The 92,108-nt window shown below is 65.0% G+C and carries 81 protein-coding genes and 9 pseudogenes; 62 read left to right on the top strand and 28 right to left on the bottom strand.

Annotated elements, in window-relative coordinates; translation table 11 throughout:
• A partial coding sequence (locus tag AC3WRR_RS06115; protein WP_492296433.1) for an iron-containing alcohol dehydrogenase occupies nucleotides 1-416 on the bottom strand: 416 nt, incomplete at its 3' end.
• 178 nt (nucleotides 417-594) lie between these two features.
• Here AC3WRR_RS06115 and AC3WRR_RS06110 point away from each other — a divergent pair.
• Nucleotides 595-1,551 (top strand): LysR family transcriptional regulator, encoded by a 957-nt coding sequence (locus AC3WRR_RS06110; protein ID WP_010811848.1) that lies wholly within the window; start codon nucleotides 595-597, stop codon nucleotides 1,549-1,551.
• A gap of 57 nt (nucleotides 1,552-1,608) precedes the next feature.
• Nucleotides 1,609-1,902: pseudogene (locus AC3WRR_RS06105) on the top strand (integrase core domain-containing protein); the annotation flags it as partial.
• 187 nt (nucleotides 1,903-2,089) lie between these two features.
• On the opposite strand, the gene AC3WRR_RS06100 reads toward AC3WRR_RS06105, so the two are convergent.
• Both AC3WRR_RS06100 and AC3WRR_RS06095 read right to left on the bottom strand, forming a co-directional pair.
• The gene (locus AC3WRR_RS06100) at nucleotides 2,090-2,266 is read right to left on the bottom strand and encodes a hypothetical protein (protein ID WP_246840212.1); all 177 of its coding nucleotides are present in this window, start codon (nucleotides 2,264-2,266) and stop codon (nucleotides 2,090-2,092) included.
• Between the two features lie 297 nt (nucleotides 2,267-2,563).
• Nucleotides 2,564-2,798 (bottom strand): annotated as a pseudogene (locus tag AC3WRR_RS06095) (LysR family transcriptional regulator); the annotation flags it as partial.
• Nucleotides 2,799-2,930: 132 nt separating this feature from the next.
• On the opposite strand from AC3WRR_RS06095, the gene AC3WRR_RS06090 reads away from it, so the two are divergent.
• The 7 genes from AC3WRR_RS06090 (at nucleotide 2,931) to AC3WRR_RS06060 (ending at nucleotide 10,176) form a co-directional block, all read left to right on the top strand.
• On the top strand, nucleotides 2,931-4,094 hold the full coding sequence (locus tag AC3WRR_RS06090) for an iron-containing alcohol dehydrogenase (RefSeq protein WP_010811851.1): 1,164 nt from the start codon (nucleotides 2,931-2,933) through the stop codon (nucleotides 4,092-4,094).
• A gap of 34 nt (nucleotides 4,095-4,128) precedes the next feature.
• Entirely contained in the window at nucleotides 4,129-4,443 is a 315-nt protein-coding gene (locus AC3WRR_RS06085; protein WP_439668883.1) for an NIPSNAP family protein, read from the top strand.
• A gap of 103 nt (nucleotides 4,444-4,546) precedes the next feature.
• Nucleotides 4,547-5,092 carry a TRAP transporter small permease gene (locus AC3WRR_RS06080; RefSeq protein WP_037024415.1) on the top strand — a complete coding sequence of 182 codons (546 nt, stop codon included), beginning with the start codon at nucleotides 4,547-4,549 and terminating at the stop codon, nucleotides 5,090-5,092.
• Nucleotides 5,093-5,138: 46 nt separating this feature from the next.
• Nucleotides 5,139-6,419, top strand: coding sequence for a TRAP transporter large permease subunit (locus AC3WRR_RS06075; protein ID WP_058698412.1), 1,281 nt, complete (start codon nucleotides 5,139-5,141; stop codon nucleotides 6,417-6,419).
• A gap of 45 nt (nucleotides 6,420-6,464) precedes the next feature.
• Nucleotides 6,465-7,490 carry a TRAP transporter substrate-binding protein gene (locus tag AC3WRR_RS06070; RefSeq protein WP_439671726.1) on the top strand — a complete coding sequence of 342 codons (1,026 nt, stop codon included), beginning with the start codon at nucleotides 6,465-6,467 and terminating at the stop codon, nucleotides 7,488-7,490.
• A gap of 61 nt (nucleotides 7,491-7,551) precedes the next feature.
• Nucleotides 7,552-9,138: an aldehyde dehydrogenase (NADP(+)) gene (locus AC3WRR_RS06065; protein ID WP_010811856.1), complete on the top strand. Its 1,587-nt coding sequence runs from the start codon at nucleotides 7,552-7,554 to the stop codon at nucleotides 9,136-9,138.
• A 126-nt stretch (nucleotides 9,139-9,264) separates the two neighbouring features.
• Nucleotides 9,265-10,176 (top strand): transcriptional regulator GcvA, encoded by a 912-nt coding sequence (locus AC3WRR_RS06060; RefSeq protein WP_492296429.1) that lies wholly within the window; start codon nucleotides 9,265-9,267, stop codon nucleotides 10,174-10,176.
• Nucleotides 10,177-10,190: 14 nt separating this feature from the next.
• Here the strand turns inward: AC3WRR_RS06060 and AC3WRR_RS06055 are convergent, their stop codons facing one another.
• From AC3WRR_RS06055 to AC3WRR_RS06045, 3 genes are read right to left on the bottom strand one after another with little or no spacing between them, the layout of a single operon-like run.
• Nucleotides 10,191-11,126, bottom strand: coding sequence for an amidohydrolase family protein (locus AC3WRR_RS06055; RefSeq protein WP_492296428.1), 936 nt, complete (start codon nucleotides 11,124-11,126; stop codon nucleotides 10,191-10,193).
• A gap of 41 nt (nucleotides 11,127-11,167) precedes the next feature.
• Nucleotides 11,168-12,388: a CaiB/BaiF CoA transferase family protein gene (locus AC3WRR_RS06050; protein ID WP_037024417.1), complete on the bottom strand. Its 1,221-nt coding sequence runs from the start codon at nucleotides 12,386-12,388 to the stop codon at nucleotides 11,168-11,170.
• A 33-nt stretch (nucleotides 12,389-12,421) separates the two neighbouring features.
• Entirely contained in the window at nucleotides 12,422-13,204 is a 783-nt protein-coding gene (locus tag AC3WRR_RS06045) for an enoyl-CoA hydratase-related protein (RefSeq protein WP_010811860.1), read from the bottom strand.
• Between AC3WRR_RS06045 and AC3WRR_RS06040 the strand changes: the two genes are divergently transcribed.
• The 10 genes from AC3WRR_RS06040 to AC3WRR_RS05995 all read left to right on the top strand — a co-directional run bounded on the left by AC3WRR_RS06040 (nucleotide 13,191) and on the right by AC3WRR_RS05995 (nucleotide 23,126).
• On the top strand, nucleotides 13,191-13,355 hold the full coding sequence (locus AC3WRR_RS06040; protein ID WP_161940233.1) for a hypothetical protein: 165 nt from the start codon (nucleotides 13,191-13,193) through the stop codon (nucleotides 13,353-13,355). The genes AC3WRR_RS06045 and AC3WRR_RS06040 overlap by 14 nt on opposite strands.
• A 120-nt stretch (nucleotides 13,356-13,475) precedes the next feature.
• A complete protein-coding gene (locus AC3WRR_RS06035) occupies nucleotides 13,476-14,450 on the top strand; it encodes a Bug family tripartite tricarboxylate transporter substrate binding protein (protein WP_010811861.1) in 975 nt (324 codons plus the stop codon).
• Nucleotides 14,451-14,452: 2 nt separating this feature from the next.
• On the top strand, nucleotides 14,453-15,646 hold the full coding sequence (locus tag AC3WRR_RS06030; RefSeq protein WP_037024419.1) for a fumarylacetoacetate hydrolase family protein: 1,194 nt from the start codon (nucleotides 14,453-14,455) through the stop codon (nucleotides 15,644-15,646).
• Between the two features lies 1 nt (nucleotide 15,647).
• Nucleotides 15,648-16,577, top strand: a complete 930-nt coding sequence (locus AC3WRR_RS06025; RefSeq protein ID WP_037024421.1) for an NAD(P)-dependent oxidoreductase — start codon at nucleotides 15,648-15,650, stop codon at nucleotides 16,575-16,577.
• Complete coding sequence (locus tag AC3WRR_RS06020; RefSeq protein ID WP_010811864.1) at nucleotides 16,574-17,719, top strand: alpha-hydroxy acid oxidase; 1,146 nt, start codon at nucleotides 16,574-16,576, stop codon at nucleotides 17,717-17,719. Before AC3WRR_RS06025 ends, AC3WRR_RS06020 begins: the two co-directional genes overlap by 4 nt.
• Nucleotides 17,720-17,805: 86 nt before the next feature.
• Entirely contained in the window at nucleotides 17,806-18,798 is a 993-nt protein-coding gene (locus AC3WRR_RS06015; protein WP_081050340.1) for a tripartite tricarboxylate transporter substrate binding protein, read from the top strand.
• A gap of 211 nt (nucleotides 18,799-19,009) precedes the next feature.
• Nucleotides 19,010-19,699 (top strand): tripartite tricarboxylate transporter substrate-binding protein, encoded by a 690-nt coding sequence (locus AC3WRR_RS06010; RefSeq protein WP_081050341.1) that lies wholly within the window; start codon nucleotides 19,010-19,012, stop codon nucleotides 19,697-19,699.
• Between the two features lie 190 nt (nucleotides 19,700-19,889).
• Nucleotides 19,890-20,201, top strand: a complete 312-nt coding sequence (locus AC3WRR_RS06005; RefSeq protein ID WP_010811866.1) for a hypothetical protein — start codon at nucleotides 19,890-19,892, stop codon at nucleotides 20,199-20,201.
• 300 nt (nucleotides 20,202-20,501) lie between these two features.
• Nucleotides 20,502-20,741, top strand: coding sequence for a hypothetical protein (locus AC3WRR_RS06000; RefSeq protein ID WP_492296423.1), 240 nt, complete (start codon nucleotides 20,502-20,504; stop codon nucleotides 20,739-20,741).
• 330 nt (nucleotides 20,742-21,071) lie between these two features.
• Entirely contained in the window at nucleotides 21,072-23,126 is a 2,055-nt protein-coding gene (locus AC3WRR_RS05995; protein WP_037024422.1) for a S8 family serine peptidase, read from the top strand.
• On the opposite strand, the pseudogene AC3WRR_RS05990 reads toward AC3WRR_RS05995, so the two are convergent.
• Nucleotides 23,119-23,336, bottom strand: a pseudogene (locus AC3WRR_RS05990) (tyrosine-type recombinase/integrase); the annotation flags it as partial. The gene AC3WRR_RS05995 and the pseudogene AC3WRR_RS05990 sit on opposite strands and share 8 nt — an antisense overlap.
• Before the next feature lie 115 nt (nucleotides 23,337-23,451).
• On the opposite strand from AC3WRR_RS05990, the gene AC3WRR_RS05985 reads away from it, so the two are divergent.
• The 3 genes from AC3WRR_RS05985 to AC3WRR_RS05975 all read left to right on the top strand — a co-directional run bounded on the left by AC3WRR_RS05985 (nucleotide 23,452) and on the right by AC3WRR_RS05975 (nucleotide 25,080).
• A complete protein-coding gene (locus AC3WRR_RS05985; RefSeq protein ID WP_492296421.1) occupies nucleotides 23,452-24,222 on the top strand; it encodes an ISL3 family transposase in 771 nt (256 codons plus the stop codon).
• A gap of 123 nt (nucleotides 24,223-24,345) precedes the next feature.
• Nucleotides 24,346-24,573 carry a hypothetical protein gene (locus tag AC3WRR_RS05980; RefSeq protein ID WP_439671733.1) on the top strand — a complete coding sequence of 76 codons (228 nt, stop codon included), beginning with the start codon at nucleotides 24,346-24,348 and terminating at the stop codon, nucleotides 24,571-24,573.
• 186 nt (nucleotides 24,574-24,759) lie between these two features.
• Entirely contained in the window at nucleotides 24,760-25,080 is a 321-nt protein-coding gene (locus AC3WRR_RS05975; RefSeq protein ID WP_439671734.1) for a transposase, read from the top strand.
• A gap of 106 nt (nucleotides 25,081-25,186) precedes the next feature.
• On the opposite strand, the pseudogene AC3WRR_RS05970 reads toward AC3WRR_RS05975, so the two are convergent.
• Nucleotides 25,187-25,297, bottom strand: a pseudogene (locus AC3WRR_RS05970) (IS6 family transposase); the annotation flags it as partial.
• Between the two features lie 875 nt (nucleotides 25,298-26,172).
• On the opposite strand from AC3WRR_RS05970, the gene AC3WRR_RS05965 reads away from it, so the two are divergent.
• Entirely contained in the window at nucleotides 26,173-27,699 is a 1,527-nt protein-coding gene (locus AC3WRR_RS05965; protein WP_058698679.1) for an ISNCY family transposase, read from the top strand.
• A 416-nt stretch (nucleotides 27,700-28,115) separates the two neighbouring features.
• Nucleotides 28,116-28,412, top strand: coding sequence for a hypothetical protein (locus AC3WRR_RS05960; protein ID WP_058698745.1), 297 nt, complete (start codon nucleotides 28,116-28,118; stop codon nucleotides 28,410-28,412).
• A 121-nt stretch (nucleotides 28,413-28,533) separates the two neighbouring features.
• Here AC3WRR_RS05960 and AC3WRR_RS05955 read toward each other — a convergent pair.
• The 4 genes and pseudogenes from AC3WRR_RS05955 to AC3WRR_RS05940 all read right to left on the bottom strand — a co-directional run.
• Nucleotides 28,534-28,770 (bottom strand): annotated as a pseudogene (locus AC3WRR_RS05955) (NAD-dependent epimerase/dehydratase family protein); the annotation flags it as partial.
• Between the two features lie 103 nt (nucleotides 28,771-28,873).
• Nucleotides 28,874-29,734, bottom strand: a pseudogene (locus AC3WRR_RS05950) (phosphomannomutase/phosphoglucomutase); the annotation flags it as partial.
• An 83-nt stretch (nucleotides 29,735-29,817) separates the two neighbouring features.
• Nucleotides 29,818-30,621, bottom strand: coding sequence for a 2OG-Fe(II) oxygenase (locus AC3WRR_RS05945; protein WP_011615356.1), 804 nt, complete (start codon nucleotides 30,619-30,621; stop codon nucleotides 29,818-29,820).
• Nucleotides 30,622-30,641: 20 nt separating this feature from the next.
• The gene (locus AC3WRR_RS05940) at nucleotides 30,642-31,685 is read right to left on the bottom strand and encodes a GlxA family transcriptional regulator (RefSeq protein ID WP_492296419.1); all 1,044 of its coding nucleotides are present in this window, start codon (nucleotides 31,683-31,685) and stop codon (nucleotides 30,642-30,644) included.
• A gap of 544 nt (nucleotides 31,686-32,229) precedes the next feature.
• Between AC3WRR_RS05940 and AC3WRR_RS05935 the strand changes: the two genes are divergently transcribed.
• The 11 genes and pseudogenes from AC3WRR_RS05935 (at nucleotide 32,230) to rfbA (ending at nucleotide 46,039) form a co-directional block, all read left to right on the top strand.
• Nucleotides 32,230-33,759: a mannose-1-phosphate guanylyltransferase/mannose-6-phosphate isomerase gene (locus AC3WRR_RS05935; protein ID WP_492296418.1), complete on the top strand. Its 1,530-nt coding sequence runs from the start codon at nucleotides 32,230-32,232 to the stop codon at nucleotides 33,757-33,759.
• 258 nt (nucleotides 33,760-34,017) lie between these two features.
• Nucleotides 34,018-34,611 (top strand): annotated as a pseudogene (locus AC3WRR_RS05930) (sugar transferase); the annotation flags it as partial.
• Nucleotides 34,592-35,794, top strand: a complete 1,203-nt coding sequence (locus AC3WRR_RS05925) for a polysaccharide biosynthesis/export family protein (protein WP_010812057.1) — start codon at nucleotides 34,592-34,594, stop codon at nucleotides 35,792-35,794. The pseudogene AC3WRR_RS05930 and the gene AC3WRR_RS05925, both read left to right, overlap by 20 nt.
• Before the next feature lie 43 nt (nucleotides 35,795-35,837).
• Nucleotides 35,838-38,048, top strand: coding sequence for a GNVR domain-containing protein (locus tag AC3WRR_RS05920; RefSeq protein ID WP_058698750.1), 2,211 nt, complete (start codon nucleotides 35,838-35,840; stop codon nucleotides 38,046-38,048).
• 40 nt (nucleotides 38,049-38,088) lie between these two features.
• The gene (locus tag AC3WRR_RS05915) at nucleotides 38,089-39,099 is read left to right on the top strand and encodes a glycosyltransferase (protein ID WP_058698751.1); all 1,011 of its coding nucleotides are present in this window, start codon (nucleotides 38,089-38,091) and stop codon (nucleotides 39,097-39,099) included.
• 24 nt (nucleotides 39,100-39,123) lie between these two features.
• A complete protein-coding gene (locus AC3WRR_RS05910; RefSeq protein WP_492296415.1) occupies nucleotides 39,124-40,167 on the top strand; it encodes a glycosyltransferase family 2 protein in 1,044 nt (347 codons plus the stop codon).
• Nucleotides 40,168-40,179: 12 nt separating this feature from the next.
• Entirely contained in the window at nucleotides 40,180-41,292 is a 1,113-nt protein-coding gene (locus tag AC3WRR_RS05905) for a glycosyltransferase family 4 protein (RefSeq protein WP_492296414.1), read from the top strand.
• Entirely contained in the window at nucleotides 41,274-42,548 is a 1,275-nt protein-coding gene (locus tag AC3WRR_RS05900; protein WP_058698754.1) for a glycosyltransferase family 4 protein, read from the top strand. Before AC3WRR_RS05905 ends, AC3WRR_RS05900 begins: the two co-directional genes overlap by 19 nt.
• A gap of 13 nt (nucleotides 42,549-42,561) precedes the next feature.
• Nucleotides 42,562-43,845, top strand: coding sequence for an oligosaccharide repeat unit polymerase (locus tag AC3WRR_RS05895; protein WP_010812063.1), 1,284 nt, complete (start codon nucleotides 42,562-42,564; stop codon nucleotides 43,843-43,845).
• Nucleotides 43,846-43,868: 23 nt separating this feature from the next.
• Nucleotides 43,869-45,155, top strand: coding sequence for an oligosaccharide flippase family protein (locus AC3WRR_RS05890; RefSeq protein ID WP_010812064.1), 1,287 nt, complete (start codon nucleotides 43,869-43,871; stop codon nucleotides 45,153-45,155).
• Nucleotides 45,152-46,039 (top strand): glucose-1-phosphate thymidylyltransferase RfbA, encoded by an 888-nt coding sequence (rfbA, locus tag AC3WRR_RS05885; RefSeq protein WP_010812065.1) that lies wholly within the window; start codon nucleotides 45,152-45,154, stop codon nucleotides 46,037-46,039. The genes AC3WRR_RS05890 and rfbA overlap by 4 nt, the downstream gene beginning before the upstream one ends.
• A gap of 54 nt (nucleotides 46,040-46,093) precedes the next feature.
• On the opposite strand, the gene AC3WRR_RS05880 is transcribed toward rfbA, so the two are convergent.
• Complete coding sequence (locus tag AC3WRR_RS05880; RefSeq protein WP_058698755.1) at nucleotides 46,094-47,350, bottom strand: right-handed parallel beta-helix repeat-containing protein; 1,257 nt, start codon at nucleotides 47,348-47,350, stop codon at nucleotides 46,094-46,096.
• Nucleotides 47,351-47,798: 448 nt separating this feature from the next.
• Between AC3WRR_RS05880 and AC3WRR_RS05875 the strand changes: the two genes are divergently transcribed.
• A complete protein-coding gene (locus tag AC3WRR_RS05875; protein ID WP_010812067.1) occupies nucleotides 47,799-48,890 on the top strand; it encodes an acyltransferase family protein in 1,092 nt (363 codons plus the stop codon).
• A gap of 249 nt (nucleotides 48,891-49,139) precedes the next feature.
• On the opposite strand, the pseudogene AC3WRR_RS05870 reads toward AC3WRR_RS05875, so the two are convergent.
• Nucleotides 49,140-49,379, bottom strand: a pseudogene (locus AC3WRR_RS05870) (PDDEXK nuclease domain-containing protein); the annotation flags it as partial.
• Nucleotides 49,380-49,875: 496 nt separating this feature from the next.
• On the opposite strand from AC3WRR_RS05870, the gene AC3WRR_RS05865 reads away from it, so the two are divergent.
• The 5 genes from AC3WRR_RS05865 to AC3WRR_RS05845 are packed head-to-tail and all read left to right on the top strand — an operon-like array spanning nucleotide 49,876 to nucleotide 55,055.
• Nucleotides 49,876-50,829 carry a hypothetical protein gene (locus tag AC3WRR_RS05865; RefSeq protein WP_058698757.1) on the top strand — a complete coding sequence of 318 codons (954 nt, stop codon included), beginning with the start codon at nucleotides 49,876-49,878 and terminating at the stop codon, nucleotides 50,827-50,829.
• On the top strand, nucleotides 50,826-51,710 hold the full coding sequence (locus AC3WRR_RS05860; RefSeq protein ID WP_058698758.1) for a HesA/MoeB/ThiF family protein: 885 nt from the start codon (nucleotides 50,826-50,828) through the stop codon (nucleotides 51,708-51,710). Before AC3WRR_RS05865 ends, AC3WRR_RS05860 begins: the two co-directional genes overlap by 4 nt.
• A 3-nt stretch (nucleotides 51,711-51,713) precedes the next feature.
• On the top strand, nucleotides 51,714-52,937 hold the full coding sequence (locus AC3WRR_RS05855; protein WP_058698759.1) for a hypothetical protein: 1,224 nt from the start codon (nucleotides 51,714-51,716) through the stop codon (nucleotides 52,935-52,937).
• Entirely contained in the window at nucleotides 52,934-54,043 is a 1,110-nt protein-coding gene (locus AC3WRR_RS05850) for a GNAT family N-acetyltransferase (RefSeq protein WP_011615365.1), read from the top strand. The genes AC3WRR_RS05855 and AC3WRR_RS05850 overlap by 4 nt, the downstream gene beginning before the upstream one ends.
• The gene (locus tag AC3WRR_RS05845) at nucleotides 53,964-55,055 is read left to right on the top strand and encodes a nitroreductase family protein (RefSeq protein ID WP_492296412.1); all 1,092 of its coding nucleotides are present in this window, start codon (nucleotides 53,964-53,966) and stop codon (nucleotides 55,053-55,055) included. Before AC3WRR_RS05850 ends, AC3WRR_RS05845 begins: the two co-directional genes overlap by 80 nt.
• Nucleotides 55,056-55,061: 6 nt before the next feature.
• Here AC3WRR_RS05845 and AC3WRR_RS05840 read toward each other — a convergent pair whose 3' ends face one another.
• The 8 genes from AC3WRR_RS05840 to AC3WRR_RS05805 all read right to left on the bottom strand — a co-directional run bounded on the left by AC3WRR_RS05840 (nucleotide 55,062) and on the right by AC3WRR_RS05805 (nucleotide 63,843).
• Nucleotides 55,062-56,705: a c-type cytochrome gene (locus AC3WRR_RS05840; RefSeq protein ID WP_492296411.1), complete on the bottom strand. Its 1,644-nt coding sequence runs from the start codon at nucleotides 56,703-56,705 to the stop codon at nucleotides 55,062-55,064.
• Between the two features lie 391 nt (nucleotides 56,706-57,096).
• Nucleotides 57,097-57,924, bottom strand: coding sequence for a class I SAM-dependent methyltransferase (locus AC3WRR_RS05835; protein WP_439668998.1), 828 nt, complete (start codon nucleotides 57,922-57,924; stop codon nucleotides 57,097-57,099).
• 89 nt (nucleotides 57,925-58,013) lie between these two features.
• Nucleotides 58,014-58,358: a Na+/H+ antiporter subunit G gene (locus AC3WRR_RS05830; protein ID WP_010812077.1), complete on the bottom strand. Its 345-nt coding sequence runs from the start codon at nucleotides 58,356-58,358 to the stop codon at nucleotides 58,014-58,016.
• 10 nt (nucleotides 58,359-58,368) lie between these two features.
• A complete protein-coding gene (locus AC3WRR_RS05825; protein WP_010812078.1) occupies nucleotides 58,369-58,641 on the bottom strand; it encodes a K+/H+ antiporter subunit F in 273 nt (90 codons plus the stop codon).
• Nucleotides 58,626-59,129: a Na+/H+ antiporter subunit E gene (locus AC3WRR_RS05820; protein WP_010812079.1), complete on the bottom strand. Its 504-nt coding sequence runs from the start codon at nucleotides 59,127-59,129 to the stop codon at nucleotides 58,626-58,628. The genes AC3WRR_RS05825 and AC3WRR_RS05820 overlap by 16 nt, the downstream gene beginning before the upstream one ends.
• A 3-nt stretch (nucleotides 59,130-59,132) precedes the next feature.
• Nucleotides 59,133-60,674 (bottom strand): monovalent cation/H+ antiporter subunit D, encoded by a 1,542-nt coding sequence (locus AC3WRR_RS05815; RefSeq protein WP_439668999.1) that lies wholly within the window; start codon nucleotides 60,672-60,674, stop codon nucleotides 59,133-59,135.
• Complete coding sequence (locus AC3WRR_RS05810; RefSeq protein ID WP_058698765.1) at nucleotides 60,671-61,039, bottom strand: Na+/H+ antiporter subunit C; 369 nt, start codon at nucleotides 61,037-61,039, stop codon at nucleotides 60,671-60,673. The genes AC3WRR_RS05815 and AC3WRR_RS05810 overlap by 4 nt, the downstream gene beginning before the upstream one ends.
• Nucleotides 61,039-63,843: a monovalent cation/H+ antiporter subunit A gene (locus AC3WRR_RS05805; protein ID WP_492296410.1), complete on the bottom strand. Its 2,805-nt coding sequence runs from the start codon at nucleotides 63,841-63,843 to the stop codon at nucleotides 61,039-61,041. Before AC3WRR_RS05805 ends, AC3WRR_RS05810 begins: the two co-directional genes overlap by 1 nt.
• 297 nt (nucleotides 63,844-64,140) lie before the next feature.
• On the opposite strand from AC3WRR_RS05805, the gene AC3WRR_RS05800 reads away from it, so the two are divergent.
• The 3 genes from AC3WRR_RS05800 (at nucleotide 64,141) to AC3WRR_RS05790 (ending at nucleotide 66,937) form a co-directional block, all read left to right on the top strand.
• On the top strand, nucleotides 64,141-64,329 hold the full coding sequence (locus AC3WRR_RS05800) for an EAL domain-containing protein (RefSeq protein ID WP_010812083.1): 189 nt from the start codon (nucleotides 64,141-64,143) through the stop codon (nucleotides 64,327-64,329).
• 158 nt (nucleotides 64,330-64,487) lie between these two features.
• On the top strand, nucleotides 64,488-65,915 hold the full coding sequence (locus tag AC3WRR_RS05795; RefSeq protein ID WP_492296409.1) for an amidase: 1,428 nt from the start codon (nucleotides 64,488-64,490) through the stop codon (nucleotides 65,913-65,915).
• A gap of 68 nt (nucleotides 65,916-65,983) precedes the next feature.
• On the top strand, nucleotides 65,984-66,937 hold the full coding sequence (locus tag AC3WRR_RS05790; RefSeq protein WP_492296494.1) for a Bug family tripartite tricarboxylate transporter substrate binding protein: 954 nt from the start codon (nucleotides 65,984-65,986) through the stop codon (nucleotides 66,935-66,937).
• Between the two features lie 15 nt (nucleotides 66,938-66,952).
• Here the strand turns inward: AC3WRR_RS05790 and AC3WRR_RS05785 are convergent, their stop codons facing one another.
• On the bottom strand, nucleotides 66,953-69,112 hold the full coding sequence (locus tag AC3WRR_RS05785) for a PQQ-dependent dehydrogenase, methanol/ethanol family (RefSeq protein ID WP_439669002.1): 2,160 nt from the start codon (nucleotides 69,110-69,112) through the stop codon (nucleotides 66,953-66,955).
• Nucleotides 69,113-69,411: 299 nt separating this feature from the next.
• Here AC3WRR_RS05785 and AC3WRR_RS05780 point away from each other — a divergent pair, with 299 nt between their 5' ends.
• The gene (locus tag AC3WRR_RS05780; protein WP_058698769.1) at nucleotides 69,412-70,209 is read left to right on the top strand and encodes a crotonase/enoyl-CoA hydratase family protein; all 798 of its coding nucleotides are present in this window, start codon (nucleotides 69,412-69,414) and stop codon (nucleotides 70,207-70,209) included.
• 32 nt (nucleotides 70,210-70,241) lie between these two features.
• Here AC3WRR_RS05780 and AC3WRR_RS05775 read toward each other — a convergent pair whose 3' ends face one another.
• Complete coding sequence (locus AC3WRR_RS05775; protein WP_010812088.1) at nucleotides 70,242-71,057, bottom strand: IclR family transcriptional regulator; 816 nt, start codon at nucleotides 71,055-71,057, stop codon at nucleotides 70,242-70,244.
• Nucleotides 71,058-71,273: 216 nt separating this feature from the next.
• Between AC3WRR_RS05775 and AC3WRR_RS05770 the strand changes: the two genes are divergently transcribed.
• The 6 genes from AC3WRR_RS05770 (at nucleotide 71,274) to purT (ending at nucleotide 78,069) form a co-directional block, all read left to right on the top strand.
• Nucleotides 71,274-72,452: a thiolase family protein gene (locus AC3WRR_RS05770; protein WP_492296408.1), complete on the top strand. Its 1,179-nt coding sequence runs from the start codon at nucleotides 71,274-71,276 to the stop codon at nucleotides 72,450-72,452.
• 39 nt (nucleotides 72,453-72,491) lie between these two features.
• Nucleotides 72,492-73,256, top strand: coding sequence for an SDR family NAD(P)-dependent oxidoreductase (locus AC3WRR_RS05765; protein WP_010812090.1), 765 nt, complete (start codon nucleotides 72,492-72,494; stop codon nucleotides 73,254-73,256).
• Between the two features lie 43 nt (nucleotides 73,257-73,299).
• Nucleotides 73,300-74,064 carry a crotonase/enoyl-CoA hydratase family protein gene (locus tag AC3WRR_RS05760; RefSeq protein ID WP_058698771.1) on the top strand — a complete coding sequence of 255 codons (765 nt, stop codon included), beginning with the start codon at nucleotides 73,300-73,302 and terminating at the stop codon, nucleotides 74,062-74,064.
• A gap of 118 nt (nucleotides 74,065-74,182) precedes the next feature.
• A complete protein-coding gene (locus AC3WRR_RS05755) occupies nucleotides 74,183-75,175 on the top strand; it encodes a Bug family tripartite tricarboxylate transporter substrate binding protein (protein ID WP_492296407.1) in 993 nt (330 codons plus the stop codon).
• 181 nt (nucleotides 75,176-75,356) lie between these two features.
• Nucleotides 75,357-76,601, top strand: a complete 1,245-nt coding sequence (locus AC3WRR_RS05750) for an MFS transporter (protein ID WP_010812093.1) — start codon at nucleotides 75,357-75,359, stop codon at nucleotides 76,599-76,601.
• Between the two features lie 262 nt (nucleotides 76,602-76,863).
• The gene (purT, locus tag AC3WRR_RS05745; protein ID WP_010812094.1) at nucleotides 76,864-78,069 is read left to right on the top strand and encodes a formate-dependent phosphoribosylglycinamide formyltransferase; all 1,206 of its coding nucleotides are present in this window, start codon (nucleotides 76,864-76,866) and stop codon (nucleotides 78,067-78,069) included.
• A 14-nt stretch (nucleotides 78,070-78,083) separates the two neighbouring features.
• On the opposite strand, the gene AC3WRR_RS05740 is transcribed toward purT, so the two are convergent.
• Complete coding sequence (locus AC3WRR_RS05740; protein ID WP_010812095.1) at nucleotides 78,084-79,415, bottom strand: mechanosensitive ion channel family protein; 1,332 nt, start codon at nucleotides 79,413-79,415, stop codon at nucleotides 78,084-78,086.
• Between the two features lie 152 nt (nucleotides 79,416-79,567).
• On the opposite strand from AC3WRR_RS05740, the gene AC3WRR_RS05735 reads away from it, so the two are divergent.
• From AC3WRR_RS05735 to AC3WRR_RS05710, 6 genes and pseudogenes are all read left to right on the top strand, one after another.
• Nucleotides 79,568-79,804, top strand: coding sequence for a hypothetical protein (locus AC3WRR_RS05735; protein WP_439671755.1), 237 nt, complete (start codon nucleotides 79,568-79,570; stop codon nucleotides 79,802-79,804).
• A 173-nt stretch (nucleotides 79,805-79,977) separates the two neighbouring features.
• On the top strand, nucleotides 79,978-80,850 hold the full coding sequence (locus AC3WRR_RS05730) for a LysR family transcriptional regulator (RefSeq protein ID WP_058698774.1): 873 nt from the start codon (nucleotides 79,978-79,980) through the stop codon (nucleotides 80,848-80,850).
• A gap of 199 nt (nucleotides 80,851-81,049) precedes the next feature.
• Nucleotides 81,050-81,802 (top strand): aldolase, encoded by a 753-nt coding sequence (locus AC3WRR_RS05725; RefSeq protein WP_010812098.1) that lies wholly within the window; start codon nucleotides 81,050-81,052, stop codon nucleotides 81,800-81,802.
• A 356-nt stretch (nucleotides 81,803-82,158) separates the two neighbouring features.
• The gene (locus AC3WRR_RS05720; protein ID WP_492296406.1) at nucleotides 82,159-83,466 is read left to right on the top strand and encodes an MFS transporter; all 1,308 of its coding nucleotides are present in this window, start codon (nucleotides 82,159-82,161) and stop codon (nucleotides 83,464-83,466) included.
• Nucleotides 83,463-84,062: a 2-hydroxychromene-2-carboxylate isomerase gene (locus AC3WRR_RS05715; RefSeq protein WP_011615384.1), complete on the top strand. Its 600-nt coding sequence runs from the start codon at nucleotides 83,463-83,465 to the stop codon at nucleotides 84,060-84,062. Before AC3WRR_RS05720 ends, AC3WRR_RS05715 begins: the two co-directional genes overlap by 4 nt.
• 154 nt (nucleotides 84,063-84,216) lie before the next feature.
• Nucleotides 84,217-84,342: pseudogene (locus AC3WRR_RS05710) on the top strand (hypothetical protein); the annotation flags it as partial.
• A gap of 24 nt (nucleotides 84,343-84,366) precedes the next feature.
• Here AC3WRR_RS05710 and AC3WRR_RS05705 read toward each other — a convergent pair.
• The gene (locus tag AC3WRR_RS05705; RefSeq protein ID WP_010812101.1) at nucleotides 84,367-84,684 is read right to left on the bottom strand and encodes a DMT family transporter; all 318 of its coding nucleotides are present in this window, start codon (nucleotides 84,682-84,684) and stop codon (nucleotides 84,367-84,369) included.
• Nucleotides 84,685-84,801: 117 nt separating this feature from the next.
• Between AC3WRR_RS05705 and AC3WRR_RS05700 the strand changes: the two genes are divergently transcribed.
• Nucleotides 84,802-85,710: a LysR family transcriptional regulator gene (locus AC3WRR_RS05700; protein WP_010812102.1), complete on the top strand. Its 909-nt coding sequence runs from the start codon at nucleotides 84,802-84,804 to the stop codon at nucleotides 85,708-85,710.
• Between the two features lie 16 nt (nucleotides 85,711-85,726).
• Here the strand turns inward: AC3WRR_RS05700 and AC3WRR_RS05695 are convergent, their stop codons facing one another.
• Nucleotides 85,727-86,944, bottom strand: coding sequence for an HD-GYP domain-containing protein (locus AC3WRR_RS05695; protein ID WP_037024475.1), 1,218 nt, complete (start codon nucleotides 86,942-86,944; stop codon nucleotides 85,727-85,729).
• Between the two features lie 223 nt (nucleotides 86,945-87,167).
• Here AC3WRR_RS05695 and AC3WRR_RS05690 point away from each other — a divergent pair, with 223 nt between their 5' ends.
• Nucleotides 87,168-87,461: a putative quinol monooxygenase gene (locus AC3WRR_RS05690; protein WP_010812104.1), complete on the top strand. Its 294-nt coding sequence runs from the start codon at nucleotides 87,168-87,170 to the stop codon at nucleotides 87,459-87,461.
• Between the two features lie 115 nt (nucleotides 87,462-87,576).
• On the top strand, nucleotides 87,577-88,578 hold the full coding sequence (locus AC3WRR_RS05685; protein WP_010812105.1) for a cysteine synthase A: 1,002 nt from the start codon (nucleotides 87,577-87,579) through the stop codon (nucleotides 88,576-88,578).
• A gap of 13 nt (nucleotides 88,579-88,591) precedes the next feature.
• Here the strand turns inward: AC3WRR_RS05685 and prpR are convergent, their stop codons facing one another.
• Entirely contained in the window at nucleotides 88,592-90,568 is a 1,977-nt protein-coding gene (prpR, locus tag AC3WRR_RS05680) for a propionate catabolism operon regulatory protein PrpR (RefSeq protein WP_010812106.1), read from the bottom strand.
• Between the two features lie 281 nt (nucleotides 90,569-90,849).
• On the opposite strand from prpR, the gene prpB reads away from it, so the two are divergent.
• Together prpB and AC3WRR_RS05670 are read left to right on the top strand one after the other, a co-directional pair.
• The gene (prpB, locus tag AC3WRR_RS05675; RefSeq protein WP_010812107.1) at nucleotides 90,850-91,758 is read left to right on the top strand and encodes a methylisocitrate lyase; all 909 of its coding nucleotides are present in this window, start codon (nucleotides 90,850-90,852) and stop codon (nucleotides 91,756-91,758) included.
• Between the two features lie 87 nt (nucleotides 91,759-91,845).
• On the top strand, nucleotides 91,846-92,108 hold a 263-nt coding region (locus AC3WRR_RS05670; protein WP_492296405.1), incomplete at its 3' end, for a citrate/2-methylcitrate synthase.

Below are 92,108 nucleotides of genomic sequence, written 5' to 3'. Positions count from 1 at the left end.
GGCGCCACCGCGACGACGGGTGCCGTCCTTGACGTGATGCGAGCCGCGCCGCCTTCAATCACGGCAAAGCTCTGCAGCGGACCTTCGTGCGTCGCGCAGACAGCAACGCCTTTCGCGAGATCGATGGCCGAGCCGCCGCCCACGGCGACGATGCCGTCGCAATCGCTCTCCTTGTATGCCGCCACGGCCTCGCGCACGGCGGCCTCATTCGGATTCGGCGGTGTGCCGTCATAGATCGGAACGGGCTCGACGTTCGCAAGCGCCCCGAGAACGATGTCGATGATGCCCGCCGCCCTGACGCCCTTATCCGTCACGACCAGCGGACGACGCATACCGACTCGCTCACATTCTTCCTTGAGCAGGTGAATGGCGCCGAAATCGAACTGGATCTGGGTGATGTAGTTGATGAGAGACATGGCAATGAGCTTTAGTTATATAGTGCGTGCAAATACCGCAGTGCCGATGCATCGGCACACGAAGCCGCGCAACCCATGTGCGCCGGAAAATTCCCTTGTTTCGTGCGAGTATAGGGAGGCCTTCGTCCGCGCAGCAATTGAGAAGATCTGATACTGGTATAACTTATTCGCAACCCAAATGACGCCCTCGCTCAATTCGATCATCTCCCGGCTCCATCTGAAGCAGTTGCGGCTCCTGATTGCCCTCGGCGATCACGGCTCGCTCTTGAAAGCCGCCCAACAGGTCGCGCTGACGCAGCCAGGCGCAAGCAAGGCATTGCAGGAAATCGAAACGACGTTTGGCACGCCGCTGTTCAATCGCACCAATCGGGGACTGGAACCCAACGAAGTCGGCCATTGCGTGATTCGCTATGCGCGCCTGATTCACACGGATGTCGCCCATCTGCGCGAGGAGATCGTCGGGATCCTGCGCGGGCATGGCGGGCGGGTGACGGTGGGGGTCATCATGGGCGCGGTGCCGCTGCTCACCGACGCCATTTCCACGCTGGTCGAGCGGCATACGGAAATGTCCGTCGAGATCGTCGAGGACACGAGCGCAACCCTGCTGAGCCAGATCGATGCAGGCAGGCTCGACCTTGCGATCTGCCGTACGACGATCAGTCAGCTGCCGCAGCTCTACGACAGCGTAAAGCTCCAGGATGAGACGCTCGCCGTCATTGCGAACGTCCGTCATCCACTCAGGCACGCGAAGACGCTGACGCTCCAGGACCTGGCGGAGTATCGATGGGTGGTGTACCGCGCGAACATGCCGATGCGGCTTCTGCTCGAGCGCGAGTTCCGCGACTCCGAAATCCGGTTTCCGCCGCACCTGCTCGAAACCACGTCCGCCTTTGCTACGCTGACGCTATTGCAGGGCAATCCGTCGTTCGTTGCACTCGTGTCGATCGACGTGGCACAGTTCTTCGCCCATCACAAGATGACATGCATCCTTCCGCTCACCCTTGCGTCGCGCAGCGAACCTTATGAGCTGGTCACTCGCAAAGGGGCGCCGATCTCGCCCGGTTCGAAACTGCTGATCGATGAACTGATTGGCAAACGGGGGGCGCAGCCGATCCTTTGCCCACGGACGCTCTGATCAATCGCCGATTCTGAGCACAAGGTGTAGCGCTGTGGGCAGCGTAGGCGTCGATTGCAGGCCCTGTACTCCAGGCAGCCTGGGCGTGAGGATTCGGACCGCGGCTCGCAGTATGTCAGCATTCGCTACACTAAACATTTGGCTGAGGCGGCATCGAGCCCTCGGTGGGCAGCAAGGGCGACTCCTACGACAACGCCCTGGCCGAGACGATCAACGGGCTATACAAGGGGAGTTGATCCATCGCCGCGCACCTTGGAAGCCCAAGGAGTCTGTGGAGCTGGCAACGCTGTGTCCTGGTTCAACAATCATCGGTTGATGGCACCTCTGGGATACGTGCCCCCGGCCGAGTAGGAGGCCAACTACTATTGCCAACTTGAGCAGCAGGCCATGTCGGCCTGACTCAAGCCAAGGGGCCTCCACGAAAGCCGGGGCGGTTCAGCCAATCCTGCGATCGAGACTTTTACTGAACGCCCGGCTCGAATTGCCGGTCCGGGCAGCGCCGTGATTGAGTTCTGGGTCCGCGTGCGCGAAGTGCCGGTCAGTGGCTATCGCGTAGCCCCAGCACGTTTGCGCCGATCTTCGGGTCGATGCCGCATTCCAGTTGCTGCGGGTAGGCCGTCACCGTCACTTCCAGCAATCCGGTGCCGACCTCCATCGACAGGCGCTGTCGCCGGCCACGCCCTGCGCATGGATCGACGGCTTGCCTTCTTTCCACGCGAGGCTGCCGACGATGCTGGCCATCTCCACGTTGCGGAAGGTGCGCGGGTTGAACTGCTTCTTCGCGGCATCTCAGGAGCCGCAGGCTTCAATCTCCGTTGGTTGCTCCGGGCCATTGCCCGCCTGGGCGTCCACGGGTTTTTTTCGTCTTGACTCTGCTCACGGGCATGGCTCGATCCGCCAGGGATGCAGTCAATCAGTCAATCGACCTGGTCCGCACGCAGCAGTCAATTGATGGGGTTCATCCACCCTTCAGCCACGCTGAGCTCTCAGACTGAATTTTTCAGGTCCGACTATTGATGTCGGCCTGGATCAGGCGCGCAAAGCGCAGCGCACTGGCCCGCCCCGGTAGGTAATAACCCTCGATTTGTCCGCTCGAGCAGCTCCACGTGCAAGGTCTGCTCCAGCTCGCGCAAGGCCTTGCTCGCACCGGGCTGGGTGAGCCCAACCTTGTCCGCAGCGCCAAGCAGGGAGCCGCTTTCCTCGATGGCGATGAGCAGCCGCAGCTGCTTGGCATGTAGGCGCGACATCATGGAATTCAGGCTGGGTACTGCGGTTGCCATGAGGGAAAGTTATATCGCTATGGAAAGCTGTCAGTGTACCGAAACCGGCTGCCTCCTTAGACTTCGCCATCTCGAATGCACAGCAACAGGGAATGGCAAATGAGCACCTTTAATTTCTATATTCCGACGCGCATCCAATGCGGAAGCGGCCTGGCCAAGGAAACCGGCAAGTTGCTGAAGCCGTATGGGATCCAGAAGCTGCTGATCGTCACCGATCCCGGCCTGAAAGCCACCCCCGTGGTCGACGTGGTGGTGCAATCGCTGAAGGCTGCGGAAATCGGCTACGAGATATTCAGCGATGTGGAGCCCAACCCCACGACGGACGTCTTGGATGCCGCCGTCGACTTCATCAAGCAGACCGGATGCGATGCGGTCCTGGGGCTGGGCGGGGGAAGCTCCATCGACACCGCCAAGGGCGTGGCGGCCATGGCCACCAATCCGGGCGGCATCCTGGATTACGAAGGCTACGAAAAGATCGGGGCGACGCCGCTGCCGCTGTTCGCCATTCCGACGACGGCGGGCACGGGCAGCGAATGCACCGCCTCGACCGTATTCACCAATACGCAGACCCGCTTCAAGACGGTGATCGTCAGCTCGCTGCTGCTGCCCAAGCTGGCCATCCTGGATGCTGATCTCACCGTGAAGCTGCCCCCGGAAATCACGGCGGCCACCGGCATGGATGCGCTGACGCACGCCATTGAGTCCTATGTCTCCAAGCAGGCCAATCCTATCAGCCAGAGCATGGCGCTGCATGCCATCAAGCTGATCGCGCAAAGCCTCTACAAGGCCTATATCGTGGGCTCCGATATCGAGGCTCGCGAGAACATGCTGGTGGGCTCCCTGCTGGCCGGAATGGCTTTTGCCCAATCCAAGCTGGGCAATGTGCATGCGATCTCGCACACCTTCGGCGGGGTTTTCAATATCCCCCACGGCATTGCGAATGCGGCGCTGCTGCCGTACGTCATTCACTTCAATATCGATGCCTGCCCCGAGAAATTCCGCGATATCGCGATCGCCATGGGCCAGGACGTCTCGGGCCTGACGGCCACTGAAGCCGCCCGCACGCTGGTCAAGGCCGTCATCGATCTCAATGCCAGCCTCGGTATTCCCAGCAATACCAAGGATCTCGGCGTGAATCTGGATGCACTGCCGAAAATGATCGATGACTCCATGCGCAGCGGCAATGTGTTGGTGAATCCCCGCATCACCCGGGCGCACGATGTGAAGCAGATCATCGAAAACGCCTACCACGGCACCTTCTGAATTTAGTTTATGTCGCCTCGACAAGGAGAATCCCATGTACTACGAAATGCGCACCTATACCTTGAAAGTCGGCACGGTCAAAGAATATCTGAAGCATTTTGAGGAGGTCGGCCTGCCAGTTATCTCCAAATACGCCAAGCTGGTGGGCTGGTGGTATTCGGAGATCGGCGAGCTGAACCAGATCATCCACATCTGGGCCTATGAAAGCCTGGATGACCGCACCGAGCGTCGCGCCGCCCTGTACCGCGACAAGGCCTGGCTGGAGGAGTTCATCCCCGTTGCATTCCCGATGCTGCTCAGGCAGGAATCGGTTCTGATGCGCCCGGCGGATTTCTCTCCGATCAAGTAATGGAAATGGACGCCATCCGGCCAATGCAATGCCCTGGCATTGGCCTGGTGAAGCGTGAAAAAACCTGGGAAATACCAGGCCATCATAAAAAAGGAGACAGGTCATGCGAGTTCTGACGGATGGATTGAATCGCTTGCTGGGAATCGTCATCGGTGTTTGCCTGGCCGTCATGGTGGTGCTGGTTTTCGGAAATGTCGTGTTGCGATATGCCTTCAATTCCGGCATCACCATCAGCGAGGAAATATCGCGCTGGCTATTTTTGTGGATGACCTTCCTGGGCGCCATCATTGCGCTGCGCGAAAACGCACACCTCGGAACCGATGTGCTGACCTCGCGGCTGCCTTTGGTGGGGCAGCGTATCTGCGCCGTGCTGGCCCGGCTGCTCATGCTGTATATCAGCTGGCTGCTTCTGTCCGGCAGCTGGGCGCAGATGCAGATCAACCTGGATGTCCAGGCGCCGGTCTCGGGCGCATCGATGGCGATTTTCTATGGATCCGGCTTTGTATTCGGCTTGGCCAGCATGGGGATACTGGCGGTGCAGCTGTGGCAGTCGCTGAAGGGTGACCGGAGTGCCTTCTCCCTGAGCCAGGAAAGCGAAGAGCTGACCCAGTACGAAGCCAGGCTCGATGAGGCCAAGCAGGCGCGTTAAGGCGCCCCCATAACCATCCATTGCCATCGATTCAAGAGGTCCCGCAATGACTGTATTTATCTTTCTTGGCTCGCTGCTGGCTGCCATGGCCATAGGGCTGCCGATCGCCTATGCGCTTTTGGCTTCGGGTGTTGCACTGATGTGGCACCTGGATCTGTTCGATGCACAGATCCTTGGCCAGAACGTCATCAACGGGGCGGACAGCTTCCCCCTGCTGGCGGTTCCATTCTTCATGCTGGCCGGCGAAATCATGAATGTGGGCGGTCTGTCGCGTCGCATCGTGCATCTCGCCTTGACCCTGGTCGGCCACAAGCGCGGCGGCCTGGGCTTCGTGGCCATCGTCGCCGCCTGCATGCTGGCCGCGCTTTCCGGCTCGGCGGTGGCGGATACGGCAGCGCTGGCCGCGCTGTTGCTGCCGATGATGAAGCGCGCCGGCCACGACCCGGCGCGTGCCGGCGGACTGATCGCCTCGGCGGGCATCATCGCGCCGGTGATTCCCCCGTCCATCGGCTTCGTGATCTTCGGGGTGGCGGCGAACCTCTCCATCAGCAAGCTGTTCATGGCGGGCATTGTTCCCGGGCTGCTGATGGGCCTGAGCATTGCCATCGCCTGGTGGTTTGTGGCCAAGAAGGAAGCCATCACCACGCCGCCTAAGGCCAGTTGGGAAGAGCGCCTGGCGGCGCTCCGGGAGTCGACCTGGGCGCTCTTTCTGCCGTTGATCGTGATCGTCGGCCTGAAGATGGGTGTGTTCACGCCGACCGAAGCCGCGGTGGTGGCAGCGGTGTATGCGCTGGCGGTGTCCATGCTGGTCTACAAGGAGATGAGCTGGCGCCAGCTGTGCGCGGCGTTCCTGAGTTCGGCCAAGACCACGGCCGTCATCATGCTCCTGGTTGCCGCCGCCATGGTGAGCGCGTGGCTGATCACGGTGGCCGAGATCCCCGACCAGGTGATCGCGCTGCTGGAGCCGTTCATGGGCAACAAGACCTTGCTGCTGATCGCCATCATGGTGCTGGTCATGGTGGTGGGCACTGCCATGGACATGACGCCAACGATCCTGATCCTGACCCCGGTACTGATGCCGGTGGTGAAGGCGGCAGGCATCGATCCCATCTATTTCGGCGTGCTTTTCATCATCAATAACTCCATCGGCCTGATCACGCCGCCGGTGGGCACGGTTCTGAACGTGGTGGCAGGCGTCGGGAAGATGAAGATGGACCAGGTGACCCGTGGTGTCCTGCCATTCATGAGCGCGCAGCTCATCGTGATGTTCCTGATGGTTTTCTTTCCGGTATTGGTGACGGGGCCCGCCCGCTGGTTCTACGGCTGATGCCTTCGGCTGCCCGCAATCGTTTTGGTATTCAAGGAGATAGTCATGCAGTATTCGTTTTCCGTCACGGCGAAGATCCTCGCCGCCTGCACCCTGTTCACGGCCGTGCTGGCGTCCAACGCCCAGGCCCAGGTTTCGGACCGCACCCTCAAGGCGGCAGCCAGCGTTCCCCCGGACCACCCCGTGGTGATCGGCCTCAAGAAATTCGGCGAAATCGTCAACAAGAGCAGCGGTGGAAAGATCAAGGTGCGCGTCTATCCCAATGCGCAGCTGGGCAACGACCTGCAGGCGCAATCGGCACTGCAGGGCGGCACGCTGGATTTCTTCCTGGGCGCCACCACCACCCTGGGCGGGATCGTCAAGGATTTTGGTGTCTACGACTTCCCATTCCTCTTCAACAAGCCGGAAGAGGCCGATGCGGTGCTCGATGGCTCGTTCGGCAAGAAGCTGGAGGCCAAGCTGCCCGAGAAAGGCCTGGTGTCGCTCGGCTACTGGGAAAACGGCTACCGGAACGTGACCAACAGCAAGCGCCCGATCGTCAAGTGGGAGGACCTGGGCGGCCTGAAGATCCGCACCATGCAAAGCTCGGTGCTGCTGGATGTCTTCAACAACTTCAATGCCAATGCAGTGCCGCTGGCGTTTTCCGAGATCTACTCGGCGCTGGAGACCCGCGCCGTGGATGCCCAGGAGAACCCCAATGCGCTGATCGAGGCATCGAAGTTCGATGATGTCCAGAAATACATCAGCCTGACGCGCCACGTATACAACCCCTTCATCCTGCTGATCAGCAAGAAGACCTGGGACAAGATGAGCGCGGACGAGAAGAAGCTGATCAGCGCCGCGGCCGAGGAGGCCAAGCTGTTCGAGCGCCGCCTGAACCGCGAGAACGACAACAAGGCGCTGGCGGAGCTGAAGAAGCGCGGCTTGCAGGTGAATGACTTCTCGGATGCCGAGCGCGCCCGCATGGCAGAGCGGACCAAGCCCATCATCGCCAAGCACTCTGCACAGATCGGCGACACCGTCGTGAGCGAACTGCAGGCCGAGATCGCCAAGGTCAGGGGCGCGAAGTAAGCCCTTTGCTCCGTTCCTTCCTTGTTTACCAGCCCTTCATACCGACAACGGACTTTTTCCCATGCAACCCACCGGAGCAATGCTGTTCGGCCATGCCGCCGTGCGCGGCCAGGCCGGAAGCCAGCGCGCCTTCAACCCCGCAACCAATGCTGAGATTGCCGAGCCCCAGTTCGGCTTCGGCACCCGCGACGACGTGGATCGGGCCGTGGGCCTAGCCACCCGCGCTTTCGACAGCTATCACAGCCTGCCGCTGGAGCGCCGCGCCGCGTTCCTCGAAGCCATTGCCGACGAAATCATGGCGCTGGGCGATGCGCTTATCGAGCGCGCCCATGCCGAAAGCGGCCTGCCGCTGGCACGCCTGACCGGCGAGCGTGGGCGTACCGTGGGGCAGCTGCGGCTGTTCGCCCAGGTCGTGCGCGACGGGCATTTCCTGCGTGCCACCATAGACACGGCCCAGCCCGAGCGCCAGCCGCTGCCGCGCGCCGATCTGCGGCTGGCCAAGGTCCCACTTGGGCCGGTGGCCGTGTTCGGCGCCAGCAACTTCCCGTTGGCCTTCTCGGTGGCCGGCGGCGACACCGCCTCGGCGCTTGCCGCGGGTGCACCCGTGGTCGTGAAGGCGCACAGCGCCCACCTGGGCACCTCGGAGCTCGTCGGCCGGGCCGTGCAGAAGGCGGCGCAGAGCCAGGGCATGCCCGAAGGCGTGTTCTCGCTGCTGATCGGCGCCGGCCGCGAGATCGGCGAGGCGCTGGTCGCCCATCCCGGTATCAAGGCCGTGGGCTTCACCGGCTCGCGCCAGGGCGGCTTGGCCCTGCTGCGCATTGCCAACAACCGCCACGAGCCGATTCCCGTCTATGCCGAGATGAGCAGCATCAACCCGGTGTTCCTGCTGCCCGAGGCGCTGGCCGTACGGGCCGAGGCACTGGCCCAGGGCTTTGCCGATTCGCTGACCATGGGCGCCGGGCAGTTCTGCACCAACCCTGGCCTGGTGCTGGCCGTCGACGGCCCCGACCTGCAGCGCTTCGTGGCTGCGGCCGGCAAGGCGCTGGGCGTCAAGGCAGCGCAGACCATGCTGACGCCGGGCATTTACGCGGCCTACCGGGAAGGCAGGGCCCAGGTGGAGGCCGTGGAAGGGGTCGAGCGCGTGGCCTGCGGCGCGGATGCCGCCGGCCAGCCCAACGCCGCCCAGGCTGCACTCTATGTGACGGACGCCCAAAACCTGCTGCGCAACCCGGCGCTACAGGCCGAGATGTTCGGTCCCGCGTCGGTGGTTGTGAAGGCACGTGATATTGACGAGATGCGGCAGGTGGCCGATCTGCTCGAGGGCCAGCTTACCGCGACCCTGCTGCTGGACGAGGGCGACCACGAGGCCGCGCGCCAACTGCTGCCGGTGCTGGAGCGCAAATGCGGCCGCATCCTGGCCAATGGCTTTCCGACCGGTGTCGAGGTCTGCCATGCGATGGTGCACGGCGGCCCGTTCCCGGCCACTTCCAACGCCATGTACACCTCGGTGGGCGCCAGTGCGATAGACCGCTTCCTGCGGCCGGTGTGCTACCAGGACATCCCCGATGCGCTGCTGCCCGCGGCGCTGCAAAGCGCCAATCCGCTGGGCACCTGGCGGCTGACCAACGGGGTGATGGCGCAGGCCTGACGCCGGGGCATGCCCGACCGCGCAGCGGCCATGGCTGCTGCGGCCGGCCGGGCACCGGAGCCGGTTAAAGTCGCACATGGTTGTCCATGGCGACTTTTGCAATCCCGCGCCGACGGCGCATTTCGTATGCCCAGAAAAATCCCCCCCCTGAACCCGCTCCGCGCCTTCGAAGTATCGGCGCGGCAGATGAGCTTTACCAAGGCGGCCGAAGAGCTGTTCGTGACGCCTTCGGCGGTGAGCCACCAGGTCAAGTCGCTGGAGGAGAACCTGGGCATCGCGCTGTTCATCCGAGACTCCAAGACGCTCACGCTCACGCCGGCGGGCAAGGCGTATCTGCCTGGGGTGCAGGAAGCCTTCCGCCAGCTGGAGGTGGCGACCTACCAGCTGCACCGCGAGAAGAGCGCTTCGCTGCTCAAGATCAATCTGCCGCCGACATTCGCCGTCAAGTGGCTGATACCGCGCCTGCGCGGCTTCGCCCAGGCCCATCCGGACCTGGACCTGAAGGTTTCCACCTCCAAGCACATGGCGGACTTCTCCCGCGACGACGTGGACATGGAGATCCGCTACGGCCGCGGCGTCTATGCCGGCCTGCATTCCGAGATGGTGCTGCCCGTCGAGGTCTTTGCCGTGTGCAGCCCGGTGCTGCAGCAGGGGCCGCACCCCATCGAGGGGTTTGCAGACCTGAGGCACCATGTGCTGCTGCATGACGACAGCACCTATGACGACGTCAGCAACCCGAACTGGGCCACCTGGCTGACGCACATGGGGGTGCATGACCTGGACACCACCCGCGGGCCGTCCTTCTGGCCCAGCCACCTGGTGATCGATGCCGCGATCGACGGGCAGGGCGTGGCGCTGGTGAAGAAAAGCTGGGTGCAGCAGGACCTGGCTTCGGGCAGGCTGATGCGCCTGTTCCCGGAATACGGCCTGCCTGTCGAGTTCGCGTACTACCTGGTGTTTCCGCAGGATCGGCTGGGCGATCCGCGCATCGCGGCCTTTGTCGGCTGGATGCGCGAGGAGCTGGCCCGGGGACCGTGATAGGTTTCGGGGCCTTACCTGCCGCCAGCGACCTGCCCGATCCGGTAGATGCGCGCCGCATTGCCGGCCCACAGCGCCTGCTGCTGGGCGGGCGCCAGAGGCGCAATGGCCTCGGCAAAAGCCGCGACGATGGCCGGGTAGCTGGTGACCAGGCTGTCGACCGGGAAGTTGCTGGCGAACATGCAGCGGTCTGCGCCGAAGATGGCAATGGCGTCGCGGATCACCGGGAGGTTGGCCTCTGCGGACCAGGGGATGTTGCGCTGGCCCAGTCCCGAAATCTTCAAGGCGGCATTGGGGGCCTGGGCAAGGGTTTCCAATGCCCTCCTCCAGCCGGCCAGTCCTTGCGTGCTGCGGTCCGAGGGCAGGCCGGTGTGGTTGAGTACCAGCGTGGTGGCCGGAAAATCGCGCGCCAGCTCCAGGGCCTGCTCCAGGTGCCACCACGGCGCCTGGAGGTCGAAGGACAGGCCGAACTGCTGCAGCAGCGCATATCCGTCGCGCCAGCGCATGTCGTCCATAGAGCCCGGTTCGCCGCGGCAGAAGTCGCCGATCCGCGCCGCCACCACGGGCTTGTGGCGGATGCCGCGGACCATGTCAAAGGCGGCCTGCGCCGCCAGCACCTGCCTGGCATCAGCGGCGCCCAGATCCGCGTGCGCCACCACCACCGAGGGCCGCTGGTAGCGCTGCGCCAGCGTGGCCAGCCATTGGGTTTCGTCCACCGGCGTGCCGCGATCCCACTCCGCTTCGATATGGACCGTGGCCGCCGGCGCGCAGCCCCGGGTGTCGGCCGCGAAGTCGTCGGACAGGTAGTTGCGCTGCAGCGCCTCGTAGCTGCCGTACCGGAAGTCATGGACGGTTTCGCCCTGCAGCCAGGGGTAAGGGTTGCGGCCGAGGTCCCAGAAGTGGTGGTGGGCGTCGATGAAGGCCGGAATCCCGGCGTTTGCAGAAGTCATGGTCGATGAGGGCGCGCAGAAGGGCTGCAGGAATGTACCGCTTATGCGGCCACGGCGACCTTGCCCTGAGCGCCGAACGCGCCCGCATTGTGCAATTGTTCAATGCGCTCGGACGACAAGCCGAGTTCGGCAAAGACCTCTCGCGTGTGCGCGCCGAGCAGGGGCGCCGCGCGGCGGATCTGCTGCGGTGTGCCCCGCAGCTTGACCGGAAAGCCCAGCACCTTGACCTTGCCTTCGACGGGGTGGTCCATCTCCATCACCATGTCGCGGGCCACGGACTGCTCGCAGGCCAGGGCTTCTTCGTAGTTGTGGATCGGCGCTGCTGGCACGCCCGCGGCGAGCAGCAGATCCACCCATTCGGATGCGGGCCAGCGCGCAAACTCGGCCTCCAGCAGCGGGATGAGCACGGCCCGGTTCTTGATCCGTTCCACGTTGTCGGTGAAGCGCGGGTCGGCGAGCAGGTCCTGGCGCTCGATCACCTTGCACAGGGCCGCCCACAGCTTGGGGTTGGCGGCGCCGATGACGAAGTGGCGGTCCGCGGCCTTGACGGCCTGGTAGGGCGCGCTCATGCGGTTGGCGCTGCCCAGCGGCGTCGGCACGCGGCCGGTGCCCCAGAATTCGGCGCTTTCCCAGATCGACAGCCCCAGCGCGGTCTCGAACAGCGAGGCATCGATGTACTGGCCCTGGCCCGTCTGCTCGCGGCCGATCACGGCACTCAGGATGGCATAGGCGGCAAACAGGGCGGCGCCCAGGTCGGCAAAGGGCACGCTGGACTTCATGGGCGCACCGCCGGGTTCGCCCATCACGCTCATGGGGCCACAGCTGGCCTGGGCGATCAGGTCCAGGCCGGGGCGCATGGCCCAGGGCCCGGTCTGGCCAAAGCCCGAGATGCTGGCATAGACCAGGCGCGGGTTGATGGCCTGCAGCGTGGGGTAGTCGATCTTCAGCCGCGCGGCCACGCCGGGGCGGTTGTTCTCCACGAGCACGTCGGCGCTGCGCACCAGCTCGTAGAAGGCCTCGAGTCCCTGCGGGTTCTTCAGGTCAATCTCGACGCTGCGCTTGTTGCGGTTCAGCGCGATGAAGCCACCGCTGTCCTCGCCCTTGAGCTTGAAGCCCATGGCGCGGCGGGTCTGGTCGCCCACGCCGGGCGTTTCGACCTTGATCACGTCGGCGCCCATGTCGCCCAGCAGCATGCAGCAATAGGGGCCGGCCATGATCTGGCTGACGTCAAGGACGCGGATGCGGGAAAGTGGAAGAGTCATTGCAGTCGGAAGGAAGAGATGGGGAAGACGGGTTCAGCGGCCGACGAAGCTGGGGCGCTGCTTGGCCAGAAAGGCCTGGAAGCCGATTTGGAAATCCTCGGTCTCGAAGCACTCGTAGGCGACTTCCTGCTCGGCGTCGGTCAGCGATCCGGGCTGGGCCAGCCGGTGGACGAAGCCCTTGTGCCAGCGCGCCACCAGCGGTGCGCCGGCAGCGATGCGGCGGGCCGCGGCATAGCCTTCTTCCAGCACGGCTGCATCGGGCACCACGCGGTTGATCAGTCCTTTCTGCATGGCTTCCGCCGCGTCGAACACGCGGCCTTCGAGAACGATCTCCAGCGCCACGGCGCGGCCGGCGAGCGCGACGAGGGCGCCCAGCTCGCCGTAGGACATCACCAGGCCCAGGCGGTTGATCGGGGCGCCGAAACGGCTGGACTCGCCGCAGATGCGCATGTCGCAGACCGCGGCCAGTTCCAGCCCGCCGCCGACACAGGCACCCTGGATGACGGCCAGCGTTGGATGCCGGCTCTCGGATACCGCTTTCATGGCCCGGTTCGTCACCTTCCCATAGGCCATGGCCTGGGCCTTGTTCAGCCGGGTGCGGGGAAACTCCTCGATGTCGGCACCCGCCGAGAAGGCCCGCTCCCCCGAGCCCCGCACCACGATGCAGCGGACCGAGTCATCGGCCTCCAGTTCCTGCATCAGGTCGCCCAGGCGCTGCCACATCTCCAGGTTCATGGCGTTCATCTTGTGTGGGTTGTTCAGCGTGAGGGTGACGATCTGCTGTTCGTCGCGGGAGAGGAGGATGGCGTCTTCCATGGTTCAAATGCCTTTGTCGAATGGGGCGATGGGGTCACGCATGGAAAAAAGTGTAGGAAAGGCGCTGCTGGCTCTCAACCGAGAAAAACTGGGCGTCTGCACAAGAAAAATTCAGCCTGCAGTGCATGAGAAAATCTCGTCGATCGCTTGAGTTAATCCACGTTGTTGCGCGTGATCGCGACTTCTAAACTTTCTGCCAAACAAGCCTGCCAACCCCTACGGACTGGCCCGGAAAAGCAGGCCCTGGACAAGGAAATCAAGGAGGCAGCACATGCAACGACGTCAATTTCTGGCCGCCACAGGGCTGGCCGCCCTGCACGGGATTTCGCTGGCAAGCGAGACCGAAGCGCTGCTGCCCAAGACCCCGATCCGGATCATTGTGGGATTTCCGCCGGGCGGCGGAACCGACGTCATGAGCCGTGTGCTTTCGCAGCAGCTGAGCCTGCGCTGGAACCGTACCGTTATCGTCGAAAACAAGGCGGGCGCTGCGGGCGTCATCGCTGCGGAGTACGTTGCGAAGCAGCCGCCGGACGGCGCTACCCTGCTGATGACCAATTTCAGCAATCACACCATTGCCCCCAGCCTCTATCCAAAGATCGGCTATGTCGCGGAACGCGATTTCACACCCATTGTGCTTGTGGGCACTACGCCCTGCCTGCTCATCTGCCGAAAGGAGCAGCTCGCGCAGACGATTGCCGAGATCATTCAGCGCTGCAAGGAAAACCCGGGCACGGTGAGCTTCGGGTCGTCGGGGCCTGGCTCCATCCAGCATCTGGCGCTGGAGATGTTCCAACTGCGCGCCGGAGTGAAGGCGCTGCACACCCCGTATCGCGGCTCCGCGCCCATGATTTCGGACCTGATGGGCGGCCAGATCGACTACAGCTTTGAAACCATGACTTCGGCCGCTCCCCATGTGAAGAGCGGCAAGGTGGTGGCGATCGCCCAGACGGGGCTGGCACACGCCAAGGCACAGCCGGACGTTCCCACGGTGGCGGAGAGCGGGTTCCCGGGTTTTGACGCCAAGGTCTGGTATGGCCTTGCCGGCCCGCGCGGCTTGCCGGATGCCCTGGTGCAAGCCATGAACAAGGATGTGAACGAGGCACTGCTGGTCCCTGCGGTAGCAGAAAAGCTGGTGTCGTTCGGTGCCGAGGATGGCGGCGGATCCGCCGCCCAATTCAACGCTTTCATTGCCAGCGAAAAGAAGAAATGGACGCAGGTGATTCGTGATGCAAAGGTGACGGTCTGAAGATGAATACGGAAAAATTTGTAATCGATTGCTCTCTTCCCGAGGACCGGGCCGCAGCGGCCCTGGTGGGCCGGGTGTGGCGCCCGCAAGGCGCAGAGGGCCGCCTGGAAGGCCCGTGTGTCGTGGCGGTGCGCGGCGGGCGGCTCGTCGATCTGAGCCGGCAGGTGGCGACGATGTCCGACCTGCTGGAGCGCGACGACCGGCTGCAGCTGGTCCTGAATGCAGGAGGCGAGGACCTGGGGCCGGTGGAGGACTGGCTGGCCAGCAGCCTGTGCCACGGCGGCGATCCGCGGCATCCGCATCTGCTGGCGCCCTGCGATCTGCAGGTCGTGAAGGCGGCTGGCGTGACCTTCGCGGCCAGCATGCTGGAGCGGGTGATCGAGGAGCAGGCCAGGGGCGAGCCCGAGAAGGCGCATGCCATACGGGCCTCGATGACGGCCATCGTGGGAGAAGACCTGTCGGCCATCAAGCCGGGCTCTGATGAGGCGCGCAAGCTCAAGGAGGTGCTGTCCGCCCAGGGGCTGTGGTCGCAGTACCTCGAGGTAGGCATAGGGCCCGATGCCGAGGTGTTCACCAAGGCGGCGCCGCTGTCGTCGGTAGGGCATTGCACGGCGGTCGGCCTGCATCCGGCATCGCACTGGAACAACCCGGAGCCGGAGATCGTGCTGGCCGTGAACTCGCGCGGCAAAATCGTGGGCGCGACCCTGGGCAACGACGTGAACCTGCGCGACTTCGAGGGGCGCAGCGCATTGCTGCTCGGCAAGGCCAAGGACAACAATGCCTCCTGCGCCATCGGTCCCTTTGTGCGCCTGCTGGACCAGCATTTCACGCTTGAGGACATAGCCTGCGCCGAGGTGCAGCTGACAGTCTCCGGCACGGACGGTTTTGTGCTGAACGGCAGCAGTTCTATGCAATACATCAGCCGCTCGCCCGAGGGCCTGGTCCGGCATGCGATGGGCCGGCACCACCAGTACCCCGACGGCATCTTCCTGCTCTGCGGAACCATGTTTGCCCCGACTGAGGATCGCGGCGCGCCGGGGGCCGGTTTTACCCACCATATGAACGACCAAGTCTGCATCTACAGCGCCAGGCTGGGCGGGCTGTTCAACCCCGTCGGGCTCAGCGACCAGTTGCCGGCCTGGACCTTCGGTATCGGCGCGCTGATGCGCAATCTGGCCGCGAGAAAGCTGATCTGACATGAGTTTTCCTAATATTGGTTTTGTCGGCATAGGCCTGATGGGCGAGGCCATGACGCTGCGCCTGCGCGATCTCGGCTATCCGGTCTTTGTCTCGAACCGCGAGCCCGAGCGGCTGGCCGCGGTGGCGGCTGCGGGCGCTACGGCGCTGGCATCGCCGGCTCAGGTGGCCCGGCAGTGCGATGTGGTGCTGATGTGCGTGCTCGATGATGCGGCGGTCGACTTCTGCACCCGGGGGCCGCAGGGCATTGCGCAGGCTGAAGGGGGAGCGGGCAAGCTGATCATCGATTTTTCGACCATCTCGCCCCGCACCACGCGGGACCTGGCAGCGTATGCGCGCCAGCATGCGGGTATGAACTGGATGGATGCACCGGTGTCTGGCGGGCCGCAAGCGGCACGCGACGGCCAGCTCACCATCATGGCGGGCGGCAGTGCGGAGGATTTCGAGCGGGCGCGCCCGGTGCTGGAAGCGTTGGGCAGCCAGGTGTCGCTGATGGGCCCGGCAGGTGCCGGCCAGACGGCAAAGATCATCAACCAGGCCATCGTCGGCGTGGGCTTTGTGCTCATGAGCGAGGCCGCCTTGCTGGCCGAGGCTTCCGGCATCGACGCGGCGCGGTTGCCGGCTTGCCTGAAAGGCGGGTTTGCGGACAGCGTGCTGCTGCAGAAGGTCTATCCGCGCATCCATGAGCGCCGCTTTGATCCACCCATTGGCTATGCGCGCCAGCTGTCCAAGGACATGGACGCGGTGCAGGCGTTTGCGCGCGATGCCGATTGCGATCTGCCCATGGTGCAGGAGGCTGCGCGGCTCTTCGCACGCTATGTGGAGGGCGGCGCCGCGATCGCCGATTCGGCCTCCATCATCCGCCTGTACGAAATGGGGCAGGCCAGAAATCAGGATCGCCAGGGCGGCAACGAGGGAGAGGGCGCATGAAGCAGACCATCACCTGCGTAGAAGACCTGCGCGTGCTGGCGCAAAAGCGCGTGCCGCGCATGTTCTACGACTATGTGGACGTGGGCTCCTGGACCGAGAGCACTTACCGGGCCAATTCCGCGGACTTCCAGAGCATCCTGCTGCGCCAGCGCGTGGCGCTCGATCTGTCACAACGCTCGGTGCGTTCGACCATGGTGGGGCATGACGTGGCGATGCCGGTGGCCATCGCGCCCACGGGCCTTACCGGCATGCAGCATGCGGACGGTGAGATCCTAGCCGCCCGCGCGGCCAAGGCCTTTGGCGTGCCGTTCACGCTGTCCACGGTCAGCATCTGCTCCATCGAGGATGTGGCCGAGGGTACGGACGGCCATCCCTTCTGGTTCCAGCTGTATGTGATGCGCGACCGTAAGTTCGTGCAGCGGCTGATGGAGCGGGCCGAGGCCGCAGGCTGTTCGGCATTGGTGGTGACGCTGGACCTGCAGATCAGCGGCCAGCGCCACAAGGACCTGAAGAACGGGCTTTCCGCGCCACCCAAGCTCAGCCTGCTCAATCTGCTGAACATGGCCGGCAAGCCGCGCTGGTGCCTGGGCATGCTGGGCACCCGCCGGCACAGCTTCGGCAACATCATTGGCCACGTCGATGGGGTGGACAGCATGACTTCGCTGGCCGAATGGAGTTCGCAGCAGTACGACCCCGCGCTGAGCTGGGACGACATTGCCTGGATCCGCCGCCTGTGGAAGGGCAAGCTGATCCTCAAGGGCATACAGGACGTGGAGGATGCGCGTCTGGCCGTGGCCAGCGGCGCCGATGCCGTGATCGTCTCCAACCACGGCGGGCGGCAGCTCGATGGCGCGCCGTCCTCCATCCGCGCACTGCCGGCCATCGCCGAGGCGGTTGGCCAACACATCGAGGTCCATATGGACGGCGGCGTGCGCTCGGGCCAGGACGTGCTCAAGGCCATTGCCCTGGGCGCCAAGGGCGTCTACATCGGGCGGGCCATGCTCTACGGCCTGGGCGCCATGGGCGAGCAGGGCGTGGCCCGGACGCTGGAAATCATCCGTAAGGAGCTAGACCTGACGATGGCGTTTTGCGGAAAAACGGACATCAGGAATGTGGACGCATCCATTCTGCTTTTCTCTTGAGAACGAATTTAAGAGCGTGTTCACGATCTCTACGCGGCGCGAGGAGATCGTGAACACACTCTTACAACACCTAACCGGAGACACTCATGAACCATTCCCTTGCCCAAACCATGTCGGCGGCTCGCCGCAAGCAGCTGCTTGCCGGCATAGGCCTGCTGTCGCTGGCCGCCGCTCCAGCCTTGGCCCAGCCCGGCGCCTATCCGCAGCACTCGATAGAGCTGGTCGTGCCCTACCAGGCCGGCGGCGGTGCCGACGTGATGGCTCGGGCCTTCTCCAAGGCCGCGGCCAAGGTGATGCCCCAGGGCATCGTCGTCGTCAACAAGCCCGGCGCGGCCGGCGTGATCGGCTGGCAGGAGGTCATCCGCGCCAAGCCGGACGGCTACAAGCTGGCACTGACCACGGTGGAAGTGACTTTTCTGCATTACCTGGGCCTGGCCAAGTTCGACCAGCATGCGCTGCGCCCGATTGCCAAGCTGAATGCGGACCCCGCCGTGATCGTGGTGCGCAGCGATGCGCCGTATGCGAGCATCGAGGACTTCCTGGCACAGGCGCGCAAGCCTGATTCCAACGTACAGATAGGCAACGCAGGCCAGGGTTCCATGTGGCACATGGCCTCGGCCGCATTGGCCGAAAAGGGCAAGGCCAAGTTCAACTACATCCCCTACCAGGGCGGCTCGCCGGCACTGCTGGCGCTGCTAGGCAGGCATATCGATGCCGTGATCGCGAGCGCACCGGAAGTGATTCCCTATGTCAATTCGGGCAAGCTCAAGGCGCTGGGCGTGATGTCGGAAAAGCGGATCAAGGGACTGGAGAACACGCCCACCATGCGTGAGAAGAACATGGACCTGGTGCTGGGCACTTGGCGCGGTCTGGCCGTGCCCAAGGACACGCCGGAGCCGGTGGTCCAGGTGCTGCGCGAGGTCGCGGAGAAATCCATGCGCGATCCGGAGCTGCGCCAGGTGATGGAAAAGCAGTTCTTCACCACCGACACCTATGAGGATACTGCCGCCTTCACCAAGAGCATGGCCAAAGAGAGCGCGGAGCTCAAGGTGATTGCCAGCGGCATCTCGCTGCAATAAACACGTTCCAGCACGCATTGAAGGCTGGCCGCTTAGTCTAGCCAATTGACCCGATTGCCCGGCCGCCACGCACTTGTCGTCTTGCACCCAGCGGGACGGATCGAAGTGAAGGTGGAATTGGAGGGGGAGGGCGCTGCGGCTACTGTAACAAGAGCGGCCCTCGTTCGATCGGCACGCAAAATCATAGAAGGCCAGCTCCATCTGCCCGATTATGTCTTCTCGCGGCCGGAAGGCAGCCGAGCAAAGCAGGCATCGTCTCGGCATTCGCTGCGGATTATCGTACCCACCCGTGCGGGGGGCGGCAACGATCTTGGTCGCCCACATGAAGCGCGAGCCTGGAAGGTTTCGCTACGCGTCCGCAGGGGACGGTACACCGCCCCACTTTGCCGCAGGGCTTTTCCAACTGGCCACTGGTACTTCGGTGCGCAGTACCACCTTCGAGGGCGCAGCGCCTGCCATCGCGTCGACCATTGACGGACAGACACAGGTTATGTTCGCCAGCCTGCTGACAGCGTATCGGCCAGTGGGTGCCGGTCAGTTGCGAGCCCTGGCAGTCGCCGGACCCAAACGTCTGCCAGTGCTGCCAGAAGCACCGACGCTTGCGGAGTTGGGCGTTAGGGGCATGGAATTGACTCAGTGGTATGGTCTGTTCGCCCCGGCGGGAACCGCTGCCACGATGGTGGAACAGCTCAATGGCGCCTTGTCTGCAGTCCTACGGGATCCAGAGGTCAAAGCGGGCTTCGAGAGGTATGGCGCAACCCCCGAGCCAGGCGGTCCTGAGCTGCTCGCAAGACGGGTAGAGACTGAACTAGAGCGCTGGCAGCGCATTATTAAGGTGTCAGGTCTTGCGCCTTCGTCGATCGACGGTGACCCAGTGCAACAGTTTCTGGAGCCCTGCTAAATTGCCTCGCAAGGGTGGTGGTCGGTACCCGATGTGGTGCTTGAAACTGGGCACGCTCGATAGGTGGGTTTCGCCTGCCGTGAAGGAGAGCGTGCAAAGGTTGGGGAGGCCACCAAGAAAGTGCCGCTTAGGGACCGCGCCGGTTGTGTGTGGACTAGGCTGATCGGTATCGCAACGGTCGGAGCAAACTATGCGGTTGATCATCGAAGCCAGGTTGGCGGACGAGGGCAGCGATAATGGCCAGGGCGTCGACGGCGTTTTGGCAGTGATTGAGCGCTGTGACGGTAGTCTTGCGGATCTGGGCCTGACCCTCGCGGAGGGCCGGTCGCTGTTGGCCAAGGTTCAGACCGAGTTGGTTTCGAAACAGGTCGCGGGATGGCTCTCGGGCCAGACTCGTTGTCGGTGTTGCGGGGCGGCCTTGAGCCACAAGGACCGCCGATCGACGGTGGTGCGCACGGTGTCGCACGCGGCAGGATTCTCGATTGGTTCCACATCGCTATGAAGTTCAAGGCGGCGCAGCGTTCCGTGTTCGGCAGTAAGGTCATCGATTCACTGGAACGAGAGTCGATAGAGACCGAAATCATGCACGCCAAGTGGCTCGCATGGCATGGCAAGGGCCGCAAAGCGTTGGAGCGCATCAAGGCATTGGACGCGCAGCTCCTGACGAGGACGGGGTATGAACTCAGTACGCTGTGGTGGAACCTAGATAGAGTCTGCGGGTACCTTCGGAGCAACGCGTCCACGTTGGTCAACTACGGCGGCCGGCATCGAAAGGGCTTGCCGATCAGCGGCGGAGTCCGCTGTGAATCAGGTCATCAGCCAACGCCTGGCTAAGAAGCGACAGATGCGCTGGACGGACGAGGGGGCGCACTGCATGGTCCAGGTCAGGGTGGCGGTTTTGAACGGAGAACTCTCACCCGAGCGCATCTCCGCACTGGCGATCGGCTCGCGTCACAGCAGATGCTTCAATAATGTTTCCCCCCGCCGGCATCAGCCAGACAGAATCGACCGCGACATCCTCGTCGCAATCCAGGGCGCCTGACGAAACGGTCTCCCCAAATTTTGCACGCTCTCACTTGGATCGAAGGCAAAAGTGTCATTTCGCACGCAGTCCGCATGAATTTTGCCACTTCGCATCCTAGACTTCGAGAGCTGAGAGCTGAGAGCTGAGAGCTGAGAGCTGAGAGCTGAGAGCTGTCCGTTAGTTCTTGATCTGATGGTAAATTTTCCGCATTTCACGCAACCGGTCGCGCTTGTTTGACCGTCTGGCGCACACCCATTGGAAGCCTTTAGCCCGAGGCTGGGACGACGATTGACGGGTCGGGAAGCTGCGCGCTCCCGAAATTGCCTCAAACAAAAAGGGGAACCTAAAATGCGCCATTTCGCTGCACTGGGTTGTCTGACGGCTGTCGTTTTGTCCATTCAGGCCGCGCCGCTGCCCGACTCGAACCGGCCGGCACCCGGCACGGAGGCAGCGCGTTCGGCCCGCCTAGTCGACCGTGACGGCGACCGGGTCTCCGATGATCTGCAGGCGCGGATCGCGGCGGCACGGCCAGGTGACCTCGTCCGTGTCGTCGTCACGTTCAGCGGCCCGGGCACTGCGGCCACGGCGCGGCAGGCGGTCGGTGCTTTCACGCTGGACCGCGAATTCAGGATCATCCGCGGATTCTCCGCCACCATGACGACCGCCCAGATAAGGGCGCTGGCGCAGCAGCCTGGCGTGCGGCGGATCGAGGAGGACTTCACCGTTTCGACCAAGCTCAACGCCGCCCGCGCCGACTTCGGCACGGAAGCGGCACGCGCCAGCTTCGGGGTTGACGGCGCCGGCATCAAGGGTTGCATCGTCGACACGGGCGTCGATCCGAACCACGAGCAGCTTGACGCGCGACCGATCCCGTTCTTTGATGTCATCAATGGACGGACCAGTGCATATGATGACCACGGCCACGGCACCCACGTCGCGTCGATCGCCTTCGGCGACGGCACGGGCGGCTCGGGCGCCGCCACCTACAAGGGCGTGGCGCCCGGCGCAGCGATCTACGCGGCCAAGGTGCTCGACCAGTCCGGCTCCGGACTCGAGAGCCAGGTCATCGCCGGCATCGACTGGTGCGTGTCCCAAGGGGTGCGGATCATTTCCATGAGTCTGGGCTCCAGCGCGCCGTCAGACGGACAGGACTCCCTGAGCCAGGCCGTCGATGCAGCGGTGAGCAGCGGTGCTGTCGTGGTGGTGGCGGCCGGAAATTCCGGCGACGAACCAGGGACGGTCGGCTCGCCCGGGGCCGCAGCGCAAGCCATCACCGTGGCGGCATGCGCGGAGTGGTCCGCTCCCGCCGGCGCGCCCAACCATTCGGACGGCATCTACGTGACGCCGTTTTCGAGCCGGGGACCGACGCTGGATAGCCGTGTCAAGCCGGACATCTGTGCACCCGGACTGACCATCACGGCTGCAGAGGCCGGCACGGTCAGCGGTTATGTAACCTACAGTGGCACCTCCATGGCCACGCCGTTCGTCTCCGGCATCGTCGCCCTGGCGCTACAGGCGAATCCGATCCTGTCGCCAGCGGGCCTGCGGCAGAAGCTCGAAGCCACGGCGCAGGACCGCGGCCCCGCCGGCAAGGACAATGATATCGGCGCCGGGCTCCTTGACGGCTACGCCCTGGTGGCCAGCGCCAAGGGGGGCACCAGCTACCAGCCGACCGTCTTTCCGACGTATCGCAGGGTCACCGGCAGCGTGGCGAATCATGGTCAGTGGAGCTACACGTTCTCCATCGCCCAGGCTGACCTCGGTGTTCCCATCGGTGCCATGGTCACCATTAACGGCCAGGCGAAATGCATCCTGCCGCTATTGGGCGGCTGCTTCGCCGCGCAGTGGGATCCCGATCTCGACGCCCGGCTGCTGGACCCCAATGGCGTCGTGCTGTCCGAGAGCCTGTGCATGGCCGGCGTCGAATGCGGTGGCATCGGCCGTCAGGAAACGCTGCACGCACTGCCAACCGTGGCCGGGACGTACACCATCCAGGTGTCCCCGTCCGAGGACAGCGTGAACCTGGGCAAGGGCGGCAGCTTCGCCCTGGACCTGTCGAGCGGCCCTCGAGCCGACATCGCGAGTCTGCCCGTGGTGCACGTGGGCGGCCTGAGCGCCAGCAGCACCGGAAACAAGACGGGATGGACCACCACCGTCACGGTCACGGTGCACGATGCCAGCCACAACCCGGTGCCGAACGCAACCGTGAGCGGAACCTGGAGCGGCGGCTACAGCGGGAGCTCGGCCTGCACCACGGGCGCCGGCGGACAGTGCATGGTCACGAGCGGAACGATCTCCAAGCGAAAGAACAGCGTGACCTTCGCCGTGACCAACATCACCGGCACGCTCACCTACCAGGCCAGCAGCAACGACATGACAAGCGTCACGGCGACAAAGCCGTGATGCGTTCGCGCTCGGCCGCGACCGGCATTGCTTCGATCTCAGCCCTGACCGCGTTCCACAGGTCGTGGCTCAGGTAGCGCGTGATCCGCGGCCGCGTGGGGGGGCGCCCCGGCGGGCGAGCGCGAGCGGATTGCCCGGCCAGGTAGCCGGCTTCGGTCAGCCACGCGAACACTCGTTAAGGATAGCCAGCGCCTGGCGCACGCTGGGGGGGCGCGAGCTTGCCTTGGCTCGTTTCGGGACAGGAAAATGGGGCTCCCGCACTTTGTGTGACGGCCGAGTCGAGGGCTTGATTTCGGGCCGGTTTGGCCGTACGTTGATCGTTACCATGAGGCAAGTTCTCGGTAGGATCGATCGTATTCTCGGCCGTGTGGGTAAGCGGTTCGTCTCCAGCGACGCGTGCGGGGAAACCATTACTGTCGAAGCCTGCAGTACGGTTCGCGCGGCACCTTGTCCGGCCTGCCATCGTTGGAGTCACCGACTCCACGGTCGCTATATGCGCAGGCTGGAAGAACGTCCGATGCTCAAGCAGCGGGTCGTTCTCGCTATTGAGGTGCGTCGCTTCAAGTGTACGAACGCCAATTGCCCCCGTCGTACGTTTGCCGAGAACATCCACGCCTTGGCCGGCCGGTATCAACGTCGTACGCGATCGCAGGCTCGGGCTTTGCACGCGCTGGGCCACGCCCTCGGTGGTGAGGCGGCGGCCCGGCTTGCTGACTTGTTGGGCTTGCGCACCAGTGCCGACACCGTGCTGCGGGAATTGCGCAGGGTACCTGAGCGCAAGCGCAAACCACGACCGCGGGTCGTCGGCATCGATGACTGGGCGATCGCGCGCGGTCACCAGTACGGAACGATCATCGTCGACCTGGAGCGACGTGAGCCCGATAGGGAAGCCATTGCGGTGGCTGCGTGGATACGTGCGCACCCATCGATCGAGATCGTCGCCAGGGACCGGGCCGGGGCCTACTCCGAGGCGGTCGACATCGCGCTGCCGGCAGCCAGGCAAGTCTCGGATCGCTGGCATCTGCTGAGCAACCTGCGCGACAACGTCGAGAGGCTGCTATACCGACTCGGGCCGCAACTGCGCCAAGCCGCGTAGCAAGTCGTGGTCGGTGGCGTGACCCTGGGCCGGCAGGGGGCGCTGAGCCGCAACTCACTCCGGTCATGGCAGCGTCTGAGCGATCAGAGACGCGCCGCGCGGCAGGCGCTGTACGAGCGGGTGATGGCATTACGCGCCCAGGGCGGCACGCTCAAAGGATTCGCACGCGAGCTCTCAATCAGCAATGTAACCGTGCAGAAGTTCGTCCACGCGGGGGCATTCCCCGAGCGCGCGCCCAAGGCTCGGGGTCCGACGCCTTTGGATCCCTATCGCGACTATATCGAGGAACGAATCGCCCAGGGCTGTCGCTTTCCTGAGCTGATCTGGCAAGAACTCAAGCAGCGAGGCTAGAAGGGTAGTCCCGCCTGCGTGCAGAGTTGCGTGGCCTGCCTTCTCTTTCCGCAGGGCAAGGCACCGCTTGTCCAAGTACCCGTCCGTACGATGCCGTGCCCGTCGGCTCGGCGCGTATTCGGACGGCTTTTCGGATAGAGAAAGCTCGCTGTCGCGGAGCCAAAGCGCGCAGACCACGAGCGCTTCGTGCAGGCGCTGTGCAAGATCGAACCCGTGGTGGGCGAGGTCCGCAGCCTGGCGCGAGAGTTTCTCGGACTCATGCACCGGCGAAGTCTGCGACATTTCGATCGATGGTTGAAACGTCTGTCGTGCTGCGACGCTGCGGAAATGCGTCGGTTCGCGCAAAGCCTGCGCGCCGACCTGCCGGCAGTGCGGGCGGCCTTCAAGCTGCCATGGAGCAATGGCCAGACCGAGGGTCATGTCAACCGGCTCAAGCTCCTCAAGCGCCAAATGTATGGCCGCGGGAATATCGAGCTTCTGCGGCTGCGGGTGTTGAAGCCGAACTGAATGACCGGCCTGCTTGTACTGCTGGACCCGCTAGTCCGGTCGCCATCGCAGGCGCGCGAGTTCGTGCGGGCAAGGACGAGGCTGGCGGGCTCGCCCATCAACGATGGTCTCGAAGGCTAAGCTTGTAACGCAGGTACCACCGCGCGCACAGAACGATGACTTCGCGGTCGAAGTGCCGCCCGTTGAACAACCAGTCGATGTCTCTCAGCGTACTCATTGCGGCTAGCACTTGTCAAAAAGCACATTGGCCCCTCCGATTTGCACCCGAACCGTCAGGCGCGGCCGGCAACTTCCCTTGCGGCGGGCAGGCGCTGGTCCATCGCGCCTCGAGCGCGATGCCGAGAAAGGCGGCAATCACCAGGATCTGTCCGCTCAGCATATGCTCGCCGTGATGCACAAGGCAGCCCCGCGCGCGGCTTTCAGCAGCGCCGCATCGCCATCGCGTACGACCGCCTCGCAGACCAGTGTGCCGCGGGCCAGCTGTTCGGCGGCAAGCGGCAGTGCATCGCTGTCCTGCAGCCCCCAGTGAGGTGGCGTTGACGACTACGTCGAAATCGCCTGGATCGGCTTCCCCGCCGCGTATCGTCACGGAGGGCAGGGCGCGACGCAGCCCCCCTCGGCCAGCTCGGCCGCGCGCCCGGCTGAGCGGTTGTGGATGACGAGTTCCACAGGTTGTTCGCGCGCAATTGCGTAGGCCATGGTCTTGCCGGCGCCGCCCGCGCCGATCTGGTACAGATCGCTCGTTCGGCCGTTCGACCGGATTCGTGAATGGATTACAGGGAGATGGCGCCCATGATGTTCGATGAAGAGCCGGTCGCCTTCGACGATATCTTGCCAAGATCAAAAAGCTCGAAACAGCCATCAATAGCTAGCACAAGAGGACACGAGCAGTCCGTCGCGACTAGCGATTGGCCTACGCGAAACTGATATTTTTGTTATGCGTCATAATAATTTAACATAATATACATTATGCGAGTTTCGAGTGTCAGGGCCAAATAGAATTGTCGTACCTGGGCCAATTAGACATGTCGTACTCCCTTGTCAGGACTGGCATGCTGGCGGCTTTCCGTCTGTCCGAGACCGGAGGCCGCGATGCGCAAGCCCGAGACCCTCACGATGACGATGCGCGAACTCGATCGGCTCAAGGTGATCCAGGCCGTGGTCGACCATGGCTTGGCGGTCTGGCGCGCCGCCGAGAAGCTCGGCTTGTCGCGGCGTCAGGTGGAACGTCTGGTGCTGCGCTACCGTGAGGATGGTCCGAGTGGCCTGGGCTCACGCAAGCGTGGTCGAGACAGCAATCGCCAGCTCCCGCCCGGCCTCGAATCCCGTGTCCGCGGGCTGATCCGCGACAGCTATGCCGACTTCGGCCCGACCCTGACGTGCGAGAAGCTGCGCGAGCGCCATGGCATCGACCTGGCCAGAGAGACCGTACGCCGCATCATGATCGACGCCGGCTTCTGGATCCCGCGCAAGCTGCGTCCGCCCAAAGTGCATCAGCCGAGGAACCGCCGCGCCTGCCTGGGCGAACTCGTGCAGATCGACGGATCCGACCACGCCTGGTTCGAGGACCGGGCGCCGGCTTGCACGCTGCTGGTCTACGTCGACGACGCGACCGGGCGGCTGATGCAGCTGCAGTTCGTGCCATCGGAATCCACGCAAGCCTATTTCACGGCTACGCGCGCCTATGTCGAGCGCCACGGCAAGCCGATGACCTTCTACAGCGACAAGGCCGGCATCTTCCGGGTCAATGCTAGGGACGCCGCCGAAGGTCGCGGCTACACCCAGTTCGGGCGCGCGCTGTTCGAGCTCAACATCGACATCCTGTGCGCCAATTCGAGCCCGGCCAAGGGCCGGGTCGAGCGGATGAACGGCACGTTGCAGGACCGGCTGGTCAAGGAGCTGCGCCTGCGCGGGATCAGCAGCATGGAAACCGCCAACGCCTTTGCCCCGTATTTTATGGCCGACTTCAACGCGCGCTTTGCCAAGGTGCCCAAGCGCGACTTCGATGCGCACCGGCCGCTGCGCGGCGACGAGGACCTGACGCGCATCTTCAGCTGGCGCGAGCGGCGCAAAGTGTCGGCCAGCCTCACGCTGCAATACGACAAGGTGATGTACCTGCTCGAGGACCGCCCCGAGCACCGGCGCCTGATCCACCGTTATCTCGAGGTCGCTGAGTATCCGGACGGCCGGATCGAGTTGTGGGCCGATGGCGCCGCCCTGCCCTACACCACCTATGACCGGCTGGGCGAGATCGACCAGGGCGCGATTGTCGACAACAAGCGGCTCGGGCACGTGCTTGACCTCGCCGCCAAAGTGCAGGCGCTGCGCGACAGCCGGCAAACCGTAGGGCCGTCGCGCACGCTGGCCGGCGAGCCGCCGCGCCCGCACCAGCCGGCGCCGAACACCAAGCCCCAGCGGCTGATCAACCGGCTCGATCTGGAGCGCGCGCTCGCTGCGGCCCCGCTCAATCAGAAGGCAGACATTTTAACGTTGCCCACCGCGCTGCCACCGCCCCACCCTCGGCCAGACTCGGTCGTCTCAGGCCAGCACCACCGCCCCACCAAAAACCCGCAAAAGACTCCAACCCCGCACAAAAAGCACGCCCGCACCGACATTTGAATTTGGCTGACATCCCGACAAGTCAAAACCGGCTGGACAGCAGCAGATGTTGGCCGTTTTTCTAATGTCGTACTTGGGATGAATTCAGTCCTCTAACGTAAAGTTGTCCGGTAACTCGACGTAAAGGTGTCATGCATTGATCTATGAGACGCTTTTTATCTTTTCCGTACTGCTTTACGTCGCGGTTTAGCTGCCCGACTTGGGTTCGGGCGCGGCTTATCTTCCCGCTCGGGAAGAAATCCTCGGCTTTGAGTCCCTGGGCGGCTTGGTTTTGGCCATCTCACGTTGGATGGCAGCGCTCTGGCGACTACGTGTAGTTCCCACTGAGGTCACTTCGGCCAACATTCTGACTCGCCCACTGGAATCCGCTTTACCATCACAGATGGGAACGGAACGGCGTCTTAGCCAGATCTGCTATGTCACTGCAACAGAAAATGCGGCTTTTGTCGGCCTGCCTGCCGGCCGGGCTTCCTTACGTCGAGACTGAAGTCGGCTCCTACCTTTACCTGCACGACGTCCCGTACGAATTGGAGAGCATCCTTGCTCGTTGGCTACTGCTCCGGCCTGAGCTTACAGACAGAGATCTCTCAACCTGCGTTCTGGTCGAGGGTGGCAAGGGTTTAGCCATTACTCGGGAAGGATGGGAAAGTTTCCTCTGCTGGCTCGTCGAAACACTTCGAGCCAAGCTTGACGACATGGAGCAAGCCCAGTAGCAACGCCTTCGCGCCCCCTTTTTTGGCCGCCTTCAGTGTCACGACGGAAGGCACGGCGCATAAAGGTGTCCATCCGGTGAACCAATCAAGCAAGGAACCACTATGTTGCGGGTACGCATTGAACTGCGGTGATGCGATGCTCCGCAAACAGGCGGTCGAGCAGCGCGCGGTCGCGCACATCACCTTTGACAAAATGCGGGGTTTTTCCCGAAATTGCGGCAATTCGCTCGACCACTATCTGATTGCTGTTGCACAGATTATCCAGGCCGATGACATCGGCCCCGCCGTCAAGCAGCGCCACCCACATATGCGATGCGATATATCCGGTGGCGCCAGTCAGCAGCAGTGACTCAGACATGAGGATTTTTCAGGTTGAAGAAGATGGGTTAAGGAAGCCTCATACAGCCCTTGCTATCGGCGCAGGTGCGCAAGCCTGCCATGTTCAATGGGCAAGCACATACTCAGAAGGGCAGCCGCGCATCCGGCTTCTCGGCCAGGATCATACGTTTGAATTCAGCCTGGATCCTCGCCAGCGCGGCGTCGTTGTCCGCCTCGAACCGCATCACCACCACCGGGGTGGTATTGGACGGACGGGCCAGACCGAAGCCATCGGCGTACTCGACACGCACGCCGTCGATGGTGATGACCTCACGAGCGCCCTCAAACTTCGCGTTGGCCCTGATCTTGTCCAGCAGCGTGAACGGCTCGCCCTCGGCGCACTTGAGCTGGAGCTCTGGCGTATTGTTGGCGTTCGGCAGCGCATTCAGCATGGCGCTGGGGTCAGCATGACGCGACAGGATTTCCAGCAGGCGCGCGCCCGTGTACAAGCCGTCATCAAAACCGTACCAGCGATCCTTGAAGAACACGTGCCCGCTCATCTCGCCGGCGATCGGTGCGCCGGTTTCCTTGAGCTTGGCCTTCACCAGCGAATGGCCGGTCTTCCACATTAGCGGCTCGCCGCCATGCTGGCGAATCCACGGGGCCAGCTTGCCCGTGCACTTGACGTCGTAGATCACCTGCGCGCCGGGGTTGCGCGACAGGATCTCCTCGGCAAACAGCATCAGCTGGCGATCCGGGAAGATAACCTGGCCGTCCTTGGTCACCACGCCGAGGCGGTCGCCGTCGCCATCAAAGGCCAGGCCCAGCTCGCAATCGGTCTCGCGCAGGCACTTCATCAGGTCCTGCAGATTCTCGACGTGGGCCGGGTCCGGATGGTGGTTGGGGAAATGGCCGTCGACCTCACAGAACAGCTCGGTCACCTCGCAGCCCAGGCCACGAAACAGGTCGCCCACGAAGGCGCCGGCGACACCGTTGCCGGCGTCCCTCGTCAGCGCGGTGCGGCCTTGTGATAGCGGCTTGGCCGTATCGTGGCATGATCCCTCCATCGCAAGATTTGCGGCCCCCGCTATCGCCCAACAATCCGCTTGGCCAACGCTTTCGCATAAGGCGGCGTAATGCCATGCAGGATGTCCCGTGCGGTTAAGCCGTACCGCTCGCCCGGCCGCGTCTGGAAGCGTGTGGAATGCTCATCGGCAGCATCCGGCTCGGGCCGGCCGTTGGAGTAGTAGTAGAGCGCGATCGACCGTCGCGTGACGCCTCGCGGGCACGCAAGGGGTTCGGGATGCCCGTGCCATGAGCACTCATTGGTATTGAAGACGACCAGCCGGTTTCCGATCGGCGCGATCTTCCGCACGCAGCGCTGGACCTCGTTGTCCCACAGTTGCAGATGGCCGGCCCAACTGTCCTCCCACTTGTCATTGAGATACAGCAGCACATTGAGCCGCCGGTCAAGCTTCCATTCGAGATGGTAGTTGTAGTCGATATGCAGGCCCAGGTGGCCTCCAGGCAGCGTCTGGTGCAAGCCGCCGCCATGGAGGTGAGGGTCCGGCACCAGCCCCTGGATGCCGGACAGCGTCTCCAGGAAGCGGGTGAATCCGGGCGCATTGAACTCCATGATCAGCGCCCGCAGCGCAGGCGGGATGGCGTAAAAGTCCTGGCTTTGCAGCTTCAGGTTCTCGGTGGCCGAGTGAAACTTGAACCAGACGCGCTCCGTGGCGCCTGGAAACGCATCGCTGGCTTTCCGATAAACGTCTTCGTCAAGAAAGTTGTCGATGCAGATATGGGGAAACGGGTCGGCGCAACGGTAGGTTTCCGACAATTCACGCGACATCCACTCAAGTTTCGCGACATCCAGCAGGTCGTGGCGCATGCTCAGATCTCCCCCAGTAGCTAGGTTGTCTCGCACTGCTTTGTCTTGCCCTGATTGCGGTACGCCGTGGGCGACAGCGAGAAGCGCTTGCGGAAAATCTTGGCGAGCCGGTCTCCGTTTCCCATCCCGCAGCGCCGCGCTATTTTGTCGACCGGCAGGTCCGTTTCCATCAGCAGCCGACAAATCATGTCTAGCCGCGCGCGAAGCAAGTACTCCGACGGCGTCACGCCCAAGGCCCACTTGAAGCGCCGCAGGTAGTTGCGCTCGCTCATGGCGGCAACGCGCGCCGCGTCGGCCACCGAGATCGCCTCCGTGTAATGCTCCGCGATCCACCGTGCCGACGCGCGAATCTTTTCGTTGGTTTCGGACGATGCGATGTCGGACGCGTCGCCAGCTTCCTCGGCATCCGGGCGCACCATCGGCATGTCCCGTTGCGGCGCGAGCTGCCTTGCAACTTCCCGGGCCATGACGAAGCCAAGGTCCGACTCGATCTGTGCCAGAGCCATATCGACGGCCGAGGGCATGACGTCCGGAGCGGAGTCCACGCCTCCCCGGCACCAGAATACGGAAGGCGCGGCATGGCTGGTGCCGACGACGTTGTCCCTCTCGGCGATACGCAGCGGATGTGCCCGGGAGACGCGGGGCAGGATCGGCTCCCGTCCCGCGCGGGAGCGCTCCAGCACCATTGCGCTGATCTCGAGCATGGCGGTCATGAGCCGCGCATCGCGCTCAACGACCGGCTCGCGCTCGCTGCAGGCAATAAAGATCGCATTGAAGCCTCGCTGACCCAGCGCGTCCAGGCTCTGCGTCCAGATCCGGATGGAAGAGGAGCACGCGACATTGCCGCCGCGGTAAGACAAGAGGGAGAGCTGGTAGACAGGTCGCCTGCGACGCAGGAGTTCGAGTTCGTTGGCCACGCGGAAGGCTTCCGCGATGATGCCGGCAGTCAGCAGCGAGCAGCCTTCAAACAACAGCAACCCGATGCGCTGAATTTCCCGTTGGCCGGCTACCGGTAGCGGACCGAGGGACCGGACCGGCGGCGGCATATCGACAAGGTGCTCCATGGCATCACTACCCCCTTGCGTCCAATCCAAAAATCAAATCTGTTGCATTGCATCATAACGGCAATTGGACGCCGCGCAGGGTCGACTGGCTGAAAGTTCCGCTATGTTGGCGGATCATTACTTGGCACTAGTTGGTTTTCTGCAAAAATGCGGCGTGCCAATCATGTGATGTATCTGATTTGAGCCACTTTCCCTAATTCTGGGATTTTAAATTCGGCAAAGATAATGACTGAATGTCCAATAGAGTGGCCCCTGCACTGGGATTGGGCAAGTCGTTACAGAAAGTAACGGATCGCCAGAATTATGGGCATTGCGACCGAATTCCAAGTGGCGCCGTTGCCATTCCATATATTTCAGCATTTTCTCCCGTAGCTATAGGTGGCTCGCGCATTACTTTTGATAATGGATTTTCAGGTTAATCGGCCAATCATTCTGCATTTTCCGCCAGTCCGCTTCTGAGGCTTTTCGGCGCGTCTATGCTTCGCTGCAACAAAGACGGCTTCCCCGTTTCCTTGCTGCAGCCCACGCCGGACAGGAGCAGATCATGCGCACAACGGACCCGCTGGATGTAGTGGATGACACCGCCACCGATGCGCTCGCCGGGCAGGACCGGGCATCGCCGCCCGCCCTGGGCATGCGGCTTGCGGCGGTGGTGCTTGCCGGGGGCTCCGGCACCCGGTTGTGGCCCCTGTCGCGCAAGCACTTTCCCAAGCAGCTGATCGACATCATTGGCCGCGATTCCCTGCTGCAGACCACCGTACGCCGTCTGGCCGGCCTCCATGGCAGCGCCAGCGCTGACGCCGCGCCGATCATCGTCTGCGGCGAAGCACACCGTTTCATGGCTGCGCAGCAACTGGCCGAGGCAGGGGTGGACGCGCGTATCGTCGTTGAGCCAGTCGGGCGCAATACGGCGCCGGCACTGACGCTCGCCGCGCTGCTGGCCCGCGAGCAGGGCAACGACAGCATCCTCGTCGCCATGCCCGCGGACCACGTGATTGCCGATGGCAAGGCGTTCCGCCTCGCCGTACTGCGCGCGGCACGCTTTGCAGAACAAGGGGCCATCGCCACACTCGGGGTGCCGCCTACGCGCGCCGACACGGGCTACGGCTATATCCGGCTCGGTGCGCAGCTCGAAGGCATGGCACGCCGGATCGACGCGTTCGTGGAGAAGCCCGCCGCCGAACTTGCGGCGCAGTACCTCGCGTCCGGCGAATACTGGTGGAACAGCGGCATCTTCGTGGTGCGCGCCAGCACCTGGCTGACCGCGCTGCAACAGCTTCAGCCGGCGATGCACGTAGCCTGCGTGAGCGCCTGCACGGCCGGCCGCAGCGACGGCGCGTTCTTTTATCCGCACGCGGCGTCGTTCACCGAGGTGCCATCGGACTCGATCGACTATGCCGTGATGGAGCACCTGGCGCGCGCCGACGCGCTCAAAGGCGTTGTGGTCCCGCTGGAGGCGGGCTGGTCTGACCTCGGTTCTTGGGATGCCGTATGGGATGCCATCGACAAGGACGACGACGGCAATGCCGCGCGCGGCCGCGTGATGTTCGAGGGCGCCTCCTCGTGCTACGCCCATTCGGAGGGACGGCTGGTGGCCTGCGTGGGTACGGTCAATCTGATCGTGGTCGAAACCGCCGATGCCGTGCTGGTGGTGGACCGCTCGCGGGTCCAGGCGGTCAAGGGCCTGGTCGAGCGCATCGCGCGCCAGCATGGGCCGGAGGCCGAGACCCATCGAAAGGTTCAGCGGCCATGGGGCAGCTATGACTCGCTCGACCATGGCGAGCGCTTCCAGGTCAAGCGCATCGTGGTGCATCCCGGCGCCGCTCTCTCCTTGCAGTTGCACCACCACCGCGCGGAGCACTGGACGGTGGTCCGCGGCACCGCGCGGGTCACGCGTGGGAACGAGCAGTTCCTGCTCAGCGAGAACGAATCCACTTACATCCCCATCGGCGTGACGCACCGGCTCGAGAACCCCGGAAAGCTGCCGCTCGAGATCATCGAGGTGCAGTCCGGCGCGTATCTCGGCGAGGACGACATTGTCCGCATCGCCGACACCTACGGGCGCTGCGGCTGACGGCCGTCCGACAGCCGCAGCCAGCGCCAAGGGAGATCGACTGCAGTCCAACCTCTACCATGGAGCGTCGTCATGTTTACAGTGAAATCACTCTTTGCAAGATCCGGTATCGTCCCCAGCCGCCTGACCGCGGCCTCTGCTGCCGCGCCGGGCATGGAGACTGGCTTGTCCGGCGCAATGGCGGCATTCGGGGCGCCCTCGCAGCCGTTGCCAGCAGGCGTGGACCTGCGATTTCCGTCACCGCTGGGACTGGGCGCCAAGCGGGCGTTCGATGTCGCTGCAGCGCTTGCGCTGTTGCTGCTGCTGTCGCCACTGCTGGCCATGGTGGCAATGCTGGTGATGCGTGACGGCGGACCCTGCGTGTTCGGACACACCCGCGTTGGCGTGGATGGCAGGAAGTTCAAGTGCCTGAAGTTTCGTTCGATGGTGCTCAACGCAGACGCCGTGCTGAAGGAATTGCTGGCGACCGACCCGGCGGCGCGCGCCGAATGGGAAAAGGATTTCAAGCTCAGGAACGATGTCCGGGTCACCCCGCTCGGGCGCTTCATCCGGCGTACCAGCATCGATGAATTGCCACAACTGTGGAATGTTGTGCGCGGCGACATGAGCCTTGTCGGTCCGCGCCCCGTCGTCGAGGAGGAGCTCGAGCGGTACGGCGACGCTGCGGCGTATTACCTCCGCGTCCTTCCCGGCATTACCGGCCCCTGGCAGGTCAGCGGCCGCAATGAAACGGATTACGGGACGCGCGTCTCGCTCGACGTCGCCTACGTCAGGAACTGGTCGTTCCTGGGTGACATCGGAATCCTGTTCAAGACGATCGGGGTGGTCCTGCATGGCCGCGGCGCGTACTGACCAACTGCGTGGCCGGATCCTGGCGGCGACGCTGCTGCCAGGCCTGGCGGCCCTCCTCGGCGCCTGCACGATGGCGCCGGGGATGTCGTTCCAGTCCCAGTCCGGTCCTCTGCCCGATGCCGCTCGCGCGACGCAGCCGTCGTCCGTGGGGACCGTACCCGAGCTGCCATCGATAAAAGGCGTGCAGTCGGTCACTCCCGACAACCTGGTCGAGATTACCGGCACCCTGATCGATGCACAGCAAGCCGCCCGGCCCCAGGGTGTGCCGCAGGAGGTTCGCGCGCTGTTCGACAAGCCACGCGCCTATGTATTGGGGCCCGGCGACGTGCTGAGCATCGTGGTGTGGGGCCATCCGGAACTGAACATGCCGGCGCTGCAGGTCACTAGCGGCGTGGATACTGCCGGCTCCAACGCGGTGGTAACCGGCTATACCGTGGACGCTCGCGGCATGGTGCAGTTCGCTTTCGTCGGCATGGTCCCTGTAGCGGGCCTCACCGAGGCTGATGCGCGCGAGCTCCTCGCCAGGCGCCTGTCCGAGTACGTGCGCAATCCGCAGATCACCCTGCGCATCCAGGCATATCGCAGCAAGCGCGTCTATCTGGACGGCGCCGTGCAGAGCCCCGGCCTGCAGATCATCAATGATGTGCCAATGACCCTACCCGAGGCGATCAATCGCGCCGGTGGCTTCACCGCGACAGCGGACCGCTCCTGGGTGGCCCTGACACGTGGCGACAAGACCGTACGCATCAACCTGCCAGACCTCATCGCCAAGGGCGGGAATCCATCCGACATCCTGCTGCGCGACGGCGACCTGGTACGTTTCTACGCCGCCACCGACAGCAAGGTTTTCGTACTTGGCGAAGTGGCACGGGCGTCCACACTGACGCTTAATAACGGCAAGCTGAGCCTGAACCAGGCGCTTGGCGATGCCGGTGGCGTCAGCCAGTACTCTGGCGACGCGCGACACGTGTATGTCGTGCGTGGGGACAATGGCAACAAGCCAGTGGTGTACCACCTCGACGCGAGTACGCCATCGGCGATGGCGTTGGCAGACGGCTTTTCGCTGCAGGCCAACGATGTGGTGTTCGTCGATGCGTCGGCGCTGGTTCGCTGGAGCCGCGTTGTCAACCTGCTGTTGCCCACCGCCCAGACTGCGACCGTCGGCCGGGCGCTTGTCCCGTGAAATCAGCGCCTATGCACGATCGATACCCACGCAGGAGTGCGGCATGAAGAGCCCTTACATCGCGAACCCGGTCTATGAACTGCCCGGTCGCGCACCGGCCCGAGCCCTGAACAATCTGACGACACTGTACGCCGGCAGGTGGCTGATCGTGGTCGCCACTTCCGTGTGCCTGCTCGCCGGAATCGCGTATGCATTGTTCACGCGCCCCCTCTACCGCTCCGACATCCTGATCCAGGTCGAACCCAGTTCCATCGGGACCCGGTCCACGTCCGATGACCCCAAGCTGACCTCCGAGATCAAGCCGGACACGACTTCTGAAATCCAGGTGCTGAACTCGCGCATGGTGGTATCACGCGCGGTCGAGAAGCTCAAGCTGTATATCGAGGCCGGTCCCCGCTATGTGCCGGTGATTGGGTGGTGGCTCGCCGCGCGCACGGATGGCTTGTCGCATCCGCTCGGTGGCTACGTGTACGGCGCGGAACGCATCGACGTGGCGATGTTCGACGTGCCGGCTTCCCAGCAGGGCAAGGCCTTCGTGCTGACGCTCGGTCATGAGGGTGCTTATGTCCTCTCCCTGCCCGGCTCGTGGGACGCGCCGCTGCTAATGCTTCACGGCAAGGTCGGTATGCCGCTACATGCCGAAACCCCGCATGGACCGATCGACCTGCTGGTCCGCGCCGCCGACGGCGAGCCGGGCGCGAGCTTTTCGATCAGGCGCTACTCCGAGATCGCCACCACCGAATGGCTGCAACGGACCATGGCCATCGGGGAACGCGGCAAGCAATCGAGCATCATCGGCGTGGCGCTGGACAGCGTCGACCCGGTCCGCGCCAGCCAGATCCTGAATGAGGTGGGCAAGGAGTACGTCGAGCAAAACGTGCGACGCCGCTCGGAAGAGGCCGACAAATCCATTCGCTTCCTGGATGAGCAATTGCCGCAGCTCAAGCGGCAACTGGAGGAATCGGAAAGCCGCTACAACGCGTTTCGTGCGCAACAGGGCACCGTGGACACCAGCCAGGAGGCGCGCGCCCTGCTCCAGCAATCCGTGGAAGCCGAAACGCGCGTCGTCGACCTGCGGCAGAAGCGCCAGGAACTGTCCATCCGTTACACGGACAAGCATCCCGCACTGCTGGCACTCGACGGCCAGTTGCAGGGAGCCATGGCAGAGCTCTCTGTCATCGAGGCGCGTACGCGCAGACTGCCCCTGATCGAGCAGAAGGTCCTCCAATTGCAGCGCAACATGCAGGTGGACACCGAGCTCTACACGAGCCGCCTTAACGCCCGCCAGCAGCTTACCCTGGTGCGCGCCGGCAAGGTCGCCAATGTGCGACTGATCGACCCCGCGACGCCACCCGAGACGCCGATCATGCCGCGGCGCGGCGTCGCAGTGGGCGGTTCGCTGCTAACCGGTTTGCTGGCAGGCGTGGTCCTGGCCGTCCTCCGCCGCCGCGTGGCGGGTACCGTCCAGGACCGCGAGGAGATCGAGGCAGGCACGGGGCTGCCGGTTTATGCCACGGTGCCGCGCAGCCGACTGACTTCCGATTTCCGCCCTGCCTGGCCCCGCATGCTCGCGGGCAGCACAGACCGCACGTTGTTGCCCGATGCAGCGATCGAAAGCCTGCGCGCCGTCCGCACCACGCTGCACTTCGCCTTGAACGATGCACCCAACCGTGTGGTGCTGATCACCGGCCCTACGGGCGGGGTTGGCAAGTCCTTCGTAGCCGCCAATCTCGCCACGCTGGCGGGTGCCTCGAAGCGGCGGGTGCTGCTGATTGACGCCGACCTGCGCAATGGCGTGCTGCACAAGCGATTCCATGTGGACCGCGGTCCGGGACTGGCCGAGGTGATCGCTGGTACGAGCCGGTACGAGGACGTGCTTCGCCACGATGTATCGCACGGTCTCGATTTCCTGGCCACCGGATGGCACATGTCCGGGCCAAGCGAGCTGTTGCTGCAGCCAGAACTGGCCACACTTGTTCAACGCGTTGCCGGCCAGTACGACATGGTGGTGCTTGACGGACCGCCATTGCTGCCGGTGGCAGATGCGCTTGTGCTGGGACGCATGGCGGGCACTGTCTTCATCGTGGCACGGCACCGGGTCACCACGGTGGAACAGATCGACGAAAGCACGCGCCGGCTGGCGCAGGCCGACGTCGCCGTACGGGGCGTGATCTTCAACGACTTCACCGGCCACCTGCACCGCTACAGCTATGCCTACGGTGCCGACGCGTCCCGCCCGGGCGCGCCTGCATGATCAGCGGAAATGAGCGGTAATCAGCAGAAAAAAGGCAGTTATGAAATACACCCATCACAAGCGCATCACGTTGGTCACCGTAACCTACGGCGCGCGCCTGCACTTTTGCGCCGAACTCTTGCAGCGGGCGTTCGAGCACGAGGGCGTGGCGCACGCTGTGGTCGTCAGCAACAATTCCTCGTCCGACCTTAGCCGGCTCGAGGACGACTGGGGCGCGCGGGTTACCGTGATCCGGTTGCCGACCAACACCGGGTCGGCCAATGGCTATGCCGTAGGCATCGACGCAGCGCTCAGCCGCGACACGGACTACCTGTGGCTGATGGACGATGACAATGCCCCGTGCCCCGGCGCACTCGACGTCCTCTGCCATCAGCTGGATCGGCTGACGCGCGGATTTGGCCGCAACCGTGCGGCGGTGCTTGGCTTCCGCCCGGATCACCAGGCCGATATCGCGATGGGTGTGCCTGTGGCGCTGGCGATGCCGCCGCGCTCCAGCTACTTCGGCTTTCATGTGGCCCGCATTCCCTACAAGCTATGGCGCCGCACGCCGTGGGGCCGCCCGAAGCCGGCGGACATGCCGGAAGTCCTGCCGTTGCCTTTTGCGCCGTATGGCGGCTTCCTCGGGCACCGCGATCTCTACCTCGATCTCGGCTTGCCGGAACGGCAGCTCGTGCTGTATGCGGACGACATCGAATACACATGGCGCCTGACCGCGCGCGGCGGCCGCATTGCGCTGGTAACCGGCGCCCGCCTGGAAGACCTGGAGGGATCGTGGAACGTCAAGCGAGACTGGAAGAATCATTTCGAGTGCCTGCTGTTGAGCCGGTCGGACTTCCGCGCCTACTACAGCAGCCGCAACCAGGCATGGTTCGACAAGCACTACTGGTCGACCTCCAGCCTGACATACCGCCTGAACCGCCTCGTCTTCCTCGCCCTGCTGCGGATCTACGGCAGGCGTCATGGTGCTGCTGCCAGGCTCGCTCTGCTGGAGCGCGCGATCGCCGACGGCGAGGCATGCCGCCTCGGCTTGCACGCCGACTATTCCCTGTAGCCAACATCCACCGCAGAGGCCGTCATGCCGACCAACTCCTCCCCCGCCCTTCTGACGATCGTCATCTGCAACTACAACTACGCGCCGTACCTGGGGGGAGCCATTGACTCCGCGCTACGCCAGACGGCGCCAGGGGTCAGGGTAATGGTGATCGACGACGGCTCCAGCGATGGTTCGCGTGACATCATCCTGGGCTACGGCGACAGGATAGAAGCCGTGTTCCAGCCAAACGGCGGGCAGGTCTCGGCCTACAATCACGCGCTGCGTCGGCTCGATACGGCCTGCGTGATCTTCCTTGACGCCGACGACCAGTTGCAGCCGGACGCCGCCGAGGCGGTGCTGGCCGCCTTCGCAGCCGGCGACTATGTCAAGGTTCAGTTCCGACTGGAGGTAATGACCGAGGACGGGACCCTCACCGGGGTGCAGGTTCCGCAATCCAGCGACGTGACAGACTGCGGCATGCGGCTGCGGGACGGATGGCTGTACCCGTCACCGCCCGGGTCGGGAAACGCCTATCGCGTGGATGCACTCCGGCGCATCTTTCCTGTCCCGGTCACCGCAGACAACATACACGGTGCCGACTTCTACGCCATCTATGGCATTGCGCTGGTCGGCAGCGTTGGCTCGCTCGATCATGCGCTCGGCCGCTATCGCGTGCACCGGCATACCACGGCGCAAGCAGGCGATGCGGGCAGCGCCAACCTGTCGCTCGCCAATGCCGAAGATGCACTGGCGGGAGCCAGGCAGTCTGCCCGGCGCTGGGCCATCCTGCGCGGGCTGGCCTGGGAACGGCTTGGCGTCGTCCTGCCTGCCGAATTTCTGGATTTCTCCGCGGAGAAGGCCCACTTTGCCACCCTTCTCCATGGCGCGCCGTTGACTCGGCGATGGCGCTGGTTCCGTCATGAGTCCAGCCGCTACTTTCATACGGTTGCCGCCAATCCCTTCTGGAGCGCGCGCAAGAAGCTCGCCGTATGGTGCCTGACCGCACTTTGCCTGGTGCCGGTGGCATCCATCAGCAATCGGGCGGTTCGCTACATCGCCAATCCCCTCGCCCGTGCGGGGTACTGAACCGTATCGGAAATGGCCACCGTGTCCGCCTCCGCAACCGTCTCCATCAACGGCCGCTTCCTGGGCAGGCGCGCGACCGGCGTCGACCGCTTTGCCTACGAAGTCGTACGCGGCATCGACCAACTCGTTGCGGACCACGACCCTATTACTGCCGGGCTGTCGTTCGAGATTCTGGTGCCGGCATCCGTCAAGGTGGATCCACAGCAGTTCCCGCACTTGCGGATCCGGACGGTCCATGGCGGCACGGGCCAATACTGGGAGCAGGTCGGCCTGGCGCTCGCTGCCCGCGGCACGCTGCTGCTGAACCTTTGCAACGCGGCGCCGTTGCTGTTTCCGAACCAGGTCACAGTCATGCATGACGCCGCGCCAGTACGGATTCCGCAAGCCTACACACGCGCGTTCCGCGCCTGGTACCGCATCATGGCACCGTGGGTCGGACGCATCGCGCGGCGTGTGCTCACTGTGTCGGAGTTCTCACGCCGCGAACTCTCCCAGGCCTATCGCATTCCCGACCGCAAGATCGGCGTGCTGCCAATGAGCGGTGATCACATGCAGCGCCTGCCGCAAGCCCCGGACGTCCGCAGAAAGTTCCAGCTATCGGGCCGGCCCTACGTCCTGGCTGTCAGTAGTGCCAGCCACCACAAGAACTTCAGGCTCGTGGTAGAGGCCATCGAGCTGCTCAAGACGACGGAATACGAAGTGGTCATCGTGGGGGCCACGTTGCCCGTGTTCCAGTCGGTGCAGCAGGTAGCGCCAGATTTCGTCAAACGCGTGGGCTATGTTGATGACGACGACCTCAAGGCATTGTTCCGCCATGCTGCCTGCTTTGTTTTCCCGTCGCTCTATGAAGGCTATGGCTTGCCCCCCGTGGAAGCCATGACGCTTGGCTGTCCGGTCCTTGCGTCCAATCTGCCTTCGGTGCGCGAGGCCTGCGGCAACGCCGCGCTCTATTTCCGCCCGACCAGCGCTCGCGAACTTGGCGAGCTGCTGACTTACGTCATGCGTGACAGCACCTTGCGAGACAGATTGCGCGCGCAAGGTTATGCCCACGTGGAACGGAATTCATGGCGCACCACTGCCGCCAAGCTACTTAGCGAGATCACTCCATGGCTCCCACGGCGATGAATCCTCCCCCATTGCGCACCGCAGACGAGTTCGGCAGGGTCGCGGTGGTACACGAGTGGCTGACTACCTACGCCGGCTCCGAACGCGTCCTCGAACAGATTCTGAAGATCTGGCCTGATGCCGACCTGTTCAGCGTGGTTGACTTTTTCCCGGACGCAGAGCGGGCCGTCCTGCAAGGCAAGCATGCCAGGACGTCCTTCATCCAGCACCTGCCGCGCGCCCGGCAGTCGTTTCGCACCTATCTGCCCTTGATGCCGCTGGCAGTGGAGCAGTTCGACCTGTCCGGATACGACCTGGTGATCTCGTCCAGCCATGCCGTGGCCAAGGGCGTGATCACCGGCCCCGGCCAGCTGCATGTCAGCTATGTGCATTCACCGATCCGCTACGCGTGGGACCTGCAACATCAATACCTGGAAGAATCCCGCCTGACCCGTGGCCTCAAGAGCTGGCTGGCCCGCGCCATCCTGCATTACATGCGGATCTGGGACCACCGGACCGCACACGGTGTCGACCTGTTCGTGGCCAACTCCGCCTACGTCGCGCGTCGCATCCGCAAGGTCTACGGCTGCGATGCCTCGGTGATCTACCCCCCAGTCGATATTGAACGGTTCAGCCTGGGCGATCGCCGCGAGGATTTCTTCCTCACCGCATCGCGTCTGGTGCCGTACAAGAAGGTCGGGCTGATCGTCGAAGCCTTTGCTGCCATGCCGGACAAACGTCTGGTTGTCATCGGCGCCGGTCCTGATCTCGCACGCATCCGGGACATGGCGCCCTCCAACGTCCAGCTGCTCGGCTATCAGTCGACGGACGTGCTGATCGACCATATGCAACGCGCCCGTGCCTTTGTCTTTGCAGCCGAAGAAGATTTCGGCATTGTGGCCCTGGAAGCGCAGGCGTGCGGGACACCGCTGATCGCCCTGGGACGGGGCGGTTCTCGCGAGACGGTCATTGACAGCCTGGACCGCAATATCCGCACCGGCGTCTTCTTTCCGCGCCAGACCGTAGAAGACATCGTGCGCGCCGTGTGCCGATTCGAGGAGAGCGGACCATTCAACCCTGCCGCATGCCGGCGCAATGCGCTCCAGTTCTCACCCGAGCGTTTCCGGCGGGAGTTTCTCGCCATGGTGCGCAGCGCGATGGCGCAGGCATCGACCACGCCGCTCGCAGGGATTGGCCATTCGGCTGACATCCAGCGCGACGTGGCAGCGTTGCCGGTGCCGGTGATCGCCGACACGCTCGAATCGCTGCCGCGCTGACGGAGCCGCTACGATGCCCAACACGCCCGATCACCATGAAGGCTATTGGTGGGAAGACCCCGCCAGGCTACTGCTGTACTTCATCCTGCCGCTATACATGCTGATTGCACTGGACCTGCTTGGCGAACAGAAGGCCATCGAGCGAGTCTACTTCACCAGCTTCCATGCTCTTGCCGGGGCCCTCTTTCTCGGTGTACTCACCGTCGCGGCATACGCCGAACGTATCCTCGTGCCGCCCGCCCGCGCCGAGCCCCCCGAAATTCCGGTACGAGTCCTTGATGCCATGTTCGGCCTCGCACTGGCCGGTTACCTGGTCATGATGGGCGGCGTGATCGCCCAACCTGCCATCCTCCTGTCCTTCCTGAACGGCGGAGCAAATACCTACGACGTCCTTGAACTGAAGGGCCGCATTGCCGGCATCAGCACGCTCACGCAAGCCACCGTGGCTTACGTGCCGCTGTACTTCTATGTCTTCCGCACGCCTGTGCGCGGCTTCAATCGTTACAAGGCCTACATGGTCGTGCTGGGCGTGCTGACGTTGTTGCGCAGCTTCATTTTTGCCGAGCGGCTCGCGCTGGTAGAGGTACTCCTTCCCTGGGCCCTGATGGCTGCCCGCTTCAGCAACCTCCCGAGGCACTCGGTGCTGCTCGCGCTAGGACCCTTCGCCGCGATCGTGCCGATGATCGGCTTCTTCATCGCGAACGAATACAGCCGCTCCTGGCAAACCTACTACGTCAACATCTACGACAACATCCTCGACTTCGCCCTTGAGCGGCTGGCGATGTATTACTCGACCGCGCTGAACAACGGCGCTGGCCTGCTGACGATCATGGGCTGGGGAACCGGCGAGCCAACCTTTACGTTCGACTGGCTCATCAGATTTCCCGTACTCGGGGAGTTTTTCCGGCCGCTAGTGGGTGGCGGCAACGGCTACGGGCTGTTTCTGAATAACTTTGGCGATCCCGAGTTCAACAATCCGTCCGGTATCTTCGTGCACTTCTACGAGTGGGGATGGTTCGCACTGCTGCTGGCAGCGCTCATGGGCTGGATGCTGGCACGCAGCTACGCCGGCTGGAGGGCGGGCGATGGCTTCTGGTGTTGCGCCCATGCCGTGCTGCTGGTGTCGCTGATGGAGATACTGCGCGTGCCGAACCTGTTCAGCGGGCGGAACTTCGTGCCGCTCGCGCTGCTTTGGCTGGTCTTCCAATGCTTCGGCCAGCCGGCCCGACACCGGATCTCGCACAAGGTGCCCCCGCACCATGCCAGGCGCAGCGCCCCGCTACCGGGCCCACCATGACGTCTCCATATATCAACAAGCCCATGCCCCCATCGATCCGTGCGACCGCTGCCTACCTTCTCCTCATCCAGGCAGGCAACTACCTGTTCCCGCTACTGCTCTTACCGTTTCTGGGCCGAGTGCTTGGCGTCAAGGAGTTTGGCGTCCTGGCCTACTGCCAGGCGCTGGCGCAATACCTGATTCTGCTGACCGACTATGGCCACAATCTCACGGCGACCCGCCTGGTGTCCCTGCAACGCGACGATCCGCAAGCGGTGGCCGAGGTGTACTCAGCCACCATGGGCGCCAAACTGCTGTTGACCCTTGTGTCGGCGCTGCTCATGCTGGGCGCGGTGGGCATGGTGCCAAGCTTGCGGGAGCACTGGGAGATCCTGGCCGCGGCGTTCGTAGGCGTCGTCGCCAACGCGATCACTCCGTTCTGGCTGTACCAGGGGCAGGAGCGCATGAAGTCGCTCGTGCTGCCAAATTTCATCTCCAAGGCGGTCAGTCTTTCATGCGTCATCGCGTGGGTTCGGGGGCCCGGCGATGCAGCGCTGGCGGCGCTGGGGATCAGCATCGGCACTGCCATCCTGGCCGCCGCAGCGCTATGGGAGGTGCACCGGCAGCGCATTGCCACGCTGGTCGCCGTGCCAATGCGCGCGATCGTGGCGTCCTTGCGCGAGGGGTATCCAGTGTTCCTTTCCCTTGTGCTGGTCAGCTTCTACGTGAACTTCAACGCGATCCTGCTCAATTATTTCCACGGCCCGGTCGCGGTCGGGCAATTCTCCATGGCGGACAAGATCCGCATTGCGGGCCAGACTGTCTTTACCGTCATCGGCACCGCGTTCTTCCCGCGTATCAGCCAGTACAACGCCACGGATGCTGCCGCAGCGCAGGCGCTGATGCGCAAGGCCATGCTGGCGGTGTTCGGCAGCTCGGTGGCGATGTTCATCGCGATCGAGCTGTTCGCGGATCTTGGCATCCGGATGTGGCTGGGCGAACCGTTCCACGCCGCGATCTTCTTGCTGCGGCTGGAGGGCGTGCTGCTGCCGGTTACCAGCATTGCCTTTGTTTTCGGCAACCTTGGCCTGCTCGCGTTGGGGCGCCACCGCCTCGTGCAGAACATCTACGCGGCGGCGACGTTGCTCCATCTCGTTTATGTGGTCCCACTTGTGTGGTACCTGGGCGCCGAAGGGACGGTGATTTCCGTCATCCTGACTGAAGCGTTCGGAGCCGCGGCCTTCGCGGTCTGCTATCGCCGCGAAACAGCTTCCAGCGCATCGATCCTGAAGATACAGGAAAGACCATCCACGACGGAGATTCAGGCATGACCCGAAAAGGCATCATTCTGGCCGGTGGATCCGGCACCCGACTGTATCCGGTCACGCAGAGCGTTTCCAAGCAACTGCTGCCGGTCTACGACAAGCCGATGATCTACTACCCGCTGTCAACGTTGATGACTGCCGGCATTCGCGACGTGCTGGTCATTTCCACCCCGCAGGACACCCCTCGCTTTGCCGGCATGCTCGGTGATGGCAGCCAGTGGGGCCTCGACATCCGGTACGCGGAGCAGCCTTCGCCCGATGGGCTGGCGCAGGCATTTATCATCGGACGTGAGTTTGTCGGCCGGGATCCATCGGCGCTGATCCTCGGCGACAACATTTTCTATGGGCACGATCTCGCCAGACAACTGACCCGGACGAGCCGACGCGAGGAAGGCGCCACGGTATTTGCCTATCACGTCCACGATCCCGAGCGGTATGGCGTGGTCGAATTCGATGAAGACTTCCGCGCATTGTCGATCGAGGAAAAGCCCGCTTCGCCACGGTCCAGCTATGCGGTGACCGGTCTGTACTTTTACGACCATGAGGTGTGCGACATTGCGGCAGATATCCGGCCATCTGCCCGCGGCGAACTGGAGATTACCGACATCAATTCGCGCTACCTCGCAGCGGGCAAGCTAAGCGTCGACATCATGGGCCGCGGCTATGCCTGGCTCGACACCGGCACGCATGATTCGCTCATCGAGGCGGCGCTGCTGGTCTCCACGTTGCAGAAGCGCCAGGGGCTGATGGTGGCATGCCCGGAAGAAATCGCGTACCGTCATCGCTGGATCGATGCAGAGCAGTTGAGTCGGCTCGCCTCCCCGCTCGTAAAAAGCCACTACGGCAGATACTTGCTGCAACTGTTGGCGGAAACGCCGCGGGTCAGGTGACCATCCTGCGCAGATCGCGCCAACCGGGGGCGAAGCGCTGTGTGTGGGCTTCCCTCAACCCGAGCGTGCCGGGCACGCTGGCATCGAGGCCTGCAGGCCTTGGCGCAGGGAGGTACGCACCGGCGGCAGGCGGCCCGCGTCCGCGCCGGAAGCCGGGATGGTGCCCGCGCTGGAACATCCTGGTGGGGCTGCGAGGCTCACACCATCGAGCGTATTGGCGTCGCAGATAAACTGCGTCGCCGTACAGTTTCGGTACTGCAGCGACAGGGCGAGGCCACCGATCGCAGCAAAGCGGTTGCCTGAGACGCGGACGCCGCAAACATTGTTCATGGCCCGGAATCCGTCGAACCTCGCGCGCGTTACCTGGTTTCCCGTCACCAGTACCTGCGTCACTGCTCCGCTGCCCGTGTTGATGTCGATAGCTGCATGGCCTGCGGCGGGACGGTCGTTCCCAGGTTGTGTCGCGTTCTGGTCATCGGAGATGATATTGTTCGCGACCAGGACATTGGTCACGCTGGCCGTACGGTAGCCATCCTCCTGCGCCACCAGCACCGCCGCAGCCTTCTGCACACCTTCGATCCGGTTGCCGGCGACCGTCACGTCGGCACCGCCGACGATAGCAACGCCCCTGCCCCACGCGTTGCCTGCCAGATAATTTCCCGATACGTAGATGTTCTGGCTGAGCACACCGTCCCGCTGGTAGCTGACGATCCCCACCATGTCGTCGCCGGTGGCGGTGACCGCGTTGTCCTGCACGAGCACGTCGCGTGAACCGCCTGTGATGTGGATGCCGTCGGCCAGCGTGCCATGGACCTTGTTGCCGACCAGCGCAATGCTGCTGCCGCGCGAGACAAAGATGCCGACACTCGCACCGCCATTGATGTTGACATCGAGCACCTGGATGCCCTGTCCGTCCACGGCGACCTTGGTCGACGTGGCCGACTCGAGCCGCTGCGTGCCGATGCCCGTCAGCGTCACGCCAACCAGCGTCGAGTTCGCGCCAGTCATCATGATGGCCTGCTCGTCAGGGTTCGTGGCGACCAGCGTCGCGCCATAGCCCGATACCACAACCTGCTCGCCGCGCACTGCAAGCACGTGGCCCACCACATAGGTGCCCGGCGCCAGCACCAGGCGCTGTCCCGCCTGCAGGTTGTCGAGCGCCGCCTGCAGGCTATCTGCCTGGTCTGCGCCGCCGGGTGCAGGCTGCACCGATACATCGGCCGTCGCGCCTACCGCGGCGAACGCGCGGACCGAAGCTCGCGGACTACCGGTCAATACGGCGACAGTACCCGCGACCAGACCTGCCAGCATGGTGCCTGCGACGCAGGCTCTGCGTAGGGATGACTTCACGATGGCCTGCCTGGCTCAGCATCGATCACGGCCTTCAACGGGTTGCCGGGATGTTTCATCGCTGCCGCCTCCATCCAGTGCTGGTCGATTTTCCGCTTGCATCATAGCTTCTAAGGCTGACAGGAACGGCCGCCTGTCCGGAAGTGCCGAGAACTTGGCGGATATTGACGGACGTCGCGCGCATGCGCGGGGTAAGAAAGTCGGCCGAGAGTCGCATCGGCAGCAACGGTTGCCGTGTCGGCGCGATACGACACCGCCGTTCGCCTCACTGGCTATTCCGCCAATCCCTCGGCGCTATCGGACATGCGCCTGATTCTGCCCAGACTGCGGTCTATGCTTGCCGGAAGCTAGCGGAAGCTGTCGGCGTCGTTCCGTCAACCGAGGCCGGCTTAATGAAAAAGGGGGGCATATGAGGCTCGCGCACGTCGCCGGGGGAAGAAAGGACGAAAACAATTTCAACCTGATGCGGATCACAGCCGCGCTCGCTGTGCTTGTCACCCACAGTTACTCACTGGTCTCCGGCGACGTCAATGACGAGCCCTTGCGCAGGCTGATCGGGGTGACCCCCGGAACGATTGCCGTCGACGTGTTTTTCGTCACCAGCGGCTTCCTCGTGACCAAAAGCCTGCTGACGCGCGGAAGCGTGCTCGAGTTCCTGTGGGCGCGCTTCCTGCGGATCTATCCGGCGCTGCTTGTCATGGTCACGCTGGTGGTGTTCGGCCTGGGCATGGTGTTCACGGCGCTGCCGGCCTCTGCATACCTCATCGATCCGGCAACGCGCCAGTTCTTGCTGAAGACGACCACGCTGGTCGCCGGCGCAGTCTATCCCTTGCCCGGTGTATTCGCGATCAATCCGTATCCGGATACGGTGAATGGCTCGCTGTGGACCATGATGTACGAGATCCGAATGTACTTCGCACTGGCCGCGATATGGGTCATCTCCATGGTCGCATGGCACGCTCACCAGCGCGCGTTCCGTGCGGCGGTACTGGTGGTCACGGCGGCCTCGTTCCTGTATTGCGTCTTCGCAATCCTCGGCGGCTCTGCAATGCAGAAGACAGCATTGCCGCTGATGTTCTTCGCGGGCGCCAGCCTGTTCATCCTAAGCGCGCACGTGGAACTGTCCGCTCCCGTCGCGGGGCTGCTGCTCGCCGCCGTCGTCGGCAGCGCCTTCGTGCCGAATCACCATGTGTTCGCGCTGATGTACCTGTTGGCAATGCCATACCTGGTGCTTTTTGCAGCGTTTGTTCAGTTACCTGCCCTGTTCCGCTACAACCGCCTGGGCGACTTTTCGTATGGCATCTATATCTACGCCTTCCCGATCCAGCAGTCGATCGTCGCCTTGTTTCCAGGCATCTCAGTCATGATGTTGCTCCTGTCTTCCGGTGTCGTGACGCTGGCGCTTGCGGTGCTGTCGTGGCATCTGGTAGAGAATCGTGCGCTCAAGCTCAAGGCCCCTCTGGTCGGGGCGACCATGCGCGCGCTGGGGCAGGCGTCATGATGGGCCGCGGCTGAACATCTCCGAAAGTCAAGTTGAGGCCCAGCCGAGCCAGAGATCTTCTGCACTGCCCCGGGTAGGGGTATCAGCGCGCCCGTCATGGGGCAATCTATATGAACGCGTCTCACCCGTTTCTTTGCTTTCGTATCGCACGGCTTTCTGGCCGGTATTCTGGCCAGCTTCTGGCGCCCAGGCCGTGTTGACAAGGGCGTGGGCTGGTGGATCTTCGATGGCCTGCGGCTTGCGCTGCTAGGCGAGCCAGCGAAGGTAGAGCTCCATCTGTCCCTCGTCGGCGGCCTTGAACTCGCCCAGCTTCATCTCGATCGCCACCAGGCGTTTGAGCCGGCGATTGTAGAACAGCAGGTCGATATAGAAGTCGTCGTTGTCAATCTGCAGCCGCTTCTGGCAAGCAACAAAGGTGAAGCCTGCTCCGAGTTCCAGCAGAAAATGCTCCAGCTCGCGCAGGATGGCGTCCTCCAGGTCGGGCTCTAGCAGGCTGTTGAAAAGCACTCCGTCGCGAAGGGCGCAGCGCAGCTTTTGTCGAAGCCGTCCGACGTCGCGCAGCATTACGTCGATGCTGCGCTTGAGCGATTGCTCGAGGGCAAGCCTGAGCGGGCGGGCATCATCCTTGAACCAGCCGTTGTCACCGGTGAAGGGCTTTGCCTCGACGCTAGCGGAGATATACCGGGTGCTCCATACCTGAGCGCCCGATGCATCCTTCAGCGTGGTCTTTACCACCACGTAGGGCCGCACGTCGGTGGGCGTGTGAGCTTAGCATTGCTGCTTATGCCGGAAACCTCAGCGGAAAGTGGGGTTGTCGTGGACGCACAACGCCGCTGATCCGCCCCTCGGAGTTCTAAAGGCGAACGCCCGCCCCCCTGCGCTTGCTTTGTCCCGCCCGTGACACCGGGGACGTGCTGTTATATGCTCCAAGCCACACTTGCCTTTCAGGCCGGCCACACAAGAACAAGGCACCAGCCAAACCTGCATGTTCAAATTCATCGGGCATTTTCGACAACGGCTGCGCTACCTGGACCTGAGCCTGAAGGCCAGCCGGTCCGTCCGGATCCGGGTCGTCGAGCGGCCCGGCTTGTGGATGGATGCCCGGCAGCTCGAAGCCATGCTGGCCGAGATGCGCGGCATCGTGCAGCGGGGAATCGGCAAGGATCTCGATTACGGGGTGCTTTCCGGCGACCCTGAAAGGCTGCGGCGGGCCGTGATCACGCTGCTTTATGAGCGGGACAGCGGCCAGCCGATTGCGTTCAATGCGCTGTCAGTCATGCCGATCGAGGTCAAGGGCCGCCCGGTCGAGGCGATTCACCTTGGGCTGGTGATGGTCGATCCGGGCTATCGCACGCAAGGACTGTCCTGGGTGCTGTACGGGCTGACCTGCATCCTGCTTTTCTTCCGCCGCGGCCTGCGCCCGATCTGGATCAGCAATGTGACCCAGGTGCCGGCGATTATCGGCAAGGTCGCCGAGGTCTTTGTCACGGCCTATCCCAATCCCTTTGAGCCGTCGCGGCGCAGCTTTGAACACCTGAGCGTGGCCCGCGAGATCATGAAATCGCATCGGCATGTCTTTGGCGTTGACGGGGCGGCGGGATTTGACGAGACGCGGTTCGTGATTACCGATGCCTATACCGGCGGCTCGGACAATCTCAAGAAAACGTTCGAGCAGGCGCCGAAGCATCGGGACGAGCGCGCCAACGAACTCTGCCGGCGGGAACTCGATTACCAGCGCGGCGACGATTTCCTGCAGGTCGCCTGCCTGGACCTGGCCAGCGCGCGGAAATACCTGTTGCGGGAGGTGCCTCGGGACTCGTTGCCCGCCATCCTTTATCAGATTGCGTTCCTGGCTGTCGGTCGGATCGCCCTGCCATTGTTCCACTGGCTGAATCCGCGCGAGCCGCTGGGAGACCTGCGCGCTAGGAAGAGTCAATGATTCCACCGTTCTCCTACGAGGAATTCACGACCCGCAACATCGGTTTCGTGACCGACGCGGAACAGCAGCAATTGCGCAATGCACGGGTGCTGATCTGTGGCGTCGGCGGCATGGGCGGCGCCTGCCTGCAGGCGCTGGCACGGGTGGGCATTGGCGGCTTTGCGCTGGCGGACTTCGATGCGTTCGACGTGTCGAACCTGAACCGCCAGGTGTTTGCCAGCCTGGATACCGTTGGCGTGAACAAGGTCGAGGCCACCGTGGCGCAGATCCGGCGCATCAACCCGGAACTTGCCATCGAGACCTTCGGCGCCGAGTGGACCGACAGGCTCGACCACCTGCTGGGCCGTTACAAGATCGTGGTCAACGGCATGGATGACATGGCCGCGGGCCTCGCGCTCTATCGCAAGGCGCGGGAGCATGGTGCGACCGTCATCGACGCCTATACCGCTCCCCTGCCCTCCGTCACGGTTGTTCGTCCGCAAGATCCCAGGCCCGAGGAGCGTCTTTCCTATCCCACGGCCGGCATTGACTGGAAGTCCCTGACGCCGGAGCTCAGGCAGGAATGCCTGGGCAAGGAACTGGAATATGTGATGGTCAACTCGAGTTCGGTCCGGCATGTGGAGCTCGGCATCGCCAAGGACCTGCTGACCGGCAAGCGCAAGCGCATGTCGTTTGCGCCGATGGTGATCACCACCGGCAACCTGATGGCGTTCGAGGTGATCAAGCTGGTGCTCGGCCGGCGGCGGCTGGCCGGTGTGCGCGGCTACTTCTTCAATCCCTGGACCATGCGTGTCGAGACGCCGCGCAATGCGCTGACGGCATGGGCCGTGCGCGCGCTGGTACGGCGCTTCATGGCGAGGTTGATGCGAGATGAGGATTGACGCGTGATTGACGCCCTGGCAAGCGATGTCGCCGTTACCTGGCTCGGCGCGGTGGGCTGCGGGCTCTGCCTGCATTTCCTTTGGTCCCGGCGCGAGGCCGGGGCCGGCACGGGCCTGTTCCTGTTCGGGGTGCTGACGGCACTGCTGGCAGTCCGGGGCTTTTCCTGGCTGTTTGGCGGCACGCTGCTGGCGCAACTGGTGTTTGCAGCGGCAACCCTGTTGCCCATTGCCATGACCCTGTTTGCCGAGCACCTGGTGCGGCGCCACCACCCGTTGTGGCTGAAGCTGCTGGCGCTGGGCGTGTCGGTGGTGTTCTTCGTCATCAATCTCTTTACCGATCTGTCGGGCAATACGCCGCTGCTGCTGATGTTCCTTGGCTGCTTCGCCGTGGTGACCGCAAGCAATGGCTGGCTCCTGCTGTGGCTGCGCGATGCCGAGCTGTCCGACAACGAGGAACGCCTGGCCCGGGCGGTAGTGGTGGTCGTGGCCCTGGCCGTCCCGCTCGCGGCCACCGACTTCCGCGAGGAGCTCGGCCATGTGCCGGTTCGCCTGGGGGCGCTCGGGGCGCTGGCATTCGTCTATGTGTTCCTGAACCTGTCGGAATCGCGGCGGGTCGTGCGCGGGCTGCTGGTGCATATCGCAGCCGCCCTGCTCTTCGCCGTCGTGCTGGCCAGCGTGATGGCGCTGGCTTCGCGCGGGCCCGGCCCGGGCTTTGCCGAGGCGGGCCTGCGCAGCATGCCGGTTGCCATTGCATGGGTGCTGCTGACGGCCATTTTTGTCCGCATTCGCGCCGTTTCGCTGGCCGGTGATGGCAACGCGTTCCTGCGCTGGCTGCTCCATGCCCGGCTGGATACGCCAGAGGGTTTCCTGCATTCGCTCAGGCGCCTGCCGCAAACCGCCGACCATGTGGTGCTCGGCAACACGGAGCTTGCTGATTACGCCCTCGACGCGCTGTTCGACCTGGCCGGAAAGCGGCGGGAGCCCGTGTCGATCGGCGACGCCAGGGCGTGGACCAGGATCCGGGAAGGCGATCGGGTCGAGGCCGCGGAACAGCTGGTAGACCTGCTCGAGCGCCATGAAATGACCCATGCCCTGCTGATCGCGCGCCAGCCCGCGCAGGTGGTGCTGCTGAACCTGCCGCAAGGCGCCAACGCGGCGATCGGCGAGCTGCGCGCGGCGGTGATCCTGCGGCTGGCGCGCCATCTCGGGCAGCGGGAGGCGGCATGACAACCGTGCTGCGTGAAGGCGATTTCGACGCGTTCTTCGAGGCGCCGTTTGCCTGCTATGGCCGCGATACGCATTTTGTCTCGCCGATGAAGGGGGATCTTGCGCGCGCGCTGGACCCGGCGAAGAACCCGCTGTTCCGGCAGTTTGCGCGCCGCACCTGGTTCACCGCCCATCGGGACGGGCGGATCGTGGGCCGTATCCTGGCCCATATCCACGATGCATCCAACCAGCAATACGCTCAGAAGCGCGGCTGCTTCGGCATGTTCGACTGCGTCGATGACGTGGAGGTCGCGCAAGCGCTGCTCGACGCGGCGGCGGCCTGGGTGAAGCGCAACGGCTGTGACGAACTGGCTGGCAGCTTCAACCTGACGATCACGCAGATGATCGGCATCGTCACCGAGGGCTTCGAGCATCCGCCATACACCTACCAGGAATACACGCCGCCGCATATTGCCAGGCTGCTCCGGGCATGCGGCTTCGAGCCGTTCTTTCCGATGCGCACGTTCGAGCTCGACGTGCGCAGCTACGATCCGCAGCAGTTGATCGGCAACAAGCAACGCGCGCTGCTGGATGATCCCGCCTGGCAATTCAAGCCGATCCGGCGGCGCGGCTTTGACCGGCGCCTGCTGGAGGCATGCGCTGTCCTGAACGATGGTTTCTCCGGCAACCCGATGTTCGTGCCGCTGACGGAGGAGGAATTCCTGTTTCCCTGCGCCGGCATGATGTGGATCATCGACGAGCGGCTGTCCTATACCGCTTATTTCAACGGGGAGCCGGTCGGGGTGCTGCTGTGCGTGCCGGATCTCAACCCGTTTCTGCGCGCCACCGGCTTCCGCCTGAAGCTGTCCACGCTCTGGCATCTGATCAGGTTCCGCGCCAGCCGCAAGCGTGCGGCGATCATCTTCTTTTCCGTGCGCAGGGACTACCACAGCCGCGGCGTCAACGGCGTCATGCTGCACCATCTGCTCACGGCGATGCGCGGTGCCGGGTACTCGCACCTGGGCATCAGCTGGGTGTCGGATTCGAATGGCGCCAGCCAGAAGCAAATGGAGAAGATGGGCGCCAGGCCACTGCATCGGCTGCATCTCTTCAAAAAGGCCATCTAGCGACATGCTCACGCGCGATCAGCATCTCACCCTGCTTGCACAGGCTGGCCGCGCTCCCAGCGCGCACAATATCCAGCCCGCGCGCTGGCGCTTTGCCGGCGACAAGGTTGAACTGCTTGAAGACCCTGCGCGATGGCTGTCGGTGGGCGACCCCACCGGGCGGGACAACCAGATCGCCCTGGGCATGGCCTGGGAAGGCATGGCCATGGCGTTGTCGACGCTCGGGTTGGGGCTCACGCAGCCCGTGGTCTCCGGCCTGCCCTACCCTCCCGCTGCCCAGGGTCTGCGCCCGGCCGCATCCGGCCTGATCACATCTGGCGCAAGCCCGGATCCCCTTGCCGCCTTCGTGGACGCGCGCCGCGCCTATCGAGGCAAGTTTCTCCGTGCGACCCCGGCGCAGATCAAGTCGTTGGGCGAATGCGCTGCGGCCCACGCGGAGTTCGTCACGCTGGCCAGCGAGAACAGCACGGCGCAAATCGCCAGATGGTATGACGACGCCGCGGCTGCGGGATTGAATGACCCGCGGTTTGCCGAGGAGCTTTACCACTGGCTGCGCTTGTCACCGCACGATCCAGGCTGGCCGCGCGACGGGCTTTCGGCCGAATGCATGGCACTGTCGCGGTGGGAAGCCTGGGGCGCGTCAATTGCGCTGAGACCTCGTGTGCTCCGGCTGCTCTCGGCGCTTTCGCTGACCCGCCTGCTGACATCGGAAAGCGCAAAAGTGAAGAGCGCGGCGCGGATCGTCCTGATCCATGCCGCACCCGAGGTCACGAGCTTTGATATCGGGCGCCGCTGGTACCGGTTCTGGCTGGCCATGACTGCCAGGGGCTTTGCCGGCGTGCCGATGTCGGCGCTGGCCGATTCACCTGGCCATGCCGCCATGCTTGCCGAAAGCCAGCGCTTGCCGCGGGGGAATCGGCTCGTCAATGTGATGCGCTTCGGGCCGGTGCCGGACCGTGGCATTGCGCAAAGCGCCCGGCTCCCAGTCGCGGAACTGCTGCAGGATTCCTGACGGCAGCTAGAGCAATTTCAGGAATTCCAGCAGCGCATCCTTGTCGCTTTCGGCAAGGGTCGAGAATTCCTTCTCGTGGCCGCGGTTGTCGCGCCCCGCCGTCGCCGTGTCGTAGAGCACGGGTTTCGACCACGGCCGGTAGCTGGCCGGATAGGTCCAGGTACCGGCCGCATCGAGCCTGCCGGCGATGCCCAGCTTGCCGTAGTCCAGGGCATGACCTCCGACCCAGAAGCGCCTGGGCCGCGCCTGCGGATGCATGAGATGCCAGAGCGTGGGCACGGAGCCGTTATGAAGGTATGGTGCCGTCGCCCACACGCCGGAGAGGATGGGCGCGACATAGCCACTGGTGTTTGCCGCGTCGATATGCCTGCCCAGCTCGGAGCGCGAGATGGCTTGCAGCAGGCCGGGATCGATTGCTTGCCAGCGCGTCGGGTCAGTCCCGATATCCGCCTGTGCCACCAGCCGGTTGGGGAAGCTGACAAGGCGCGGGCGCTCTGGGTCCTGGCTGTAGCTGCCATGGCACTGGGCGCAGTTGGCATCAAAGACGGCGCGGCCGCGCGCGGCGCGGGAGCGGTCAACCGGCCCCGGAAACGGCGGCGGGGTGTAGCCCGCCATGAACCGCATGACGTCTTCCACCTGCGGAATCGCACGGACGGCGCGATCCGGTGGCATGCCCATGGTCGGCACGGTGAAGAAGGCCACGATATGCGCCAGCCGCCCGGCATCGTTGGCGGCACCGGGTGCCACTGGCGCAAAGCGCGGCGCGCCCTTGCTGGTATAGACGCCGTCATAGAGCAGCGATGAGCGCAGGCTGCGGTAGCCCAGTTCCGGAATCGAGGTGGAACCACTGGCGGCCGTGCCCGCCGAGAGCAGATGAAACTGGAACTTGAGTGCCGCGACCCCATTGGTGCTGCCGGCCGCGCCGTTGCTGAACGGCAGCGGCTCGTCACCGCTGGCTTCGAGTTCCGCCACCCGTTTTACCAGCCGCGGCCAGACGAATTTCCGGATGGTATCCAGTTCCTCGTTGCTGGTTTCGGGGTAAAGCTGGTGGATGGCGGAGAGGAGCTTTTCCGGATCGGATTTCACCTGCTTCACCGCCTGATAGACCGCGGTGACGAAGGCATCGAGGTTGAGGGAGGTATTCGGCAGGCCCAGCCAGACATCGTTGGTGGGACGCCCGTCCATGTCGTAGGTGATGCCCGCATGGCACGATGCGCATCCCAGGTTGGACACTTCCAGGCGGATCTTCGGGAAATCCCGGCCGATCACTCCGCTGACCACGCCCAGGGGCTTGTCGAACCTGGGCTGTTGCTGGCGCGGCCAGTTGCGGATCGCATCGGGATAGATGAAGCCAAACTCGCGCAGGGCCCGGCGCAAGGCGTCCTGAGTGACCGGAACGTTGGGGCCGCCGGCCAGCAGCAGTGCGGTCGTTGCCAGCTTCCACGGTAGCGCATTGGTCTCAAGGGTATCGGTGCTCAGGCCGCCGAAGTCATCGAAGACAAAGCGCGCCGCCCCGAGGTCATCGGCACGATCCCCGGCCCGGAAGTCCCGCATGACCTCGGATTCGCCCTCAGCGTAGCCGCGCAGGAAATCGCATCCCGCCAGCAAACCTAACAGCAGACCGATCGCGAGCACGCGTACAAGGGGCATCGTAGTCATCGTCCGACAATGCGCGCCAGGGGAATCCGGACCGCGCCGCGCTGATGGTAGCCGACCATGCATGCTGCCTCAATCCAAGCGCTGCAGCCAGGCCACTGCCCAGGTGGCGCTGGTCGACAGCACCAATCCGATCGCGACCGGCACGGTGAAGCGCAGGCCGCCCGCCGCAGATGCCACGATCTTTCCCGGCGGCGGCCTGGCTGCGCTCGCGCTCCAGCCCGATCGCCAGGCCGATGCCCAGTGCCACCGATGCGGAAATGATCATAGAGTCCATGGCCACCGCCCAAGGGTCCTGTAGTCGTCATGAGCCTGACTACAGTATCGGCGCAAGCGGCGATTTGCGCACGCCCAGCGATGACCTGCGACAAACTGGCGGGCAGCTTTATCCGGCGGGCGCCGTTACCATCACCACGTGCGCCTGCATCGGACCGGCCAATGGCCCGTCGCCATAAGCCTCCAGGAGCGCGTGTTCGCAATGGTCGGTTGCCCGGCCGAGCGCATCCGGCCCGCGCCGCTCCAGGTCGGCGCGCAGCGGCGTGCCCTGGCAGAATGCCACCGCCGGGATGCGGGCGGCGCTGGCGCGGCTGGTTGCCGCGACGGTTTCAAAGACCGGGGAGGACTGGAATCCGCCAAGGCGCAGGTCCTGCTCGATCGCGGCCTGGCTGTGGTAGCCATGCGGTACGCGGGCCATGAACTCGGGCGGTGCGTCGGGAAACAGCGTGGCGAGTGCCCCGGTGACATCGCGGGCAAAGGCGTTGAATTCCAGCTGGTCCCAGACATTGAAGATCAGGGTGCCGCCCGGCACCAGCACGCGGCGGGCTTCGGCGAAGGCGCGGCCCTTTTCGGGGAAGAACATCACGCCAAACTGGCAGGCGACCATATCGAAGCTGGCATCGGCGAACGGCAGCGCCATGGCGTCGGCCTCGCGCCAGTGCACCGGGCGGCTCGTGCCGGCCTGCTCCGCCCGCGCCAGCATCGGCGCGTTGAGGTCGGTGGCAACGATCAGGGTCTCGGCCGGCAGCCGCCCGGCGATTTCCCGGGTCAGCACGCCGGTGCCGGCGGCCAGTTCCAGCACCCGGCGCGGCTGCAGCGCGGCGATGCGGGCAGCCATGTCGGCAGCGTATGGCGCAAAGATCATCGGCACCATCAGGGCCTCATAGACTTCCGGAATCGCGCCCGCGAAGACTTTGTCCGAGTGTTGCAAGTCCATGAAACCCCCTGCCCTGGCGTGGAAGATGCCGGCATCGCCTGACTGGGTGTAGGACACATTGCGGCGAAAGTAAACCGTCGCGGCCATACCTAGTCGCGGATGCGCGGCATCCAGCCGCTGCCGCGCGTGCGCGGATCCACCGGCAGCTGGCGCTGCAGCGCGGCCTTGGCCAGCATGTGGGCACTGATCGGCGCGGTCAGGAACAGGAAGGCGGTCACCAGCAGTTCATGCAGGCTGGCATCGCCCCGGAAGCTGAAGTACGCCACCGAGGCCAGCACTACCCCGCCCACGCCCAGCGTGGTCGACTTGGTCGGCCCATGCAGCCGCATGAAGAAGTCCGGCAGCCGGAACAGCCCGACCGCCCCGACCAGCATGAACACGCTGCCCACCAGCAGCAGCGCGCACACGATGAATTCCGCAACAGGATGCAGCATCTGGCGTTCCCTAGTATTCGATGATGTCGCCGCGCTGCAGGTACTTGGACAGCGCCACGGTGCCGACGAAGCCCATCACCCCGATCAGCAGCGCGGCCTCGAAGAACAGCGCCGAATCCAGGCTGATGCCGAGCACCACGATCAGCGCGATGGCGTTGATATTCAGCGTGTCCAGCGCCACGATGCGGTCCGGCAGGCTGGGTCCGCGCAGCAGCCGCGCCAGGGTCAGCAGGAAGGCCAGGCCCAGGATCACCAGGCAGACCGGTATCACGATGGCAAGCATTGGAAGATCTCCTTGAGCGGGGTTTCATAGCGCGACTTGATGAGCTCGACCAGCGCGGCCTCTTCCTCCAGGTCCAGCACGTGCACGAGCAAGGCGCGGCGGTCGTCGCTCAGTTCTGCGCACAGCGTGCCGGGGCTGAGCGAGACGATGCTGATCAGCGCGGTGGTGGCAAGCTCGTGCTCGACATCGAGCGGCACCACGATAAAGGCGGGGCGCAGGCGCGCGGTGGGGCCCAGCACCATGATGGCCACTTCCACGTTGGCTTTCACGATATCGAACAGCACATGGATGCTGAGCCGCAGGATCAGGTCGGGCCGCGACAGGCGGAACGCGCCCAGCACCAGCCAGCGGTCGGCCAGCCGGCCAATGGCCCAGCCCAGCAGCGCCCCCAGCAACCAGTGCCCGGGGGCCAGGCTGTTGGTCAGCAACAGCCACATGATCATCAGGATCAGGCTCAGCCACGGATGGGGAAGCAGACGCTGCAGCATGGCTTACCCCGGCTGCCCGGGCAGCACTGCCCGGAGATAGGCGGCGCGGTCCAGCAACTGCGCCGCCGCGTCGGCCACATAGTCGCTGACCGGCCGCGCGCATGCCGTCAGCGCGATATTGCCCGCCAGCAGCAGTGCGCAGCAGGCCAGCTTGCGCGCATCGGGCCGCACGCGCACGCGTGCCGCGCCGGGATGGTCTTCGTCTAAGTACTCATTCCCTTCCGGCACGTGCTCGGCCTCATGCGGCAGCCGCCACAGCAGCCGCGTGCCGGTGCGGGACACGGCAACCAGCAGCAGCAGGCCCGACACCAGCACCGCGGACCACAGCGCCGGCACCCACGGCGGCGGGGTCGCGCGCAGCACCATGGCCTTGCCGAGGAAGCCCGACAGCGGCGGCAGCCCCACCGCTGCCACCACGCCCACCAGGTACAGCAGCCCGGCCAGCCGCGAGGCACTGACCGGGGCCCCGTCCTCGCGCCCAGGCTCCGGCTCCAGCGCGTCGGCCAGCAGGAACAGCGCGGGAGTGCACAGCGTGGTGCTGAGCAGGTAGAACATCGCCGCGGCCCAGCCGGCTTGCGTCTGCATCGATACGCAGGCGGCCAGCAACCCGACCGATGCCACCACCAGGTAGCTGGTCATCGCGCGCAGCGTGCCGGCGGCGACGGCGCCCAGCGCGCCGACCGCGAGCGTGATCAGCGCCAGCAAGAACACCCAGTCATGCAGGAACGGCCCCAGCAGCCCTTGCGGGCCGCCGAAGATCAGCGCATCGCAACGCAGCATCGCGTAGATGCCGACCTTGGTCATGATGGCAAACAGCGCCGCGACCGGGCCGGTGGCGCTGGCGTAGGCGCGCGGCAGCCAGAAATACAGCGGGAACAGCGCCGCCTTCAGCGCAAAGACCAGCATCAGCATGGCGCCGGCGGCCACCGCAAGCGGCAGATCCTGGGCCGGCAAGCCGGCCAGGCGCAGGCCCAGGTGCGCCATGTTCAGCGTGCCCGACAGCCCGTACAGCACGCCAACGGCCACCAGGAAGAATGACGACGCCACCAGGTTCAGGATCACATAGTGCAGCCCGGCGCCGATGCGCGCCCGCCCTGCCCCATGCACCAGCAGGGCATAGGACGCGATCAGCAGGATCTCGAAGAAGACGAACAGGTTGAACAGGTCGCCCGCCAGGAAGGCGCCGTTCAGGCCCATCAGCTGGAACTGGAACAGCGCATGGAAATGCCGGCCCTGCCGGGCCGTGCCCTCTCCCGCCGCCGCCAGCGCGGCGACGGCCAGCACCACGGTCAGGGCCAGCATCATCGCACCGGTGCGGTCCAGCTGCAGCACGATGCCGAACGGGGCCGACCAGTTGCCCATCGCGTAGACCACGATCTCGCCGGTAGTGGCCTGGCGCAGCAGGTGCACTGCCACTGGCGCCAGCAACAGCGTGGCCGCGGCGCAGACGATGCGCTGCGCGTGCAGCTGCTGGGCCGGCATCGCGGTCAGCAGCGCACCGGCAAACATGGGGATCAGGATGGGCAGCAGCACGGCGTGGTTCATGGCCGCGGATCCTGCTTGCCGCCATCGGCGGCGCGCTCCTCGGGCTGGCCGGCGGCGTCGACATGGTCGCTGCCGGTAAGCCCCAGCGAGCGCAGCGCCAGCACTACCGCGAACGCCGTCATGCCGAACGCGATCACGATGGCGGTCAGCACCAGCGCCTGGGGCAGCGGATCGGCATAGCTGGCGCCCGCCACGATCACCGGCGGCCGCCCGATCGACAGGCGCCCCATGCCCAGCAGGAACAGGCTGACCGCATACGACAGCAGCGTCAGCCCCAGCACCACGGTGAAGACGCGCTCGCGCAGCAGCAGGTAGATGCCGCCCGCGGCAAGGATGCCGATGGTGATGGCGTAGAGCGCGGCCATCAGGCGTCCTCCGCGGCCTGTGCCGGCGGAAGGTTGCGCACGCCCAGGTGCGATACGATCACCAGCGTGGTTCCCGTCACGGTGCAGAAGACTCCCAGGTCGAAGATCATCGCCGTGGCCAGTTCCACCTCGCCGATGCCCGGTATGTGGAAATGCCCGAAGGCGGTGGTCAGGAACGGATAGCCGAAGGCCAGGCTGCCCAGTCCGGTCAGACCCGCCAGCAGAATGCCGCCGCCGGCAATGGCGCGATAGTCCGGCGCAATGCGCGCTTCGGTCCAGCGCACGCCGCTGGCAACGTACTGCAGCAGCAGCGCCACCGATGTGATCAGCGCCGCGACAAAGCCGCCGCCCGGCAGGTTGTGCCCGCGCAGCAGGATAAAGACCGCCACCAGCAGCGTCAGCGGCAGCATCAGCCGCGCCAGCATGGCCAGCAGCAGCGGATGCGCCTGGCTGCTCCACGGCAGGCCATCGGGCGCTGCCGACGGCGTGTCCAGCCGCATGCCCTTGAGCAGCGCCTGCACCGCCAGCCCTGCAATCAGCAGCACGCAGATCTCGCCCATGGTGTCGAAGCCCCGGAAATCCACCAGCAGCACGTTGACCACGTTGTGCCCGCCGCCGCCGGGCACGGACTGGTCGATGTAGAAGGCAGACACCGGGTCATACGGCCGCGTCATCACGGCGTAAGCCGCCACTGCCAGCAAGGTGCCACCGCCGAGCGCCAGCACCGCATCCCGCCCGCGGCGCGCAGCCCCGGCGCGCTCCGGCGTCTCGCGCGGCAGGTAGAACAGCGCCAGCACCAGCAGCAGGATCGTCACCACCTCAACCGAGATCTGCGTCAGCGCCAGGTCCGGCGCGGAGAACCGCAGGAACGCCATCGACACCATCAACCCGCAGCCGCCCAGCAGCACCAGCGCGAGCAGCCGCTGGCGGTGCGTCACCACCACGCCCACCGCGCACAGCCCGAGCAGCGCCAGCGTGGCAGCCCCGATCAGGTCAATGGCGCCCGCCGGCACGCTGCCGCCGAGCCATTCCAGGTCGGCCAGGAAGTATGCCGGCACGGCCAGCAGCGCCAGCAGCATCCAGGCGACATAGGTCTGCAGCGAGCCGTTCTCGAGCCAGCGCGTGATGGCAGCGGCAAAGCGTTCCAGCGCATGCATGCCACGCTCGAACGACTGGCGCGCGCTCAGGTGGTCGATTGCCTGCTGCAGGCGCCGCAGCGCGTCGCGGCGCAGGAAGAACAGCGCCGCGCCGCCGGCCATCGACACCAGGCTCATCAGCAGCGGCAAATTGACCCCGTGCCACAGGTTCAGGCTGTACTCTGGCAGGGGCGCGCGCAGCGTGGCAAGCGAAGCCGCCGCCAGCAGGTCGCCCACGGTATAGGCCGGCACCAGCCCGACCACCAGGCAGATCACCACCAGGAACTCCACCGGCACCTTCATGAAGCGCGGCGGCTCGTGCGGCGGGTAGTTGGGCACGTCGGGCTGCCGGGCGCCGAAGAACACGCCGTAGATAAAGCGCAGCGAATAGGCCATCGTCAGCGCCCCCGCCAGCGTCGCCGCGGTCGGGATCACCCAGTTGAAGTCGCCCAGCAGGCCCTGCGCCAGGGTCTCGCCGAAGAACATTTCCTTGCTGAGGAAGCCGTTGAACAACGGCACCCCCGCCATCGACAGCGATGCCACGATGGCCAGCACTGCGGTGTGCGGCATGTAGCGCGCCAGCCCGTGCAGGCGGTCGAGGTCGCGCGTGCCGGTCTCATGGTCGATGATGCCGGCCGCCATGAACAGCGACGCCTTGAACACGGCGTGGTTGATGATATGGAAGATGGCCGCCACCGTGCTGAGCTGGGTATCGAGCCCGAACAGCAGCGTGATCAGGCCCAGGTGGCTGATGGTGGAATAAGCCAGCAGCCCTTTCAGGTCCCGCTGCAGCAGCGCCAGGCCGGCGCCCACGATGAGCGTGGCCAGCCCGGTCATGCTGACCAGGTAGAACCAGCTGTTGGTGCCGTCCAGCACCGGATAGAGCCGCGCCAGCAGGAACACGCCGGCCTTGACCATGGTGGCCGAGTGCAGGTAGGCCGAGACCGGCGTGGGCGCGGCCATGGCATGCGGCAGCCAGAAGCTGAACGGGAACTGCGCTGACTTGGTGAAGACTGCCAGCAGGACCAGCACCAGCATCGGCAGGTAGAGCGGGTGGTGCTGCACCTTGCCGGCCTGCGCCAGCACCACGGACAGCTCGAAGCTGCCGCAGATATGGCCCAGCAGCAGCACCCCGGCCAGCAGCGCCAGCCCGCCGCCGCCCGTGACCGCCAGCGCCATGCGCGCGCCCTGGCGCGCATCGGTGCGCCATGACCAGAAGCCGATCAGGAGGAACGACAGGATGCTGGTCAGCTCCCAGAACACCACCAGCAGCAGCAGGTTGCCTGCCAGCACCACGCCCAGCATGGCCGCCATGAACAGCAGCAGCAGGCAGAAGAAGCGCACCGCGGATTCATTGCGCGCGAGGTAGTAGCGCGCGTACAGGATCACCAGCAGGCCCACGCCGAGCACCAGCAGCGCAAACAGGTACGACAGGCCGTCCAGCCGCAGCGACAGGTCCAGCCCGAGCTGCGGCAGCCACGCCACGCGCCAGCCCAGCGCATGCCCCGGCTGCTCGAAGACCGCGCCGCGCAGGCTCAGCAGCAGCACCAGCGCGGCCAGCGGCAAGCCGATGATGACAGGCGCCAGCATGCGCGCGGCGCGCATGCCGATCAACCACGTCAGCGCCGCGGCCAGCAGAGGCAGCGCGATCAGCAGCACCAGCGCCATGCGCCCCCCTAGCCGTTGCCCGGGATCACGGCCGGCGTGTGCCGGGCGGCAAGCCGGGCCGATGGTGTGGGTCTTGCAAATGGGGCGGTGGTCATGGGCCAGGTCCTCTGTGCGGGCAGTCGTTCCCCCTACTTTCCGGATTCTGCCGGCATTGCGCAAGTCATGCGTGCCTTATTGCGCGGCGCACGAAAAAATTCATCGCCTTGCAAAAGGAATCTGAATACGCGCGGCGACGGCGCGTGCTGCGCAGCAGCGCCGCCGCGTAGTACCATCGGCCGCGAGGCGGCTTCCAGCTCGGTGGCGCCGCACATCATCGCCATGGCGGAGGCGCTGGGATTCGAGGTCGTGGCCGAGGGCATCGAGCATGAAGAGCAGGCGCGCTTCCTGCGAGAGCGCGGCGCGCAGTTCGGCCAGGGGTGGCTGTTTTCACGCGCCTTGCCGGCAGACGGCCTGCAGGCCTACCTGTCATCGCCGGCGCGCCCCTGAACGGCAACGCGTAGCTGGCCGAACGCTTCCTCGCCGACGGCACTTGGCGGCGATAGTCCCCGCGTGCGCGGGCCGGTTGTAAGATGCCAGCGTATCGCCATCACGCCTGCGCGCGCCGATACCGGCACGCGCGGCCATCTTCAGGAGACGCCCGTCCAATGAGCGAAGCGCTTTGTCTTGCCAGCGCCGCCGAACTGCAGCAGCGCATCCGGCGCAAGGAAATCTCGCCGGTGGAACTGACCGCTGCGGTGCTGGCGCGCGCCGAGCGGCTGCAGCCGGTGCTGAACTGCTTTATCACGCTGTGCGCGGACGAGGCCATGGCCGCGGCGCGCGCGGCGGAAGCGGAAGTGATGTCCGGCCGGCCGCTGCCTCCGCTGCACGGCATTCCGTTTACCGCCAAGGACATCGTCAACACGCGCGGCGTGCGCACGACCTTTGGCGCCGTGCCGATGCGCGACAACGTGCCGGCCGAAGACGCCGTGGCGGTGGCGCGGTTGCGCGCGCAAGGCGCGGTCCTGGTCGGCAAGACCACCACGCCGGAATTCGGCTCCAAAAGCCTGACCGATTCGCCGCTGTTCGGGCGCACCCGCAATGCCTGGCACGCCGAGCGCACCAGTGGCGGCTCCAGCGGCGGCGCCGCGGTGGCAGTGGCCAGCGGCATGGCGCCGCTGGCGGTGGCGACCGATGGCGGCGGCTCCACGCGCATTCCTGCCGCCTGCAATGGCGTGGTGGGCATCAAGCAGAGCCAGGGGGTGATTCCGCACAGCCAGGCGCAGGACCTGTTCGGCAACCAGACCTACGTGACGCCGACCACGCGCACGGTGGCCGACACCGGCCTGATGCTGCAGGCCATGGCCGGCGAACACCCGTGCGACCCGTGGTCGATCGGAGTGCCCGCCGCCGACTACGTGGCCGCAGCGCAGCCGCAGGGCGACCTGCGTGGCCGGTGCATCCTGTACTGCCTGGCGCCGCCGGGCCGTCCGGTGTCGGCGGACGTGGCGCGCGCGTTCGAGGCCAGCCTGGACAAGCTGCGCGCACTGGGCGCCGAACTGGAGCCGTTCGGCGGCGAGGGGTTCGACGTCGAGCCCGTCTGGCGTGCCATCAACCACACTGTATGGCGCACGCGCTTTGCGCCGATCGTGGCCCAGCACCGCGAGGCGCTGAGCCCGACCTTCGTGCGCCAGGTGGAATCCGCCGCCGCATTCACCGCAGTGGAATACCAGCAGGCGATGTTCGAGCGCTCGCAACTGTTCCTGCGCGTGCAGGCGCTGCTGGGACGCGCCGACCTGCTCGCCATGCCCACCATCACACGCACCGCGCTGCCGCTGGAGCAAGACCTGTTCGGCCAGATCGAAATCGACGGCCAGGACTATCCCGATGTGCGCGCGAACTGGTTCCCGTGGACCATGCCGTTCAATATGACTGGGCATCCGGCCATCAGCCTGCCCTGCGGCTTTGGTGGCGACGGGCTGCCGATCGGGCTGCAGCTGGTCGGGCAGTTCCGCGGCGACGCGCAGCTGCTGCGTGTGGCGGCCTTGTACGAATCGGTCCATGACCTCACGGGCCAGTGGCCCACCCTGCCCTGACACTCTCTCAACATCGTTCCCTGACTGCCATGACTGATCAAGTCCGATTGACGCGCCGGCTGCTGGCCATGACCGCCGTCGCTGCCGCCACCTTCGCCATGACCGCTCCGGCTAGCGCGGCCGATGCCGAGCCGATGCATATCATCGTCGGCTACGCCCCCGGCGGCGCCGCCGACAGCCTTGCCCGCCTGTATGCCGAGCAGCTGCGCCAGGACGGCCACGGCACGGTGGTGGTCGAAAACCGCCCCGGCGCGTCGGCGCGCCTGGCGCTCGACTACGTGAAGCGCGCCAGGCCCGATGGCAAGACCGTGTTCATCGGCCCCTCGCCCCTGTTCACGATCTTTCCGCTGACCTACAAGAAGCTGTCTTACGACGCCGACAAGGACCTGGTGCCCGCAGCGGTACTGACCGATGTGCCGACCGCGGTCGCGACCGGCGTGCAGCAGCCTTACCAGAACATGAAGGAATACGTGAGCTGGGCCAGGCGCAACCCGGGCGGCGCCAGCCTGGGCCTGGCCACCATCGGCAGCGCCGGCCACCTCGGCACGGTGGCGCTGGGCAAGGCCGAAGGCATCGCCATCACGCCCGCGGCGTATCGCGGCGCATCGCCGATGCTGGTGGATGTGGTCAGCGGCAATGTGTCGATCGGCTGGGATGCCGTGGCCAGCATGATGCCGCTGTACAAGGGCGGCAAGCTGCGCTTCCTTGGCGTGAGCGGCACGCGCCGCACCAAGGCGCTGCCCGAAGTGCCCACCATGAAGGAACAGGGCTTCAGCCAGTACGACCACGCCACCAGCTGGTACGGCGTGTTCGTCCCGGCAGGCACCCAGCCTGACGTGGTGGCGCAAGTGGAAAAGATGTTCCTCGCGGCCTCGGCCAACGCCGCCACCGCGGCCAAGCTGGAAGCGCTGGGCCTGGAAGTGGTGGCGCGCCCCGGCCACGAAGGCCGCCGCCGCATCCAGCTGGAACGCGCCGCCTGGAAGCCGATCGTGGAGGCGACCGGCTTCCAGGCCGAGGACTGAGGCCCGGCCCTGCCCTCAGGGCTTGGGCCGCACCGCGTCAGCGGTCCCCTGGATGAAGGCCTTGATCTTCTCGACATCGTCCGGCGTCAGCTTGCCGGTGAAGTCAGGCATGCCGCGCGCCATCGCCGGCCCATTGAAGACCACCTTGTCCAGGTTCTCGATATAGGCGGCATCGATATAGCCCAGGTTGGGGATATTGCCGCCGCGGTCCACGCCGGGAACGCCGTGGCACAGGACGCAGTTGCTGACGTACAGGCCGGTGCCCGCCTTGACCTGCGCCGGGTCATATTTCACGCCCTGCAGCAGCTTGGCGGTGCGGTACTCGGCAAAGGCCGGCAGCGGTGCCTTGCCACCGAGGGCGAAGGTGTAGACCGTGCCCGGCCCCTGCCGGTTGGTGGCGCGCTGGGCCTGCCCGTAGACCCCGCCCCAACCCACTGCCACCGACACATACTGCTTGCCGTTCAACTCGAAGCTGACCGGCGCCGCCACCACGCCGGTGCCGGTGGGCGACTCCCACAGCTTGTCGCCGCTGCGCGCGTCATAGGCGACAAAGCGGCCGTCGGCGGTGCCCTGGAACACCAGGTTGCCGGCCGTGGTCAGCGTGCCGCCGTTCCACGGCGACACATGTTCCTGCGTCCACGCGGCCTTCTGCTGCACCGGGTCCCACGCAATCAGCCGGCCGAAGGGCTTGCCCTTGGGCGGCTCGGCGTTCAGGAATTTGGCGGTGTTCCAGCCCACGTTGCCATGCGGCGTGCCGGGTTTGCCTTCATTGAAGTTCCAGGCCTTGTCGTCCATCAGGTTGATCGGCACGTTCTGCGCCGGCAGGTAGACCAGCCCGGTCTGCGGGTTGAACGACATCGGATGCCAGTTGTGCGCGCCGTACGGACCGGGGACCGAGTCATAAGGCTTGTCGGTGGCGCGCGCCTCGGGCCGCTCGATGGGGCGGCCATTGGCGTCATAGCCGGTGGCCCAGTTCACGTCGACAAAGTTCTTTGCCGAGATGAACTTGCCGTTGGTGCGGTCGATGACGAAGAAGAAGCCGTTCTTGGGCGCGTGCAGGATGACCTTGCGCATCTGGCCATCGAGCTTCAGGTCGGCCAGGATCATCGGCTGGGTCGAGGTGTAGTCCCAGTTGTCGCCCGGGGTCTCCTGGTAGTGCCAGACGTATTTGCCGGTGTCGGGATCGAGCGCGACGATCGATGCCAGGTAGAGGTTGTCGCCGCCGGCCGGGCTGCGCTTGCTGCGCGACCATGGCGCGCCGTTGCCGGTGCCCACGTACATCAGGTTCAGCTCGGGGTCGAAGGCCAGCGTGTCCCAGGCCGTGCCGCCGCCGCCCGCCTCCCAGTATTTGCCGCTGGGGTCCCAGGTCTTGGCCGCCGCAGCCATCGACTCATCCTCGAACGGCTTGGAGGGGTCGCCCGGCACCGTGAACCAGCGCCACTTCTGCTCGCCGGTGCCGGCGTCATAGGCGGTGATGTAGCCGCGCACGCCATATTCGGCGCCGCCGTTGCCGATGATGACCTTGCCCTTGAACACGCGCGGCGCGCCGGTGATGGTGTACGAGTACTTGCGGTCGATGATGGTGTCTTTCTCCCACAGCTTGCGGCCGCTGGCGGCATCCAGCGCGATCAGCCGGCCATCGTAGGCGGCCACGAACACCTTGCCCTGGTACAGCGCCACGCCGCGGTTGACCACGTCGCAGCAGCCGCGATAGCCGAGCGAGCGGTCCACCTTGGGATCGAAGGTCCAGAGCCGCTTGCCGGTGCGCGCATCGACCGCATGCACCACGCTCCATGACGCGGTGACGTACATCACGCCGTCCACCACCAGCGGGGTTGCCTCCACGCCGCGGGTCGACTCCAGGTTGTAGGTCCACACCAGCCCCAGGTCGCGCACGTTGGCGGCATCGATCTGCCTGAGCCGGCTGAAGCGGGTCTCGGCATAGTCCAGGCCGTGGCTGGGCCAGTCGCGGGCGGTGCTGGCGTTGGCACTGATAAAGGCGCCGTCAACCTTGGCGGCCGCATTGCGCGGCGCCGCGGCGCCGGCGGGCAAGACCTGCATCACCAGCGCCAGGGCCGCTGCCAGGAAGCCTGTGGCGCGCCTCATGGTGCGGTGGGGGTGCATTGCAACATCGGGGGCAACGGGGTCCGTCGCCTGCGTCAACGCATGGCTCATATCGTCTCCTGTAGGGCATTCTTGTTGGAATTCGGGACTGCAGGATTACGGAACTGCGCGATGCCGGGCGGTGGCCGGGGCCTATAGATAATCGGTGAGCGATTCGATTATGGGTACAGGGATTACCCGCAGAAAGTCGCGCCGCCGGCGCAAGATGGCTGGCGTCCCGGGCCTGCCCAGCGATATGTGCAGGATATTGCTGATGAAGAAATGAATATTGGACGGTGCGGGCGCCGGTGGCTTAGCCTTGGCGCCAAGGCAGGCAACCAGCCCGCATCGCCGCATCCGGAGACACCACCATGAGCAACTTCCTTCTCTACGAGCAGCAGGACCATATCGTCACCCTGACGATGAACGAGCCCGAGCGCCGCAACCCGCTGACCGGCAATACCGCCGTGGCGGAGTTCCTGGCCGCGATCGACCGCATCCACGGCGACCGCAGCGTGCGCGCGGTGGTCATTACCGGCGCGGGCACGGCGTTCTCGTCTGGCGGCAATATCAAGGACATGGAACGCCAGGCCTCCGGCGCAGTGCCGGGCATGGAAATCCGTCAGGACTACCGCTGCGGCATCCAGCGGCTGCCGCTGGCGCTGTTCAACCTGGAAGTGCCGGTCATCGCCGCGGTCAATGGCGCGGCCATGGGCGCGGGGCTGGACCTGGCGTGCATGTGCGACATGCGCATTGCCTCGGAGCGGGCGCAGTTTGCCGAGTCCTTTGTCAAGCTCGGCATCATCCCCGGCGACGGCGGCGCATGGCTGCTGCCGCGCGTGATCGGCCTGTCCCGGGCGGCGGAGATGACCTTCACCGGCCAGCCGATCGATGCCAGGCTGGCGCTGGAATGGAACCTGGTGTCGCGCGTGGTCGCGCCCGAGGCGCTGCTGCCCACGGCCTATGAGCTGGCCGGCCGCATCGCCGCCAACCCGCCGCACGCGGTGCGCCTGGCCAAGCGCCTGATGCGCGAGGCCATGCATACCCGCCTGGATACGCTGCTGGAACTGTCCGCCGGCTTCCAGGCGCTGTCGCACCAGACCGCCGACCACCGTGAGGCAGTGCAGGCGTTCCTGGACAAGCGCACGCCGGTGTTCACAGGCAACTGACCAGCTGAGCGTCAGGCGGACTGCTGTGCCGCTCAGCCTGCCACGCCCAGCGCTCCCTCTACATTGCGCACCAGGCTCACCAGGCGCGGGCCGATGTCTTCCTCCATCTGCTTGCTCTGCTGGCTGAATACCGGCACCGAGGCGGCAAAGATCCACGCCTCGCCGTCGCGGCGGGTGCGCATCGGCACGGCAACCGATTCGACCTCGCGGTGCAGGTCGCGGTGGCCGCGGCAGAAGCCGTGGTCTTGCAGGTCGCGGGCGGCATCGGCCAGGCGTTCCTGCAGCCAGTCGGCGCGCTGGGGATCGGCGGCGCGGAGCTGGGCGAGATACGCCTCGCGCTCGGCCTCGGTCAACAGCATCAGGTAGCCGCGTCCGGAACCCGTGCGCGAGACCGACACGCGCGTGCCGACCTCGGGCCGGAACACATGACTGCCCACGCCCTGGGCGATTTCGACGTAGGTCAGCGCATTGCCGCTGCCGACGATCAGCTCCACCTGCCCGGCGATGTGGTCCGCCAGCTCCTGCATGGCCGGCCGCGCCAGCTGGCGGATCGTCATGCGTGCCAGCGCGGGTGCGGCCAGGTTGATCAGCCCGACCCCGGGCACGTAGCGCGACAAGCGCTCCGAATAGTGCAGCAGGCCCAGTTCGCACAGGGTGTCGAGCAGCCGGAACAGGGTCGGCTTGGCCAGGCCGGTGCGCTCCATCAGTTCGCGACTGCTGAGCTCCTGCACCGTCGGGGAAAAGCAGTTGAGGATCGAAATGCCCCGCGCCAGCGCGCTGACAAGGCGCGCCTCGCCGTCGGCATCGGCGGGCGGCGGGGTCAGGGAGGCGTGTGGTGCATTCGTCATGTTATTGCCTTGATTCAAGGTTTTTTGATACGTGCGTCTCAAAACCCGGATGTTGCCCTTCGTTTTTTCCAAAGTCAAACCGGGTTATTTGGGTTTACACGACGATTTTCCGAAGCCAGAATCCCAATTCATCCTATTGGACGATCACATTTCGGTACAGACGTCTCAATATCCCAGCCACGACTCGCAACGTTCAGCCTTTTCAGGAGACACCGCATGCAACAAGCCGTCATCGTCGACGCCATCCGCAGCCCGATGGGCCGCTCCAAGCCAGGCTCGGCCTTTACCGAACTCCATGCCACCGAGTTGCTGGCCCAGGTCATCAAGGGCCTGGTCGAGCGCAACAAGCTGGACCCGGGTTTGGTCGACGACGTCATCACCGGCTGCGTGACCCAGGCGGGCGAGCAGTCCGCCGGCCCGGGCCGGGTGGCGTGGCTGGCGGCAGGCTTTCCTGATCACGTGCCGGCCACCACCATCGACCGCAAGTGCGGCTCCAGCCAGCAGGCGGTGCATTTCGCCGCGCAGGGCATCATGGCCGGCGCCTATGACATCGTCATCGCCTGCGGCATCGAGTCGATGAGCCGTGTGCCGATGGGCTCGGCCCGCATTGGCCAGAACCCGTACGGCCCGTCGATGGAAGCGCGCTATGCGCCGGGTCTGGTGTCACAGGGTGTTGCGGCCGAGCTGGTGGCCGCCAAGTACGAACTGTCGCGCCACGACATGGACAGCTATTCGGCCCGCTCGCACGAGCTGGCCGCCACCGCGCGCGAAAGCGGTGCCTTCCGCCGCGAGATCCTGGGCATCAGCACGCCCAACGGGCTGGTCGAGCAGGATGAAACCATCCGCCCGGGCACCTCGGTGGAGAAGCTGGGCACGCTGCAGGCCTCGTTCCGCAATGACGAACTCAGCGCGCGCTTCCCGCAGATCGGCTGGAACGTGACCGCGGGCAATGCCTCGCAGATCAGTGACGGCGCCTGCGCCATGCTGCTGATGAGCGAATCCATGGCGCAGCGCCTGGGCCTGAAGCCGCGCGCTCGCTTCGTGGCGTTCGACGTGTGCGGCGACGATCCGGTCATGATGCTGACCGCCCCGATCCCCGCCAGCCAGCGCGCGATCAAGAAGAGCGGCCTGAAGCTGGACCAGATCGACCACTACGAGATCAACGAAGCCTTTGCCTGCGTGCCGCTGGCCTGGCAGCGCGCGCTCGGCGCCGACCCGGCACGCCTGAACCCGCGCGGCGGCGCCATTGCGCTGGGCCATCCGCTGGGCGCCTCCGGCGTGCGGCTGATGACCACCATGCTGCATGCACTGGAAGACAGCGGCCAGCGCTATGGCCTGCAGTCGATGTGCGAGGCCGGCGGCATGGCCAACGCCACCATCATCGAGCGCCTGTAAGCGGCGCCTGAACCAGACATCCAGTCAAGGAGACACAGCATGAAACTGACCAATATGTCCGCCGTCGTGACCGGCGGCGCTTCCGGCCTGGGCCTGGCCTGCGTGCGGCGCCTGGTGGAACGGGGCGTCGACGTCGTGATCGCCGACCTGTCGGAAGAGCGCGGCAATGCCGCGGTCGACGAGTTCAGCGGCAAGGTCCGCTTCCTCAAGGCCGACGTGACCGACACCGACCAGATGAACGCCGTCTACGACGCCGCCGAAGCCATTGCCCCGCTGCGCGCGCTGATCCATTGCGCCGGCCTGGGCGGCCCGGTGCGCGTGGTCGAGAAGGACGGCTCGCCGGGTTCGCTGGAAAAGTACGAGTCGATCGTGCGCATCAACCTGATCGGCACCTTCAACGCGCTGCGCCTGGGGGCCGCGCGCATGGCCAAGAACGAACTGATCGACGGCGAGCGCGGCGCGTGCGTGCTGACCGCGTCGGTGGCCGCCTACGAAGGCCAGATCGGCCAGATTCCCTATGCCTCGGCCAAGGCCGGCATCGTCGGCATGACCCTGGTGGCCGCGCGCGACCTGGCACAGCGCGCGATCCGCGTCTGCACCATCGCCCCGGGACTGTTCGACACCCCGCTGCTGGCCAAGCTGCCGGAGAACGTGCGCGCCTCGCTCGGCGCCATGGTGCCGCACCCGCCCCGCCTGGGCGCACCGGATGAATACGCGTCCACCGCGCTGCACATCCTGGAGAACCCCATGCTCAACGGCGAAACCATCCGCCTGGACGGCGCCATCCGCATGGCACCGCGCTGAGCCGCGCGCTGCACCGATACCGACTTCTGACAAGGAATCCCGCATGAGCGACACGCTGCAACTGGAAACCCGCGGCAATACGCTGCTGATCACCATGAACCGGCCCCAGGCGAAAAACGCCATGGACTTCGAGACCGCGACCGCGCTGGCCGCCGCCATCGACCAGCTGGAAAGCCGCGACGACCTGAGCGTGGCCATCCTGACCGGCGCGGGCGGCACCTTCTGCTCGGGCATGGACCTGAAGGGCTTCCTGGAAGGCAAGCGTCCCAGCCTGCCTGGCCGCGGCTTTGGCGGGCTGACCGAGAAGCCGCCGCGCAAGGTGCTGATCGCCGCCGTCGAAGGCTATGCGCTGGCCGGCGGCTTCGAGCTGGCGCTGGCGTGCGACCTGATCGTGTCGTCGAAGGCGGCCAGGTTCGGCCTGCCTGAAGTCAAGCGCGGGCTGGTGGCCGGCGCCGGCGGCCTGATGCGCCTGCCGCGCCGGGTGCCGTACCACATCGCGATGGAATACGCGCTGACCGGCAATATGCTGGGCGCCGAGCAGGCCCACGCCTATGGCCTGATCAACCGCCTGACCGAACCAGGCCAGGCCCTGGCAGGCGCGCTGGCCCTGGCCGAAGAGATCGGCGCCAACGGCCCGCTGGCGGTTGCGGTCAGCAAGCAGATCGTGGCCGAGTCCGCCGACTGGAGCGCCGAGGAGATGTTCGAGCGCCAGCGCCCGCTGCTGGCGCCGGTGTTCACCTCGGCCGATGCCCGCGAGGGTGCCGCCGCATTCGCCGAGAAGCGCAAGCCGGTGTGGACGGGCAAGTGATGGCCCACGCCAGACCGAGGGCATCGAAGTCATCCGCCCTGGGCTAGAGAACGGCCGGCCGCAAGCCGGCCGTTCGCACATGCCAAGCAGCACACAGACCAGAACATGGAGGAGACCCATGAAACACAAGCTGCCAGAATCGCTGCTCAACACGTCCGCGGCCCTGCTGCTGGCGACCGCCGCCGCCACGCTGCCGCTGCCCGCCAGCGCCGCGTCCTGGCCTGAGCGCCCCATCACCATCATCGTGCCCGGCGCGCCGGGCGGCACCACCGACATCCCGACGCGCCTGGTGGCGCAGAAGCTGTCGGCCATCCTGGGCCAGCCGGTGGTGGTCGACAACAAGCCCGGCAGCGGCGGCATCATCGGCACGCAGGCCTTCATGCGCGCGGCGCCGGACGGCTACACGCTGCTGGTCGGCAATACCGGCTCGCACGCAATCAACTACAGCGCCTACAAGCAGTTGCCCTACCAGCCACAGGACTTCATGCCGCTGACGGACCTGATCTCGTTCGCCAACGTGCTGGTGGTCGGCGCGCAGGCGCCGGTGCGCAGCGTGTCCGAGCTGGTGGCGCAGCTCAAGCAGTCCCCGGGGAAGTATTCCTACGCCTCGGCCGGCATCGGGCAGACCACGCACCTGACGGCGGAACTGTTCCGGCTGCGCACTGGCACCGAAGTAATTCACGTGCCGTACAAGGGGTCGACACCCGCCACCACCTCGGTGCTGGCGGGCGAAACCACCTTCATGTTCGACAACCTGACGCAGGCGCTGCCGCAGATCCGCGCCGGCAAGCTGCGCGCGCTTGCGGTGACCAGCGCCGAACGCCTGCCGGCACTGCCGGACGTGCCGACGATGGCGCAGGCCGGCGTGAAGGATTTCGTGGTGATGGGCTGGCTGGGCTTCTTTGCGCCGGCCAGGACCCCGCCGGCCATTGCCGCCACGCTGCAGGAAGCGCTGGGCAAGGCCATGCGCGACCCCGAGGTGGTGGCCAGGTTTCGCGACATGGGCGGTATTCCTGGCGGCGAACCGCAGCCGAAGTTCGCCGCGCTGGTCAGCGGCGACATCAAGCGCTGGGGCGAGACCATCCGGGCATCCAAGGTCAGTCTGGACTAGCGAGGTGTGGGGCCGCCTTTGGCAAAGCGGAAGGCGGACCCGCCCAAAGCCAAATTGACACGGTTGGGCCTGGCGCATACGCTCGCCCTACCCTGCGGTATATTCAGCGCACGCTTAAATGTAAAGACATGGAAAGCGCCCCGGGGCTCACAACGATAACGACAAGCGACGAGACCACACCGTGCCTACCCCCACCGCGCCTTCCCGCTACGAAGCCCTGCGCCCGGCCTTGCCGATCCTGATCGGCGCCTCCGTGATGCTCAGCCTGGCCATGGGCCTGCGCCAGAGCCTTGGCATCTTCATGCCGCCGCTGACGCGGGACATCGGCATCTCGGTATCGGATTTCACCATCGCCATCGCGGTACAGAACCTGGCGTGGGGCCTGCTGCAGCCGCTGGCCGGGGCCTGGGCCACGCGGATCGGCTTCCGGCCGCTGATGCTGGCCGGCTCGCTGCTCTATGTGACCGGACTGGTGCTGCTGGCGACCGCGCACAGCATGGTCGGCGTCACGCTGGGCGCGGGCGTGGCCATCGGCGCGTCGATGGCCTGCACCGGCAGCGCCCTGGCGATGGCGGTGGCGGCGCGGCCGGTGTCGGCGGCGCTGCGCAGCACGGTGCTGGGGCTGGTGTCTGGCGCGGGCTCGCTGGGCGCGCTGCTGGCGGCGCCGATCGGGCAGATGGTGACGCAGGCCTACGGCTGGCGCGCCGGGCTGGCAGCGTTCGTGCTGCTGGCGCTGGTGATGCTGCCCGCGGCGTGGTTTGCCGGGCGCGTGGACCGGCTGCCGCTGGTGTCGCCCGCAGGGCGCGGCCAGGACAGCGCGCGTGAAGCGCTGGGCACCGCGCTGCGGCACGCGCCGTTCGTGGTGATGGCGCTGGCGTATTTCGTCTGCGGCATGCAGCTGGTCTTCCTGACCACGCACCTGCCGTCGTATCTGGACGTGTGCGGCATGGACCCGATGCTGAGCGCGCAGGCGCTGGGCGTGATCGGCGGCTTCAACGTGCTGGGCAGCATCTTCTTCGGCTGGGCCGGCGGCCGCTTCAACAAGCTGATGCTGCTGGGCGGCATCTATACGATTCGCTCGCTGGCGCTGACCTGGTACTTCACGTCCGCGCCCACGCCGCAGAGCACGCTGGTGTTCGCCGCGGTAATGGGCTTCCTGTGGCTGGGCGTGGCGCCGCTGGTATCGGGCTGGATCGCCGAGACCTTCGGCCTGCGCTGGCAGGCCATGCTGGGCGGCGTGGCGTTCTTCAGCCACCAGATCGGCAGCTTTTTCGGCGCCTTCGGCGGTGGGCTGGTCTACGACGCGCTGGGTTCCTACACCGTGGCGTGGCAGGTCGGCGTGACGCTGGGGCTGGCCGCGGGTCTGGCGCAAATTGCATTTGCCGTGGCCACGCGGCGGCGCCCGCCGCTGATGGCCACGTCCTGAAACACTGTGCCGGGCCGCCCCGAACGGGGGATGCGGAGCGCGCGCTTAGCACCTAGCATGAACACTGAGCGGTCCGGTCTTGGATCCTCAGGCCTTTTCAAGCCCGCCCCCGCGCGGGTTTTTTTATGGTTCGTCGCTGAATTGGGTGGCACGCGCGCCAGGCGCCCTTCCCTGGCCCATACCAATATGCGCGCTCGCCGGCGCCAAAGACAGTCCCCTAACACGTACAATCTCGGCTTTCCTTCCCGCCCCATCCGCTGCCATGACCACACTCGGAACGCCTCTCTCCCCCTCTGCCACCAAAGTGATGCTGCTCGGCTCCGGCGAGCTGGGCAAGGAAGTGCTGATTGCATTGCAGCGCCTGGGCGTGGAAACCATCGCCGTCGACCGCTATGACAATGCCCCCGGCCAGCAGGTAGCCCACCACGCGCGCACCATCGCCATGAGCGACCCGGACCAGCTCAAGGCGCTGATCGAGGCGGAAAAGCCGCACCTGGTCGTGCCCGAGATCGAGGCCATCGCCACGCCCATGCTGGAAACCCTGGAAGCCGCCGGCACCGTGCGTGTGATCCCCACCGCCCGCGCCGCGCGCCTGACCATGGACCGCGAAGGCATCCGCCGCCTGGCCGCCGAATCGCTCGGCCTGCCCACCAGCCCGTACAAGTTCTGCGATTCGCTGGATGAACTGCAGGCTGCCATCGACGGCGGCATCGGCTACCCGTGCGTGGTCAAGCCGGTGATGAGCAGCTCCGGCAAGGGCCAGAGCAAGATCGACGGCCCCGAGGGCGTCAAGGCGGCCTGGGACTACGCCATGGCCGGCGGCCGCGTCAGCCACGGCCGCGTGATCGTGGAAGGCTTTATCGATTTCGACTACGAGATCACGCTGCTGACCGTGCGCGCCATGGGCGCCAGCGGCCAGGTGGAAACGCAGTTCTGCGCTCCGATCGGCCACGTCCAGGTCAGCGGCGACTACGTCGAAAGCTGGCAGCCGCAGCCAATGCACCCCGCCGCGCTGGAAACCGCCCAGCGCATCGCGCAGGCGGTCACGGCAGACCTGGGCGGCATGGGCCTGTTCGGCGTGGAGCTGTTCGTCAAGGGCGAGCAGGTCTGGTTCAGCGAAGTCAGCCCGCGCCCGCACGACACCGGCATGGTCACCATGGCCACGCAATGGCAGAACGAGTTCGAGCTGCATGCCCGCGCCATCCTGGGCCTGCCGGTCGACACCACGCTGCGCAGCCCCGGCGCCAGCGCCGTGATCTACGGCGGCGTGGATGCCCAGGGGGTGGTCTTCGATGGCGTGGACCAGGCACTGAGCGTGCCGCAGACCGAGGTGCGCCTGTTCGGCAAGCCCGAGAGCTTCGTCAAGCGCCGCATGGGCGTGGCGCTGGCGTACGCCGACGATGTCGACACCGCCCGCACCCGCGCCAAGGAAGCCGCCAGCCGCGTGCGTCCGCGCGCGGTCGGCTGAGCGTCAGGCGCAGCTCAGATCGGATGGCTGCTCGCGGCGGCGCCGTGGGCAGGCGCATGATGGACGGCGGCCTGTGCCGCCGCCACCTGCGCCGCGGCCAGCACCGGCGAGATGCGCACGCCGGTCAGGTCCGCGCCTGAAGGCGCCTGGTACAGGCGCAGGCCCAGCTCGGGCAGGATCGCCAGCAGGTGGTCGAAGACATCGCCCTGGATGCGCTCATAGTCCATCCACGCGGTCAGCGCGGTAAAGCAATAGATCTCCACGGGGATGCCCTGCGAATCGGGCTCCATCATGCGCACGTTCAGCAGCAGATCGTGGTGGATCTCCGGGTGCGCCTTCAGGTAGGCAATGCCATAGGCGCGGAAGGTGCCGACATTGGTCAGCCGGCGCCGGTTGACCGGGTCATTGCCGGCGGCAATCAGCAGGCGGTTGGCCTCGTCGACCTCGGCCTGCTTCTCCTCCAGGTAGTCGTGCAGCAGCCGGAAGCGCATCAGCGCCTGCACTTCCCGGTCCTCCAGGAAGCGCACGCTGCCCGCATCCAGCCGCAACGTGCGCTTGATGCGCCGCGCGCCGGATTCGAACATCTGCCGGTAGTTGCGGTAGCTCTCGGAGAACAGCTTGTAGGTCGGCACCGTGGTCACGGTGTTGTCCCAGTTCTGCACCTTGACGGTATGCAGCGCGATGTCCTTGACGTAGCCGTCGGCATTGCACTGGGGCATCTCGATCCAGTCGCCGATGCGCAGCATGTCGTTGGAGGTCAGCTGAGTACTGGCCACCAGCGACAGCAGCGTGTCCTTGAACACCAGCAGCAGCACCGCCGACAGCGCGCCCAGGCCAGACAGCATCCACAGCGGCGAGCGGTTGATCAGGATCGACAGCACCAGCACCGAGCACACCAGCCCCAGCCCGAGGCGCCCCACCTGGATATAGCCCTTGATCGAGCGCGTCTGCGCCTGGCGGCTGCTGGCGTATACGTCCTGCCAGGCACTCAGCACGCCGCCAAGCATCAGGAAGAAGCAGATCCACAGGCCGGCATGGGCCAGGCGCTCGATGGCCAGCGCATAGCGGCCCATGTGCGGCACTTCGCCGATGCCGACGGTGATCACCCCGAACCCGACCGCATAGCCGAAGCGCCGATAGGCACGATATCGCGTCAGCGCCTTGCTCCAGGGCGCCTTGCCCCAGACCGTCAGCAAGCGATGGGCGATGCGCGACATCACGTGGCCGAACAGCCACTGCGCGACCACGGCGATCAGCACCAGCACCAGCAGGTACGAGGCAATCTGGGCCCACGGATGGGCTGGAATACGTTGCTGGAACAACTCCAGCAGGGCATCGAAACTCATAGGGGGGCGTCTGCAGCCGGGTGAATCGACCTGATAGTGTACAAAACGCGCCTGACACCCTGCTCGTTCCGCCTCTACCGGCACCGCGAATCGCCCCGCACACGGCGTGTCTCGCGGCCCCCCGTCAGCTTGCTCGGCTCGACGCAGTAGGCATGCATGCGCTGCTGCACGGCCGCAAGGCAGAGGCGTTCGCGCGCATGCCCTTGAAGCTGGCGATGGGCGAGCCGGGCCCGACCACTACCATCGGCGCAATGACGAAGATGCCGACTGGCACGAAGTCCTTGATCGGATCGAACGGCAAGGAATGGAACATGCCGGGATACATCGCCGTCGTCGACTATCAAACCGGGCATAGTACCAATACACATATGGTGCGGAACTTGCGTTAATGCCGGATGCCTGTTGAGCGATGGATCCAGCAAGATCTCCACAGCGGGATCCATTGACGCCCAAAGTCTGGTGGATGGCGGGCTCCGACCGGGAAAGCGCTGAAGCCACGTCGGTTCGAAATGGCGGAACGGTTGAACGTCATAACTAGCCGAAGAGGGACACCCCCAAAATTATGAAGGCTTTAGATGCTCAGATAAGGCTATTCCTGGCGATAGCGCAGGCCCGCTCCATTTCAGGCGCTGCAATGACGCTTGGTCTAACCCAATCCGGCTTAAGCCGTCAGCTGGCCCACCTCGAGGCAGCAGTAGGTCAAAAATTGTGCGAACGCCACGGGCGCGGGGTCGCCCTTACTGACGCAGGCCACAAACTGCAGGCTGCCGCCCAGACCGCATATGACGTTATCGACAATACGATTCTCCAGTTGTGCGAGGAGCAGGGAGTCAGCCAAGGCAACCTCCGAGTGGCTGTTATTCATACCCTCAGCTACTACTTCATGCCAGATGTTGTCTCCCGATTCATGAGCCAGCGCCCAAATGCCAACGTCTCGCTCATGGGGCGGAGTTCACCGGAAGTTGTAGAGCTGGTGGAGACGGGCAAAGCGGATATAGGCTTTGTTTACGACGTAGCGGTAGCCTCGGATGCCGTGGAAATCGTGCCGCTATTCGACGATGTCATGACGTTGATCGTCAGCCAAAATTCGCCCTTGGCCGCACTCGAAGGGGTCGACCTAGAGGCGCAAAGAGTACCGCTTGTCGCTTTTCCTGAGCACTATGCGCTAAGACGAATGCTGCACAGGAAGAGATTGGACACAAATGTCGTGGCGGAAGTGGACACGGTCGATGCGATGCTCAGGCTCGTCGCATCAACCGGAGGTCAGTGCGTTTTGCCAGACCGAGTACCGACGCAACTGCTCGAGAACTATGGGCTGTCACGAGTGCGCATAATAAACCCTCGTCTCAGTCGGCGCGTTGTCGCCATTACCAAGCGAGAAAGAGCTCAAACAGCGCTGATAAAACACATGCTGAAGATCGCTCAAACGGTCTGAGGTAGTACGCCCAGTCATAGGAAGTATGAGCGCTCCGCGCTATCTCAGCCCCTTCTGACTTCCCATAATCCAGTCGTACCGACATCCCACCGGCCAAGTCGGGATGGCGCCAAAGTGTGCTCCCCACGGGGGGCAGCAGAGGCGTTCTGGAGTCGCCGGGCCCAGTCTATGCCCGGCAACCAATACGACTGGAAACAAAATGGAACTTCGCTCTAAGGAATACTTCGACGAACGCGCAACGCAGGAGATGCGTGCCCATCTCAAGCCTCGCAAGCGCACGCTGCAGCAAACGCTGGCCTATGCTTGCCGCATCCTGGCCATGACCGGGCAGGAAGCTGGCTTGGCTGGCCAGATCAGTGCACGCTCGGAGCGCCCAGGCGCCTACTGGACCCTGCGCTTCGGTCTGGGTTTTGACGAAGCCACCGAAGCCGACTTTATAGAAGTCGACCAAGACCTGAATACCCTCAGCGGCACTGGGATGGCTAATCCGGCAACGCGGTTCCATCTGTGGGTTTATGCCGATCGCCCCAACACCCATAGCATCATTCATACGCATTCTCCGTATGTGTCGGCACTTGCCGCGGCCAAGCAACCGCTAATCGTCTCGCAAATGGACATGACGCCGTTTCACAACGATTGCGCGTTCCTTGCGGAATGGCCTGGCGTTCCCATCGCTGACCAGGAGGGCGTGATCATATCCGGCGCTCTGGGCAGCAACCGCTCGATCCTGCTGGCCAGCCACGGTCAGTTGAGCACCGGCTGTAGCGTGCAAGAAGCGACCTATCTTTCTGTCTACATGGAGCGCGCTGCCCGCATGCAGGTGCGCGCCCGTACCTTCGGGCCGCTTACCTCGCTACCCGACGATCTCGCCCGTGAAGCTCACGACTACCTGCTCAAGCCTTCGATCGTCAACGGTACTTTTGATTACTGGTGCCGTCAGACGGAGCGTTGAGTCGCACCACCTTCAGCCTTCGGTCCCAAAAGACGAGCCGACGACCTCCAGCATGATTTTGCCCCGTTAGCAAAGGTGGCAAGTGTTCCCATGGCCATCTTGGCCCGACTGGCACTACCAGCCAACCCGATTTTTTTCGGTAGCGAGCGGCTGGTCCTTCGGAAGCGGGACAGGGTCATACCGAGATTGGCACGCACAGATGCCGCTAGTCACCACCGGAGACGCAATGAATAACCCCGTAAGGCAAACATCGACCACCACCGGCGCAGTACATATCCCCCCCAGCAAAGAAGCGTGCATTTGAGTGACCACGCTCGAGCACATCGCCCCCATCAAGCAAGTCACAGAGGCATTCTATGTATCCCGCCAATTCACAAGCAGGCATCGCCAGCGCAAATGCCGGGACGGCCAAGCAGCACACCGTCGCAGGCATTGCCAGCATGCTCGGCACGACTATCGAGTGGTACGACTTCTTCATTTACGGAACTGCCGCCGCGTTAATTTTCAACAAGATCTTCTTTCCCAGCTTCGATCCGATCAGCGGGACCCTCGCCGCGTTCGCGACCTACTCCGTCGGCTTCTTCGCCCGGCCCCTTGGAGGCATTGTCTTCGGCCACTTTGGTGACAAGGTTGGGCGAAAATCCATGCTGCTGATCACGTTGATGATGATGGGTATCCCGACCATCATCATCGGCCTCATTCCGACCTACGAGCAAATTGGTTACTGGGCCGCCGTGATCCTCGTATTGATGCGCCTTCTCCAGGGGCTCGCCGTCGGTGGCGAATGGGGCGGCGCCGTTCTCATGGCCGTGGAACATGCCCCCGAAGGCAAGAAAGGCTTCTTCGGTAGCCTTCCTCAAACCGGCGTCGCTCCTGGCCTTATCCTCTCATCGTTGGCAATGGCAAGCGTTGCGAGACTGCCTGAGGCGGATATGTTGAGTTGGGGCTGGCGCCTTCCGTTCCTGGCCAGTGTGTTGCTTCTGGCTGTCGGATGGTTCATCCGCATCCGCGTCGCCGAGTCCCCTGACTTTGAAAAGGTCAAGCAAAGAGGCCATGAGGTCGAGGTGCCGGTGGTCCATGTCGTCAAACACCACTGGTTGTCGTTGCTCAAGGTATCAGGCGCGCGGATGGCGGAAGTCACGTGGTTCTACACGGTCGCTACCTTTGCCCTGACCTACGGTACGGTAACACTTGGTTTACCCAAGACGATGATGCTGAATGCCGTGATCGCGGGTGCTGCCGTCGCACTGTTCACAATGCCTCTCACTGGCTTGCTCGGGGATAAGATCGGGCATAGGAAGATCTTTGTGGTCGGATCGGTCGGAATTTGCCTCTTCGGGTTCGCGTTTTTTAAGCTTCTTGGCTCGGGAAGCGTCGGCGCGGTATATCTCGCCATGGTGATCGCCATCGGCCTTATCTACGCCATGCTGTACGGCCCCGAAGGTAGCCTATTTTCTGTGCAATTTCCCCCGGAAGTTCGCTACAGTGGTATTTCCCTTGCCGTGCAAGTCTCGGGTGCTATCGGTGGCGGACTGGCCCCGCTGGTGGCGACCTGGCTGCTTAAGCTCGGCCAAGGTAGTCCGCTGTATCTCGCCGGCTACCTCACTGCCCTGGGGGGCTTGTCGATCTTCTGTGTATCTCGCATGAAGGCAACTGAGCAATGACCAAGGCAATTGACTATTACTTTTGGATCAATTCGGACTGGGCCTATCTCGGACACGGCCGTCTTGTGGAACTTGCCAAACGCCAAGGCGCCGCGATCAACTATATGCCTGTGGACCTGCCGTACGTTTACTCGCAGACGGGGGGCATTTTGCTTGGGCAGCGCTCTCAGGAAAGGCAGGCTTACCGGATCACCGAACTCGCCCGTTGGTGCAAGCGGCTAGGGATTCCGGTCAATCCGCAGCCTAGATACATGTGCCCAAACGGTGATCTCGCTTCGTGCATGGTCATTTCTGCGAAGCACGCGGGACTTTGCGAAGGCACCTTGGCCCAAGCGATTCTTCATGCCGAATGGTTGGAGGACCAGGACATCTCCTCACCAGAGACACTGCAAACCATCGCCCGCTCGCTGGACTTGGATGGCGAGGCGCTTCTCTGCCAAGCCGCATCTCCAGTAATCAAAGCGGAGTACAGACAATACACCGACAACGCTATCTCAGCCGGTGTCTTCGGCTCGCCTGCATACGTCTACCGTGGAGAAGTGTTCTGGGGCCAGGATCGCCTCGATTTCCTTGAGGACACCCTGGCCTGCACCTAAGAATGGGGCGGCTTAAGTGCAAGGCAGACGATGGGCTCCAGGCTGGGTGATCTGCCGCACGAACAGCTTTTCTTAGCGGTCGCGCAACTGGATCATGTCGTTAGGCGGGCCCGCTGCTCTTCGTTGACGCGCCCCATCAGCTGGGGCCTCCAGGCTGGAAAGCCTCTATCGCGAGATCCGCGCCTTGTGCATCTGCGAAGGCGCCACCGAAGTGCAGCAGGTGATCATCGCCCGCGAGGTGCTCAGGCCGGGCGCCAGCCTTGGGGCACAACACGCCTGAGCGCGGCACGGCCAGGGCCGGGGCTCAGGCCGGCAGCAGCTTCAAGCCGCCAATCCCGACGAAGATCAGCCCGATCAACACCAGCCGCATCGGCGCCGCGCTTTCGCCCAGGAACAGGATGCCAACCACCGTCACCCCGATCGCCCCGATCCCGGTCCAGATTGCGTACGCCGTCCCGACCGGCAGGTGCCGCAGCGCCGCGCTGAGCAGGAAGATGCTGGCCAGCGCCGCCCCGATGCCCAGTGCCGTCGGCCCGGGCCGCGTCCAGCCGTCGGTATGTTTGAGCGCCAGCGCCATCACGATCTCGATCAGGCCCGCCAGCACCAGCAGCATCCACGCCATTGCCATGTCTTTCGTCCAGGTCTGCGGCCCGACACCCATTGCCGGGCACGCCACGCCACTGTAGGCTGTGCAGATCAGCACGAGAACTGGCGAATTCCGCAAAGGGGCTATGCAAACATGCAGGAAGCAGACTGGGACGACCTGAAGTATTTCCTTGCCGTGGGCCAGTCCGGCTCGCTCGCCGGCGCCGCGCGCGCCCTGCATGTCAACCATTCCACGGTGCTGCGCCGGCTGGCGCGGCTGGAAGAGACCCTGGGCACCCTGCTCTTCGAACGCCATGCCACCGGCTACGCCATGACCGCCGCCGGCGAGGCCCTGGCGCACCGCCTGGCCGGCGTCGGCGAGCAGATCGATGCGGCCCAGCGCCAGCTGTCCGGCCTCGACAGCCAGCTGAGCGGCCCGTTGCGCGTGACCACGACCGACACGCTGCTGGGTGGACTGCTGATGCCCCTGTTTGCGGAATTCAGGTCGATGCACCCGCGCATCCAGCTGCAGATCGTCGTCAACAACAGCTTCCTGAGCCTGAGCCGGCGCGAGGCCGATGTGGCGATCCGGCCGGCGAATGCGCCGCCGGAGTACCTGGTGGGCCGCCGTATCGGGCGGCTGCAGACGGCACCATACGCGGCGCGGCGCTACCTGCAGCAGCTCGGCCTGCCAACGGAAGCCGACCATCCGCGGCTGGCGGACTGGTCGGCCTATGACTGGGTCGTGCCGGACGAAGCGCTGTCACACCTTGCCCAGGCGCGCTGGATACGCGACCACGTGCCCGAACCCCGCCGCGCCGTCAGCGCCGACAGCCTGGTGGCGATGGCGGATGCCGTGCGGCACGGCATGGGCGCCGGCATGCTGCTGTGCCTGCTGGCCGGGGCCGACCCAGAGCTGGTGCGGCTGGCGCCAGTCGATGTAGCCATGGATACCGATTTATGGGTGCTGACGCATCCGGATCTCAGGCACAGCGCGCGCGTGCGGGTGCTGGGCGATTTCCTGTATGAGCGGCTCAGGCAAGGGGAATGGGTGGCGGGCTGAAGACTTGCCCCCCGGTTCATGCCGCCGCCGCATACATCTCCATCAGCTGCTCATCCGCATACCCCCAGTCAGCGGCATTCTCGAACGCCACCACCGTTTCGTCGCTGTGGCGCAGGTCGATCAGTTCGGTGGGAGTCGGCCTTGACTGCGACACGGAATAGAACGCCATCACCTTCGGCCGCAGCGGATCGGCCTCGTTCTGCGCGCAGACCACCGCCAGCCGGTTCGAACGCAGCCGCAGCACGGTGCCGAGCGGGTAGATGCCGACGGTGCGGGTGAAGGCCTTGAACACGCGCCGGTCGAACAGCGTGTCGACACGCACGGCCATGTATTCCATGGCGCGGGCCGGCGACCACGGCTGGTGGCCCGGGCGGCTGGAAGTGAGCGAGTCATAGGCATCGCAGATTGCGCCGATCTTGGCGTGCACGCTCAGTTCGCTCCCCGCCAGGCCGTAGGGGAAGCCGCGCCCGTCCACGCGTTCGTGATGGTGGACGCAGACATCGAGCGGGATGTTCGAATAGAGCCGGGCCTCGTTCAGGATGCGGTAGCCAGCCGAAGGGTGCCGGCGGTAGATCTCCTCTTCCTCGGGCGTGCGTTCGCTGGCCTTGTGCACCGGAGTATCGGGCAGCGTCAGCTTGCCGATGTCGTGGACCAGGCCGGCCAGGCCGAGCTCGCGCACCTCGTCGTCGGGCAGGCCCAGCGTGCGGCCGACGGCGATCATCAGCGCGCAGACGGCGAAGGCGTGCAGGTAGTTTTCGTCGCCACGCGCCTTGAGCCGCGCCAGCGCCAGCAACGCCTGCCCATGGCGCGACAGCGAGCGTGAGGCGGAATCGACCAGCAGCAGCGCGCCGTTGACCTCCAGCGCCCGGCCCATGCGGATGTCGGCGAACATCGAGCCGATCACGGCCTTGCCGGATTGCAGCAGCTCGCGCGCGCGGACAATCTCGGCATCAAGGGTGGCGGCGGGTGGCGGTGCGGTGGCCGGGTCCATGGGGTCGGGCGCGGACTGCGGGACCGGTCCGGGCATTTCCGGCGTGTCCGGCGCTGCTACGTTGCGGCCCTTCAGGATGTCGATCCAGACCTCCTGCACCCCTGCCGACTGTATCTGCCGAACCTGCTCCTCATTGGCGACCAGGAACCTGGCGCGCCAGAACGGATGGCTGATCCACGGGCCGCCAAGCCTGGCGACAAACATCCCGACCTGCAGTTGTTCCGACCGTATGCGTCTCAACATGCGCTACCCCCTCGGATGATGGTTTTCTTGTTTTCGATCCGGATATCGGCAGCCGCCGGCAGGACTTTAGCCCCCGTTGCGGGGAGAACCGTGCTGCCCGCCCTTGTCAAGCGCTGCCCGAATGCCCGGACGGCGTCCTCGGGCATTGCCGGGGGCGGTACCGCCGGCGCTACAATGGCCTGCCCAGTGCTCACAGACGCCAGCCAGTCGCCCCCGTTCACCCATGTCCGGAACGTACACGCTAGTCGGCATCGCCCGTGCCAAGACCCACCGCCGCGAGGCGCTGGTATCCCAGCTCACCACGCTGCGCTCGCGCGGGCTGACCGAGCCCGGCTGCCTGGACTACCACGTCGGGCAAGACGCCGAAGATGCGCGGGTATTCGTGATCTACATGGTCTGGGACTCCAAGCGCGCGCTCGAATCGCACCTGAACCGGCCCTATATGCGCGATTTCCACGCATCGCGCGCGGATTTCGTCGAAGGCGATTTCAGTTTCCGCTGGCTCAACGCCGCCTGATCCGCCCGGCCACGGGCAATCCCGATCACTTTCGGCCATCCCCCTGCTTGTCATTCCCGCCGCACCGATCTATCACTCAATGTGACGCCCGCAGCGGGCACGGCAGGAGTGCACCATGGAAGTCAGGGATGGATTTGCCGGCACCATCGGCCACACCCCGCTGATCCGGCTGGCCGGCCTGAGCGCCGAGACCGGCTGCGATATCTACGGCAAGGCGGAATTCCTCAATCCTGGCGGCTCGGTCAAGGACCGCGCGGCACTCTACATCATCCGTGATGCCGAACGGCGCGGCCTGCTGACGCCCGGCGGCACGGTCATCGAAGGCACCGCGGGCAATACCGGCATCGGCCTGGCCCACCTGTGCGCGGCGCGCGGCTACCGCTGCATCGTCGTGATACCCGATACGCAGTCGCCCGAGAAAATGGAGCGGCTGCGCATGCTCGGCGCCGAGGTCCGCGCGGTGCCCGCCAAGCCTTACGCCGATCCGGACAACTACCAGAAGATTGCCGGCCGGCTGGCCGACGAGACCGACAACGCGATCTGGGCCAACCAGTTCGACAACCTGGCCAACCGCCAGGCCCACTACGAGACCACCGGCCCCGAGATCTGGCACGCCACCGGCGGGCATATCGATGCCTTCACCTGCTCGACCGGCACCGGCGGCTCGCTGGCCGGCATCGCGCGCTGCCTGAAAGAGCACAAGCCCGGCGTGCGCATCGTGCTGGCCGACCCGCACGGCAGCGCTCTCTATAACTTCGTCAAACACCGCGAGCTCAAGGCCGAGGGCAGTTCGATCACCGAGGGCATCGGCACCAGCCGCGTCACCGCCAACCTGCAGGACACGCCCATCGACGATGCGGTGCGGATCGACGACCAGACCTGCGTGGACATGGTCTACCGCCTGCTGCGCGAGGAGGGCTTGTTCCTGGGCGGGTCGTCGGGAATCAACGTCGGCGCCGCGGTGGCGCTGGCGCGCGAGATGGGGCCGGGCCATACCATCGTCACGCTGCTCTGCGACCGCGGCGACCTGTACATGGCACGGCTGTTCAATGAAACCTGGCTGGAGGGCAAGGGGTTGCAGCCGATTCCGTTCCGGCGCGCCGGCCCAGCCGGGTAAATGCCAGCGCGGTTCACGCTGCCTTGAGCCGCCGCCACAGTGTGGTCGGGCTGATGCCAAGGATATGGCAGGCCGCGGCGCGGTCGCCGCCGCACTCGGCCAGCACGCGCCGGATATGCTCGACTTCGCTGGACTGCTTCACGCCGGCCAGTGAACGGCGCGGGCGTGTTGCCGGCGCGGCGGGCTCAGCGTCGGCCTCGGCCTCGGCCTCGGCCGGCGCCAGCATGCCATCGCCGAACAGCTCCGGCACGGCCGCCTGCAGCTCGCGCTGCAGCGCCTCGCTGTCCAGCCGGCGCCCGGCCACCAGCACGGCGATCCGTTCGGTCACGTTTTCCAGCTCGCGGATATTGCCCGGCCAGCGGTAGCGCGCCAGCCGCGCGCGGGCCGCGGCGGGCAGGCGCTGCGGCCGGTCCATGCCCAGGCGCTCCTGGGCGCGCCGGTACAGCAGCTCGGCCAGCTCCTGCAGGTCTTCGGAGCGGTCGCGCAGCGGCGGCATCTCGATGCGCAGGATATTGAGGCGGTAGTACAGGTCCTGCCGGAAGGAACCATCGCGCACCATCGCGGCCAGGTCGCGGTGGGTGGCGCCGATCACGCGCACGTTGACCGGCACCGCGTCGAGCCCGCCGATCGGCAGCACCTGCTTTTCCTGCAGCACGCGCAGCAGGCGCGTCTGCAGCGCGGACGGCATGTCGCCCACCTCGTCGAGGAACAGCGTGCCGTTGTGGGCCGACTCGAACAGGCCGGCCTTGCCGCCGCGGCGCGCGCCGGTGAAGGCGCCCTCTTCATAGCCGAACAGCTCGCTCTCCAGCAGCGCCTCGGGGAAGGCCGCGCAATTGACCGCCACGAACGGGAAGGCGCGGCGCGGGCTGGCGTCGTGCATGCCCTGCGCCAGCACCTCCTTGCCGGTGCCGCTCTCGCCGCCGATCAGCACGGTGGAATCCACCGCCGCATAGCGCCGCGCCAGCTCGCGCAGCTCGGTCATGGCCGCGGAGGTGCCGGCCAGGTCGTCCAGGCTGTAGCGCACCCCGGCTGGCCGCGTGCGCGCGCGCGAGCGCAGGTTGCGGTCCACGCGCTGGATCGCGCTGGCGTCCTGGATGGTCAGCACCGCGCCGGTGGTCCCGGCCTCGCCGATGATGGGGATGCGGTTGACCACCACCATCTTGTCGCCGAGCTTGTGGATCGCTTCCAGCTCCTTGTCGCCGCTCTGCATCACGCCTTCGAGCGCCAGGTTTGGCGCCAGCGTCTGCAGCTTGCGCCCGACCGCGGCAGCAACGGAAGTGCCGAGAAAACGCTCCATCGCCGGGTTGAACGACTGGATGCGCCCTTCGGCATCCACGGCCGCCACGCCCTCGTTCAGGTGCGCCAGGATGGTGTTGACGTAGTCGCGCCGGGTGGCCTCGATGCGGCGCAGGCGCGCAGCCTCGATCGCGTCTTCGAGCGCCATGCGCACCGAGTTGCCGGAGTACAGGAACACGCCGGTCAGGCCATAGCGGTCGGCCAGGTCGGTCACCAGGCCGGGGCCGACCACGACCTGGATGCCCTCCTGCTTGAGCGCCTTCACGCGCGCCACGGCATCGTCCTCGGTCAGGTAGGTATAGGCCGGGACCGACAGCGAGAACGCACGCACGAATTCATCCACCTCGGCATACGTCGACGCGTGCGTGACCAGCGCCACCCGCGGCGAGATGCGCCGCGCGGTGGCCAGCGCGCTCATCACGTCAAAGCCCGTGACCTTGACCAGCACCACCGGCACGTCCACGTGCTGGCGCAGGTAGGCGCCGTTGGAGCCGCCCGCCACCACCACGTCGAGCCGGCCCTCGCGCGCCTCGCGCGCCACGGCGCTGGCGGCGGCCTCGAAACCCTTGCCGACGATGCGGAATTCGGCCCGGTCGGCGTAGGCCGGAATCAGGTCGGCAAAGGCGCGTGCCAGGCGGCTGATGCCGATGGCCCAGATGCGCGGACGGGCTTGCGTGGAAACGGGAGGAGCCATGGTGCAATGCGGAAGGAATGCGTGATGAAACCCGGGACGAACAGGCGTACAGTGCTGGCACATTGTCCGCCACGCAGCCCGGGATTTCAACTTTGAATTCCAAACTTGGGATTTTGAAATTCAATTGTGCTGAAAAGATGACATGAAATCGGCGGCGAGGTCAGCCACCCTGCCCGCCAGCCCAGCGCTGACAAGGGCTGGCGGATTTTCCGAGATCCCGTCCAAGGGCTTGGCACACCCCTTGCAGTATTGGGCCCGTCCTGTTCACCAACGCATACGCCATGACCTACTCCGCTTCCGACCTCGCGCGCTCCGCTGGCGCCCGCTTCCGCCAGGCGCTTGCCGACGAGCATCCGCTGCAGGTAGTCGGCACCATCAATGCCAACCATGCCCTGCTGGCCAAGCGCGCCGGCTACCGGGCCATCTACCTGTCGGGCGGCGGCGTTGCGGCCGGCTCGCTGGGCCTGCCGGACCTGGGCATCTCGAACCTGGACGACGTGCTGACCGATATCCGCCGCATCACCGACGTGTGCGACACGCCGCTGCTGGTGGACGTCGACACCGGCTTCGGCGCCTCGGCCTTCAACGTGGCCCGCACCACCAAGTCGCTGATCAAGTTCGGCGCGGCGGCCATGCACATCGAAGACCAGGTCGGCGCCAAGCGCTGCGGCCACCGTCCCAACAAGGAAATCGTCACGCAGGGTGAAATGGTCGACCGCATCCGGGCCGCCGTCGACGCCCGCACCGACGAGAACTTCGTCATCATGGCCCGCACCGACGCGCTCGCCGTCGAAGGCCTGGACAAGGCCATCGAGCGCGCCGTCGCGTGCGCGGAAGCCGGCGCCGACGCCATCTTCCCGGAAGCCATGACCGACCTGGCCATGTACCGCAAGTTTGTCGATGCGGTGAAGGTGCCGGTGCTGGCCAATATCACCGAATTCGGCGCCACGCCGCTGTTCACCACCGAGGAACTCGGCGGCGCCGGCGTGTCGATGGTGCTGTACCCGCTGTCGGCCTTCCGCGCCATGAACAAGGCGGCGGAAAACGTCTACGCGGCCATCCGCCGCGACGGCACGCAGAAGAACGTGGTCGATACCATGCAGACCCGCGCCGAGCTCTACGAGAGCATCGGCTACCATGACTTCGAGCAGAAGCTTGACGCGCTCTTCGCACAAGGCAAGGGCAAGTAAGCAAGACTCACGCGCGGCCGGGCTTTGTCCCGACCGCTTGCACGACAACAGACAGGCAATACCAGGCATCACATAAAGGAGACCCAGATGTCCGAAGCGCAACCGCTCGTCACTCCCAAGCCCAAGAAATCCGTCGCCCTGTCGGGCGTGACCGCCGGCAATACCGCGCTGTGCACCGTCGGCCGCACTGGCAACGACCTGCACTACCGCGGCTACGACATCCTCGACATCGCCGAGACCTGCGAGTTCGAGGAAATCGCCCACCTGCTGGTGCACGGCAAGCTGCCGACCAGATCCGAACTGGCCGCCTACAAGGCCAAGCTCAAGAGCCTGCGCGGCCTGCCCGCCAA

This window comes from Cupriavidus sp. FW305-3-2-15-C-LB2 (genome assembly GCF_058787575.1).
This window is presented reverse-complemented; position numbering and strand designations above follow the sequence as displayed.

Excerpts from the sequence above, each read along its gene's own strand:
- AC3WRR_RS06110 (WP_010811848.1), top strand. The coding sequence starts at position 595 with ATGACGCCCTCGCTCAATTCGATCATCTCCCGGCTCCATCTGAAGCAG.
- AC3WRR_RS06090 (WP_010811851.1), top strand. The coding sequence starts at position 2,931 with ATGAGCACCTTTAATTTCTATATTCCGACGCGCATCCAATGCGGAAGC.
- AC3WRR_RS06085 (WP_439668883.1), top strand. The coding sequence starts at position 4,129 with ATGTACTACGAAATGCGCACCTATACCTTGAAAGTCGGCACGGTCAAA.
- AC3WRR_RS06080 (WP_037024415.1), top strand. The coding sequence starts at position 4,547 with ATGCGAGTTCTGACGGATGGATTGAATCGCTTGCTGGGAATCGTCATC.
- AC3WRR_RS06075 (WP_058698412.1), top strand. The coding sequence starts at position 5,139 with ATGACTGTATTTATCTTTCTTGGCTCGCTGCTGGCTGCCATGGCCATA.
- AC3WRR_RS06070 (WP_439671726.1), top strand. The coding sequence starts at position 6,465 with ATGCAGTATTCGTTTTCCGTCACGGCGAAGATCCTCGCCGCCTGCACC.
- AC3WRR_RS06065 (WP_010811856.1), top strand. The coding sequence starts at position 7,552 with ATGCAACCCACCGGAGCAATGCTGTTCGGCCATGCCGCCGTGCGCGGC.
- AC3WRR_RS06060 (WP_492296429.1), top strand. The coding sequence starts at position 9,265 with ATGCCCAGAAAAATCCCCCCCCTGAACCCGCTCCGCGCCTTCGAAGTA.
- AC3WRR_RS06055 (WP_492296428.1), bottom strand. The coding sequence starts at position 11,126 with ATGACTTCTGCAAACGCCGGGATTCCGGCCTTCATCGACGCCCACCAC.
- AC3WRR_RS06050 (WP_037024417.1), bottom strand. The coding sequence starts at position 12,388 with ATGACTCTTCCACTTTCCCGCATCCGCGTCCTTGACGTCAGCCAGATC.
- AC3WRR_RS06040 (WP_161940233.1), top strand. The coding sequence starts at position 13,191 with ATGGCGTCTTCCATGGTTCAAATGCCTTTGTCGAATGGGGCGATGGGG.
- AC3WRR_RS06045 (WP_010811860.1), bottom strand. The coding sequence starts at position 13,204 with ATGGAAGACGCCATCCTCCTCTCCCGCGACGAACAGCAGATCGTCACC.
- AC3WRR_RS06035 (WP_010811861.1), top strand. The coding sequence starts at position 13,476 with ATGCAACGACGTCAATTTCTGGCCGCCACAGGGCTGGCCGCCCTGCAC.
- AC3WRR_RS06030 (WP_037024419.1), top strand. The coding sequence starts at position 14,453 with ATGAATACGGAAAAATTTGTAATCGATTGCTCTCTTCCCGAGGACCGG.
- AC3WRR_RS06025 (WP_037024421.1), top strand. The coding sequence starts at position 15,648 with ATGAGTTTTCCTAATATTGGTTTTGTCGGCATAGGCCTGATGGGCGAG.
- AC3WRR_RS06020 (WP_010811864.1), top strand. The coding sequence starts at position 16,574 with ATGAAGCAGACCATCACCTGCGTAGAAGACCTGCGCGTGCTGGCGCAA.
- AC3WRR_RS06015 (WP_081050340.1), top strand. The coding sequence starts at position 17,806 with ATGAACCATTCCCTTGCCCAAACCATGTCGGCGGCTCGCCGCAAGCAG.
- AC3WRR_RS06010 (WP_081050341.1), top strand. The coding sequence starts at position 19,010 with ATGTCTTCTCGCGGCCGGAAGGCAGCCGAGCAAAGCAGGCATCGTCTC.
- AC3WRR_RS06005 (WP_010811866.1), top strand. The coding sequence starts at position 19,890 with ATGCGGTTGATCATCGAAGCCAGGTTGGCGGACGAGGGCAGCGATAAT.
- AC3WRR_RS05995 (WP_037024422.1), top strand. The coding sequence starts at position 21,072 with ATGCGCCATTTCGCTGCACTGGGTTGTCTGACGGCTGTCGTTTTGTCC.
- AC3WRR_RS05985 (WP_492296421.1), top strand. The coding sequence starts at position 23,452 with ATGAGGCAAGTTCTCGGTAGGATCGATCGTATTCTCGGCCGTGTGGGT.
- AC3WRR_RS05980 (WP_439671733.1), top strand. The coding sequence starts at position 24,346 with ATGGCATTACGCGCCCAGGGCGGCACGCTCAAAGGATTCGCACGCGAG.
- AC3WRR_RS05965 (WP_058698679.1), top strand. The coding sequence starts at position 26,173 with ATGCGCAAGCCCGAGACCCTCACGATGACGATGCGCGAACTCGATCGG.
- AC3WRR_RS05960 (WP_058698745.1), top strand. The coding sequence starts at position 28,116 with ATGTCACTGCAACAGAAAATGCGGCTTTTGTCGGCCTGCCTGCCGGCC.
- AC3WRR_RS05945 (WP_011615356.1), bottom strand. The coding sequence starts at position 30,621 with ATGCGCCACGACCTGCTGGATGTCGCGAAACTTGAGTGGATGTCGCGT.
- AC3WRR_RS05940 (WP_492296419.1), bottom strand. The coding sequence starts at position 31,685 with ATGGAGCACCTTGTCGATATGCCGCCGCCGGTCCGGTCCCTCGGTCCG.
- AC3WRR_RS05935 (WP_492296418.1), top strand. The coding sequence starts at position 32,230 with ATGCGCACAACGGACCCGCTGGATGTAGTGGATGACACCGCCACCGAT.
- AC3WRR_RS05925 (WP_010812057.1), top strand. The coding sequence starts at position 34,592 with ATGGCCGCGGCGCGTACTGACCAACTGCGTGGCCGGATCCTGGCGGCG.
- AC3WRR_RS05920 (WP_058698750.1), top strand. The coding sequence starts at position 35,838 with ATGAAGAGCCCTTACATCGCGAACCCGGTCTATGAACTGCCCGGTCGC.
- AC3WRR_RS05915 (WP_058698751.1), top strand. The coding sequence starts at position 38,089 with ATGAAATACACCCATCACAAGCGCATCACGTTGGTCACCGTAACCTAC.
- AC3WRR_RS05910 (WP_492296415.1), top strand. The coding sequence starts at position 39,124 with ATGCCGACCAACTCCTCCCCCGCCCTTCTGACGATCGTCATCTGCAAC.
- AC3WRR_RS05905 (WP_492296414.1), top strand. The coding sequence starts at position 40,180 with ATGGCCACCGTGTCCGCCTCCGCAACCGTCTCCATCAACGGCCGCTTC.
- AC3WRR_RS05900 (WP_058698754.1), top strand. The coding sequence starts at position 41,274 with ATGGCTCCCACGGCGATGAATCCTCCCCCATTGCGCACCGCAGACGAG.
- AC3WRR_RS05895 (WP_010812063.1), top strand. The coding sequence starts at position 42,562 with ATGCCCAACACGCCCGATCACCATGAAGGCTATTGGTGGGAAGACCCC.
- AC3WRR_RS05890 (WP_010812064.1), top strand. The coding sequence starts at position 43,869 with ATGCCCCCATCGATCCGTGCGACCGCTGCCTACCTTCTCCTCATCCAG.
- rfbA (WP_010812065.1), top strand. The coding sequence starts at position 45,152 with ATGACCCGAAAAGGCATCATTCTGGCCGGTGGATCCGGCACCCGACTG.
- AC3WRR_RS05880 (WP_058698755.1), bottom strand. The coding sequence starts at position 47,350 with ATGCTGGCAGGTCTGGTCGCGGGTACTGTCGCCGTATTGACCGGTAGT.
- AC3WRR_RS05875 (WP_010812067.1), top strand. The coding sequence starts at position 47,799 with ATGAGGCTCGCGCACGTCGCCGGGGGAAGAAAGGACGAAAACAATTTC.
- AC3WRR_RS05865 (WP_058698757.1), top strand. The coding sequence starts at position 49,876 with ATGTTCAAATTCATCGGGCATTTTCGACAACGGCTGCGCTACCTGGAC.
- AC3WRR_RS05860 (WP_058698758.1), top strand. The coding sequence starts at position 50,826 with ATGATTCCACCGTTCTCCTACGAGGAATTCACGACCCGCAACATCGGT.
- AC3WRR_RS05850 (WP_011615365.1), top strand. The coding sequence starts at position 52,934 with ATGACAACCGTGCTGCGTGAAGGCGATTTCGACGCGTTCTTCGAGGCG.
- AC3WRR_RS05845 (WP_492296412.1), top strand. The coding sequence starts at position 53,964 with ATGGCGCCAGCCAGAAGCAAATGGAGAAGATGGGCGCCAGGCCACTGC.
- AC3WRR_RS05840 (WP_492296411.1), bottom strand. The coding sequence starts at position 56,705 with ATGCCCCTTGTACGCGTGCTCGCGATCGGTCTGCTGTTAGGTTTGCTG.
- AC3WRR_RS05835 (WP_439668998.1), bottom strand. The coding sequence starts at position 57,924 with ATGGACTTGCAACACTCGGACAAAGTCTTCGCGGGCGCGATTCCGGAA.
- AC3WRR_RS05830 (WP_010812077.1), bottom strand. The coding sequence starts at position 58,358 with ATGCTGCATCCTGTTGCGGAATTCATCGTGTGCGCGCTGCTGCTGGTG.
- AC3WRR_RS05825 (WP_010812078.1), bottom strand. The coding sequence starts at position 58,641 with ATGCTTGCCATCGTGATACCGGTCTGCCTGGTGATCCTGGGCCTGGCC.
- AC3WRR_RS05820 (WP_010812079.1), bottom strand. The coding sequence starts at position 59,129 with ATGCTGCAGCGTCTGCTTCCCCATCCGTGGCTGAGCCTGATCCTGATG.
- AC3WRR_RS05815 (WP_439668999.1), bottom strand. The coding sequence starts at position 60,674 with ATGAACCACGCCGTGCTGCTGCCCATCCTGATCCCCATGTTTGCCGGT.
- AC3WRR_RS05810 (WP_058698765.1), bottom strand. The coding sequence starts at position 61,039 with ATGGCCGCGCTCTACGCCATCACCATCGGCATCCTTGCCGCGGGCGGC.
- AC3WRR_RS05805 (WP_492296410.1), bottom strand. The coding sequence starts at position 63,843 with ATGGCGCTGGTGCTGCTGATCGCGCTGCCTCTGCTGGCCGCGGCGCTG.
- AC3WRR_RS05795 (WP_492296409.1), top strand. The coding sequence starts at position 64,488 with ATGAGCGAAGCGCTTTGTCTTGCCAGCGCCGCCGAACTGCAGCAGCGC.
- AC3WRR_RS05790 (WP_492296494.1), top strand. The coding sequence starts at position 65,984 with ATGACCGCCGTCGCTGCCGCCACCTTCGCCATGACCGCTCCGGCTAGC.
- AC3WRR_RS05785 (WP_439669002.1), bottom strand. The coding sequence starts at position 69,112 with ATGAGCCATGCGTTGACGCAGGCGACGGACCCCGTTGCCCCCGATGTT.
- AC3WRR_RS05780 (WP_058698769.1), top strand. The coding sequence starts at position 69,412 with ATGAGCAACTTCCTTCTCTACGAGCAGCAGGACCATATCGTCACCCTG.
- AC3WRR_RS05775 (WP_010812088.1), bottom strand. The coding sequence starts at position 71,057 with ATGACGAATGCACCACACGCCTCCCTGACCCCGCCGCCCGCCGATGCC.
- AC3WRR_RS05770 (WP_492296408.1), top strand. The coding sequence starts at position 71,274 with ATGCAACAAGCCGTCATCGTCGACGCCATCCGCAGCCCGATGGGCCGC.
- AC3WRR_RS05765 (WP_010812090.1), top strand. The coding sequence starts at position 72,492 with ATGAAACTGACCAATATGTCCGCCGTCGTGACCGGCGGCGCTTCCGGC.
- AC3WRR_RS05760 (WP_058698771.1), top strand. The coding sequence starts at position 73,300 with ATGAGCGACACGCTGCAACTGGAAACCCGCGGCAATACGCTGCTGATC.
- AC3WRR_RS05755 (WP_492296407.1), top strand. The coding sequence starts at position 74,183 with ATGAAACACAAGCTGCCAGAATCGCTGCTCAACACGTCCGCGGCCCTG.
- purT (WP_010812094.1), top strand. The coding sequence starts at position 76,864 with ATGACCACACTCGGAACGCCTCTCTCCCCCTCTGCCACCAAAGTGATG.
- AC3WRR_RS05740 (WP_010812095.1), bottom strand. The coding sequence starts at position 79,415 with ATGAGTTTCGATGCCCTGCTGGAGTTGTTCCAGCAACGTATTCCAGCC.
- AC3WRR_RS05735 (WP_439671755.1), top strand. The coding sequence starts at position 79,568 with ATGCATGCGCTGCTGCACGGCCGCAAGGCAGAGGCGTTCGCGCGCATG.
- AC3WRR_RS05730 (WP_058698774.1), top strand. The coding sequence starts at position 79,978 with ATGAAGGCTTTAGATGCTCAGATAAGGCTATTCCTGGCGATAGCGCAG.
- AC3WRR_RS05725 (WP_010812098.1), top strand. The coding sequence starts at position 81,050 with ATGGAACTTCGCTCTAAGGAATACTTCGACGAACGCGCAACGCAGGAG.
- AC3WRR_RS05720 (WP_492296406.1), top strand. The coding sequence starts at position 82,159 with ATGTATCCCGCCAATTCACAAGCAGGCATCGCCAGCGCAAATGCCGGG.
- AC3WRR_RS05715 (WP_011615384.1), top strand. The coding sequence starts at position 83,463 with ATGACCAAGGCAATTGACTATTACTTTTGGATCAATTCGGACTGGGCC.
- AC3WRR_RS05705 (WP_010812101.1), bottom strand. The coding sequence starts at position 84,684 with ATGGCGTGGATGCTGCTGGTGCTGGCGGGCCTGATCGAGATCGTGATG.
- AC3WRR_RS05700 (WP_010812102.1), top strand. The coding sequence starts at position 84,802 with ATGCAGGAAGCAGACTGGGACGACCTGAAGTATTTCCTTGCCGTGGGC.
- AC3WRR_RS05695 (WP_037024475.1), bottom strand. The coding sequence starts at position 86,944 with ATGTTGAGACGCATACGGTCGGAACAACTGCAGGTCGGGATGTTTGTC.
- AC3WRR_RS05690 (WP_010812104.1), top strand. The coding sequence starts at position 87,168 with ATGTCCGGAACGTACACGCTAGTCGGCATCGCCCGTGCCAAGACCCAC.
- AC3WRR_RS05685 (WP_010812105.1), top strand. The coding sequence starts at position 87,577 with ATGGAAGTCAGGGATGGATTTGCCGGCACCATCGGCCACACCCCGCTG.
- prpR (WP_010812106.1), bottom strand. The coding sequence starts at position 90,568 with ATGGCTCCTCCCGTTTCCACGCAAGCCCGTCCGCGCATCTGGGCCATC.
- prpB (WP_010812107.1), top strand. The coding sequence starts at position 90,850 with ATGACCTACTCCGCTTCCGACCTCGCGCGCTCCGCTGGCGCCCGCTTC.